Here is a 114,098-nt window from a genome sequence, read left to right as displayed (position 1 = left end):
GGCGGCGAAGCCGGCGAAACCGGCCACCACCGAGGTCAGCTGATGGCCGGTCTCCACCAGGCCGACGCAGCCTATCAACACCATCACCACGCTGCGGCCGTGACGACGGCCGATCAGATCGCGGCCGGCCATGCCGGCCAGCAGCAAGGCCAGCGCCATAAACAAGGGCGTGGCCAGCCGCGCGGCGTCGTGCGCCGCCAGCAGCCAGGGAGACAGCAGCTTGACCATGAAGGCCGCCACCCAGTAATACAGCGGCGGGCTATCCAGATAGGGCGCGCCTTGCACTGTGGGCAGCAGCCAGTTGCCGGTGTCCAGCATGCCCTGCACCGCCGCCAGCACGAAGGGCTCGTCCGGCTTCCACGGATCGTGGCCCAAGATGCCCGGCCACAGCCAGACAAAGCACAGCAGCAGCAGAATCCACGGTTTTTCCGTGGGCTTGGCCAGGGTTTGGGATTGTTCCGAATAAGTGAGCATGAGTCTCGTTCAAACAGTTTCAGGGGAGCTCGAAAGATCTACCGCGCGGCCCGAGCGCTGCGGCGCGCCTTGCTCTCGAACCGCTCGCGACGATTGTTCGAGGCCCCTTTCAATCAGCCGACGGCAAAGCGCCGCGCAAGCGAGCGATCAGAATGCGCCAATCCACCTTGCGCTTGGCGATGGAGTTGCGCAACTTGTTGCGGCGGCGCTGGCGCTTGTGATCGGGATCGGCCTGTATCGTCTTCAGCCTGGCCTCGTCCCAGGCGAATTCACCGCAGTACTGGGCCTGGCGCGCCACATCCCAGTCCGGCGCCATGCCGGCGAACACTTCAGCCAGGTAGAGCGGCGCCTCGTAACTGTAGTTCCAGTAATGATGCAACGCATCCCCCAGCGCCAGCGGCTGACGGCCGTCGCAGGCCACCAGCGACCAGGCCAGCTGCTCGGTCCAGTTGCGCGCTTCCACGCGCGGCAGCAGGAAGTCGTTGATGCGCAAGGCGGTTTCAAAGAAGGGCACCATGCCGGCGGAAGCGCCGACCACGCCGGCGTTCCACATCGCCAGGCCCTGAACGTCGGCCACGCCCATCTTGCGCAGCTCGGCGCCGTGCTTGTCCACCGCGGCCAGATAATCCGGGAAGAAACCGGGGCCGAACACGCCTTCGTTGACGTGCATGCAGCTGGCGTTTCCTGCTTCCAGCCGGGCGAACAGCTCGTCCGGCACGCACAGCCAGCGGGTGTCGCAGTCCACGTACAAGACGGCGGTGCCCAGTTCGCGCGCGGCCTTGAGCATCACTTCCAGCTTGATGCGGTGCACATAGTCGAACTGGCCGCGATACGCCTGCAACTGCGCCCGGCTCAGGGTCTCGGTGCGGACCAGGGGATGCGCGGGCACGCTGTCCGGCGCGTCGGTGTACACCATGATCTTCACGTCCTGCCGCTGCTGCTTCAGCAGCAAATGCAACAGGCTCAACACGGAAAAGCGGGTCTGGTCGTAGTATTTCTTGCCGCCGTGGGACAGGTAAACGATGTGGATCGCCATGGCCTCAACTTTGCAGAATAGGTACGCGCGCCGCCGGCCGGAATCTGCCAAACCCTGCCGCCGCCGCGCCGGAATCATAGAAAAAAGGCAGCCTGAGCTGCCTTTTTCTGGGTGTCCAACGTATCCTCGGCGCTTAGCGCTTGAAGAAGCCGCCGAACTTTTGGTTGAACTTGTCAACGCGACCGGCGGTGTCGACGATCTTTTGCTTGCCGGTGTAGAACGGGTGGCAGTTGGAGCAAACTTCAATGCCGAACGCGTCCTTGGACATGGTGGACTTGGTCACGAACTGGCTACCGCAGGAGCAGGTAACGGTCAGGTCTTTGTAAGTCGGGTGAATATCGGTTTTCATGTGTCTTCCTTTCAAATCGGGTACAGGGGATTTGCCTGTACTGCTTGCGAAACTATCGATTATCCGCGCTTTGCCGCCGCTTGACAAGTGCCAAATCCACTGTCAACGGCGGCCCCTGCGGCTCAGGCGCGGCGCCAGACCGTGCCCTGGGCGCTGTCTTCCAGCACGATGCCCTTGGCGGTCAACTCATCGCGAATGCGGTCGGACTCCGCCCAGTTCTTGCCGGCGCGCGCATCCTTGCGCGCCTGAATCAAGGCTTCCACGGCCTCGGCCGACAACTCCTCGTCGCCGGCGCCGCCCTTGAGGAAGTCTTCCGGGTCGCGCTGCAGCAGGCCCAGCACGCCGCCCAGGTCCTTCAGCAGGCGCGCCTGACGCGGATCGCGGCTCTTGTTGACTTCGCCGGCCAGCTCGAACAACACCGCCACCGCTTCCGAAGAATTGAAGTCGTCGTTCATCGCGGTCTGGAAGCGCGCGGCGAACGGGTCCTTCCAGTCTATGCCGGCGGAGGCCGGCAGCTCCAGGCCGCGCAAGGCGGTATAGAGCCGGGTCAGGCCGTGCTTGGCGTCGACCAGGATGCTGTCGGTGTAGTTCACCGGGCTGCGGTAATGACTGCGCACGATGAAGAAGCGGATCACCTCGCCGTCGAAATGGCCCAGCACGTCGCGGATGGTGAAGAAATTGCCCAGCGATTTGGACATTTTCTCGCCGTCTACATTGATGAAGCCGTTGTGCAGCCAGTAATTAACGTACTGGTGGCCATGGGCGCCCTCGGACTGGGCGATTTCGTTCTCATGGTGCGGGAACTGCAGATCCTCGCCGCCGCCGTGGATGTCGAAATGCTCGCCCAGATGATGACAGCTCATCACCGAGCACTCGATATGCCAGCCCGGACGCCCCGCGCCCCACGGGCTGTCCCAGGACGGCTCGCCCGGCTTGGCCGCTTTCCACAGCACGAAGTCCAGCGGATCGCGCTTGTGCGGGTCCACTTCCACCCGTTCGCCGGCGCGCAGCTTGTCCAGGGTTCGGCCGGACAATTTGCCGTAGCCCTCGAACTCGCGCACCGCGTAATACACGTCGCCGTTGCCCGCGGCGTAGGCCTTGCCGTTGGCGATCAGCTTTTCGATCAAGGCCACCATGCCCGGCACATGCTGGGTGGCGCGCGGCTCGAACGTCGGCGGCAACAGGCTCAGCGCGGCGGCGTCCTGGCGCATGTCGGCGGTGGTCTCTTCCACCAGCTGCTGCGGCGGAATGCCGCGCTCGGCGGCGCGCTTGATGATCTTGTCCTCGATATCGGTGATATTGCGCACATAGGTGACGTCGTAGCCGGACGCGTCCAGCCAGCGATAGATCACGTCGAAGGCCGTCAGCATGCGCGCGTGTCCGATATGACAGAGGTCGTAGACCGTTATGCCGCACACGTACATACACACCTTGCCGGGCTCGATGGGTTTGAACTCTTCTTTCTGGCGGGTCAGGGTGTTATACACGGTCAACATGATGGAAACCTATTAGAGGTTGGGTCAAAAAAGAACGATTGTAACAGAGCCGTCAAGCCCTCCGCATCGTGATTGCGACGCGCCGCGCGGCCGGCGGTGCGCTGGGCCGCCAGATGGCGGATAATGGGCTTTTCTCCCTAGCCCTGGTCCGCCATGAGCCATACCCCGCTTTCCGACGCCGACTACCAACGCCTGGCCGCCACCCTGAACCGCTTCCTGCCGCAGCAAGGCATGAATCTGGAACATCTGGACGGCTTCTTCGCCGCCCTGCTCTGCGGCCCGGAACCGATCAAGCCGACAGAATGCCTGCCCGCCATCATCGGCGACGCCTTCGACGACGATGCCGCCTTTCCCAGCGACAAGGCGCTGGAACAGTTCGCCAAACTGCTGATGGGGCATTGGCTGGACGTCTCCGCCGCGCTACGCGAGGACGACGCCTTCCAACCCTGGCTGGAAGCGGACGCCGCCGGCGAGATCCGCGGCAACGACTGGGCCGAAGGCTTTTCCGAAGGCATGCAATTGCTGAACGAGGACTGGGGCCTGCTGTTCGACGATCCGGAGCAGGCGCCGCTGCTGGAGCCCATCCTGACCCTGGCTTTCGAGCGCAATCCGGACCCAGAAGTACAAATGCCCGCGCTGACGCCCGAGCGGCGCCAACAATGCCTGGCCGAGCTGTCCGAATCCGTGCACGGCATCCACCGCTTCTTCTCCGCCATTCGCCGGCGGCTGGAAGAGGAGGAACAAGCGCTGGAACGCCGGCAGCGCAACTGAGCCGGTCAACCGGTCCGCGGCGGCGGCGTTGATAAGCAGGCCGGCGCAAGCCGCCTCCCACCGCCACAGGACCCGCCATGAACCCTATCGAAGCCCTGCTGTTCGCCGTCATCCAGGGCGTCAGCGAACTCTTTCCCGTCAGCAGCCTGGGCCACGGCGTGCTGATACCGGACTGGCTGCATTGGTCCATCAACCGCATGAGCCCGGATTTCCTGCCCTTCATGGTGGTGCTGCACCTGGGCACCGCCGCCGCGCTGCTGCTGTACTTCCGCCGCGATTGGCTGCAACTGACAGGCGGCTTCCTCAAGGCCGGCGGCAAGGCCTCCAATCCGGACGCCCGGCTGATGTGGCTGCTGATCGCCGGCACCATCCCCGCCGGCTTGCTGGGCCTGCTGCTGGAAAAACAGCTGCGCGCGCTGTTCACCAGCACCACCGCGGTGCTGATCTTCCTCAGCCTGAACGGCTTGCTCCTGCTGTGGGGCGACCGCCTGAAACGGAAGCAAGCCCATCTGGACCTGGAGCGGCTGAGCTTCTCCGGCGCGATCAAGATAGGCGCGGGCCAGGCCCTGGCCCTGCTGCCCGGCTTCTCCCGCTCCGGCGCCACCCTGGTGACCGGCCTCGCCCACGGCCTGGACTACGCCTCGTCCGCGCGCTTCTCCTTCCTGCTGGCCACCCCCATCATCGCCGCCGCCGGCGTGCTGGAAGTGCCCAAGCTGGCGCACAGCCAGGTTTCCGCAGGACTGCTGCTGGCCTGCGGCCTGCTGTCCGGCGCCTGCGCTTACGCCAGCACCGCCTTCCTGATGCGCTACTTCAAGAAAAGCGAAATCGAGTCGCTGCGCCCGTTTGGCTACTACTGCCTGCTGGTGGGTCTGGGCGGTTTATTAGCCAAACTGCTTTGAGCTCCGAAACCGCATGGTTTCAATTTGAATGGCGACGCGATTTATATCATTCAAATCAGATATATGAGTAAATTTTGAGCACAGCTTATTGGACTGATCGGTCTAGTGCTTTAGAATGGAAAAATAATATCCAGGGCCACTCTCGCCGGTGGCCCTAACTAATTTTTTGAAGAATGAGTGTTTTGGAAGAAAAAAGAAACGAGCGCCTGCCGGCGGACCTGGCCAGGCGCGCAACCGCTATTATCGAACTGCCCGACGGCGTGCTGGTCACCGCGGCCAAAGGCGGCCGCTACAATCTTCCCGGCGGCAAGGCCGCCCGCGGCGAACTGCGCTCCCAGGCGCTGATCCGCGAAGTGCGGGAAGAAACCGGCTTGCGCATCAACTCCATGCTGTATCTGTTCGATCACATCACCCCGTTCAACGCGCACAAGGTCTACCTGTGCATCGCGCAGGGCCAGCCGCGCCCGCAGGGGGAAATCGAACGCATCGCCTTGGTGTCCTCGCCGGACACCGATATGGACCTGTTCATAGAGGGCCGCGCCATCCTGCGCCGCTACGCGCGGCTGCGCGGCGAAGTCACCGCCAAGGGCGACGCGCTGCGCGCGCTGCTGGGCCTGGCCCGCTACATCGCCAAGGTGGATTGAGCGCGCCGGCCCGTTCACGCGCCCTCCATGCAAAACAGGACATGCCTTGGCATGTCCTGTTCTTTTTTCAGCCCGCGGCTCAGATGCCGCTTGCGGGCGCCGAGCTCTCCGCTCCGCGCGCGGCGTCGGCCACGCCGGCGGGCAAATCCACCCAGCCCGCCGCCGAACCCAGCGACAAGGCCCCGGCCAGCAAGACCATGGCCACCGGCGCGAACAACAACACTCCCAGCGCCACCCGCAGCCGGTGAATGCCCGACACCACGGCCAGCGCGTTGACCAACACCAGAATGCCGAAGATGGACAACACCCCGTTGACCGCCAGCGCCGCGTCGTCCGGCAACCAGCTGGTCAGCGGTTCCACGAACTGCAGGCCGCTGGCCACCGCCACCAGGCCGAACAGCGAACCATGGCCGTCCCACTTGGCAAAACGCAGCCATAGGCCGATGAAGCCGGCGAAACACAGGGTTTCCGCCAGCGTGAACAACACCATGAACAGCATGCGGCCGGTCAGGTTGTCGCCCAGCTCAGCGGTGTCGGCGCTGGCCACCAGACCCAGCGCGATCAGAAACAGCAGGGTCTGCCAGCGCGGATACTGATACTCGCCCAGGGGCTTGACCCGGAAGCGCAGCAAATCCACCACATCGTCAATCAGCAGGCGCATGTCCGCTCTCAGTCAAAGACTACCGTCTTGTTGTTATAGGACAGCACGCGGTTATCCATATGCCAGCGCACGGCGCGCGACAACACCACTTTTTCCAGGTCGCGGCCTTTCTGGATCAGGTCGTCCACTTCGTCGCGGTGAGAAATGCGGGTGACTTCCTGCTCGATGATCGGGCCCTCGTCCAGATCCTCGGTCACGTAGTGGCTGGTGGCGCCGATCAGCTTCACCCCGCGCGCAAACGCGCGGTGATAAGGCTTGGCGCCGTCGAATGCCGGCAGGAAGCTGTGATGGATGTTGATCACCCGGTCCGGATAGCGCTCGACGAAACCCTGGGACAGGATCTGCATATAGCGAGCCAGCACGATGAAGTCCACGCCGGCCTCTTCCAGCAGGCGGAACTGCTCGGCCTCGGCCTCTTCCTTATTGTCCTTGGTGACCTTGATCACATGGAAGGGAATGCCGTTGAACTCCACCAGCCGGCGGCAGGTTTCGTGATTGGAAATCACCAGCGGGATCTCGCAGTCCAGCTCGCCGATGCGCCAGCGGTGCATCAGATCCACCAGGCAGTGCTCGTACTGGGACACGAAGATGGCCATCCGCGGCTTGCGGGTGGACAGCGACACCTTCCAGTTCATCGCGTGTTCGTCGGCAATCGGCTGGAAGGCGGCGGCGAAGTTCTCCATCGGCAGGGTGAAGCCGTCCACATCCCACTGCACCCGCATCAGGAACAGGTTTTCGCTGGTGTCCTGATGCTGGTCCGCGTGCATGATGTTGGCGTTGTAGGTCATCAGGAAGTTGGCGATGGCCGCCACCAGGCCCTTCTTGTCCGGCGCGCTGATCAACAGCGTGGCCGATTGCTTGTCTTGACTCATGATCGGATTTGCTTACTGCGAACTAAAACCGTCGATTTTACGATAGCCGGGCCGCCAGCGTCTCGCTTTGTTTGCAAGCGCCGGCCCTATCGCGCGCCGATAAAACAAAAACGCCGCCGCCGCGGAAGCGGCGATGGCGTTTTGGGCTGAACGGCGCGCCGTTCAAGCGTGCATATTGGCGGAGTCCAGAGTGTTCTGCAGCAAGGTGGCCACCGTCATCGGGCCGACGCCGCCCGGCACCGGGGTGATGAAGCCGGCGCGCTCGGCCGCCGCGGCGAACTCCACGTCGCCGCACAGCTTGCCGCTGTCCAGACGGTTGATGCCCACGTCGATCACCACCGCGCCCGGCTTGATCCACTCGCCCTTGACGAAGTTGGGGATGCCCACCGCGGCCACCACGATGTCGGCGGCGGCCACTTCGGCGGCCAGATCGGCGGTGGCGCTGTGGCACACCGTCACCGTGGCGCGCGCCAGCAGCATTTCCAGCGCCTGCGGACGGCCGACGATATTGGACGCGCCGACGATCACCGCTTTCTTGCCCTTGGGATCGATGCCGTACTCTTCCAGCAGCGTCATCACGCCGCGCGGGGTGCAGGGACGCAGCAGCGGCATCTTGATCGCCAGCCGGCCCATATTATAGGGATGGAAGCCGTCGACATCCTTTTTCGGATCGATGCGCTCGATCACCGCCTGCGGGTCGATCTGCTTGGGCAGCGGCAGCTGCACCAGGATGCCGTCCACCTCCGCGTCCGCGTTCAAGCGGTCGATGATGTCCAGCAGCGCCTGTTGGCTGGTATCGGCCGGCAGATCATAGGCCAGCGAACGGATGCCGGCTTTCTCGCAGGAGCGCTTCTTGCTGCCCACGTAGACCGCGGACGCCGGGTCCTCGCCCACCAGGATCACCGCCAACGCCGGGGCGCGCTTGCCCGCGGCCAGGCGCGCCTGCACGCCCTCGCCCACCTTGGCGATCAGTTTTTCCGCTACCGCTTTGCCGTCAATCAGTTGTGCTGCCATGGGCCGGTTCCATAATAGAGGCTGAAAAAGAAGGCGCATATTCTCGCATTTTTCGGCCGCTTCCGAAATGCCGCTGCGCAACAAAACTTACTTAAGATCAAGATAAATAAAGGGAAGTGCCGCCCAGCCCGCCGCCCGGCCAATATCGCGCCCCTGGCCGGCCGCAATTTAATTACAAACAGGTGTTGACAGCCCAAATCGCCATCCGTATAGTTGCGGTCTCTGTCGTCGGGGCGTAGCGCAGCCTGGTAGCGCACCTGATTTGGGATCAGGGGGTCGCGAGTTCGAATCCCGCCGCCCCGACCAGCAGTAAGGCGAAGCCCGACCGAGCGCCCGTAGCTCAACCGGATAGAGCACCGGCCTTCTAAGCCGGGGGTTACAGGTTCGAGTCCTGTCGGGCGCGCCAAGTAATTGTGGTACAATGCAGTGCTTGTTTTTCAGTGGTGGATGTAGCTCAGTTGGTAGAGTCCAGGATTGTGATTCCTGTTGTCGTGGGTTCGAGCCCCATCATCCACCCCACCCTATTTCAAGTTGCCGCCTCAGGGCGTCGACTCACCGCTTTCGGCGGTGGATGTAGCTCAGTTGGTAGAGTCCAGGATTGTGATTCCTGTTGTCGTGGGTTCGAGCCCCATCATCCACCCCAAATCTTAAAAAAACCCGGCCAAACGCCGGGTTTTTTCATTTTGGCGACTCATAAGGTCAGTTTTGGGCCTTGTCTGACAGTTCAAGCTCCGTATAATCGAATACATTTGCATGACACCGCTTGACTGACGACGACACCCACCACCATGACCACCATGCAGCCGATCAAGCGCCAGACGCTCACCAGTGCCGTAACCGAATCCCTGCGCCAGCGCATTCTCTCCGGGGAGTTCGCCGATGGCCAACAACTGCGCCAAGAGGCGCTGTCCAATGAATACGGCGTCAGCCGGGTGCCGGTGCGCGAGGCGCTGCGCCAGCTGGAAGCCGAAGGCCTGATCCAGATCATCGACCACAAGGGCGCGCTGGTGTCCAAGCTGTCGCTGGAAGACGTGCTGGAGCTGCTGGAAATCCGCGCGATGCTGGAAGGTTCGGTGCTCAAAGCCGCCATCCCCTGTCACACCAAGGCCGATCACGATCTGGCCCAGCAAACCCTGCGCGAATTCGAACAAGCGCTGCGCAACAACGACGTGCGCCACTGGGGGGAATTGAACTCCCGCTTCCACCTGGCCTTGTACCGCGCCGCCAAGCGGCCCAACACGCTGGCGCTGATCGAGCAGCTGCACAACAAGACCGACCGCTACACCCGGATGCAGATCCTGTTCACCCGCACCATGGAGCGGGCGCATGAGGAGCACAGCAAGCTGCTGGAGCTGTCCCGCCAGGGCAAGGCCGACGAGGCGGCGGAATTCATCCGCTTCCACATCCTGTCCGCCGGCCACGCGCTGGAAGACTATCTGCGCGGACAGAGCCAGCAAGCCGCCCTGAGTTGAGGCCGCTGCGCGTTCAGACTTTTTGAATCTGACGCGCAATTCTTTGCGCTATCAAGCGCGTCGGCGGCGCGCAATAATCCGGCCATGTAAACCGCCGGACGCCAGTCCGGCCCCACAGGGAGACATGGCCATGCAACACCCATTCATCAGCCGGGAAGCGGAAGGCCTGGTCAACGGCCAGGCGGTGTCGGACGGCGCAGGCGTGCGCCTGCTGCGCGTGCTCGGCTCCGATCTGCAAAGGCGGCTGGACCCTTTCCTGATGCTGGACGAATTCCGTTCCGACAATCCCGACGACTACATCGCCGGCTTTCCCAGCCATCCGCACCGCGGCTTCGAAACCATCACCTATATGCTGGCCGGCCGCATGCGCCACCGCGACAATACCGGCCAGGAAGGCCTGCTCGGCCCCGGCGGCGTGCAATGGATGACCGCCGGCCGCGGCATCGTCCATTCCGAACTACCGGAACAAGAGGATGGCCTGATGCACGGCTTCCAGCTGTGGCTGAACCTGCCGGCGGAGCGCAAGCTGTGCGCGCCGTGGTATCGCGACATCCCCGCCGCCGAGATTCCGTCTGCGCCGGCCCAAGGCGAGGCCCGCCTGATCGCCGGCCACTGGCGCGGCCAGGCCGGCGCGGTGGAACGCGAAGCCACCGAACCGCTGTACCTGGACCTGCGTCTGGACGCCGGCAGCGAAGAGACGCTGGAAATCCCCGCCGGCCACAACGCCTTCCTCTATGTTTACCAGGGCGAGATCGCCGTCGGCGCGCAACAGCGCGGCGTCAAGGCAAGGCAGATGGCGGTGCTGGACAACCGCGCCGACAGCGACGGCGTCAGCCTCCGCGCCGCGACCGACAGCCGCTTGCTGCTGATTGCCGGCAAGCCCTTGGGCGAACCCATCGCGCAATGGGGCCCCTTCGTGATGAATACGCGCGAACAAGTGGAAGAAGCCATAGCTGATTTCCGCGACGGCCGCTTCTGACCCTCAAACCCTAAGCTGGAGCCGCCATGCCGCTGCTTACCCAAACCATCGCCAGCCTGGACCGCGACATCGGCTTTCCGGTGCGCCGGCTGCTACCCACCCGCCAGGCGCGCCGCGTCGGCCCCTTCGTGTTTCTCGATCACATGGGCCCGGCCCGTTTCGCCGCCGAAGGCAGCGCCGGCGATGTGCGGCCGCATCCGCACACCGGCCTGGCCACCGTCACCTATCTGTTCTCCGGCGCGATGATGCATCGCGACAGCCTGGGCACGGTGCAGCGCATCGCGCCCGGCGCGGTCAACCTGATGACCGCCGGCAGCGGCATCACCCACTCCGAGCGGGTGCCGGCCGACATCCGCCAGCAAGGCGTGGCGGTGGAAGGCATGCAGCTGTGGCTGGCGCTGCCGGACGAGCAGGAGGAATGCGAGCCGGCCTTCGCCCATTACCCGGCCGAGGACTTGCCGCGCTGGAACCAGGACGGCGTGGAACTGAACCTGCTGATGGGCGAAGGCTGGGGCCGTCGCTCGCCGGTCGCCTATCCGCTGCCGGTGTTCTACGCCAGCGCCGCCATGCCGGCCGGCGCGCGCTTGGCGCTGCCGGAAGGCGTGGACGAACTGGCCGCCTATGTCGCCGCCGGCGAACTGGACGTGGACGGCGCCGCGCTGAACGCCAACGAATTGGGCCTGCTGCGAACCGGCCAGGGCGGCGAACTGATCGCACGGCGCGACAGCCGGGTGATGCTGCTGGGCGGCACGCCGCCGGCCAGCCCGCGCTATCTGGACTGGAACTTCGTGTCCAGCCGCCGCGAGCGGCTGGCCCAGGCGCGCGCGGACTGGATCGCCCAGCGTTTCCCGATGGTGCCGGGCGAGACCGAGTTCATTCCCTTGTGAGAGCGGCCGGCTAAAAACAAAACCCCCGCCAGTTGCCCGGCGGGGGTTTTCGCTTGGATCAAGCGTCTTACTTGCTCTGGATGCCGCCTTTCACCACGGTCGGCGTATTCTCATGCTCGGCGCGGATCAGCGGCGCCTTGCCGGAAGTCACGTCGCTGACCGCCTGCTTCAGGATGCCTGACGGGGTGCTGTTCAGCTTGACCCCGCCGCCGCCCTTGTAGCGCTCGGTGGCGATGTCGGCGGTTTCCACCTTGGAATCGCCCAGGTCCACCTTGCCGTTGGCGGACGACACGGTCGCACCGGTCAGCTGGGTCTTGCCGCCCACTTGCAGGGTCACGCCGTCGGCGCCGGCGATGCCGGTGACAGTGCCCACCGAGTTGTCGCGCTTGACGCTGACGTCCACGTCGGCCTTCAGCTCGGTGCCCTTGTCCTGGGCGTTCAGCAGCTTGTCCTTCAGCGTATTGCCGCCTTTGCGCGCCAGCGTGTCCAGCGTGCCGGACTTGGCCGGGCCGGAAGTCGGCTGCTCGGGCAGGGTGACGGTTTCGCTGTTGGCGTTGAAGCTCACCGCATTGGTGGTGTCTTCCTTCAGGCCCTTGTTGAAGGCCAGACTGTCGTACTTCTCCTTCACCTTGTCGGACGCGGCGTTGACCAGTTCGGTGCCCTTCTCCTTCACCTTGTCCTTCAGCGGGCCGGCCTTGTCGGCGACCTGATCAACCAGGCTGGCCTCCTTGCCGTTGGAGCTGTTGACGCCCAGCGCCACGTCCACCTTCACGCTGTTGTCGCGATCCTGACGGCTCTCCAGCGCCAGCTTGCCGCCCACCTGGCCAGTGACGGTCTTGCCGCTGACATTGGCGCCGGCCAGGGTGGCGTTGCCTTCGGCGTTCAGTTCCACTTGCTGCTTGGCGGTCACGGCGGCGTTGGCGTTGCTCAGCTTGTCCTGCTGATCCACCTTCACCTCCAGGCCGGCCTTGATGTCATGCACGTTCTTGGTGCTGTCAGGCTTGATCTGGCCGTTTTCCTTATCGCTGCCGGCCTTGTTGCCGCCGCCGATATTGCCGGCCACGCTCCAGTTGTTGCGTTGGTTGCTGGACTGCGCCGACTCCAGGCGGATATCGCCCTGGCTGTCCAGCTTGGCGCTGTCGCCCTGCACCTGGGTGCCGCTCAGGCGGATGCCGCCGCTGCCGGCCGCTATGCTGGCTTTGCCGCCGCTGACCACGCTGCCGCCGGTCTGGCTGCGGCTGGACTCGTCGGTGCTGGCGTAATTGCCGCCGGCGCCCACATTGAAGCCCTTGCTCGCCTTTTCCTGACCATTGCTCTGGCTGCCTCCGGCCTTGAGATCGAAGCCCCACTGGCTGCCGGACTTGTCGGCGCTGGATTCGGCGGCCTTGAACTCCACCTTGTCGCCCTGCAGCGTCACGTCGCCGCGGCTGGCGATCTTATCGCCCTGCAGACCCAGCTTGCCGCCGGCCGTCAAGCTCACGCCGGCGTCGGCGTCCACGCCGCCGGTCACGGCGGTGCTGGACTTGGCTTGCTGCTTGTCCACGTTCACCGCCACCCCGCCGCTGCCGCCGACATTCTTGCCGCCGCCTTCGATCGGGCTGGTGGTGATGGCCAGATTGGCCTTGCCGCCCACGGTGCGCTGCTCGCTGCTGCTGCTGTTGTTGGCCTGGCTGAAGCTCAGATCGCCGCCCGCGTTGACGCTGGCCGCGCCCTTGCCGCCGGCGATGGCCACGCCCTGGTAAGCGGCGTTGTTGTCCACGTCCACCTTGACGCCGTTGCCGGCGCGGATGCCGCCGGTGACCGCGGTGGAGCTGGACGATGCGCTCGTCACCGTGCTGCCGCTGCCGGCCGCCTTGACGTTCACATCCTCGCCGGTGGTGGTGTAGACGCGCACGCCGACATCCGCCTCGGTCTTGCTGCCGCTCTGGCTCTGGGTATTGGCCACGGCGCTGAACTGATGGCTGTCCGCCTTGATCTCCACCGTGTTGCCGGCCTGATACTGGGTGCCTTGATCGCTGAGCCCGGCCTTGGCGTCCACCTTGATATTGCCGCCGTTCAGGCTGCTGGCCTGCGCGGTGCTGGATTGGCGGGTCTCCGAGCCGACGCCGGCCTTGACGCCGACATCCACGCCCAGATTGGCCGCGCCCAGATCGCCGGCGGCGCCGGCCGCGCCGATCACATCGCCCTTGGCCACTTTTTCGCCGGCCGCCACCAGCGGACGGGTCACGCCGCTGTAATCGGCGTTGACGCCCACTTCCACGCCCCAATGACTGCTGTCGGAGGTGGTTTTCTGGCTGCTGTTGGCCGCCTGGTTGTCGATGCGGCCGCCGGCCAGCTTGATGTCGCCATCAGCCTTGACCTGGGTGCCCTGGTTGCGGATGTCGCCGTCGCCGTTGCCGGCGACGATGCTGACCCCGCCCTTGGAATTGATCGCGCTGACCTGGGCCGTGCTGCTGTCGGACTGGCTGCGGCTGTTCTTCTGGTCCACGCCCAGCGCCACCCCGGTCTTGTCCAGGCCGGCGTCGATATAGAGGCCGCCGCCGGTGACGCTGCTGCTCTTGCTTTCCTTCACCGTGTCCTGCGCCGCGTTCAGGCTGACGTTCTGGCCGCTGAGGGCCGCGCCGCCGGCGCCGGCGTTCAGCTTGGAGCCGGTCACAGTCAGATCGCCCTGGGCATTGAGCGCCACCTTGTCGCCGGACAGCGTCGCCGCCTGGTTCTGGGTCGCGTCGCGGTCCACGCTGCTGCTGCTGTGCTCGATGCGCACGCCGCCGCGGTACTGCTTGTCGCCGGTGATCTCGCCGACGCCGCGCAGCGCCAGCTCGGTGTCCTTGCTCTCTACCTTATCGCGGGTCTGCGACGCCGCCACCTTGATGTCGCCGTTGGCGGCCACGTTCAATTCGCCGCCGGCGCGCACCTGGCTGCCGCTGATCGCCACGTCCTTGGCGGACTGGATGCTCAGATTGGTGTCGGACTTCAGCTCGGCGTTGACCGCCTGCTGCTGGCTGGCATTGCCTTTGCTGCTGCTCTTAGTAATGTTGAAGGCGGTGCCGCTGCGCTGATCGGTGCGGGTTTGCGATTGGTTGACCACGCTGTCGATGCTGATGTCGCCGTTGCGGCTGATCGCCACCGCGTCCCGCTCGCCGCGGGCGCGGCTGCCGGCGATGGCCACGCTGTCGCCGCGCAGGGTCAGCTTGCCGCCGGCGGTCAGATCGCTGCCGGTGTTGACGGTGTCGGTCTTGCCGTTGTCGCGGTTGCCGCCGCCGCCGATGCCGCCCCAGTACACCTGGTCGTTGCGCTGGCGGTTCTGGTTTGTCGTCTGCTGCACGCCCAGGCCGAGCGCGCCGCCCGCGTCCAGGGAAGCGTCGCGGCCGGCGGCCAGCTTGGCCGCCTTGGCGTCGATGTCGCCGCTGGCGCGGATATCCAGATCGCGGCCGGCGCGCAGCTGGCTTTGCGCCAGGCGTTGCTCGCTGGAAGCATGGTCCCAAGAGCCGGTTTCCAGGCTGGCGCCGTCGTTCTTGCGATTGCCCCTATCGCTGCGGGTATCGGTTTCCGTCACGCCGCTCAGCTTCACGCCGCCGTCGGCCTGCAGGCGGATGTCCTGGCCGGCGCTGACGCTGCCGCCGCGGATGGCGATCTGGCCGCGCGGCTGCGCGCCGTCCACCGCCTGGTTGTCCGCCGCCGTCGCCGCCGCGGTCAGCGTGGCGTCCTGCTCGGCGCGGATGCGCACGCCTTCCTGACGCTGGCTGGTTTCGCTTTGGTCGCGGTTATAGGCCCAGGAGTTTTTCCAGGCATGATTGCTGTTGCTGGACGCGCTGTCCGCCACTTGGCTGTCCAGCGTCAAATCCTTGCCGCTGAGCGCCACATTGCGGCCATTGATGTCGGTGGCGGCCAAGGTCGCCGCGTCGCCGGCGCTGAGGCTCACATCGTCGCGCGCGCTGATGACGCTGCGCTTGATGCGGGTATCGCTGCCATTGCTGGCGGTATTGCTTTCACCGGTTTTCCAGATAAACCAGCTCTCGTCGTGGCCGCTGTCTTGGGTGGTGGAGGTTTCCGCCCGGCCGCGGCTGTCGATCTGGCGCGCGGCCAGAGCCACCTTGCCTTCGCTGGCGCGGATCTGCGCGCCTTCCAGCGCCAGTTTGCCCTGGCGCGCGTCCACCGACACTTCCTGCGCGCCGTTCAGGCTGCCGCCCACATTGACGCCGGCGCCGTCGGCGGTACTGATGATATTGATGCGGCCGGCCTGCATCGCGCCCAGGAACACGCTGTCCAGCAAGCCCACGCCTTCCGGCGCCTTATCGCTGCGCAGCACCTTGGCGTCCTGGCCCTGGTAATCCACCAGGTTGAAACCGGCGCGCACATTAAGCTGCTCGCGCGCGGCGACATTGCCGCGCACATCGATGCGCGGCGCGATCAGGTCCAGCACGTTGACGCCGCTCAGGCCGGCGCCATTGACGCTGAGCGCGTTGCCGTTCATCGCCGCCTGCAAGGAGGCGATGGCGCCGTTTTCGATATTGGCGTTGCCCACCAGCAGCGAAGCGCGCGGCGTGTTGATGAAGCCGCAGCCGCTGCAGGTGATGCCGTTGGGGTTGGCCAGCACATAGTCGGCGGCCTTGCCGAACACTTCCTGCTTGCCCAACAGCAAGGACGGGTTGCGGCTGATCACTTCGTTCAAGATCACGCTGGCTTCGCGCCCGCCCAGCAAGGCGTTGGCGCCCAACTGGCCGGCCAGCTGCGACTGGCCGCCGGCGGCGGAGTTGTTGAACACCGCGCCGGGCTTGCCGACGTTGAAATCCTGGTATTGGTTATGCGACAGGCCCGCGGCGCTGGGCGCCACGATATTGACCACCGCCGCGCCGTTGGCGGCGTTGCTCACCTGCGGCTGCGCGCCGTTGCCGCCGGCGACGATGCCGGCCGCCATCGCGGCTTCCACCGCCCAAAACGCCAGAGTCAGCGCTGCGGCCACTTTCCCCGTTACCGATAAGCCGAAATTTATTTTTTTCTTCATGATTTGAGTCCCGTTCATTCAGAGAACAAGCAGATCCGGTCCAAAACCGTCTATCCAAACGCCCCATGTTCCGTGGGCCTTTCCAGCCTGCCAGCCGGATCCGCCCACAATGAAACATACGTTTGATTTCGAATCTACGTCTCTTTTTAAATCAATTCAAATGAAATACTGCCAATATCGCTTAGTCGCTTTCGCAGCTAATTTCTTTCAAAAAATATTCACGACAAAAAATAAATGCCAAAGGCATCACCAGGACAGCGCCAGCTTGGCGAACAGCTGATGGCCTTCCTGCTGCCAGCCGGCGGGCTTGTACAAGGGCCGGCTGTATTCCAGGTCCAGGCTGGCCTTGCGGTAGCTGAAAGCCAGGCCCAGGCTGGCGCCGGCAATGCTCTGCCATTGCTGGACCGAGCGATGCGGCAACACCCGGCCGCCGTCCAGACCGATACGCGGCGTCACGCCGACGCCGGCCAGCTCAAAGCGGCGCGACAAGGTATTGCGCCAGGACCAGGCGGTTTCCCCGGCCAGGGTGTTGCGGCGGAAACCGCGCACCGCGCTGGCGTCGGACACGTCCATCTGCTCGACGCCGGGCAGATAATCGCGGCTGGTCTGGCCGGTCAGCGCGCTATTGAGCTGATACGGTCCGCCGGGCAGACCCAGGCTTTGAAACCAGTTCAGCGAAGCCTTCCACTTGGTGAACTGCGGGTTGGGTCCGTCCGGCGCGCGCGGGTCCGGCGCGCTGGCGCCCAGCCAGCGCGTGCCGCGCTGCACGCCGGCGTCCGCGATCAACACGCCGCCGCTGAGCAATTGCAGCCGGGACAGGCCCAGCTCGGCCACGCTCAGCGTGGGGCTGGTGATCTCGATCTCGCTGTCGAGAAAGTAATTGCGCACCCGTTTATGCGTCAGTTGCGCCGTCAGCGAGGTGGTCTGGTTCTGACCGCGGCTCACCACCCGGTCCACGCGCAGGCCGCTCTGGGCGGTGCGGCCGGACAAATTCACCGCGTTGCGCTGCAATTGCAGCGGGTTCAGATAATCGGCGCGGCTGGCGAAGGCGCTGAACGTCCAATAGCCGTAAGGCAGGGAGTAAAACAGCGATTCGCTGCGGCTGTGCCGCACCGCATTGTCGTTGCTGGTGCGTTGCGCCGACACGCTGACGAAATCGGACAGACCCAGCGGGCTGTCCCAGGACAGGCCCACGCCGGCCTGCACCCGGCCGGTGCTGTCGCGGCCGGTGTTGTCGGCGTTGAAGTTCAAGCGCCAGGGCGCGTCCTTATTATTGCGCAAGCTCAGAATGGAGCCGCCCACGGTTTCGCCGGGCAGGATGTCCAGCGTCGCCTTGCTGGACGGCAGGCGGTTGGCCTGGTCCAGGCCCTGATCGGCGTCGTGGATGTTCAGCGGCCGGCCGACCACGCCGGGAAACAAGGTGGCCGGATTGCTGCGCCGGTCGTCGCTGACGATCTTCTCCACCCGCCCTTCGTGCACGCGCAAGGTCAGCACGCCCTGCTCGTCCGGCCCTTCGGCCGCCACGCGCGCAGCGATATAGCCCTTCTTCAGATAGAGCTGGGTCAAGCCGCGGCTGAAGCGGTTCAACTCTTCATTGTTCAGGCAGTCGCTGGCCAGTTCGCCCAGCGAGGCCACTTCCTTGCGGCTCAACAGCTTGATGCCGGCCAGACGCACGCCCTTGACGCGCAGGCAGTCCAGCTCGCTCATATCGGCCGCTTGCGGCCTCCGCATCATATTGCTGTCCGGCTGCATCTGCCGCAGCCGCTGCTGCTGAATGATGGCGTCGAAACGGCGGCTGTTGTCCTGCAACAGGCGCCGCGAATCGTTTTCCATTTGCTGATGCATGCTGCCAGACATGCCGGGCACTTCCGCGGCCTGCGCCGCCACGCCCCAACAAACGATCCCCGCCATCCGCCAGAGCCGAGCTGGAGATGGTTTTTTATATTTAATCATCATCGGATTCGTAACTATTTTTAAATAAAGGAAAACAGAAATTCCATGACGCGTCCAGACTAATGAGAATAATTATCAAATAATGACACTATTACCCAGACTTGATGCCAGCCTTGCGGCCTTAGCGCAACATAAAATTCAATACGAATAAAAAAACCCGGCCAATGGCCGGGCTTTCCGCTTAGTCGTTTGATTCTGAAATATCTTTCAGAAGATCAGAAAAAACTTATTCGAACACAAAGTGGGCGCGCTTGATATTGCACAGCAATTCATAGGCGATGCTGCCGGCGGCGGCTGCCACCTCGTTGACCGACACCGCGTCGCCCCACAACTCCACCTCGCTGCCGATGCCGGAGGCGGGCAAGTCGCTCAGGTCCACGGTAATCATGTCCATGGACACCCGGCCAATGATGCGCGAACGGCGGCCGTCCACCGCCACCGGGCTGCCGCTGGACGCCAGCCGCGGATAGCCGTCGGCGTAGCCGCCGGCGATCAGGCCCACCCGGGTCGGCCGTTCGGTAACGAAGTTGTCGCCGTAGCCGATGGGCTCGCCGGCGGCCAGCTCGCGCACGCCGAAGATGCGGCTGCTCAGCCGCATCACCGGTTTCAGCTCGTCGCCCTGCGGGAAGCCCGCCGGCAGCGGGCTGGCGCCGTAAAGCAGGATGCCGGCGCGGCCCCAGTCGCGCCGCGAACGCGGGTGACACAGGATGCCGGCGGAATTGGCCACGCTCTCCTCCCCCGGCAGGCCGGCGGTGGCGGCGTCGAAGCTTTCTATCTGCGCCAGGGTCATCGGCACCGTCGGCTCGTCGGCGCGGGCGAAGTGGGTCATCTTGACGATGCTCTCCGCCTTGCCGCTGGCCTGCAAACGCTCCCAGGCCGCGCGGTAATGCCGCGGCAAAAAGCCCTCGCGGTGCATGCCGCTGTCCAGCATCAGCCAGACACGGAACGGAGCGGCCGGCTGGGCCTCTTCCAGCATGCGCAGCTGTTCTTCGCTCTGCACCACCAGCCACAGCCGGTGGCGCTCGACTTCGGCCAGCTCGGCCGCCTCGAACACGCCTTCCAGCAGCAGGATGGGCGCGCTCACGCCGGCGGCGCGCAGGTGCAGCGCCTCCTCAAGACAGGCGACGGCGAAACCGTCGGCGACATCGGCCAGCGCCTGAGCGCAACGCGCCGCGTCGTGGCCGTAGCCGTTGGCCTTCAGCACCGCCAATACCCGCCCGCCATGCTGGCGCTTGGCCAGCAGATAGTTGTCGCGCAGGTATTGGGTGCGGATGGTGGCGATCAGCGGCCGCATGCTCAGGCGCCCGCCACGGCCGGCCGGGCGGCCGGCACCACCAGGGTTTCGCCCTGTTTGGCGTAGCGCTGCATGGACAGACCGTCCAGGCTGATCTCCGGCTTGGCGCCGGTGATGATGTCGGCCAGCACCTTGCCGGAACCGGCGCCCATGGTCCAGCCCAGGGTGCCGTGGCCGGTGTTCAGCGACAGATTGGCGAAGCGGGTGCCGCCGACGATGGGCGTGCCGTCCGGCGTCATCGGCCGCAGACCGGTCCAGAAGCTGGCGGCCGGGATGTCGCCGCCGTTCGGGTACAGATCGCCCACCACCATTTCCAGCGTTTCGCGGCGGCGCGGGTTCAGCGACAGATCGTAGCCGGACAACTCGGCCATGCCGCCGACGCGGATGCGGTCGTCGAAGCGGGTGATCGCCACCTTGTAAGTTTCGTCCAGCACCGTGGACACCGGCGCGCCGGCCGGATTGGTGATCGGCACGGTCAGCGAATAGCCCTTGACCGGGTAAACCGGAATATCAATGCCCAGCGTCTTGACCATGTCGCGGGAGAAGCTGCCCATCGCCACCACATAATGGTCGGCAGTCAGCAAATCGTCGCCGACGCGGACGCCGGTGATGCGCTTGCCGTCGCTCTCGATGCCGTCCACGCTTACGCCGAAGCGGAACTCAACGCCCTTGGCGCGCGCCATCTCGGCCAGACGGGCGGTGAACAGATTGCAATCGCCGGTTTCGTCGTTGGGCAGTTGCAGGCCGCCGGTCAGCTTGTGCTTGACGCTGGCCAGCGCCGGCTCCACCTCGGCGCAGCCGTCCCGGTCCAGCACTTTGAAATCCACGCCGCACTCCTTGAGCACGGCGATATCCTTGCTGACGCCGTCCACCTGGGCCTGGCTGCGGAACAGCTGCAGCGTGCCGCCCTGGCGCGCCTCGTAGCCGATGCCGGTTTCGGCACGCAGCTCTTTCATCTTGTCGCGGCTGTATTCGGCCAGACGCATCATCCGGCCCTTGTTCACCGCGTAAGCGTCTTCATTGCAGTTGGCCAGCATCTTGGCGATCCACTGCAGCTGGTACAGGCTGCCGTCCGGCTTCACCGCCAGCGGCGCGTGGCGCTGGAACAGCCATTTGGCCGCCTTCAGCGGAATGCCCGGCGCGGCCCAGGGCGTTGAATATCCGGGGGAAATCTGGCCGGCGTTGCCGAAACTGGTTTCCAAAGCCACGCCTTCCTGGCGCTCCAGCACCGTCACATCGCAGCCCGCCTTGGCCAGATACCAAGCCGTGGACACGCCCAGAACACCGCCGCCCAGCACGATCACCTTCATTTTCTCTCTCCGTTTGCAGCACTACATGGCTATAGTGATTTTGCGTAGTATATTAATGAAACACTGGGTTTTTTCACCAAAGTAGCGTCAGACTACAGATTTTTAAACTGCAAACTTTCATAGACATAGTGAAAACATGAAGAAAAGTTCAAGCGGCGACAAAGCGCTGGATAAAACCGATCTGAAAATCCTGCGCCTGTTGCAGAAAAACGGCCGCATCTCGATGACGGAACTCTCTGAAAAGGTGGGACTTTCCACCACGCCGTGCACCGAGCGGGTGCGGCGGATGGAGCGCGACGGCATCATCGAAGGCTATTACGCCCGGCTCAATCCGCACGCGATGGGCGCGGCGCTGCTGGTGTTCGTGGAAATCAAGCTGGAAGCCAAATCCGGCAATATCTTCGACGCCTTCCGCCGCGAAATCATGCGCATCCCGGAAATACTGGAATGCCACCTGGTCTCCGGCGAATTCGACTACTTAATCAAGGCCCGCATCCCGGACATGTCGATGTACCGCAAGCTGCTGGGCGACATCCTGCTGCAACTGCCCTCGGCCAAGGAGTCCAAAAGCTATGTGGTGATGGAAGAGGTCAAGGAGACCTTGCTTCTGCCGCTGGGAGAATAAATTAGCCGTTTAAAATCACACTCTTGCCTTTGATTTAAATCAAAAAAGGCTTGCATTCCCCTCCCGCCTCAGCCAAACCACAAGCAGCTGTTGCTAGCGTAAAACTACCTAGGCGGGAGATGAGGATGTTCGGCTTCATGAAGGCGGTCGACAAGACCGCGGACGCGGCGCGGCAGGTGCGCCAACTGGAAAGCGTGCTGGACCACGCGGACAATCTGATCATGCTGTGCGACACCAGCCGCGACAACGCGATCTTCTATATGAACAAGACCGCGCGCGACATCCTGAGCCGGCATCGAGAAATGATGAACCAGAAATTCCGCGCCGGCGTCGACGTCAACCACGCCCACGGCCACAGCATCCACCAATTCCACCGCGATCCGGAGTACAACCGCCGCATCCTGGCCGACCTGGCCAGCTGTAGGATCCCATCTTCCTCTAGATGAGCCCCACGACAGATCAACGGGGTTCTAGACGAAAGTGGGACGGAGGCGGTACGGGCGTCCCATCTTCCTGGAAGATCCTCTCCCAAGCCTTTCGCCGCCGCTGCACCGTGTCCCGCCACTTGATCGGATCCCCCACCTGATATCTCTCGATAAATCGGGTAAGCGTATCGGTGCGAGTATATACCAGTTGGCGGCAAGCTTCGATGCTGGTGCCGCGGAGCGGGTAGATGGCTAAGTGCTTGAGCATGTTCATCACTTTCCTGGGCGAGCGGCCAGTCAGGTCTGCGATCTCGGTACCGAAGATGTACTGCCGCAGGAAGCGGTCGACATCTGCTTTGCGCACTCTGGAGCCTTGGTGCTTCTGGTTGCCCAGCTTGTGCGAGCGGATGTAATCGTTCTGCGTCAGCCAGTACGCCACCTGCTGCTTCACCCCCAGCACTTCGGCCAACTCCGGAATGGTGACCCAGTTGGCCCGATCCGTGGGGAGACCGGCACGCCACTGCTGCAGGGCCTTGCGCTTGAACACCCAGCGCGTGATCCCGGTCTTGCCGATGAGGGTGGCGCAGACGGCCAGCTTGCCGGCCTGGACCTCCTCAACCAACGACACAACTTCGTCGGCATTCCACTGCCAATAGTGCAGCACGTCGGCCAGCGAAGTTTCGTCTTCATCGAGAGAATAGACCCGCGGCAGCGCCTCGCCGAACTCGGCCAACTGATAGACCTCCGAGCTGGAAATGCACCATGGCAGCAAAGGCTGGTCGTTGACTCGGCGGGCGGAGGGGAACAGCAGCTTCAGGATCCGTCGCATCCGCACCTTGCCCAGACCCAGCACCTCCATGGCCTTGGTCATGGTGATTTCCCCCGCAAGTTGTTCCTCCACCTGGATCAGCCGGTCTTTGCGCACCATCAGGAAGCGGCGGCCTTTGCTGCTGATGGTTTCTTGCCCTTCCAGTTGCCCGGAACGGATCAGGTAGCGCAGCCGCGCCATGGAGATACCGAGTCGGTCGGCCGCCGCCTTTCCAGGAATCCACTGGATGTTCTCCAGGACCTCGATGGTGAACCGGCGATTCCGTCTCGCCACACCACCTTTCCAGCGCTGCGTCACCCATTGCTCGAAAGCTTCGCGAACCGGGTGGTAAACACCATCGCGCAGTCCTCCGTCGTAAAGGTAACGATAAGCCTCCTGAAACACGGTATTCAGGCTGATCTGCGGATCTCCGCTGGACGTTTGCAGGGCGTCGAGGGCTGCGTGGAATTTGTCGGGCCAGAAAACCAGCATCTCCGCCGCCAATGAGGTGATGGGCCAAGACACTTCCAGCAAGCCCGCATTCATGATTTTGAGTGGTTTGAGCGTGGCGACGGGATTCAGATAAGTACCCAGGTAGCGGATTAGGCGCTGTACCTGCTCCAGGGTGAGCCCTTGGAAGGGATAGCCATGCGTTTGTGGAACCGCTTGCTGCAACAGCATCTGCTCCAGCGTTTCCGCCAGCAGAATGGCGGCCGCAGGCGCCCCCTCCGGGATCTCCCGACGTAGATCGGCGCCGCAATTGCAACGGAGCAGGCTGTCTCGGTGCCAGGTCATCGACTCGCCGCAACTGGAACAATGGTCCACCAGCCAGGTGCCGTGCTTGGGGCAGGTGTCGAAATACAGCAGCTCCCAGCCGATCCGCCATCGGGCTTCTTCCGCCAGGCAGTACGGGCAGTACCGGGCGAAGCGTCGGTTCCAGATGCTGGGTTGATGCTGCTCCAACTGGGCCACGTGGCGAATATGGCTGTGCAGCTCCGGATAAAGCGGGTCAGGGGGCAGCAGCTGTTGCTGTCGCAAGGCCTCAGGGGTGAAGGCGATGCCAAGCTGCTCCAGGTCTCGCAGGCTCATGAAGTTTGCCTCGGCCAGCCGGAATAGATAGCCGATTGGCCCCTCGGTTCGCGTTGGGTGGGGACGGATCAGCAAGCTGGGGGCATCTTGCTGGGGGATGGTGCTGTCACACATGGGTCACGCCTCCTTTGCTTGGATGCAGGCCCAGCTTGATGGCTACCGGCGAGCCGACTGGGTCCTTACGGGTATGCGGGTAGAACACCTCGCCGGGGCGAGTGAGGGGACGCAGCGACGACTCGGGGTGGAAGGGATTCAGCGTGTCAGGCACGTCTTTCCAGATCCGCTCGCGAAAGCCGGCACCCAGCACATCCAGCGACAGCGTGTTGAGGCCGGCCAGGTTGGCGGCGCAAACCGCGCCCTCCAGCAGCTTGATGGTGTAGTCGAGCAGCCCGAAGCTGGCGGTGTGGATGCGCCGCGCCAGGTTGGCCTCATGCAAGGGAATCTCGCAGCCCAGCGGCAGGCAGGGCGCGATGCCTTTGAGCAGTCCCCGGTATTCCAAGAAATCCGCCTCATCGTCGAGCTGGAACGGATCCATGGGGATGCACTGCGAGAAGCGGCGCGACAGCTGCTCGTTACTGCGGATCACCAGTTCGGCCGCCGGCAGCCCGCACGCCACCATGCCCACGCAGGTACTTTCCAGCAGGTTCTTCAGCCAATCGGTGACATCCCGGAAAGCTGTCGCGCTGGGGGTATAGAACAGATGCTGGAACTCATCGATCAGCAGCAACTCCACACCGCATTGCGGAAAGAAGTCGACCAGGCGAGTGGTTTTTTCGGGGGCAGTGCCGCGGTGCGACTTCCGGTCCCCCATGGCCTCCAGGATGGCGCCGGCGAGACTGCGTACCGTCGGCGACGACGGCACTCGTACGATGAGGACCGGAATCCGCGTGCGCTGCATCTCAAAACCGCGTGGTGACTGCGCTTCATACGCCCGGAGGACGGTGCTTTTGCCGGCGCCGGAGGGGCCGATCAACAGCACGCCGCCGCCCACACCATGCGCGCGGCGACGGTGATGCAGTTCGGCGATCTGGAACAGCGCGTGGCGAAAGCGTTGGTGGTATATGGGTTCCAGCTGCAGTTTGTAGCCCAGCACCTTGTCGGACGCGTAGCCGGCGTTCGGGGCGAACTGCCGCATCAAGTCGAGAGGATCCATCACACACCTCCCTTCTTGGCCGATACCGACAGCTCCGGCAGATCATCCTGCAATCCGTCAGGCAATGACTCCGGCAAAGGAGTTTTGCGGGTTTTGACGGGTTTTCTGGCGGCGACCAGCGGATCCTGCTTTTCCAGCACCGTTTCGCTGTTGAGGTTGAACTGGCGCGCGCCGGACTTTCGATAGCCCATCTTCTTGTGCTGCAGCGCCGCCTGCGCTAGCTCCTGGATCTCGCGTTTCGCCTCCAGCAATTCAGGGGTGTTGCATAGCTCGCCGAAGCGTTTGCGGGCATGGGCGCGGATGGTGCGGTGCATTTCCCGAGGTAGACCCTCGGCGTATTCCATGTCCCGCGCCGGAACGCGCAGATACGTCTTACTGTCCGGATCCAGCACATGAATGTGGCCGACATCATCCTCGTAGGTTTTGATCTCCACAGGGATGTTTTTGCCGAAACGCCGGCGGATCAGTTGCACGTGGTGGTCGTTGTAATGCAGGCCCTCGAACTCAATGCCGTAGTGGAACAACGTCCGGCTTGCCGGAATGCCGGCGATCAGCTCCAACTGTTGCGGGTCGGTGGGCAGCGCAATCGGGGCCCGGTTGGCGGACTCTTGCCAACGATCCAATGGCCGGCCTTTGATGCCGCGGTGAGGCGTGACGTTGTAGACATCGACAATCCAGCGCACCAGTAAATGCGTCAGCGTGGCCATGTCCAGGCAGGCCTGTTTTTCTGCCGGGTAGTCGCCGCGCTCCTGCGGATTGGAAAACGTGGTGCCCGGCAGGGTGTGGATGAGATCTACATTTTGTGTGCGGATAAATCGCTCGATTGCCCCCTTTTGCCACGATACCTTCGAGCCGCAGAACAGCATCACAATGCTCATTTCCAGGCAGGCCTGTTCAAAGCCGGTGCTATGCAGATCAGGGCCATTGTCGACAGCGACCAACTGCGGGATGCCATAGGCTGGCCAAGGGTTATTGATATCAGCCCACTGACTGAGCAGATCCTCCTTGGGCAGGATGGCCCGTCGTAGGCACTGCAGCAGCGAGTTGGCGGAGGGTGCGCCAATGCTGATATAGAAGCCGACGATCATCCGGGAGTATTGGTCGATCGCCACGGTAATCCACGGCCGGCCCAATGCCAGTCCTGTCACCAGGTCGATGATGATGAGGTCTAACGGCGTGTGGTCGATCTCGATCCGTTCCAGGATGGCCTGGGTCTTCACACGGCCGATCGCGACGCGGTATTTCATGCGGGCGGCTTCGGCGCCTTCGCGGGCCAGATCGACCAGATCCTGCTGTAGAGCCTCCAGCCAGCGGAATACCGTGGTGCGGCCGGGGCATTTCAACTGCTCATGAGGGGACAACGTCTGATTGATGGCATCAGTACGTGCCTTCATCCGCTGGTAGACCGCCACTTTCGGCAGTTTGTTATCGGTGAGATAGACCTCGGCGATGACCTGCTCGAACAACTGATAGCCCGGTTTGGTCTGGTGAATGGACTCTGGTCGATTCCAGGGAATCAGTTTCAGAATCGAGCGGGTGCTCCGGTAGCGCCGCCACCAGTCCGATACGGTCGATGCGCAAGGCGGGTAAGGGTCTCCAATCTCGCTGGCAAGTTGATCAATACGTGCCTGCCAGAGCTGCACGTTGTACGGTGTGTGGTCCGGATCGATGCTCTGCAGATAATGCAGGCGGCGCCGAACGATGGCCTGGATTTTGAGCGGATAGGTTGATAGATCGCGCGGCGTCACGAGATAGATCGCCTCGCCGAGGTTGGCCAATGACTCTTCGTCGATGATCCACTCCTGCGACTGCCAGCGTTGCAGGATTACCGCGGAGGTCAGCGTCAGAACCTCACCTTCGTCTGAGAGCAGTTGCAGCTTGCCGCTGGCTAGCCGGCGGTCCAGCTCCCAGCGAGTCTGTCCCTGCAGGAAGCCCAGGCCGCGTTTAAAAGTAAATCGTTGCATGGCGCTCTCCCGCAGATAGTTGAACGAGGGTGGCCGGCGCGAGGGGCTGTGTCAGGTCGACATAGAGCTGGGCTTGCGCGATCAGGGTGTCGGTGACGTCTGAACCGAACTGCTCCAGGCATTGCGCCAAGGGGATGGATTCGGTCAAATAGAAGGCCGCAGCAAGCTGGCGGCGGGTTGGGAGGGGGCTCGCGGGATGGTTGTAGTGATACAGCAGTGTTTGCAGGGTGCTGAACTGCGGTTCCTGCCGGATTTCTTCTTCAGTCAGTAGCCGATAGTCCAGACCTTGTGCCAACAGCTGTTCGGCAATCTGGCGGTATTTCGCTTTGACCTGAGGGCGGCTTAGTTCGGATGAGGGCTTGATCTCAATGAGCAGCGCCCGTTCATCGCGCAGCGAGGCCCGCAGATCCGGGATATAGGTGCGCATGGCCTCCCCGTCCCAGTAAGCCAATTCTTCGGGCTGCTCCTGGTAGGCCACCACGCCGGGCGATAGCTCCAGCAACAGCAAGGCATCGCGTTCCAGCAGCGACTCCCATGCCACCATCCGCTTCATTTTTTTGGAGGGGAAATAGCCACGGATGTGGCGTCCCCGACGGGTGACGACTCGTCGTACTCGCATCGTATTCTCCCGGCTGCGCCGGCAAGAACTCTCCCTGCGCAGCCACGCATCTGTTGGAAAGTTGGCCAAAAATGGACGTTAAAATCCGCCGTTCAGTTGGAAACTGACCGTTTTTGGCCGAAAACAGGGGGAATTGGCTTGACCACTTGGATGCGCGAGACGATACTGAGCTTGTCTAGGGCAAAAGATTCGTCTTTTGCATCAAAGGGGTAGCCGTCAGGTTACCCTTTTACATTTCTACCCTCCTTCCATCTGTACTCAGGCTAAACAGGCCTTGTGCATGCATTACTTTCTCCTCATCTGCTCTGCGATTTTTTCAAGGGCATCTCCACGGCAGATCTCCGTTGCATTGCCTCATGCAAAATTGCCAACAGCTCGGCGTTGACGCTGCGGAAGTTCGCAGCCGCTTCTGCCTTTAGCCACTCCGCAATCGTTTTGGGAAGCCTGTATTGGGAGCGATAGATTTCGGTTTCGACATGAGGCATGAATGGCTCCGGACGAATTGGGGAGGTAAATTTAATAGTGGCATAGTTATATTTTGATGCCAATTAGGCATTGAAAAAATAAAAATGTAGTGTCAAATTGACATTATATTTTTGCCTAAATCGCGGAGCGAATATGACTGAAAAACTCTACCGTACGCAGTTGCGCCTCCCGATGCGTGTGTACGAGCAACTGAAACAGCAGGCAGATGAGTCTGGTCGCTCGCTGAATGCCGAGATTGCCTACCGGTTGGAGAACTCATTGGGTGAGAAGGCACTAAGAGATGGGAGGTTGCCAACAGAACGGCAGAAGGTGGAGCTCTTGTTAGATTTCGAGTCCTGGCTACAGGAATCGCAAGGAGATCTGAGTGAAAAGGGTGCTTTGAAAGAGTTTTGCCGCCTCTACAACGGAGGCGATCCAGATTATGAGCAGGTTGAGACTGTTCATGGTATTGAAGAGGTTACACCACGCTTTCTACGCGACTTAGCTTTGGCTTGTCGCCGCTACGCGCGTGAATCTCCCTATATTAGCCAGCATTTAGACCCAACCATGTCACAGAGGCACGTTCCAGAGGTGCGGAAGGCCGCACTTGTGAAAGGTTACCTTTGTTGGTGCGAGACACAGACAAAAAACCCCATGAATCCAGATGCTTTGAATAGCTTTTGCAGAGAATATCATGAGAAAATGAACCAGAGAATATTGGATATGCCTACTATATCTCCCGGGTATCTTGAGGAATTAGTCATAGCTTGGCTTTACAAGCTACCAACGTACTTAGCAACGCTGTCAGAGAAGAGTGATTTTATGCGTGAAGCCATACAGATTATGTATGAGCAATAGTTCACCAAACCTCATGCTCTAGAGAAAACTGTAGGGCACACGAAGACACAATAGATGTTAGACCTCACATCAATGCGGTAGATACAACCGAATGCGAGCAGCCATAACCTTATTGCATACACACCCTGTTCATGATTACCGTATTGGACGTCGATAGGACTCACCATTCTTGCCCGTCCAAGCTTCAGTGTTGTCAATTTGGATACAAGCTACAATCGTACCATCATTTTGCTGGCACTTTTCAAATTTAATTAATTTAGCCTGACGCCGTTTCATAGCATCGGTTTCCTTTTCAATCTGAGCCAGATCCTGCCGCAGAGATTCAACAATTTGCCTACGACTCTCAATCTCTACTTTTGAAGGAATAGTACGTTGAAACATCCAATAAGCGCAGCCAAGAAGAATCAGTTGCACCAGAGCCCACATAGCAAATAGCTTCCATCCAAGATGCCTGGCGGAGCTCTCATAACGTTTTTTTGCACTTTGTGCAGCCTTATCTGCGTCAGCAAACTTACTCGCGAGAAGATCTGCGGCTTTGCTTGCAGTTTTTTCTGCTGAGCTTTCGATCGCCTCAGTTATATCCCACTTCAGGAAATTGATTCGTTGATCTACCTGTTGACGCAACAGATTTAGGTCAGATATTGCTTTTTCCGTAGCCTGTTGATCGTTATAAGTGGCCTCGAGTATTTTTTGGACAACATCCATCTGGCTCTGGATACGATCATCAACATTTGTGTTATTCATCTTTAATGTCCAAAGCTAGGTCCATCTCGTTCTATTTCTTTCTGTCGTAGCTTCGCATGTGAAAGTTGATGTTTCAGGTCTCTTTCTGTTCGTCCCATATGCAGGTCTATCCAATTCCGATGCTGTAAACGCAACTCAATCAAATCCTCCATGGGGGCATAGTGTAATGTCCCATCCGCCTGGGCTACTAATAAAAGACAACCGGTACCGACAGTTCCATTTCCATTCGTTCTGCGCACCCACGCCAAGTACTCGGCTATATCCTCCTTGGATAGGTGAGCTGGCGGATTCATGACCTCATCAGCAATTGATTCTATGAAGCTTTCCAAGCGATGTTCATATGCGTTATCGTTGAAGGCATCCAAATATGGGATGATTCGTGCAATTAGGGATTTTTTCTCTGCTGCTGTTTCTATATACCAGTGAATGGAACGTGAGACGGATTCCATAGGTGTCCCCTGTACTGCGACACTGAGCATTTGGTGCCTTCTCTTTTCTTTATTTGAATGATTTTCAGCTGTTTTGAACTCTATAAGACGTAAGACACCTGGAAACTCAACCATCAAGTCACCTAACAGGTGGTCTGCAGGTGTTTGTTGTAGAAGATTAATGGCGCAGCCTACAGTGCCTTCATTGCGCTTGGCTCGTATTGAGAATCCCAAGCCAAATAAAAAATTCCCGATGACAATGTTTTCGTACAACTTCATAGTTTACATTTCCCATGCTTTAAACTTGGGCAATAACAATATGCGTACAATGCAAATGCATGAGCACCGTAGCCATCTTACTCCTTATCCGTATCCTAAAAGATTTATCTGAAGCATGGCGCTTGCCGTGCATACCACAAAAACTGACCAGCGAAGCGTTATACTTTTTTGTGCCTCCAGAAAAATTAGCTATAAAGACTTATAAATTCAGGCAACACAAAAACAGATAACACAGGAGGTTAGATAATGACTTACTGGCAAAAAGCTAATAAAGCAAAGCTTTTAAAATAGAAGATAGCAATAAGGCGTTTTAGGTATTTTCTCAATGAGGTGGTATGCTGTACTCACCGGAACATTGTATTCATCAGCTTTATTGAAAAGTATTTCCCTAATAACCTCTGGCTCTTCCACCTCAAATATGCCCAACGCCCAGTACGTACGCATCTCAAGTGCTGATTGACGCATTTTAGACACCTTCACCATGTCTCGCATCATGTTGCTCATACAGTTCCCGACATCAGGATGCTGTTTAATTTCAAGCACTGCGTAAGAGCCTATTTTCCATCCCTTTTTTCTGATGAGAAAATCAGGCTTGAGAAATGATCTCTCTTTTTCGCGGCGCAGATCATACCCCAAAGGCACCTCACGCCACCATTCCGGTTCAGAGTTATGAGTGGATAGAAATCTAGCAAATTCTATTTGAAGCCATATTTCCCAACCAGCTATCTCATTAGCCTTAATCAGTTTGAGCCCATTCTGGACTTGCTTACCATTAAAGAACTCCGCAAGTAATTCACGAATATATCTAAAATCTCTTTCCAATTTATTTCCAGTGAACAATCGAAAATTATTTATATCTCTCCATTGCCTTTTGTGGAGAAATAGTAACCGACAACACTACCTAGAATGGTAGTGCAAAAGGTGAGGACTTCGTGGAAGTATTCGTTTCGTACTATGCCAAAAAAAATTATTAAGATTGTCGTGATGGACACCAAGATCATCGAAAGAATTGGCTTAGTTCGATGATTCAATCGGTATGTCATAGTGTCTGTTTTCCCAAGCCCGCCACAAGTGCCACAAGCGAGGCCGTAATGAGGGCCTCTTTTTAACTCATTCTTGGCTTCACAGACCTTGCAACTGAAACCATCCAATCCGCTACTGCAGGTACCTGAGCCCTTACAGTGAGCGCAGGCGTGGAGCAGATGATGTTCTGAAGTCATGGTAGTCCGTAGGCTGGGTTGCGGATGCCAATCATGCCATTTGCAACATGATCATGGTAGGGCTCTGGTGCGAAAGAGTTGATCCTTCTCAACGGGAAGCCAAGCCTGTAATACTTAACAAGATTGGTTAGTTGCTGACCTTCGCAGGGCTCGTATCTGACTCTAAAGCCCCCTGCTACTGAAGGCAGGGGGACGTCGCCGCTACCAGAACGCAGTGGCTGATGGCGGCGTCGAGGCGTTGTTCGATGCCAATCGTCGCACACCCAACCCCATGAACCGCATAGACGACGCCATAGAGGCGACCGTCGTTGCCTATGCAACGGAACAGCCTGCGCACGGGCAAGTGCAAGTCAGCAACGAACTGCGCCAGCGCGGCGTGTTCGTTTCCCCTTCGTGTGCGCTCAGTCTGGCTGCGACATGACCTAGCATCGTTCAAGCAGCGGCTACGTGCTCTGGAACATCTGGTAGCTGAACAAGCCATCGTGCTCACCGATGCGCAGATCGCGGCACTGGAGCGCAAACAAGAAGATGATGTCGCGCATGGCGAGATTGAAACAGCGCATCCGGGCTATCTAGGCTCGCAGGACACCTTCTATGTGGGCACGATCAAAGGTGCCAGGCGGATTTACCAGCAAACCTTTGTCGATACCTACAGCAAGGTGGCATTTGCCAAGCTCTACACCACCAAAACGCCGATCACTGCGGCGGATTTGCTCAATGACCGGGTGTTGCCGTTCTTTGCCGAGCATGGGATGGGGGTATTGCGTATGCTGACAGATCGCGGAACCGAGTATTGCGGCAAGCCGGAAACCCATGATTACCAGCTGTGCTTGGCGGTGAATGATATAGAGCACACCAAGACCCGTGCGCGGCATCCGCAGACAAACGGCATCTGCGAACGCTTCCACAAAACGATCTTGCAGGAGTTTTACCAGGTGGCATTCCGCAAAAAGGTCTATCTGGAACTTGACGAGCTACAGGCCGATCTGGATGCTTGGTTGGTCTACTACAATCAGGAACGCACCCACCAAGGCAAGATGTGCTGCGGCCGCACGCCCGTACAAACCTTTATTGATGGCAAACGGGAATGGAGGGAGAAGGTAGACAACTTGAATTGATCTGACAGCCAGGCACCGTCAAAACGGGAGACTGTCAGATCAGGTCTGAACTTCTACACTTCAGCCAATCGTCTTAGTAGCTCTGCGCGCTTTTTGGCGAAATAAATTTCTGCCTCTTCATTCGGCACACTAGGAGCGGGGTCATCTATGGCTGCATGGACTGCTTGGCGTACATAAGCGTCATAGGCCTAGGAGGAGGACGCCTCCACAAGGGCGGCTGGTTCAGGCTTTTCATGGTTTGTATCCTTGCAAGCCGAGTGCTCGACCACTCGGCCGGAAGGTCAAGTACTGCAGATATGCCAGTTCGGCTCAAGTGACAGACCTCCATGCACCTGTGCACGCAACTTGTATCGTCCTATGAATTTAGAAAGGGTTCTACTGATCCACTTTCCTCGGTAATAGAACCGAATTTTCTGCCCCTAGGCTTTCCACCCAGGCATTTACGGCTTGGTCGCTGATAACCTGACCAAGATCGACATCGGTAAGCGCTTCTTGAGTAAGGCGTTCGCGCTTTTCTTCTCCTTCTATCCAAGCAGATAGCGCCTGTTTCATGATCCACTCCGGAGAACGTTCCAGGCGACTTGCCATTTGATCGATTCTATCAGCCATTTGAATCGTAACATGAACAGAGATCACTCTAACCCGGCAGTCAGACATCATAATTTCCTTAGAAAAATCATTGACTTAACGACAGAAACTGATTCAAAAATACCATAGCAGAACCCTAAAACCAAACCTACGTGTCAAACGAGGTGCTTAAGACACTAAGAACTGTGTCATTTGGGAATATAGCAGCCTAGATGCCTCGTGAGTCACACTGGGTTCAAGACGGCCTTGAGAAGCTAAGCAATTAACAGCCCACAGATCGATGTGACCTGTTGCAATTCCCTTCGTAGCGACTTAGAAAATTCATGAACATCAGCAATTTATATTCCATTTGGCATAATTCACGTATGATTACAGTGTAATCAACGAGTGCAGCACATGACAAAAACTCGAAAGCAGCAACTGGCCACAGCCCAGGATGGATATCGCAAGCGCCGGCGCAAAGAAGGTTTTGCACGTCTACAGACATGGTTACCGGGAGAAGCTATGCAGAACCTAGCGGAGCTCAGAAAGACCTTGAGGCTAGGTCAGGCAGAAATACTGGAGTTGGCGATTGCCAAGTTGCAGAGAGAGTTACAAAATCGCGATAATGAGGTGCAATTATGACAACGGTAAGCAAAATAGAGTGGACTGAGCGAACTTGGAACCCGACAGTGGGGTGCACCAAGATTTCCCCGGGGTGCAAGCACTGCTACGCAGAGGGTATGGCTGGTCGATTACAAGCGATGAAGACTCCCGGCTACGAGAACGGTTTCGAATTGACGCTGTTGCCACAACGCTTGGATGACCCACTGAAGCGTAAAACGTCGACCACCTACTTCGTGAACTCAATGTCGGATCTGTTTCATGAAGACGTGCCGTTCGACTATGTGGCTAAGGTCTTTGACGTTATCGAACGCGCCCACTGGCATACATTCCAGATCCTGACCAAACGGGCAGATCGTCTGGAGGCGTTCTTTACCGGTAAAACCGCTCCAAGCAATGCTTGGTTAGGCGTGTCGGTTGAGGATCGCAAATACGGCGTACCGCGCATTGATCACCTTCGCCGTGTCGACGCAGCAATCCGCTTCCTCTCCGTTGAACCGCTGCTTGAGGATGTCGGCGCGCTGGATCTAACCAACATCCATTGGGTAATCGTGGGTGGGGAATCCGGGCCTAAAGCACGGCCGATGAAAATCGACTGGGTCGACTCGATTCGTGGCCAATGCGAAGACGCCGGTGTTGCGTTCTTTTTCAAGCAGTGGGGTGGCTGGGGTGCCGATGGCGTGAAACGTGCTAAGAAGTACAACGGTCGTGAACTACATGGCCGCACGTGGGACCAGATGCCGGATGTAGAACAACGAATCTAAGACCGAGAAACCAGAACTGGATGACAGCCAATACCAAGTATTTGTGGAAATTGGGAGCCCCGCTTCCAGTGCTGCAACAACACAGCGCGGTTAAACACAAGATCATTCAGTCCTATGTGCGCGACTACATCATGACACTGATGAAACGCGCCAGCATCCCCAAGCTACAACTAACCTTGGTAGATGGTTTCTCTGGCGGTGGCTGTTATCTGGACGAGGGAGGTCTACCTGTCGATGGCTCCCCTCTGCTGATGATGAGGGCCGTGCAAGAAGCGCGCGCACATCTCAATCTCGATCGGACCATTCCCCGTGATATCAGCGCCGATTATGAGTTCATTGATATCTGCCCCGATACTGTCGAGTACCTACGTTATTGGCTGAATGGCCGCACAGAAGAGGGAATCATACCTTTCCATGATGCTCAGCGTGCCAGGATACAATGTGGTGACTTTCTCAAAGAGTTACCACGGCTGATTGACACAATCCGGCGACGCAAGATGGGGGAGCGGGCTATTTTTGTGCTCGACCAGTACAACTACTACGATTTGCCACTGCCCTATATCAAGCAGATCTTGCACTCTCTAAAGAGTGCAGAAGTGATCCTGACCTTTAATGTCGGCGCGATGATTACCTTCTTGTCGGATCGGGCGGCTAACAGGAAGCCGGTTGAGCATGTCGGCCTAGACAAGTACATTCCCTGGGAAGATATCAAGCAAATTAAGGCCGAAGAACAACAGACTTGGCGTCGCACCCTACAGCGCTATATCGCCCACGGCATTCGACAAGAAACCGGCGCCCACTATGCGACGCTTTTCTTTGTGAAGCCGCATGGTCTGAATAAGTGGGACTATTGGCTAATCCACCTCTCCAAACACTACAAGGCTCATGAGGTGATGAAGGATCTGCACTGGCAGCATGCTACAGAGTTTGGTCATGAGCTGGAGCCAGGAGTATTCATCCAGGGTTACGATGCCAATCGGGATCAGACTTACACAGGCCAAGACACCTTCGACTTTGGCAACACTTCCCGGGTCGTATGTGTGGACGGATTACGTGAACATTTCGGCCACCAATTGGCCGAGTTGCGACAACCGATCCCGCTTGGTCAACTCGTATATGCCTGTGCTAGCCAGTCACCTGGTTCAACTCAACATTTCCTCGAGGCGGCCAAGCTGCTACACCACTCAAACGACGTGATCATCACCAGTGCCGATGGCAGGAAGCGGCAACATTCCAAACATTATCACCTGGATGATGTGATTGAGTTTTCCCCTCAGATACGGCTGATCTAAAGGCAAATCTTCGCACAGATGACAAAGCCAATTTGTGCCAGAAACTAGCCAAATAAACCTTCCGAGGCAATCACTGGCCCAGTACGCAGTGACTTTGTTTTTAGCTTCCCGGTCAACTGCATGTTCAACAGATGGCCGGCAATACGTTTGGTGAGCTTAACGGCACTCGGGCTGGAGTTGGCTGATGCAAAAAACAAGGCAAATATGGGAGACCCTTGATCTGGTAGCTTGATTGGGTCCAGCACAACCGGAAAGATGGTATGTAACTGTCGTTGCATGTACGCCAGAATCTCGTCTTGGCTGAGCACCCGTTGCCGTTTTGTTGCAGTCTCTTCTGCCGCGAATAAGTCAGTTTGATCGGTATCCCGGTAAAAGTCCTTCATCCAATCAGTCGTGCCGAACAAGCGTGTCAGTGCTTCTGACTTGCTGGCATCGACCTTGTCGAACTGATTCGCTGCCTGCCGGCACACGGCGTTGAGTGGGAATAGATACCAGAGGTCAATGGCACTGGTGGCCGCGATCTGTTGCAAGGTCTCCCAGCGCACCGCCATTCCATAGGGATCCAGAAACATGACGGCGCGACTATCCTTCCAACTGATCTTCCGGAGTAACTCACTGACTCGAGCATTGCCGTCCCCGGCCAACACCTCGACTCGTTTACCAGGATAGGCCTGCGCCAGCTTGTTGAGTGCTTTGACATGCTTGGCTTTGATATCGATGAAGTAATAATCGTCAAAGCCAGGTTGGACCTCGAGAGCTCGCTCGGCAGAGCCACTGATCCGAACGGTTTTTCCATCAAGATTGATCGCGCACTCGCCGGTGCCGGCGAAGGCGTCTATGAACACCCGCCTAAATGGCGAGCGAGGCAGTGGCTTGTCCTGCAGGGCGGTGTTAAACGCCTCCAGGTAGCGCTGCAGCATTTCCAGCTTGATCACCGTCCAGTTACCGCCAAAGCCGTGGTAGTGCAAATCGCTCATTGCCAAAGGCCCAAATTATTCCATTGTCTTTTTTAACTCATAATCACTATGTATGACAAGGTGAAAGGCGATGATCTCGGGAGAGATCGCAGAAAAGCGAGTGGTGCCTTGATCGTGAACTATTACTCTCAGGCTATGGCAGCAATCGATGCATAGGGCAGGATTGCCTACAGGAGCTGGGTCAGTCCAGCTGCTTCCCAAGCGACAGTTGTCATCTTTTATCTGGTTTTCAGAGGACAGCTTTACCCAACTTGCTGATGGTTCGAAAAGGACGAAGGCAGATCGTCGGCCAAAGCCGTCGTATGCTCTTTGCCGTGAATTTGACGGAGGCAGCCTTATCTCACATTTTCCATATGAGCAGGATAGGCCATGATCATTCTGTCATGCTAAAATCATAAGATTGGGACCCCAACCAAACCCGGCACAGTCCAACAGGCCGCACCTGCCTGTCGAGAAAGTATGGAGTGGCTCCCATGATTGAAACCTCGGGAGATACCCATTGATCCAACCCACAGCCGCCCCAGAGAAATCCTCAGAAGTACTTATTCGTCTCGAGCATGGGGACAGTGCCAAAGCGCTATCGATCGACCAACTCGTACACAGAGAGAACTACGAGCGCCTTCGAGATCAGGTTATCAAACACCTCAAGACCTTAGATACCGCAGAAGCGGCCTCAAGGTATGACCCTGGTAGTGGCTGGACACAGTTCCTGGATGGGACACGAGGTGCGGGCAAGTCGACATTCCTTAGCTCGGTAAAAGTCGCCCTTGAGAACGACGCCCAGGTGAATGGCCATCTTGCTTTCATCAACCTGATCGATCCAAGTCGCATTGAGCGCAGCGAGATTATCCTTCTTGTGATACTGCAACAACTTCGCAAGCGGGTTGACGACGCTCTCAAAGCGCAGTGCCGATCGCAAGACGAACAGCTACGAGAAGAATGGCACCGCACTTTCAAGGGAGTCGCCGGAGGCCTGAGCATGTTCGCCAAGGACTACCACCCTCTTAACGATTTGGACCCGGATCTGTTCCTCGAATGGGGACTGGAACGTGCCGGCGATAGTACGAACCTGCGAACGAAGCTGCACTGTCTGTTTTCCACGGCCTGCCGTATCCTCGGCGTACGCGCGCTCATGTTGGCATTCGACGATGCCGACACGGACTCCACGCATGCGGTCAGCCTGTTGGAATGTATCCGGAAATACTTGGATGCCCCTCTCGTAATGGTTCTGGTGACAGGTGACCTTGAGCTCTACTCGCTGCTCGTGCGCCAGCACTTCGCGCAGACAGTTGCTGGCAAGCGCGAGGCGGCCATAGAACTTCAACGCCGTTCAATACAAGGGGATCGGTCAGCCCAGTACCTGCGTATGATTGATCACCTAGAAGAGCAGTACCTACTCAAACTCTTCCCGATCCACAGGCGCATGCAACTGCAGCCGCTCTGGAATGTCATGCTTCGCGCGAACTGTCGGGTTACGCATCCCGCTTGGGGGACCGAACCGATCCATGTTAAGGATGTCGTCCAGACAATTGTTCGGCGCGGATTGCGCGTCAAAACCAGTGGCGACGTTGCTATCTATGTTGAGTTCCTGCTCAAACAGCCTCTGCGCTCGGTGTTGCAGGTCATGGCCAGCTGTGCTCCGTATCTGAGGGGCTCTTCAGCCCTCACATTGGCGCCTGCATCTTGGTCAGCCGAACTATCGACTGCGCTCTGTCGCTCTCTGCAAGCCCTGGCACTAACCAGCCTCTACAAGTTCTCAGTCGACACCGACGCCATTGCTGCGCAAGAATTCCCCGCGTTGGCGCAAGCTGTGTTCGATCTGTCTCTTCTGGATGGCGACATTGATACTGCGCCGTATCTCCGCCCAATGTCAGCAGAGCAGGACATCAGGGTCAGCTTCGCAGCCCTAGCGGCAGAAGTACCCAATTTCTGTGCGGAACGGCCAGGGATGGCGTTACGCTATCTATTACGCGGGCCCGGTAGTGTCTCGCTCTACTCTCTCGCCCGCACCCATCCTGGCGAGAAAGACCTATCCCCTTCATTAGATCGCGTCTATCAATTTAAATCGTATCTGGGGATCGGCCGGCGGGAAGACAGCCTTGACTGGGCTCGGCGTGCCACTGCAGTCATCGCCCTGCCTTACAGTATCAATCCTAAGGCCCGCGTCGTGCTCCCCGGCGTTGTCGGATTGAATCGGAAAGGGCGTAAGTCGGAGCACACGGCTCGAACCGCGATCCGACTTGCTGTCGAAACCAGTGCGATCCAGCGGCTACCTGTCTTTGCGCTGAGTATGGTCGACGTTGCGAGTAACACCGGCACTCGCACGTATGGGTCCATCTTCACGCTCGTTGGCCTCATCGAGAAGCTGCTTTCCGCGGATTCGGAAAGTGATCAGGAAGCTCGCATAATCTTCGAACGTGCGTATCCATCGTTGACTGTGACTGCCCCCAACTGGTCGCCTCAAGGAAGCACCGCGGATTTGGGAGACGTGGAGGCATCAAAACCTGCAAAACCTGGAAGTGAACCTTCTAAGCAAGAGAAGCTGTGGGAGGACATTGATGCCTGGCGTCGAAATGCGCTGCAGTTGGCTGAGGCGACCTCTCCATCTGCCATTTTTCTCGGCAAAGTCTGGACACGACTCTTCTTCAGCCTACAGAAGGCCTCCGAGGAGTTGAGACCTCACGCTGACTTCGGCGAAGTGATGGAGATCTTTGCGCTCTGCGTCATCAATGCCTTCCTGGTCGAGGAGGCGGAGCATCACCTCCCGGGCTCGTCCAGCATTTCGACCGTAGATTTGCGTGTAGACAGAAACAATCCTCGAACTTCGGCCTCTTGGTTTGTCGACAAGCTCAAGTCTATGCAGCCGCAACGACGCGATTTTCCTATGACATCGATAGTGGCAACATGCCCGCTGCTCCTGGGACTACTCGATGTCCACTTGGGCTACGCCGACACGCTGAAGCAGTTGTTTCCCGAGAATATGGAGACGGCTTCAATTGAAGCGCTACTGCGCCCCAAGGCGCTAGCTGGGCATATGAAGAAGGTCTCTATAGCGGGACAGACGCGAACTCGTTCGCAATCAACCGCACCCAACACTATGGAGCCACGCGACGCTGGTGAGGCCCCCGCAGAATGAGCACCCAGGCCGCATCTATCGGCTCGCTCCTCTCGGCCTTGCTGCTGTCGGACCACCGAGTCCTGCGACGCTCCTGGGAGACGCCCTTCACTCACCCACTGGAATGGTCCGAGTTGCGGGAGCCGACCTATCTCGCCTATCAGCCCTGGGCGGCACGTTTCCCGGATCATGTGTTCGATTCGGCGTGGAGGTTCCTGACTGCCCGTCAGCAGCCTGACCAAGGGACCCTGCTCACTGCGATAAATGCCCTCATCGACGAATTCCTGGAGTTGCGGCATGGAGAGGTGCGCATCCGTCGCGATCTCTTTGGCTCCTGGCTGCAGGGCGTGGCCAGTCGGGTCTCTTTGCTCCCGATCCAGGCCACGGCAGACGTGTCCCTTGGTGTCGGGCGGTACACCCTGGTCGGCTCCTCCCGCTTGCAACCAGTCTCGTTCGATAGCGGGGCCTCCCCGTGGCGACGTCAGATCCTGCCCCTGCTCCGGCCGGAGGAGGCACCAGTCGCCGACTATGTGGAACGGGAAGGACTACATGAGACGCATTTACATCTGAACGGCAGCACACATGCCGAGATCTGCTGGCTGCGCGCGATCCGCAATCCACACACGGAGGCCCGAGAGTTCGTCGACGCGTGGACCCGTGGCAAACACTCCGGACGTATTCGCGAACTGGTCGGGCAGGCGAATCCCGAGCTGACGCCGCAGGTCTTCTATCAGCACCTGCGGACCGCGAGCCGTCTTCGAGCATGGCTCGTCGGTGCCGCTAAAGACATGATCACACCGAAAGTGCTCCTGCCCACATCTTGTCAATACTTGTCCTCCGCAGGCAACGACGAATGGTCTATAGGCCTGCGAGAGCCGGCTCCATCGTGGCGAAACGAACCTGATATCGAAGACGAACTTACTTGGATGGCCGGTCTCGTCTCTAGGCTCCTGCAACGGCCGAGCGTGCAGCTGACCCGCATGTTTCACGCCTACTTGCTACTGTCGAACGAATACTATCGATTGCTCGTCCAGAGCGAGGCACAGTACGGCTTTGACCAGTTCCAGAAGTTCACTCTAACGGAACTCCGCGAGCCTGCAGAACGGGACTATCGAACGCGCTTCCACGCGATGCATGGGCCCCGGTCGGCGACCAGCACGGTCGGGTATCTGGAGGGTCGCTTCGCACCCAAGGATACCCCAGTGAAGGCTTACAAGCTCTTTAAGGCCATCCTGGGCGGCTACCTCAAATACCTGAGTGACACTGCAGACATCGGGCGCTCGCACGGCAGGCCTCCCCGCACCCTCTCAGCTTTATTGGCCGAGCTGGATCGATATTTCCAGTGGCCGATCATTCGGCACCGAAGCATCCACCGCCTAACGCTTGTGGCACACTTCATCAAACAGCCTTGGCCTCCAGCGCAGATGCACCAAGCGGGCCCTTTCCGCCACTACCCGCTCGATCTTCAGTTGCGTCGGATGACGGGCGTAATGCTTTCGGTGCTCGCCCGGTGGCCTCGACTCCAGACCTGGGTACGGGGCATTGATGCCGCTGCTAACGAACTGCATGCGCCACCAGATGTATTCGCCTCTATTTTCCGTGTCTGCCGGCGAGCAGGCCTGACCCGACACACTTACCATGCAGGAGAGGATTTTCGTCACCTGCTGTCGGGGATCGCTACTATGTGGGAAGCATTGACCCTGCTGGATCTGCGCGACGGCGACCGCATCGGGCACGGCACGGTCATGGGAATCCGACCAAGCCTGTGGCTCGAGCGGATGCCGGCCACGATCATTCTGTCCCGTGGCGAGTGGATGCTGGGTGTGCTGGCCGCGTGGCAACTTCTGCGGGATAGGCCAGGGACCCAGGCGTGTGCTTTCCGGCTCCAACGAGAACTGGAGGAAGTTGCTGAACAGATTTTCGGGCGCTCGCTGGCGGCTCGTGATGTGGAGCGCGCGATGGCGCTTAGAGGGTTAAGTCGCTACGACCTGATGCGACAGCAAACGGGAGAGGGAAACTCGCACCACATGTCCTTGAGCGAACTTTGGCGAGAGGAGACAGAACTGGTCTGGTCAGCGTGCCAGAGCCAACCTCAACCCGTCGGATTACTATGGAGGTGGTTGAGCGACGAGAGTGTGCAAGCGTGCTCGGACGAACTGATCGCCAAGGAGGCTCACTTCCTAGATGCACCAACCTACGTCCAATTGCAGCAGGCTCTCATGCAGCATGTGGCCGATCGTGGAGTCCTCATCGAGACTATGCCTTCAAGTAATGTCCGTATTAGTCAGTACCACAACATTGACGAGCACCACTCGCTGCGCTGGATGCGAGTTCCAGGATACGTCGAAGAAGGCGACCCGGAGATCATGGTGTGCCTCGGCTCTGACGACCCAGGGATCTTCGCGGGTGACCTCGAAACCGAGTTTTACCTGTTGTATGGTGCACTGCGGCGAGCGGGATTAGGAGATTCGGAGGCCTTAGGTCGCCTGAGCGTGTTAAACGAACGTGGCAGGACCTATCGCTTCCACCATCCCATGCTGGCTTGATCGAGGGCGCGGTAATGATACTCGGCGATTGCTATCATGGACGGCTAGGATGAATCGCCCTATACCTTCTAAACACATAAACGGTGACCTCGACCTCCTCCCGTGACCCACTTTACTGTTCTTGGCTTGAGTAGCAGCTATGGCCGAAGAGCAGCTACTACCACGATTTAGTCCTAGAAAAAATGGCCCCCAACTTGGAGGCCATCCTTCTCACAGCGTAGGCTGTGTGTGAAATCCCAAAAATCTAGAAAAGTGGGAAAAATCTAGATCTTCATGGGATCCTACACCAGCCGCAAGATAGACCAGCATATCGCGATGATTCCGGTGGGCGAAGTCATGTTCAAGACCAAGGTGTTTCCGATCTGGGACTCCGCCCACCCCGATCAACTGCTGTGCTTCATGGCCAGCTTTCAGGACGTCTCCGCCGAAATGCTCGCCCAGCAATTGCAGGACCAGGGCAATCAGCGCCGCGACTTCCTGGAGGTCCGCATCAACGAGTTGTCCGAAAACATGCAGGCGATGAGCGCCACCATCCAGAACGTGGCGGTGCAAACCGCCGCCGCCTCCGAATCCTCAGAGCTGATGCTGGGCGAGGCCAAAAAGAGCATGGCCATCGTCAGCGACACCAATCAGGGCATGCAGCAGGTGGGCGCCATGGTGCGCCAGACCGCGGACAGCCTGGTCTCGCTGGGCCAGCGCTCGGAAGCCATCGGCCACATCGTCAACGTGATCAAGGACATCGCCGATCAGACCAATCTCCTGGCCTTGAACGCGGCGATCGAGGCGGCGCGCGCCGGCGAGATGGGCCGCGGCTTCGCCGTGGTGGCGGACGAAGTGCGCAAGCTGGCGGAACGCACCACCAAGGCCACCCAGGAAATCGGCGACATGATCCGCGCGATCCAGGGCGAGGTGCAGCAAAACGTGCGCGCCATCGAACAGGGCCGCGAACAGGTTCAAACCACGGAAAACGACTTCCAGCGCGCCGAGGGCGCCCTGCAAACCATCGTTGGCGAGATCAACACCATGCGCAATTTCGTGGTGGAAATCGCCAACGCCTCGGAAGAACAGGCCGCCACCTCGCAGGATATCGCCGATAAGCTCAGCGACATCACCCGGCAGAACTGAAGCAAAAACGCTTCACAAGCAAAGGATGGGGCGGAATAATGAAACGCTCCACCCTTCGCTTCGAGGCCAGACATGAGCTTAGCGTCCGTCCAGGCGTTTTTCGCCGCCCGTCAGCTGGACATCCCCATCATAGAACTGGAAGTCAGCACCGCCACCGTGGCGGAAGCCGCCGCCGCCCACGACGTGGAGCCCGGCCGCATCGCCAAGACCCTGGCCTTCCGCCTGAACGACGGCCGCGACGTGATCCTGGTGGCGCGCGGCGACGCCCGCATCGACAACCGCAAGTTCAAGGACGCCTTCGGCAAGGGCAAGATGCTGCCGCCGGACGAGGTGGAGGCCATCACCGGCCACCCGGTGGGCGGCGTCTGCCCATTCGGCCTCGCCACCGAGCTGCCCGTCTATCTGGATGTGTCGCTGCAAGCCTACGACGAAGTGCTGCCTGCCGCCGGCGCCGTCCACAGCGCGGTGCGGCTATCACCGCAGCAGCTGCACCACATCACCCAGGCCGACTGGGTGGATGTGTGCCAGGATTTTGCCTGAGCCCTCCCTCTCCTCTTCCGCCCGGGCGGCCCAGGCCGCCCACTCTTCCAAGCCCTCCGCATCGACCAAGCAAACGCCTGGATTTTTAAGGCTTTTCCTATTTGTGACTTCCCGCCTCTTCGCCACAATAGCGCTTATGTCATTCGCGTTATCTATTTTTAATATGTAAAATATTTAAGCAAAACATGCATTTGATCTCACGTCCGAACCCAAATCGAGGCAGAGCGACGCCATGGCCGGACTTGGCTTTCTACCGCGAAAGGAGTGGATCATGCCTGACTTCGCCGCCGTCTGGCGGTCCATCCAACACGGCCTGGCCGCGCTGGCCCTCGCCGCGCTGTTGCCGGCCCAGGCCATGGGCAGCAAGCCGGCCAATGAGATGCTGCCCGCACCGGTCGAGGGCTATAACCACACCTCCGCCAATATCAACCGCTTTAGCGTCAACCGCGCCGGCGGACCCAATATCGGACCCTACCAGGGCGGCGGCAAACAATCCTGCTGCGCCTCGCTGCCGCGCCAGTGGCGGCCGGGACTGATGGCCACCGTCGAATGGGAAAAAGACCCCAACCCGATGTCTCCCTTCCGGCGGGACCAATATGGTCGGATCCTTCCATCGGAACAAGAACGTGTCCGTGCTGAATTCACCCAACACCGCGCCGTCGTCGAAATCCCGCGCTATGAGAAGTCCTGCGGCCTCAATGTCCACTTCCTGCCCTGTAATCAGGTCAAGGTCGTCAGCTATTGCGGCGGCTATTACGGCGACCCTGGCTACCCGGTACAAGAGCCCCTCAAGATGAAGGAACCCAAGACATGCCCCAAGTAGATCAGCGTCCCGCCCCCGAAGCCGTCCACCTCCGTGCCGAGCCCTTCCCCGACAACGGCCTGCTGCCGCTCAATTACCGGCAGCGGCTGAACAATGAGCAGTTGAAGGAGCGTGACCTCAGCGACGAGAAATACCGCCGCCGCAAGGCCGCCGCCGAGGGCGGGCCGGTCTACGCCTCGCCCACCTGCACCAAGAGCCTGACCCTCTCGCTGTTCTTTGACGGCACCAATAACCATGAGCCGTCGGATCGTGAAGCCAAGCCGTTGAACACCTCGAATCTCGCCCGGCTGCCCCATGCCGTTTTTGCCACGGAAACACACGGAAGGACATGGACAACACCCACAAAGCCCGCGCCGTGTTTTTCCCTGTGTTTCCGTGCTAACCAGCTTGTGCCGTTTCCCCTCACTGCAAGAAAGGAGTTGACCATGTCTGAGTTCGTCACCTGGCGGTCCTCCCAAGCCAGCCTGGCCCTGCTGGCCTTCGCCGTGCTGCTGCCGGCCCAGGCCATGGGCAATAAGCCGTCCACCGAGATGGTTCCCGCGGGCGTCGAGGGCTATAACCACACCTCCGCCGCCATCAACCGCTTCAGCGTCAACCGTGCCGGCGGACCCAATATCGGACCCTACCAGGGCGGCGGCAAACAATCCTGCTGCGCCTCGCTGCCGCGCCAGTGGCGGCCGGGACTGATGGCCACCGTCGAATGGGAAAAAGACCCCAATCCCAATTCACCGATTAAGCGGGATAAAAATGGGCAGATCCTCCCATCAGAAGCGATACGCATCCGTTCGGAATTCACCCAACACCGCGCCGTCGTCGAAATCCCCCGCTATGAGAAGTCCTGCGGCCTCAATGTCCACTTCCTGCCCTGTGATCAGGTCAAGGTCGTCAGCTATTGCGGCGGCTATTACGGCGACCCTGGCTACCCGGTACAAGAGCCCCTCAAGATGAAGGAACCCAAGACATGTCCAAAATAGACCAGCGTCCCGCCCCCGAAGCCGTCCACATCCGTGCCGAGCCCTTCCCCGACAACGGCCTGCTGCCACTCAATTACCGGCAGCGGCTAAACAATGAGCAGTTGAAGGAGCGCGACCTCAGCGACGAGAAATACCGCCGCCGTAAGGCCGCCGCCGAGGGCGGACGGGTCTATGCCTCGCCCACCTGCACCAAGAGCATCACCCTCTCGCTGTTCTTCGACGGCACCAATAACCATGAGCCGTCGGACCGTGAGGCCAAACCGCGTTCCACCTCGAACACCGCCCGGCTGTTCCATGCCGCTTTCCCCACGGAAACACACGGAAGGACACGAACAACACCCCCCCAAGCCCGACCCGTGTCTTTCCCTGTGTTTCTTGAAACCACAGGTTTGTGCCGCCCCCCTCACCGCAAGCAAGGAGTGGATCATGTCTGAGCTCGCCGCCGTCTGGCGGTCCATCCAACACGGCCTGGCCGCGCTGGTCCTCGCCGCGCTATTGCCGGCCCAGGCCATGGGCAATAAACCGTCCACCGAGATGCTGCCCGCACCGGTCGAGGGCTATAACCACACCTCGGCCGCCATCAACCGCTTCAGCGTCAACCGCGCCGGCGGCCCCAATGTCAGCCCGTTTAGCGGCGGCGGTTCACAAACCTGCTGCGCCGCGTTGCCGCGCCAATGGCGGCCTGGACTGATGGCCACCGTCGAGTGGGAAAAAGACCCTAACCCCAGGGCTCCGATTGCGTTGGACAAAACTGGGCGCCAATACGATATGGAGGCGTATGAACGCCATGCCGCCAACTACACCCAACACCGCGCCGTTGTCGAAATCCCACGCTATGAGAAATCCTGTGGCCTCAACGTCCACTTCCTGCCATGCGATCAGATCAGAGTGGTGAGCTATTGCGGTGGCTATTACGGCGATCCTGGCTACCCCGTACAAGAACCCCTCAGAATGCAGGAGCCCAAGACATGTCCCAAATAGACAGCCGTCCCAAGCCCGAAGCGGTACAGCTTCGCTCAGGCCCCTTCCCCGAGAGCGGCCTGCTACCCACCACGCTGGCCGAACGCCGGCAGAACCTGAACGTACAGGCCGGTGACGAGAACGCCGAAAAAGCCCGCCGCCGCCGCCGCGCCGCCGAAGGCGGTCCGGCCTATTCTTCGACCAGTTGCACCAAGAGCATCACCATCTCCCTGTTCTTCGACGGCACCAATAACCATGAGCCATCGGACCGTGAGGCCAAGCCGCGTTCCACCTCGAACATCGCCCGGCTGTTCCATGCCACCATGGGCTTGCTGCCGGGCGATGCTACGGACATTCTTAGTTCTCCTGGCAGCAAGCTGAAGGATCAGGGCCTGTACCGCTACTACATTCCCGGCGTCGGCACCCGCTTCCCGGAGATCGGCGAGTTGACGCCGATGAGCAGCGGCCTGATCTTCGCCAATGGCGGCGAGGATCGCATCAACTGGGGACTGACCCGGGTGATTCACGCTTTGCGCCAGAATTACGGCCTGCCGCCCTTGCCTGATGAAGAAGCCAAAGAGCTGATCACCACGCAGATGCGCACCGCCGGCTCGCAGCCGAATGGCTACCGTTACCGCCAGGATGCCTTGCGGCCGCAGCTGGAGGCACTGGCCGAGGCCCGCTATGCCAGGTCCCGGCCCACGGTGCTGGGCATCCGCCTCTACGTTTACGGTTTCTCCCGCGGCGCCGCCGAGGCCAGGGTGTTCGCCCGCTGGCTGGAGGCGCTGACCCGGCCCGCCGATGCGCCGGAGGGGGCGGTGGAGGTCCAGCACAGCTTGATCGGCATCCCGATCTCGATTCGCTTTATGGGCCTGTTCGACACCGTCGCCACCGTCGGCCTGGCCAATAGCCTGCCGATGGCCGACGGCCACATGGCCTGGGCCGGCGACAGCCAGTTACGCCTGTCCGACAACCCCCTGTTCCTGGAGCAGTGCCAGCACTTCGTCGCCGCCCACGAGCAGCGCGCCAGCTTTCCATTGGACAGCATCCGCCGCCGCGATGACCCCAAGCAGGCCAACACCCAGTCGCGCTACCGCGCCGGCTGCGTCGAGACGCTGTATCCCGGTGTGCATAGCGATGTCGGCGGCGGCTACCCGCCCGGCGAGCAGGGCAAGGGCGTGGACCCCGAGTTTCCCGAACGGCAGTGGCTGCTGTTGTCGCAGATACCGCTGCACGATATGTACCGCGCGGCCTTCGAGGCCGGCGCGCCCTTCACCATGCCGGAACTGGCGCTCCCGCTCAGCGTGCGCGAGAGCGAACCGTGGCGGGTTATGGACCCGACGGTTCGGGCTGAGTTTTTTGTATCTCCTGAACTCATCACCCGCTTCAACGCCTGGCTGGGGCAAGCCCAGGCCGGCGGACTGGAAGACGTGTTGCGCAGCCAGATCGCCTGGATCACCGGCTGGCGCATCCACCGCTGGATTGCCGGGTCGCGCTGTATTTACGAGTACGAACATGATCAGGCGCGGCAGGACTATTTCAAGCGTTGCGACGGCAAGGACCAGCCCAAGCCGCTGCGCCAGGCGCTGGAGCGCGAGCATGGCCGGCAATTGCAGGAGGACCTGGCCCGGCGCGACAACAAGCCGCCGCCGGCACTGTCGCCGGAGCAACAGAAGCAACTCAACGATGACCGCGAACTGATAGCCAAAGCCGCCGCCGGCAAGCCGATTCCGGACGGCGGCAAGGCCAAGGACGGCAGCGAGCAGATGGTGACGCGGCCGGGCGTGGCCACCCGGGTCAATATCGACAAGGGCTTTGAGCCGGTGATCGACCAGCAGCAGCTGGAGCACGGCGCCAAGGACTTCCGCAAGGATTATGTGCCGGAGTGGCAGTTGTCCGGCGACCCCAGCAGCGTCATCGACGGGGTGTTCGATCTGCTGCTGGGCGGCACCGTTTACCTGCTCAACAGCGACGACGAGGCCGCCGAGTACGCCAGCATCCGCGAGGGCGGCCAGGCCAAGGAAAAAACCTTGTTCGGCCAACACGAGCTGCGCGATCTGGTGCTGCTGTACGACGAGCACATCCACGATTCGCGCGCCTGGTTCATGTACTCCAGCTGGATTGGCTCCCGCGAGCCGTGGACCGACTACTTCCGCTACCGCACGGTGTTCTACGACGACGAATCCAACAAGCCGCTATCGCCGCTGATGATAGCCGGCCGGGTGGTGGGGCTGGCGGTGACGCTGGGCAGCGTCGGTTTCGCGATCAAGCGCAAGGACCCGCGCTATCTGCTGGGCTTGATCTTGCCGTCGCTGGGCTTGCCGGTCTTGAGCGGGCGCGGCTGGCCGCAGTGGCCGGCCGGGGCGCTGCCGGAGCTGAGCTTCACCGACCCGCAGAGCGGAGCGGCCTTGCCGATGGCGGAGCTGGACCCGGCGTTGCGGGCCTTCAGCCAGCGGCCGGCGGCGGCGGAAGCGGCGCTCAAGGCGGCGTGGCGCGCCGAACCGCGGCTGCCGGAGTTCGGCGCCGAGCCGTGGCAGCCGACGCCGCTGATGCTGAGGGCCTGGGAGGCGCGTAAGCAGGACATGGCGGAACTGGAAGCCTGGCGCGCCTTGACGCCGCCGCACCCCAACGACCCGGATGCGCCGCCGCTTCCGCCGCGGCCGTGGTCATGGTCGTAGTGAGGCGGTAGCCAGCCTACCCGCCCAGGACTGGCAAGCCAGGGCGGGTCAGGCGCTCAGTAGCCCAGCCCCATCGCTTCCTTGACGTCCTGCATGGTGGCGCGCGCCACTTGCTCGGCCTTGGCGTTGCCGGCGGCCACCACTTCCTTGACCAGCTTGGGGTTGCTCAGATACTGCTCGGCGCGTTCAAACATCGGCTGCTGTTCGCGGAGTACGCCGTCTATCACCGGTTGCTTGCAGTCCAGGCAACCGATGCCGGCGCTGGTACAGCCCTGCTTCACCCATTCGCGGGTATCGGCGTCGCTGTACACCTGGTGCAGCTGCCATACCGGGCATTTGTCCGGGCTGCCCGGATCGGTGCGGCGCACGCGGGCCGGATCGGTCGGCATCGCCCGCACTTTTTTGGTGACGGTGGCCGGGTCTTCGCGCATGGTGATGGTGTTGCCGTAGGACTTGGACATCTTCTGACCGTCCAGGCCCGGCATCTTGGACGCCTCGGTCAGCATCGCCTCGCATTCGGCCAGAATGCTCTTGCCCTTGTTCTCCAGCCAGCCAAACAGCCGCTCGCGGTCCGCCGCGCCCAGATTCTGGCTGGCGGCCAGGATTTCGCGCGCGCCGGCCAAGGCTTCGGCGTTGCCGTCTTGCAGATAGGCGGTGCGCAGGCGGTCGAACTCCTTGCCGGCCTTGCCTATCTTCTTCACCGCGGCGCGGGCCAGTTCTTCGAAGTTGGGTTCGCGGCCAAACAGGTTGTTGAAGCGGCGCGCCACTTCGCGGGTCAGCTCGATGTGCGGCACCTGGTCTTCGCCCACCGGCACCAGGCCGGCCTTGTAGATCAGGATGTCGGCGGCCTGCAGCAGCGGGTAGCCGAGGAAGCCGTAAGTGCCCAGGTCCTTGGTGGACAGTTTTTCGATCTGGTCCTTGTAGGTGGGCACCCGCTCCAGCCAGGACAGCGGGGTCACCATGGACAGCGCCAGGTGCAGTTCCGCGTGCTGCGGCACTTTGGACTGGATGAAGACGGTGGCCTGTTCCGGGTCCACGCCGGCGGCCAGCCAATCTATCACCATGTCCCACACGCTCTTGCCGATGATGGAGACGTCGTCGTAATTGGTGGTCAGCGCATGCCAGTCCGCCACCATGAAGTAGCAGTCGTGAGTGCTTTGCAGCTGCACCCAGTTCTTGATCACGCCGTGGTAGTGGCCAAGGTGCAGGCTGCCGGTGGGGCGCATGCCGGAGAGAATGCGGTTGGCGAACATGTTTGAATTCCGTTTCAGAAAATATGCGCGACCGCGCCGGAAACGAAGTCCGGCGCGTCAGGATTGGGGGGAGCCGGGCGCTTGAGAGTCGGTTTACGATCTGCTGCGCGTCGTGGAGCGTTACACGGGGAATACGCCTTGTCTCGCTCTCACTCGCAAGATCGTAAACACACTCTTAGATCAGGGCGCGCACCAGGCCGTACATCAGGCCGTAAAACGGCCGCAAAATGGTGGTCAGCAGGCCGGTGAAGATCAAGGCCAGCAGCACCCACATGCCGTAAGGCTCCAGCTTGGCGTACTTCCAGGCCATGCCGGGCGGCAGAAAGCTCTCCACGATGCGGCCGCCGTCCAGCGGCAGGATGGGCAGCAGATTGAGCAGCATCAGCGAGATATTGATGCCGATGCCGGCCTGGCTCATCAGCGCCAGCGGCTCGCTGTAGCTGGTATCCATGCCGATGGCCAGTTTGAACAGCAGCACCCACATCAGCATCATCAGCAGATTGGAGGCGGGCCCGGCGGCGGCCACCAGCCGGCCGTGCTCGCGCGGCTTGCGCAGCGCGCCGAAGTTGACCGGCACCGGCTTGGCCCAGCCAAAGATGAAGCCGCCCAGCGTCACCGACAGCAAGGGCAGCAGCACGGTGCCGATCGGGTCGATGTGCTTGAGCGGGTTCAGCGTCATCCGCCCCATCATATAGGCGGTGCTGTCGCCGAAACGGCGCGCGGCGTAAGCGTGAGCGGCCTCGTGCAGGGTGATGGCGAACAGCACCGGCAGCGCGTAAATGGTGATTTTCTGGATCAGGTTAATGTCGCCCATGATGTCTCTTGTGGGTTGAAAACGGTGTCGGGAGGCAAAAGCGGAGTTTATAGACCAAACGGCGACGGGTCGCCCTTGCCGCGACGCAGCAGTTCCACGCCCTCGGTCATGTCGATCACGGTGGTGGGCTCGGTGCCGCACCAGCCGCCGTCTATCACCGCGTCCACCGCGTGCTCCAGCCGCTCGCGGATTTCATACGGGTCGGTCAGCGGTTCCTCGTCGCCGGGCAGCATCAGGGTACAGGACAGGATGGGTTCGCCCAGCTCTTCCAGCAGGGCCAGCGCCACTTTGTGGTCCGGCACCCGCAGCCCGATGGTGGAGCGCTTGGGGTGCAGGGTGCGGCGCGGCACTTCGCGGGTGGCTTGCAGGATGAAGGTGTAGCTGCCGGGGGTGGCGGCCTTCAACATGCGGAACTGGCTGTTGTCCACCTTGGCGTAATTGGCCAGCTCCGACAGATTGTGGCAGACCAGGGTCAGGTGGTGACGCAGGTCCAGCTGGCGGATCTCCAGGATGCGCTCCATCGCCGGCTTGTCGCCCAGCATGCAGCCCAAGGCGTAACAGGAGTCGGTGGGATAGACCACCACCCCGCCCTCGCGCAGGATTTTCACCGCTTCGCGCACCAGCCGCGCTTGCGGATTGTCCGGATGGATCATGAAAAACTGTGCCATGTGGGTCAGCCTTGTGCCGGGTCCGCCGGCCGGATGATGCGCGCGGCCAGCGCGTCCCAGATGGGTTTGCAGATCGGCGGCAGGTCGTCGGTGCGGCCGACGTCGCGGCCGCCCTCGCCTGGAGCGTGGAAATCGCTGCCGGCGCTGGAGTACAGTTCGTGGCGGTCCGCCAGCAAGGCGAACTTGTGCATATCGTCCAGGCTGTGGCTGCCGCTGGCCACTTCGATGCCGCGGCCGCCGGCCTGCTTGAAATCGTTGATCAGCCGCTCGATCAGGGTGCGGCCCATATCGTAGCGGCCGGGATGGGCGATCACCGCCTCGCCGCCGCCGGCCAGAATCCAGCCCACCGCGTCTTCCAGGCCGGCCCATTCGTGCGCCACGTAGCCGGGCTTGCCCGGCGTCAGGAATTTGCGGAACACGGTGCGCACGTCCTTGACCTGGCCGCTATTGACCAGGAAGCGGGCGAAGTGGGTGCGGCCTATCATTTCCGGGTTGTCGCACAAGGCCATCGCTCCGTCGAACGCGCCCTGAATGCCCACCTTGACCAGTTCGTCCGACATCTGCCGCGCGCGGTTGACGCGCCCGTCGCGGATGGATTGCAGGCCGGCGGCCAAGGTCGGCTGGTCCGGGTCTATGCCCAGGCCGACGATGTGCACGGTGTGCTTGCCCCAGGTGACCGAGACTTCGACGCCGTTGAGGAAGGCCAGGCCCTGGCGCGCCGCCTCGGCCCGCGCCGCGGCCAGGCCGTGGGTGCAGTCGTGGTCGGTCAGCGCCACCAGGGTGGCTTCGCGCTCGGCGGCGCGCGCGATCACCTGCTCCGGCGGCAAAGCGCCGTCGGAGGCGTGGGAGTGGAAATGCAGATCGATGCTGGCCATGCTTATTGTCCGTTGGCGGCGGCCTGGCGCGCGGCTTCGCGCAACTCCCAGGCGGCCAGTTTGGCGCGGTATTCCGTCATCAAGGCGTTATAGCTGTCCCAGATGCACGGGTCGCAGCCGCTGCCGCAGCAAGCGTCGTCCGGCGGGGGCTCGGGCGCGTCCGGCGGCGGGTCGAAGTCGTCGTCGTTCATGCCGCCACGACGCGGATGGAAAAGCCTTCGCCGCTGACCTGCTGGCCGGCGCGGATCTTGCAGGTCTTGCGCAGTTCCTCCTGGCCGTCCACTCGCACATTGCCTTCGGCGATGAAATGTTTGGCGGCGCCGCCGGAATCGCAGACATTGCAGATTTTCAGCAGGTCGCACAAGGCGATGTATTCGCCGCTCAATTCAAAGGTTTCGTTCATTTTTGCACACTCGATTGGGACAGGGCTGTGAGCGGGCTGTGGACAAGAACCGCAGCGCCTTCATTTTTCACGCCTTTTTACTGTCGCTTATTTTTTAATCTATCGCCGACAACTATCCACGCCATGGCAGGACAAGCTTGTGGGCCTGTTGTGGATAATTGCGGCAATTTGCTGAATTTCCAGCGCTTTATTCTTTGCGCTCAAAATTTAGGCAACTCGCCCGGCCAGAGGGCGGCCAACGCCGCCCGCGCCTGAGCCATGCGCCTTTCATGCGCGCCGCTCACCCGCGTCGCGTCAACGCCCGCGTCTTGCAGCGCCTGCCGGTAGAGGCCGAACAGCCAATCGCGCTGGGTCGGGTGGCTGCGCAGCGGGTCCGGCTCCCAGGGGATGTCCGGCTCGGCCAGCAGGGTCAAGGCGTAATCGCCGGGCCGACACAGCGCGAGCAAGCCGGGGCTGCAATGCCCGTGCGCCACTTCGCTCCAGATCTTGCAATTCAAGGCGGTGGTGTCGCACAGCAAAACTTGGACGCCGCCGGCCAAGGACTGTTCCGCCGCCAACTGTCCACGCGCCACATCCTCTATGATTTCCGGCGTGGAGCGGTACGGCCGCGCGGCGAAATAATCGCGCGCGTATTCCGGCACCCAGGCGGCGGCGATGCCCGCCTCGTTCAGCGCCGCCGCCAGCGCGCGCGCCAGCGTGGTCTTGCCGCAGGACTCCGGCCCCACGATGGCGATCTTCAACGGCCGCGCCGCGCCTTCTGACATCCGGCTGCTCTCAAAATACGGAAAAGCGGTCAATTATACGCCGCTTGCCGCGCTATCAACAGCCGGGCCGCTGTTCTCAACAAGCAAAGGGGACAGCCCTGTGCGCCAGCTGTGGACAAGGAAGCTAAGCCCTTGCCGCAAAATGGATTTGACCGTGAAGATCAAAAAATAGGCAGACCGATGGATTACCCACATCCAGCGTGAAAAGCCATGTGGGACAATTGTGGATAAAGCCGCCAAGTCCTTGTTCCGCCAAGTGCATTTTCTTTTGCTCATTTTTTAAGCAAAAATCAGCGCCAATTCAAGACGAAGGCATGCGCCGCACGCCGTCCATCGCCGGCCCGGCCCCGCCGCGCCCATTTTCCCGTTTGCCCACACCCAAGGTGCAAAGCCGTGTGGGCGAGTTGTGGACAAGCGCGGCAAAGCCCTGAAAAACCGGCACAAAAAAAGGCCGCTCAAAAAATGAGCAGCCTGGGTCGCGCACGGCGTCTTAATGCGCGCTCATCTCGCCGCGCAAGGGCTTAGCCAATTGCGCCGCCAGTTGCTGTCCGCTGAGACCGGCGGACAGCAGCACGTGCAGCTTGGCCAGCGCCGCTTCCGGCGTCAGGTCCGCCCCGGCCACCGCGCCGGCGCGCGCCAGCGGCTGGCTGGCGGCGTAAGCGCCCACCTCCACCGCGCCGCGCGGCGCCTGGGTGATGTTGAGCACGGCGCCGCCGCGCGCGGTCAGGGCCTTCACCCCGTCCAGCAGCGCCGGATCGGCCGGCGCGTTGCCGCTGCCGTAGCTCATCAGCACCGCCGCGTCCAACATCGGGTCCGCCATCAGGCGGCCGGCCAGCGCCGCGCCCTGCCCCGGACTCAGGAACAGGCAGGCGATGCTCAGGTCTTCGCGCAGCGCCTTGGGCTGGAATTCGCCCTGCCCCGGCAACCAGGCGGCCTTGTTCCAGTGCGGATGGATGGCGAAGCGGGCCAGCGGTTCGGCGTTGGGCGAGCCGAAGCCGGCGAAATGCTCCACATCCAACTTGCGGGCGCGGCTGCCGCGCAGCAGCAGGCGGTCGAAGGCGATGACGACTTCGCGCAGCTCAGGCTGGCAGGCCGCCTCCAGCGCGTCGGCGACATTGTTCCAGCCGTCGGAGCGCGGGTGCAGCAGCGGCAGCTGCGCGCCGGTCAGCACCACCGGCTTGCCCAGCCCGCGCAGAGCGAAGGCCAGCACGCCGGCGGTATAAGCCATGGTGTCGGTGCCGTGGATGACGACGAAGCCGTCGTAGTCGCCGTAACGCTCGGCCAGCGCGGCGATGATGCGGTTCCAGTGGCGCGGCTCGATGGCGGAGGAGTCGATCAACTCGTCGAACTCGACCACGTCGAAATCCAGGCCGGGCCGGCGGAAACGCTCCAGCAGGCCGGGCAACAGGCCTGGAGACGGCGCCAGGCCGTCCGGGGTTTCGGTCATGCCTATGGTGCCACCGGTGTACAACACTAAAACGCGGCTCATGCGATCTCCTGCAAACAGTGTCCAATGCCGCGATGGTAGCTCAATTCGCCGCGACCGCGGCAGGACTGTCCACGCGCAGACGCACCGCGTCGTGCCGCCAGTACTCGTAATCGCAGTCCAGCGTCTCGCCGGCGGCGTCTCGATTGATCCGGCGCACCAGCAGAACGGGGCTGCCCTCGGCCAGCATCAGCGCTTGCGCCACGCGGCCTTGCGCCGCCGCCGGCAGGATGTCGAAAGCCGCCGCCGCGTATTCGATGCCGTAATGGCGGCGGTACAAACCGGTCAGCGATTGACTCAAATCCAGCTCCTGGATGTCCGGGAAGCGCTCCGGTCTCAGGAAGTGCTCCACGTATAGCGCCACCCGGCCGTCCAGGCTGCGTTGACGGCAGATTTTCCACAAGGAGCTGAGCGGCGGCACGGCCAGCGCCCGGCACAGCTCGGGCGAGGCCAGCACGGTTTCCACGCTCAAGAGCCGGGTTTCCGCCGCGCGCTGCTGGGCGTCGGCCATGCGCTGGAAATGGTTGCCGTAAAGCGGCGCGTATTCCAGCCGCGGAAACGCGAGAAACCAGCCGCGCCGTTCTTCGCGGTAGACCCGCCCTTCGGCCTCCAGCACGCCCAAGGCCTCCTTCAAGGTGATGCGGGTGGTGGCGAACAACTCCGCCAGCGCGCGCTCCGACGGCAGTCGGCCGCCCGGCCGCAGCAGGCCGCCGTCGATTTGCTGCAATAAGGCGGCACGGATGCGCGCGGCCTGGGAAAGCGGTTTCGATTCAGGCATCAGGACTAGTCCAGCAATCAGGTCTCCGCCGGCTTTTTACCAAGAAAAAATGACAAGGAAATGACTGGCCGCCAGCGCCGCCGGCCGGCCTTGCGCCGATTTGTCACCGACATGCAATCAAACTGCCATGCGAGCTAAACCGGAATGTCATCTACACGGAATACCATCAGCATCGCTTTTATTTGACCTAGTCCAAAGGGATGGATGCCATGAATACACCGTTGCGCTGCGCCGTTCTGGGCGCGCTGGCCCTGCTGGCCAACACCGCTTTCGCCGATAATCTGAGCGCGCTGATCCAGGCCGCCAAGAAAGAGGGCGAGCTGAACGTGATCGCCCTGCCCCACGACTGGTGCGGCTACGGCGGCGTGATCGCCGGCTTCAAGGCCAAGTACGGCATCAAGGTGAACGAACTCAATCCGGACGCCGGCTCCGCCGACGAACTGGAGGCGATCAAGGCCAACAAGAACAATAAGGGCCCGCAGGCGCCGGACGTGATCGACGTGGGCCTGTCCTTCGGCCCGCAAGCCAAGGCCGCCGGCCTGTTGCAGCCGTACAAAGTCTCCAACTGGAAAACCATTCCGGACAGCGTCAAGGACAAGGACGGCTATTGGTACGGCGATTACTACGGCGTGCTGGCCTTCGAGGTGAACAAGGATCTGGTCGCCAAGACGCCGACCGACTGGAGCGACCTGCTGAAGCCGGAGTACAAGAACGCGGTGGCGCTGGCCGGCGACCCGCGCGCCGCCAACCAGGCGATCCAGGGCGTGTTCGCCGCCGGTCTGTCCCAGTCCAAGGGCAATGTGGCCAAGGCCGCCGACGCCGGCCTCAAGTTTTTCGCGCAGTTGAACAAGAGCGGCAATTTCGTGCCGGTGATCGGCAAGGCGGCTTCGCTGGCCCAGGGCAGCACCCCCATCGTGATCCGCTGGGACTACAACGCGCTGGCCGACCGCGACACCTTGAAGGGCAACCCCAAGGTGGAAGTGGTGGTGCCCAAGAGCGGCGTGGTGGCCGGCGTTTACGCCCAGGGCATCAGCGCTTACGCGCCGCACCCCAACGCCGCCAAGCTGTGGCAGGAATACCTGTTCTCCGACGAAGGCCAACTGGCCTGGCTCAAGGGCTATTGCCACCCCACCCGCTTCAACGATCTGGCCGCGCGCAAGAAAATCCCGCAGGACTTGCTGAGCCGGATGCCGGACGCCGCCGCCTATAAGAAGGCCCTGTTCCCCACGCTGGAACAGCAAGAGGCTTACAAGGCGGTGATCACCAAGCAGTGGGACGGCGTGGTGGGCAGCAACGTCAAGTAAGCCGGCCTCATCCCCTTGGCGCGCGGCGCTGTCGCCGCGCGCGGGCTCTCTTTGGAAACACGCCCTCATGTCCGCATCTTCCGACTCTCTCGCCGGCCGTTCCGGCCCGGCGTCGCCGCGCCGCGCCGGCGGCGGCTTCGTCTCGCTGTCCTGGCTGGGCGTGGCGCCGTTCTTCCTGTTTGCGCTGCTCTTCCTGCTGCTGCCCACCGCCCGACTGCTGCTGGGCGCCTTCCAGGACGCCGACGGCCATTTCACGCTGAACAATATCGCCCGGCTGTTCGAGCCGGCGATTCTCGACGCCTACAAGATCAGCTTGCAGATCAGCGCCGCCTCCGCGCTCTTGGGCGCGGCCTTCGGCCTGTTGCTGGCCCTGGCGGCGATCCGCGGCCGGCTGCCGGACTGGATCCGCCCGACGCTGGCCACCTTTTCCGGCGTGGCGTCCAACTTCGCCGGCGTGCCGCTGGCCTTCGCCTTCCTGGCCACGCTGGGCCGCATGGGCCTGGTGACGGTGTTGCTGCGCCGCTATCTGGACTTCGATCTCTACGCCGGCGGCTTCAGCATTCTCAGCTTCAGCGGCCTGACGCTGACCTATCTGTATTTCCAGATTCCGCTGATGGTGCTGATCGTCAGCCCGGCCATAGACGGCCTTAAAACCGAATGGCGCGAGGCCTGCGACAGCCTGGGCGGTTCCGCCTTCGCCTACTGGAGCCGCATCGCGCTGCCGGTGCTGTGGCCCAGCATCCTGGGCGCGGCGCTGCTGCTGTTCGCCAACGCCTTCGGCGCGGTGGCCACCGCCTACGCGCTGACCGGCAGCTCGCTCAACATCGTCACCATCCTGCTGTACGCGCAAATCCGCGGCGATGTGCTGCACGACCAGAACCTGGGCTACGCGCTGGCCTTGGGCATGATCGTGGTGACCGGCCTGTCCAACGCCGCCTACATCTGGCTGCGCGGCCGCGCGGAAAGGAGCCGGGCATGAAACGCCAGCCTGTCCACAAACCGTCGTCGCGCCTGGGCGCCTGGATCGCCGTCGTCGCCGGCGGCCTGTACTTCTTGCTGCCCTTGTTGGCCACCTTCGAGTTCAGCCTGAAGATGCTGCGCGAAGGCTATAGCTTCGAAGCCTACAAGCTGGTGCTGCAAGACCCCGGCTTTCAGCAAAGCTTCGCCTATTCCGCGCTGATGGCCGTGTTCACCATCGTCATCGGCCTCCTGCTGGTGGCGCCCACCGCCTTCTGGATCCAGCTCCGCCTGCCGCGGCTGCGTCCGCTGGTGGAGTTCATCACCTTGCTGCCGCTGGTGATTCCGGCCATCGTCATCGTGTTCGGCTATCTGCGCCTGTTCGGCAGCGACGCCTGGCTGCCCCTGACCGGCAGCGAGCGCGGCACCGATCTCTTGCTGGTCTGCAGCTATGTGACGCTGGCCCTGCCCTATCTATACCGTTCCATCGACGCCGGCCTGTCCGCCATCGACGTGCGTTCGCTGGCCGAGGCGGCGCAAAGCCTGGGCGGCGGCTGGCGGGTGATTCTGCTGCGGGTGATCTTCCCCAATATCCAATCCGCGCTGCTGTCCGGCGCTTTTCTGACCTTCGCCATCGTCATCGGCGAATTCACCATGGCCAGCTTGCTGGCGCGGCCGGCCTTCGGCCCTTATCTGCAATTGATCGGCGCCAACCGGGCCTACGAGCCGGCGGCGCTGGCCATCATCGCCTTTTTGATCACCTGGGCGGCCATGGGCCTGCTGCAGGTGGCCGGCCGTCACCGTCGCGCGCTGCGCGAGGCGACGGCGGCTGAATAAGAGAGACCCCATATGGCATACCTGGACATCCGGCACCTCAACAAGCGCTACGGCCAGCACACGGTGGTGCACGACTTCAATATGCGAGTGGAGGCCGGCGAGTTCGTCACCTTCCTCGGCCCATCCGGCTGCGGCAAAACCACGGTGCTGCGCATGATCGCCGGCTTCGAAACCCCCAGCGGCGGCGCCATCCGCCTGCAGGGCGAGGACATCACCGCCTGCGCGCCGCAAAAACGCGGCATCGGCATGGTGTTTCAGAGCTATGCGCTGTTTCCCAATATGACCGCCGGCGAAAACATCGCCTTCGGCTTGAAGATGCAGAAGCGGCCGGCCGCCGACATCCGCCGCAAGGTGGCGGACGCGCTGGCGCTGGTGGAGCTGTCCGGCAAGGAGGGACACTACCCGCATCAGCTCTCCGGCGGCCAACGCCAGCGGGTGGCGCTGGCGCGCGCGCTGGTGGTGGAGCCGCGCATTCTGCTGCTGGACGAGCCGCTGTCTGCGCTGGACGCGCGCATCCGCAAGAATCTGCGCGAGCAGATCCGCGACATTCAGCGCCGGCTGGGACTGACCACTATTTTCGTGACCCACGACCAGGAAGAAGCGCTGACCCTGTCCGACCGCATCTTCGTGATGAATCAGGGCAAGGTGGAGCAGGAGGGCGCCGCCGAAACCATCTACACCCAGCCGGCCACCGAATTCGTCGCCCGCTTCATGGGCAATTACAATCTGCTGTCCGCCGGCGACAGCCGGGCGCTGTTCGGCCTGGACATCCAGGGCCATCTGGCGATCCGCCCGGAGTCGATTCAATTGCTGCCCGGCGACAGCGCGGAAACGGACAGCCTGCCGGCGGTGGTGAAGCAGCGCCAATTGCTGGGCAATGTCGTCCGTTATCAGGTGGAAAGCGCCGGCGCGCTGCTGCAGGTGGACCGGCTGAACCGCAACCCGGCGGATTTGCTGGCCGACGGCGCGCCTGTGCGGCTGCGCGTCCAGCGCGACGATATGCGCGAAGTGCGCTAAACGTCGGTTGGCCGCCGGAAATAGGCCATTTGCCGGCGCAGGCTGCCGGCCCGCTGCGACACTTCCTGCGCCGCCGCCGACAATTGCTCGCTGGCGGCGGCGTTGCCCTGGGACAGCTGGCTCAGGCCCTGCATCACCTGATTGATGCCGCCCACGTGCTGCGCCTGGGCCACGGCCTCCTTGGAGATGTCCCGCACCAGCTGCCGGGTTTGCTGGCTGGATTCGACGATGGCGCTCAGGCTCTTGCCGGCCTCTTCCGCCAGCCTCACGCTGCCGGCCGCCACCTGGCCGATCTCCTTGGCCGCGGTCTGGCTGCGCATCGCCAGCTTGCGCACCTCGTCGGCCACCACGGCGAAGCCGCGGCCCAGCTCGCCGGCGCGCGCCGCCTCAATGGCGGCGTTGAGCGCCAGCAAATTGGTCTGATAGGCGATGTCGTCGATGATGTCGGTACGCTGGGCGATCACATGCATCGCCTCTATGGTTTCGCCGACAACCCGCCTGCCCTCCTCGGCCTGACGCGCGGCTTCGCTGGCGACATCGCCGCTGCGGCTGGCGTCGCGAGCCATCGCGAACATCTGCCCGGCGATCTCATCCACCGCGTGGCTGGTTTGCTCGATGTCGGAAGAAGTGCGGCAGGCGCTGTCGGACAGGCCCTGCGATGCGCTGTTCAATTGCAGCGAGGCGTTGGCCACCGCGTCCGCGTCCTGCTGCACCTGCAGAATCACCCCGCTCAGCTTCCGCCCCATCTGGCGGATGTGCGCGGCCAGGCTGTTGTCGTCAGACGAAGCCAGCCGCAACCGGAAGTCCAGTTGGCCGCCGGCCAGCTCCCGCATGCCCTGCGCCACCTCGTCCGGCTCCGCGCCCAAGGTCCGCAGGATGCTGCGCGCCAGCAGCAGCGCGGCGGCGATGGGCAGCAACACTCCGGCCAACACCGCCAACGCCAGCCAGCTTTGCCAGCGCGCGGCGGACTGCTGCGCCGCCAGCGCGTCGCGAATCCGGATCAACACCGCGTTCTGCACCTCCAGCAAAGCATCGATGCGCCGGCTGGCCACGTCGAACCACTCTTCGCTGGACAAGCTCTGCATCGCGCCCGGACCGCGCGCCAGCACCGCGTCGCGCAGCGACTCGTACGCCCCGCTCGCGTCCATCGCCTGGGCCAGCAGGCGTTCGTCGCCGTCGTTCTGCCGGTACAGGCTGCGGCACAGCGCCTCCTGCGACACCATGCCGCTGGCCAGGCGGAACTCGTTGATATTGAAACTGCCCACCGCCAGCACTCCGCCGATCAAGCCGCGGGCGCGGCCGGTGTACTCCGTCTGGCAATGCAAGGCGGACCATTGCTGCACCAAGGCGCGCACGTCCTCGCTTTGCGAATAGAACAGGGTGATGACCTTGGAGAGCCGCTCGATGATTTCGGTGTAGCGTTCAAACGCCGGCAGCGGCGAAATATGGCGCTGCGCCACATCGCGGCGCAAGGTCGAGAGCAGCTCCGCCGCCGGCAGTTGCTGGGAAAGAAACAGGCCGGCCTTGCGCGACAACTCGTCGCCCGGCGGCTGGCGCAAGCGGGTCAACAGCGCGTCGGCCTGCGCCTTTTGCCGCGGCAAGGCGGCCGGCATCGGCTTATGCTCGTTCAGATAGCGGTTGCTCAGGCCGCGCTCGATCTGCAAGGCGTGAATCAGCGCCCCCACTTGCTGCACATCGTCCACCAGCGCCTGGTCGCGCTGCAAAGCCTGTACCGTCCGCCACTGCGTAAAGGCAAACCACAAGGCCCCGCACAGCAAGAGCAGCACCAGCGGAGCGATCAACAAGGCCAGCTTGTGCACCAGCTTCAGACGGAAGTGCATCGGGTATCCTGTTCGCAAGCCATGGACCAAGGACCGCCGGAGCCCAACCCTGACGCAGCGGCCAACCGCTCTAACTATAGGCAATGGCTGGACAAGGCAAACACAGTGGCATGAGACGCGCGCAGGCAGGACGCGCGCGCAAAGAAAAACCCGCCGCGAAAGCGGCGGGTTGCGGGGCGGCGGCGATCAGGCCGCACGCAGGCTGGCGATCATGATCCAGCCTATCAAGGCCGGCGCCATCGCCATGCAGAAGCCGCGCATCAGGCGCATGCCGCGGCCGGCGCCTTCGCCGCTCAACTCGCGGCGCACCACAGGCCAAGCCTTCCAGCCCACGAACAAGGCCAGCAACAGCTCGCCCACCGGCATCAGCAGCTTGGACGTGAGGTAATCCAGAAAATCGAAAAAGCTCATGCCGAACAGCAGGTAATCGCTCCACACGCCCAGCGACAGCGAAGCGGGTATGCCCAGCAGGAAAATGCCCAGCGTCATCACCCAGGCGGATTGCGTGCGCTTGAGGCCGAACTCGTCCATCGCGAAGCTGGTCACCACCTCCAGCAAGGACACCGAAGACGTCAGCGCCGCCAGCAGCAGCAGGCAGAAGAACATCACCGCGAATACCTGCCCCAGCGGCAGGTGGGCGAACACCGCCGGCATGGTGATGAAGGTCAGGCCCGGACCCGCCGAGGGGTCGAAGCCGAAGGCGAACACCGCCGGCAGCACCATCAGGCCGGCCAGGAAGCAGGTGGCCACCGTCAAGGCGATCACCCATAGGGCCGAACCCAGCAGATTGGACTCTTTGCTGACGTAAGAACCGTAGGTGATCATGATGCCCAGGCCCAGCGACAGCGAAAAGAAGGCCAGCCCCAAGGCGTCCACCAGCATGGCGCTGCTGACTTTGGAGAAATCCGGCGCCACGAAATACTTGACGCCTTCCCAAGCGCCCGGCAGCGTCAGGCCGCGTGCGATCAGCACCAGCATCAGCACGAACAAGGCCGGCATCAGGAACTTGGACAGGTTTTCAATGCCCTTCTGCACCCCGCCGGCCACCACCCACACCGTCAGCAAGGCGAAGCCGGCGTGATAGGCAATGGGCTCCAGCGGATCGCTGATGAAGCCGCTGAAGATGGCGCCCAGAGTCTTGGCGTCCGACGTCATGATGCCGCCGCCCAGCGCCTTGACGATGTAGGCGATGGTCCAGCCGCCCACCACGCTGTAGAAGGACAGAATCAGGAAACACACCAAGACGCTCATATAACCAATGACGGGCCAGCCGCCGCCGGCCAACTGCCGGAAAGCGCCGACGGCGCCGGCCTTGGACGCGCGCCCCAAGGCCATCTCGGCCAGCATCAGGGCCAGGCCCAGCGTCAGGCAAATGCCCAGGTAAATAAACAGGAAGGCGCCGCCGCCATTGGTGGCGGCGACATAGGGAAATTTCCAGATCGCCCCCAGCCCAATGGCCGAGCCGGCGGCAGCGAGGATGAAACCGAGGCGCGAGCCCCATTGTGATCTTGCCATGATGCAGTCTGCTTCTTTGTCCGAATATTTGTTCTTGAATCGCCGAGATCGACGCCCGCGCCCAAACGCGATCGCCGCAGCGGCAAAGGTGCTGTTTTGCGCCGGTAAGGCGCGGCTCGCGCCAGGCCAGATCATGAAGCCCGGGAGCGAACGGAAGGGACCCGGCAAGCCGGGCAAGGGAGAGAAAACCGCCGTGTGGGCGGGCCGAAAGCCGCGTCAGGGGTGGCGACGGGCTACGGTTCTCGCTAGTGTATTTTGCGTACAAACACGAATTTACCATGATTGATGGCAATTTCCAGCGTACGCAGGCAATTAATTCCGACTCCCAGCGCAAGTACGGTCATTTCCCGGCAAAGATGGGCATGACAATCCACTCTCAATTAAGTTGAGCATGAAATATCTGCACTCAGGGAATACACTTAGAGCGGCGGACAAAAAACAGTTCCACGCGGCAAGCAAGGCGCGCCGGCCGGACAGCGCAAGCAAGACGGCGAGCCGATACCACGCGGCGCCTGGAGTTTGTCAGCCGCTTTAAGACCAGCGGCCCCACTGCTACGCGCCTGGCCACGCCAGGAGCGAACTCGCCGGCCTCACGCGACTTACGGAGAGCCCCTATGGCGATACTGCAAGCCTTCCAATCGCTGATCGACACCGTACAGGGCGCCTTGATCATCGCGCTTCCCGCAGACGGCCAGATCGTCAGCGCCAACCAGTTGGCCGCCATCCTGCTGGCCACTCCGCACGGCGATCTGATTGGCCAGCCCTTCTCCCGCTTTCTGCCGGACCCCGCGGACAGCGAACTGCTGGCCGGCGAACTGCGCCGCACCAGCATGATCTACAACCGCTCGCTCTCCTTGCAAGCCAGCGGCGGACGCCGCTTCGAGGTGCAGATGTCGCTGCGCGAGGTGGAGCTGGAAGGCGCGCTCATGCTGGTCTACAGCTTCAGCGACCGGACGGAAACCAAGGTCATGAGCCAGTTGCTGGATTTTGAGCGCAATCTGGTGGAGCGCTCGATCAGCCTGATGAAAAGCCTGCGCGCGGAAGACAAGCAAGCCGACGACGACAAATTGACCGGCGTGGCCGGCATGCACCGCCTGCTCTCCGCCGCCCATGCCGAAACCGGCCGCGCGCGCCGCTACGGCGGCGCCGTCTCCGGCCTGATCCTCAGCCTGATGAACGTGCCCGAACCGATGCCGGAGCTTGACGAGGGCTCGGCGCACCGCCACTTGCTACGCCTGGCCGGCAGCCTGTGCCTGCAAAGCACGCGCGACAGCGATCTGGTGGCCCAGCGCGAAGACGACGCCTTCATCATTCTGCTGCCCAACACCGGCGTAAGCGGCGCCAACGAACTGGCGCGCAGGCTGATCAAATCGCTGCGCCAGCTCAGCTTCGTCTACCAGGGAGAAGAGCGCAAGGCGGCCGCCTGCGTCGGGCTGAGCGCTCTGCGCGGCAGCGAAAACACGCCCAAACCCATGCTGGAACGCTTGAACGAAGCGCTGCAAAAAGCGCGGGAAGGCGGTCCCAACTACATCGTCAAACTGCCCTGAAGCGTCTGTCCGGCTAGGCAGCTGCGCCGCGCTCCAGCCAAACGGCTTCAGCCCGATAAAAGACAAACCGGCGAGGCATCGTCTTGACGCCTCGCCGGTTTCGTTTCCATCGGCCGTTTAGCCTGTCAGCAACTCACTTCCGCGTTCTTGCGCGCATAGAACCACCAGCACAAGGCGATGCAGCTGATATAGAAAACAATGAAGCACAACAGCGCCGGCTCCGCGCCGCCGGTCGCCTTCATGGACGCGCCAAAGCTCTGCGGAATGAAATAGCCGCCGTAAGCGCCAATGGCACTGATGAAGCCGCCAGCCGCGGCCGACTCCTTGACCCCATCCGCCTCGGCCTGCTTGCGCGCGTCTTCGCCGCGACCGGCCGCCGCGCGCAGCCGCCCGGTGGTGAAGATGGTCGGAATCATTCGGTAAGTCGAACCATTGCCCACGCCGGCCATGGTGAACAGCAAGAGGAACATGGCGAAGAAGCCGGCAAAGCTGCCGCCGCTCAACTGCCCGGCCGCGTCATGCGCCGGCAGGAAGTGCAACACCCCCACCACCGCCAAGGCCATCACAGCGAACACCCACATGGTCACCCGCGCGCCGCCGAGCTTGTCCGAGATCACGCCGCCTATCGGGCGCACCAGGGCGCCGAGCAAGGGGCCGATAAAGGCGAACTTGGCCACCGGCACCTCCGGAAACTGCGTCTTGGTCAACAGGGCGAAAGCGCCGGCAAAACCGATGAAGCTGCCGAAAGTGCCGATGTACAGCCAGCACATCAGCCAATTATGCTTGCGGCGGAAAATCACCGCCTGCTCTGTGAACGAGGCCTTGGCGTCCGCCAGATCGTTCATGCCGAACCAGGCCGCCGCCGTGGCCAAAACAATGAACGGCACCCAGACGAAGCCGGCGTTCTGCAGCCACAAGCTCTTTTCCACCCCATCCTTGACATAATGCTGCGCATCGCCGCCGAAGGCGCCGAACATGCCGCCGGTCACCACCAGCGGAATCACGAACTGGGCCAAGGACACGCCGAGGTTGCCGAAACCCGCGTTCAAGCCGTTGGCCGCGCCCTTCTGCGCCTTGGGGAAAAAGTAAGCGATATTGGCCATGGAGCTGGCGAAATTGCCGCTGCCCAGCCCGCACAGCAAGGCGATCGCCAGCATCACCGGATAAGACGTCGTGGGATCCTGCACCGCAAAGCCCAGCCATATCGCCGGAATCAACAGCGAGGCGGTGGACAAAGTCGTCCATTTGCGCCCGCCCACTATGGACGGCATGAAGGAATAAAAAATGCGCAAGGTCGCGCCGGACAGCGCCGGCAGCGCCGTCAGCAAAAACAGCTGATCCTTGGTGTAATTGAAACCCGCGTTCGGCAGGTTCAAGGTCACCACGCTCCACAATACCGAAATGACGAAAGCCAACGTCAGACACGGAATCGAAATCCACAAATTGCGCCGCGCAATGCTCTGGCCTTCTTGTTGCCAGAACTCGGCGCTTTCCGGCTCCCACCGTTTGATGACATAAGACATGACTCAACCCTCCCCGCCGGCCCGAGTCATGGCCAGACCAGCGCTATTTGACAATCTTTTAAAGGCGGCGCGCGTCAAGGCGCCGCCATGCAACTCAAACTCAACGACTGGCGGTGGCCAGACGCAAACGCTCCGCGGCCACCGGCTTGAACGAGTAATGCATCCAGACCAGGCTGACGCAGACCGTGCCGTACAGCAGCATGAAACAGCTGGAACGCACCCCGGCGAGGTCCACCAGCGCGCCGAACAAAATCGGCAGCACGAAACCGGCCAGTCCGCCGGCCAGGCCCACCACGCCGGACACCGCGCCGATATTGTCGGGAAAATCATTGGCGATGAACTTGAACACCGAAGCCTTTCCCACCGCCATCGCCACGCCGGCGATGAACAACACCGCGGTGAACAGCACCGAATTCAAACCGATATGCAGGCTCCACGGTCCCTTGACGGTGGCCACCACCATCTCGGTCTGCGGATAGGACAAGACGAAGAAGCACACCCATAACACCCACATCACCCACCAGGTGGTCCGGTACGCGCCGAAGCGATCCGACATCCAGCCGCCGATCGCGCGCAGTACGCCGCCCGGCAAGGAAAAACAGGCGGCGAGAAAAGCCGCGGTTTTCATATCAAAACCGTACTCGCCGACAAAATACTTGGTCAGCCACAGCGACAAGCCCACATAGCCGCCAAACACCACCGAGTAATACTGCGAGTAGCGCCAAACCCGGGGATCGCGCATCACCCGCAGTTGATCGACGAAACGCTGGCTCCCTCCGCTCAAGTGCGCCGGATTGTGATAACTGCAAAACCAAAACAGCAGCGCCGCAGCCAGCATCACCCCGGCGTACACCTGAGGCACCAGCGTCCAGCCGCCCAGCGCGATCAAGGCCGGCGCCACGAATTTATTCACCGCCGCGCCGGAATTGCCCGCGCCGAACACGCCCATCGCCATACCCTGATGCCGCGCGTCGAACCAGCGCGCCACATAGGGCGTGCCCACCGAAAAACTGCCGCCCGCCAAGCCGATGAACAGCCCAATCAGCAAGAAATGCCAATACTTGGAGGCGAACTCCATCAGATAAATCGGCAGCACCGCGCTCAGCATCAGGCAGAACAAAACGATGCGGCCGCCATAGCGGTCGGTCCAGATCCCCAAGGGCACCCGCACCAGCGAACCCGACAACACCGGCATCGCCACCAGAATGCCGAACTCAGTCTCGTTCAGCCCCAGTTGCTGCTTCACCGGAATGCCCACCACGCCCATCATCATCCACACCATGAAACAGACGGTGAAAGCAAAAGTGCTGACGGCCAGCACTGAATACTGCTTGTACGCCGCGGATGTCATCTTTCCTCCCTCAGCGGCCTGGCGGCCGGTCAGTCCAACTCCATACTCACACCATACTGCTCGCGCGCCGGGAAACCCATTCGCCAGACGTGGGCAAGACCGAGGAAAAACGATCTAATCGAAATAGTTCTTTTGGGTGGTATTCAGGACAGCGGCGACGCCGCAGAAGGGAGGGAAGGCGGCCTAGCCGTCCGGCTTTGCGCCAATGCAAGTTACAGCCCCGGCGACATTGGCTAAGATAGGCGCATTGCCAACAAGGGAGCCTCCCCCATGAATGCCGCCAAGAAGATTCGCCGTTTCATCGAAGAAGGACATGACCCGCAGCAAATGCAAGTGCTCAAGGAACTGGCGACCGCACTGGAAATGGGCCGCTCTTTCGACCTCAGCCTGCTCTACGATATCGACATGCGCTACTTCGACGTCGCCATCGACCTGCTGAAAGACTGGCGCTTCGACCATCACATCGCCTCTCGCAGCAAACTGCTGGAGCAGTTGCTGACCGAAATCGCACCGGACAGACAGGCGAAAGCGCAGGAAGCCCCAGCAGTCAAACCGGCGGCGAGCAAAGCCGCCAAACTCAAAAAGTAAGCGGACAGCGGACGCAACAAAGCCTCCCTTTGGGGAGGCTTCCGTGTCGCCGTTCAACAGCACAATGCATAAAGCCCAGCTCGAGTGAGCTGGGCTTTGCAATGGGGCGTCTGGCGGTGTCCTACTTTCACATGGCGAATGCCACACTATCATCGGCGCTAAGGCGTTTCACGGTCCTGTTCGGGATGGGAAGGCGTGGGACCACCTCGCTATGGCCACCAGACATAAACTGGTACAAACTTGAAGAAGCCTAGGTCGATACTCGATCAACCCACATATATTCGGTATTCAATTGTGTCGCACAACCACTATCTCGTCACTCGGTTTCCCAAGCCACTCAAATGATAGGATCAAGCCTCACGAGCAATTAGTATCGGTTAGCTTAACGCCTCACAGCGCTTCCACACCCGACCTATCAACGTCCTGGTCTCGAACGACTCTTCAGGAGGGTCAAGCCCTCAGGGAAGTCTCATCTTCAGGCGAGTTTCCCGCTTAGATGCTTTCAGCGGTTATCTCTTCCGCACTTAGCTACCCGGCAATGCGACTGGCGTCACAACCGGTACACCAGAGGTGCGTCCACTCCGGTCCTCTCGTACTAGGAGCAGCCCCCGTCAAACTTCCAACGCCCACTGCAGATAGGGACCAAACTGTCTCACGACGTTTTGAACCCAGCTCACGTACCACTTTAAATGGCGAACAGCCATACCCTTGGGACCGGCTACAGCCCCAGGATGTGATGAGCCGACATCGAGGTGCCAAACACCGCCGTCGATGTGAACTCTTGGGCGGTATCAGCCTGTTATCCCCGGAGTACCTTTTATCCGTTGAGCGATGGCCCTTCCATTCAGAACCACCGGATCACTATGTCCTGCTTTCGCACCTGCTCGACTTGTCGGTCTCGCAGTTAAGCTACCTTTTGCCATTGCACTATCAGCACGATTTCCGACCGTACCTAGGTAACCTTCGAACTCCTCCGTTACACTTTGGGAGGAGACCGCCCCAGTCAAACTGCCTACCATGCACTGTCCCCAATCCGGATCACGGACCAAGGTTAGAACCTCAAACACACCAGGGTGGTATTTCAAGGACGGCTCCATGAGAACTAGCGTTCCCACTTCATAGCCTCCCACCTATCCTACACAAGTCTGTTCAAAGTCCAATGCAAAGCTACAGTAAAGGTTCACGGGGTCTTTCCGTCTAGCAGCGGGGAGATTGCATCTTCACAAACACTTCAACTTCGCTGAGTCTCAGGAGGAGACAGTGTGGCCATCGTTACGCCATTCGTGCGGGTCGGAACTTACCCGACAAGGAATTTCGCTACCTTAGGACCGTTATAGTTACGGCCGCCGTTTACTGGGGCTTCGATCAAGAGCTTGCACCCCATCACTTAACCTTCCAGCACCGGGCAGGCGTCACACCGTATACGTCCACTTTCGTGTTGGCACAGTGCTGTGTTTTTGTTAAACAGTCGCAGCCACCGATTCTCTGCGACCTCTCAAAGCTCCTCCCGCAGGGGATTCACTCTAAGAGGCATACCTTCTCCCGAAGTTACGGTATCAATTTGCCGAGTTCCTTCTCCTGAGTTCTCTCAAGCGCCTTAGAATTCTCATCCTGCCCACCTGTGTCGGTTTGCGGTACGGTTCTTATGCAGCTGAAGCTTAGTGGCTTTTCCTGGAAGCGTGGTATCAGTCACTTCAGGTCCGTAGACCCTCGTCATCACGTCTCGGCCTTAAGGGGCGGCGGATTTGCCTACCACCCCAGCCTACCGGCTTAAACAGACTATTCCAACAGTCTGATGACCTAACCTTCTCCGTCCCCACATCGCACTGCATAAAAGTACGGGAATTTTAACCCGTTTCCCATCGACTACGCTTTTCAGCCTCGCCTTAGGGGCCGACTCACCCTACGCCGATGAACGTTGCGTAGGAAACCTTGGGCTTTCGGCGAGCGGGCTTTTCACCCGCTTTATCGCTACTCATGTCAGCATTCGCACTTCTGATATCTCCAGCATCCCTTACGAGACACCTTCACAGACCTACAGAACGCTCCCCTACCATCTGCACTTACGTGCAAATCCGCAGCTTCGGTTATCAGTTTGAGCCCCGTTACATCTTCCGCGCAGGACGACTCGACCAGTGAGCTATTACGCTTTCTTTAAATGATGGCTGCTTCTAAGCCAACATCCTGGCTGTCTATGCCTTCCCACCTCGTTTACCACTTAACTGATCATTTGGGACCTTAGCTGGCGGTCTGGGTTGTTTCCCTCTTGACGATGGACGTTAGCACCCACCGTCTGTCTCCCATGCTCGCACTTTCCGGTATTCAGAGTTTGCCATGGTTTGGTAAATCGCAATGACCCCCTAGCCATAACAGTGCTTTACCCCCGGAAGTGATACATGAGGCACTACCTAAATAGTTTTCGGGGAGAACCAGCTATCTCCGAGTTTGTTTAGCCTTTCACCCCTATCCACAGCTCATCCCCTAGTTTTGCAACACTAGTGGGTTCGGACCTCCAGTGCGTGTTACCGCACCTTCATCCTGGCCATGGATAGATCACTCGGTTTCGGGTCTACGCCCAGCAACTAAAGCGCCCTATTCGGACTCGGTTTCCCTACGCCTCCCCTATTCGGTTAAGCTCGCTACTGAACGTAAGTCGCTGACCCATTATACAAAAGGTACGCAGTCACGGAACAAGTCCGCTCCCACTGTTTGTATGCATCCGGTTTCAGGTTCTATTTCACTCCCCTCCCGGGGTTCTTTTCGCCTTTCCCTCACGGTACTGGTTCACTATCGGTCGATCATGAGTATTTAGCCTTGGAGGATGGTCCCCCCATCTTCAGACAGGATTTCTCGTGTCCCGCCCTACTTATCGTACGCCTAGTCCTTGGAATGCGTTTTCGTGTACGGGGCTATCACCCACTATGGCGGTCCTTTCCATGAACCTTCCACTAACACAATCCATAACACGTACAGGCTCTTCCGCGTTCGCTCGCCACTACTAACGGAATCTCGGTTGATTTCTTTTCCTGCAGCTACTTAGATGTTTCAGTTCGCTGCGTTCGCCTCCTCAGACCTATGGATTCAGTCTGGGATCTCCTTGCGGAGGGGTTTCCCCATTCGGACATCGCGGGATCAAAGCTCTATTGCCAGCTCCCCCGCGCTTTTCGCAGGCTTACACGTCCTTCTTCGCCTATGATCGCCAAGGCATCCACCAGATGCACTTAGTCGCTTGACCCTATCATTTCAGTAACCTAGATCACCAAAACAACAAGTGTGTTTGTGCGACGACTACACCGCCCCTTTTGATATGGCGACGTAGCCTAGATACAATCAAATACCCAAGATGACGATCCGTCCGCGTAAAGAGTTAACTCTACGCTTCCTTCTCGCCGTCTTTATATATTCGGCTTCTTCAGTTTGTTAAAGATCAGTGCGTTCAAACAACGCGATCACAGTACTCATCCAAGCACTCTGATCGCGAGACTCAAACTCGCGAATAACCGATAGGCTGTAAGTACTCGATCAACAACCTTCTCTAGAAAGGAGGTGATCCAGCCGCAGGTTCCCCTACGGCTACCTTGTTACGACTTCACCCCAGTCATGAATCCCACCGTGGTAAGCGGCCTCCTTACGGTTAGCCTACCCACTTCTGGTGAAACTCACTCCCATGGTGTGACGGGCGGTGTGTACAAGACCCGGGAACGTATTCACCGCAGCATGCTGATCTGCGATTACTAGCGATTCCGACTTCACGCACTCGAGTTGCAGAGTGCGATCCGGACTACGATCGGTTTTATGAGATTGGCTCCACCTCGCGGCTTCGCGACCCTCTGTACCGACCATTGTATGACGTGTGAAGCCCTGGTCATAAGGGCCATGAGGACTTGACGTCATCCCCACCTTCCTCCGGTTTGTCACCGGCAGTCCCATTAGAGTGCCCAACTTAATGATGGCAACTAATGGCAAGGGTTGCGCTCGTTGCGGGACTTAACCCAACATCTCACGACACGAGCTGACGACAGCCATGCAGCACCTGTGTTAACGCTCCCTTTCGGGCACCACCACATCTCTGCGGCGTTCGTTACATGTCAAGACCAGGTAAGGTTTTTCGCGTTGCATCGAATTAATCCACATCATCCACCGCTTGTGCGGGTCCCCGTCAATTCCTTTGAGTTTTAACCTTGCGGCCGTACTCCCCAGGCGGTCAACTTCTCGCGTTAGCTACGCTACCAAGGATTCAAACCCCCAACAGCTAGTTGACATCGTTTAGGGCGTGGACTACCAGGGTATCTAATCCTGTTTGCTCCCCACGCTTTCGTGCATGAGCGTCAGTGTCATCCCAGGGGGCTGCCTTCGCCATCGGTATTCCTCCGCATCTCTACGCATTTCACTGCTACACGCGGAATTCTACCCCCCTCTGACGCACTCTAGTCGTGCAGTCTCCAATGCCGTTCCCAGGTTAAGCCCGGGGCTTTCACATCAGACTTGCACAACCGCCTGCGCACGCTTTACGCCCAGTAATTCCGATTAACGCTTGCACCCTACGTATTACCGCGGCTGCTGGCACGTAGTTAGCCGGTGCTTATTCTTCCGGTACTCTCAGACCCAGCGGTTATTAACCACTAGGATTTGCTCCCGGACAAAAGTCCTTTACAACCCGAAGGCCTTCTTCAGACACGCGGCATGGCTGGATCAGGCTTGCGCCCATTGTCCAAAATTCCCCACTGCTGCCTCCCGTAGGAGTCTGGGCCGTGTCTCAGTCCCAGTGTGGCGGATCATCCTCTCAGACCCGCTACTGATCGACGCCTTGGTGAGCCTTTACCTCACCAACTAGCTAATCAGACATCGGCTGCTCGTATAACGTGAGGCCTTTCGGTCCCCCACTTTCCCCCTCAGGGCGTATGCGGTATTAATCCGGCTTTCGCCGAGCTATCCCCCATTACACGGTACATTCCGATGCATTACTCACCCGTTCGCCACTCGTCAGCGGTGCAAGCACCCTGTTACCGTTCGACTTGCATGTGTAAAGCATGCCGCCAGCGTTCAATCTGAGCCAGGATCAAACTCTTCAGTTCAATTCCAAGCAAATTTTCTGGCACGCAAGATCAAAGAAACATCGAGACATTTCTCGTCTTGCAGTGCAAGTGTTTGGTCATCGACCGAGCACTTACACCTATCGGTTATTCGTTCTGTTAAAGATCGGTGCAGATCGCTGCGTTTCGTTTCCGTCGCTGCGTTGTCTGCTGAGGAGGCGAACTATACGTCAGCCCCCTAAACCCGTCAACACCTTTTGCGAGAAAAACCTCAACAAAAGCGGGTCCCGCAGGCCAAACCCTTGATGCGGCAAGCAATATCCGAAAGGGGTATTTGCCGACACGTCTTCCCTACCCCGCCGAACCATGAAAAACGGGCCGAAGCTAAGCTTCGGCCCGTCCTCAACCTCACCTTTAATGATGGAAAGTCACGGCATAACCGGTAGCTTCTCCAAAGCCTGGACCAATTCCACCTCGATCAAGCACCAATCGCTGCCCTTATCCATCACCTTGCCCAGGGAGAGTTGGAAATGCTTGCCCTTGGCCGTCATGTAGAATTCCTTGCCCAACACATATAAGGATAGCGGCAGCAATAAGGCGTTCACTACCTTGCCCGAGCGCTGGCACGGCACGAACAAGGCGATATGCCCGGCCAGCCAAACCTGTTCAGGCGGCAGCGTGGGATCGATCAGCCTCACATCGGTTGGCCGCAGCGAAGCTGCCACCGGTCTTCTACTCAGGGTTTCAACCCCGAGGTAGATCTGATCCGCCGAATTACGCTTCACTCGGCGCACCACGCCCAGACTCCAGCCATCCACTGATTTCTCGCGAAAACCGATCAAGGCGCCCAGGCCCACCCATTCGTTCCCCATCGCCCCCAAAGTCACACCCAGTCCGGTTTGGCTGACGTTGTCGACTTCCCAGCGCGAAAACTCTTCTTTTGCCGGCTGAGAAACAGCCTCCCCGCCCAAGGCAAGCCCAGGCATCGGCGCGCCCTTGTCCCGCTTCCTGGTGGTAACAAAGCCATAAATACGGATATTGGCCGCATCATCGAAATTACCGTCTTCCAGCGCGCCCGTTTGCTTGGCCTCGTCCACGACCCGAATCAAACGGTGCAGCACGGGCAGGCGATACGCCACTTCTATGCTCTGCCCGGAAACGGGCACCCGCTCCGCCCTTTCAAAACGCATTTGCTGGGGGGCCCACTCCCGCATCAAAGCGCGCAAGGTATTGGCGTCTATGCCCGGCTCCATCATGCGTTTAATTTCAGGCGGCACTCTGCCGGCGTCCAATACAATGCTCCAGCCGTGCAGAATTTCGACCAGATCCGTTGTCCCCCAGTAGCGCGCGGCTTCGTCCACCAGGCCGCCCGACGCTCTTGCCGCGGGATGCGGTCCTTTTAAAGAGACCACAAAACTCGAATGTTCCGCGCAAGCCCGGGTTAATGACATACGGTTGCTAAGCACTTGCAGCAATTGATAGGCGAAGTGCAATTGCCTGGCGCTGAGATTGCCCCCGGTCAACACGGCGAGCATATGCAAGATGAGGAATTGATCCTGAACCGTCGTCGCAGGCTGACCATCGCCGAACAGAAACACCGGCACGGAATCGCAACCATGATGCTCGGCGAACCAATATAGCTGGTTGACCCCCAGCCAAAACGCCTCTTCCGGATTAAAGCTTCGAACCCAATGCCAACGCGCATGCTCGCCAAGATAGAACATCATCCGCGACAGCACGATGGGCAGCAGCGTCAGCACCTTGGCGCCTTCAACGGAATCGGCGTCGACCGTCAGCACATGCTGATAACTATCGATGAAGCATTTGCCGTACGCCAGTATCTGGCTTCGCAATTGCGCTTCCAGCGCCTTGGGCATGCGCGTATTCAGCAAGTATTGCGCGCAGAGGTTTTCGTGCAGTGATTCGGTCTCTTGATTGAGCGCCAGCAGCGCTTCGACGCGATCCACCGAGATATTGTGCCAATCCAACTCCAATGGCGACAGCAAGGCCACCACGCGCTCATGCGCGGCCGCCCCATGCTCCTTCTTCAAAGCCGCCACGAACTCCCTGGCCGCTTCCGCGCTGGCCAACGGGTCGGAGCGACCTTTAGCCCCTCTTGAAAAAAAATCCAGCATAGCCGCCCACTCTCAAGACAATGTCAGCACATTTCAATCACTACGCGAAACAGCTTGAACGCTACATCCATTTATAGCAAGCCGCAAGCCGGCCCGCTGGCCGTCGGACAAAGAAAAAGCGCCCATGACAGGCGCTTTCGAAATTCATTGCAAACCCGCAGTTTGCTTAGATAGCCAGAGCGTCCAGGGCTTTGCCGCTGGAGATCCACTCTTGTACCCACACCGGCTTACGGCCGCGGCCGGTCCAAGTCAGTTCCGGGCTGGCCGGGTGACGATACTTGGCTTCCACCGGCTTGCGCACGCCGCCGGTTTTGCCCAGCACTTCTTCCACGCTCAGACCATAAGCGCGAGCAAGTTCAATGATTTGTTTCTTGGCTTTGGACTTTTCTTCGCTTTCGCGGCGCTTGATTTCAGCTTCGACATCGGCGCGCAGAGCCACCAGCTGAGTAAAATCCAATTTCGACAGTTCCATTAGCATGTTCCCAAATATATTGTAAGAGTAGTGGTGCGTTACAGATGATAATGTAGCCAAGCCTTTCCACTCAAGTCAAGGAAACAAAACAGAAATTATCAATTAATTCTCAGCCCCCTCATTCAAGGAATAGGGCAGCTCCAGTTGTTGAAGCCTTATTGTGTACGCCTCGTCAGCGTAAATACTTTCTTCCCAGGCTTGAAATTGAACCACGGCCAAGCCTTCATATTGATCCGGCGCCACTTGGCAAACCGCAGCCACCATGCCAATCGACTGCCCCGCCACGGACGGGCTATAGAGTTTGGCGCCGATGGCGAGCGGCTGTTTAAATGCCACTTTGAACATGCGGCGCTTCATTTTCCCCAAATACTGCGACCTGGCGACGATTTCCTGCCCCGGGTAACAGCCTTTCTTAAAGCTTACCCCGCCAATCAATTCCATATTCGCCATTTGCGGCACAAACTGCTCCTGAGTCGCCAGACTGACCCAAGGGATGCCCGCGTCAATATCCCGCCAGTCCCAAACGCCGGAGGACACCAGGCTCGCCGTATCCGTCAGCCTTGCGCCAAGCTGCTCTGCGCCGGCTTCATCCACCGCCAGCACCCAGCCCGCCCCGGGCAGGCCTATCAACAGACCCAACTCCACTCGAATCATTTCACGCGGCCCAACGCTTGCCGCCAATGCCGGCTCAATGGCCAGCGTATTCAGCGCCGTCGCGCCCGCAAGGCCAATCAAGGTCAGATTATCCGCAATGGATACCTTCACCTTGGAGCGCAAGACAAACATGCTCAGGCGCTTGGCCACGTATTCGGCCAGATCCGCCGACACCGCCAGGCAATAAACGCCGTCGCTCCGCCAAACCAGGAAGCTGGCCAGCATTCGCCCTTTGGCTGAAGAGTAACTGCTGTACTGGGCATGGCTTTCGTCCGACAACTCCCGCACATCGCTGGAAAGCTGCCCTTGCAAAAAGGCCTCCGCGTCCTCTCCCGCCACCTGGATGATTTTATGCTTATCCAGAACCGATATTGCGGCGCCTGCGCGCAAAGACTCCAACTGCCGCAAATGAACATTCATTTCCGCCGCATCTTTATTTGCCCGCTCCGCGCGCGCATCCAGCCTGAGCTTACCGTCCAGATTCATTTAACCCACCTCAAAAACGCGGCTATTCCCGCATTGTCAACAAACGAAATTTTAACGCGCCGCCGCCTCCCTTCGCCAGCGGTGAATTGCGGGCGTCAACACCGCGTCCAAGCCGCCCGACGGACGCAAGCGATTTTCAGCCGCGCAAGTGTTGACAGCCCGACAGGCTGAAGCTATAGTTCGCCCTCACTCAAATCCCTGATAGCTCAGTTGGTAGAGCGACGGACTGTTAATCCGCAGGTCGCAGGTTCGAGCCCTGCTCGGGGAGCCACTCCGGCCCAGTTTGAGAATTGCTTGTTTTCCATTCCCTGATAGCTCAGTTGGTAGAGCGACGGACTGTTAATCCGCAGGTCGCAGGTTCGAGCCCTGCTCGGGGAGCCAAAACAAGCCCGCATCACCGCATTATGATCCCTGATAGCTCAGTTGGTAGAGCGACGGACTGTTAATCCGCAGGTCGCAGGTTCGAGCCCTGCTCGGGGAGCCAAAATTTCAAAAGCCACAATCTCCGGATTGTGGCTTTTTCCATTTTCGCTTCCGTTTTACAATCGGCCCACCCTCCCCATTGGAATAATAATGATTTCCAGACCGATTGCCTTTGCCGGGGGCGCCATCCTGCTCTGGGCCTCTCTGGCCGCGCTTGGCGCTCAAACACGCTCGCTTCCCCCTTTCTTCGTCGTCGGCGTCTGCCTGCTGATCGGCAGCCTGCTCAGCCTGCGCCATTACCGCGACTGGAAAGTCCCGATGCCCACCCTGCTGGTGGGGATCTACGGCTTGTTCGGCTATCACTTCCTGCTGTTCTTCGCGTTTCGGCACGCGCCGGCGATGGAAGCCAATCTGCTGAATTACCTGTGGCCGCTGCTGATCGTCATGCTCTCCCCCATCCTGGTGCCGGGCACCGTGCTGCATGGCCGCCACATCCTGGCCGGTGCGCTGGGCTTCAGCGGCGCGGCGCTGATCGTCAGCGGGGGCAAGCTCGCCTTGTCCAGCAGCCATCTCGCCGGTTATCTGCTCGCCATCGGCGCCGCCGTGGTGTGGTCCACCTTCAGCCTGCTGACCCGCAGGCTGCCCAGCTTTCCCAATAGCGCGGTGGGCGGCTTCTGCCTGCTGTCCGGCCTGCTCTCCTTGCTGTGTCACGCCCTGTTCGAACCCAGCGTCGCCCCCAGCGCGGGCCAATGGCTGGCCCTGATCCTGCTCGGCATCGGGCCGATGGGCGGCGCCTTCTTTCTATGGGACCGCGCGCTCAAGGAAGGCGACCCCAGGCAGATCGGCTCCCTGTCCTACGCCACGCCGCTGCTGTCCACCTTGCTGCTGATAGGCAGCGGCCAGGGTCAATTGAACGCCGTCGCTCTGACCGCCATCGTGCTCATTCTTGGCGGCGCCTTGCTTGGCAGCCTGCCCGTCCGCTCACGCTCAGCCGCTTGATAGAAAGACCCGCGGTGGAGCGACGGCGGCCGAATGTCCTATAATGCTTAACGCTATTTAAACAGAGGCCAACCATGTCCATTATTAAAGAATTCAAAGAATTTGCCATGAAAGGCAATGTCATCGATCTGGCGGTCGGCGTCGTCATCGGCGGCGCTTTCGGCGCCATCGTCAAATCGCTGGTCGACGATGTGATCATGCCCCCAATCGGCCTGTTGATCGGCAACGTCGATTTCTCCAATATGTTCTTCGTGCTAAAAGAAGGCAGCAAACAGCTTGGGCCTTATGTGTCCGTGGCCGCGGCCAAACAGGCCGGCGCCGTCACGCTGAATATCGGTCTGTTCATCAATGCCATGGTCAGCTTCACCATCGTGGCTTTCGCCATCTTCATGCTGGTCAAGGCCATCAATCGGCTGAAGCGCGAAGAACCAGCCGCCGCACCGGCCCCCGCCACCAAGGAATGCCCGTTCTGCGTGTCCAGCATTCCGGAAAAAGCTTCTCGATGCCCGCAGTGCACGTCTCAACTCTAAGAGCGGAGATTGCCCCGCTACGCCAACTGATTTAGAATCGGCTGGTTCTGGGGGAGTAGCCTCGGCGCGGTTTTCAGCGCCGGCATGCGTCAACAGGCTTGGCCATCGCGGCCATGGCACATGCGACGAAAACTTCCGTTTGGCAAGACCCATGACATGTCTGCGCAACGCGGGGCTGCGGCGCGGGCTTGTCATGGCGTATGCGCAGCCCCCGGAGTTTTCATGGAAGCCTTCCTTATTTCCACCGGCATCGTCGCTTTGGCTGAAATCGGCGACAAAACCCAATTGCTCGCCCTGATGCTGGCCGGCCGCTACCGCAAGCCCATGCCCATCGTTCTGGGCATCTTCGTCGCCACCTTGCTCAATCATTTCGCCGCCGCCGCGGTGGGTCACTGGCTGATGAGCAAGATAGGACCGGACTTCATGCGTTGGGGCTTGGGTCTTTCCTTTCTCGCCATGGCGGGCTGGATGCTGATTCCGGACAAGCTGGATGAAGACAGCCGGCTCATGGAGCGCTTCGGCGTGTTCGGCACCACCTGTATCGCTTTCTTTATCGCGGAAATGGGCGACAAGACGCAGCTGGCCACCGTCGCGCTGTCCGCGCGCTTTCCCGAGGCCTTGCTGTTGGTGGTGGCCGGCACGACGCTGGGCATGATGCTGGCCAATGTGCCCGCGGTGCTCTTGGGCGAGGTGGCCGCGAAGAAGCTGCCGCAAAAGCTGGTGCACACCGTTGCCGCGCTCTTGTTCGCCGGCCTGGGCATTATCACCCTGCTAAGCCCGTTGCAGATCTGAGGCAACGCTCAAAACAAAACGGAGGCCGCGGCCTCCGTTTTGCTTTCCTGCCGACCTGCGGCGCTTCAAGTCCGAGCGGCTCCGCGCCCAAGCGCCTCCAACAGCTGCTCCGGGTTGAAGCCCAGGCGAAAGCCGCCCCAATGCTTGCCGGACAACATGATGGGCAGCACCACTTCCGACAGCACCTCCCCGGTGTCGCGGGTATACGTCTGCAGCAGGAAAGACTGCGTGCTGCGCGCGGCCCGCAAACCGGCGGCATCGGCGAATTTGCGCTTGTCGCGGCTGTTGATCAGGTCCTTGGCCGCATCTCCGCTCAAGGGCTGGCTATACCAGCTATTGTGGGTCGGCGCGTAGCCGTTGGTGTCCACCGCCAGGCAGAACACGCCGCCGGGCACGGACTTGGCGGCGCGGTCGTACACCGGCTGCATCAGTTTTTCCAGCTTGGCATCGTACTGAGTGCGGAACTTGGCCGGCTTGGCGCCGGCGATGGGCTGGTAATTCTGATCGAACAGCGTCACGCCCGCGGCCAGTTGCGCGGCCATCATGGTTTGCAATTCATCCCGCGCCTCGCGGGCCGTTTGCATGATCTGGTCGAACTCGCCCTCGCCCAGAATGAAGCGCGCCACCAGTTGCTGCACCTGCTCCGCCGCGCCGGATAATTTGGTGGCCGAGTCTTCGGTATGGTTCAGACGGTCCGTCACCTGATGGCCCAGTTCGTGGATTTCCGCCACATGCAGATTGACCTGGCCATTGGAGGCGACGAACTCCGACATGGTGGCGGCGATCTGGCTGAGACTGCTCGCCGTGGTTTCGAAGTCTCCCATCATCTTGCTGAAATGGTCGGACGCCTTGGAGACGATCTCCCGCGCCGACTTGGTGTCCTCGGTGATCTGCGCGGTTTCCACCTGGGTTTCCGACACCAGCCCCAACATGCCGTCGATATTATGCGAAATCTCGTCGGTGGCCTTTTTGACCCGCTCGGCCAGTTTGCGCACCTCATCGGCCACCACGGCGAAACCGCGTCCGCTCTCGCCGGCCCGCGCCGCCTCTATCGCGGCGTTCAAGGCCAGCAGATTGGTCTGGTCCGACACGTCCTTGATCAGATCGACAATGGTCTTGATGCTGGAGGAGCGCTGACTCAGATCATCCACCGTGTGATTGAAATGCCCCACTTTCTGGTTGATGCCGTAGATGCTCTCCGCCACGGATTTGAGTTCGGCGTAGGATTCCCGCGCCACATCCAGATTGGCCAGCGTGGTGGACGAGATCGCCTGGGTTTGCTCGGTGACCTGGCCCACGCCCTCGGTGCTCTGATCGCTGGCGGCCCGGACCTGCGTCGCCAGCTGATCCTGCTTGCGCGCGCCCTCCAGTGATTCGACCACGTTCTTGCGGGTGCGCGCCGAATCCATCGCGATCCGCACCGTCATCAGCCGCACATTGCTGATGATCTCGCGCATTTTCAGCAGGAAACGGTTATACGACAGCGACAATTCGCGGATTTCGTCATGAGTGATGGTGGGAATGTCTCTGGACAGATCCCCCTCGCCGGCGCCGATTTCATTGAAAATCCGGATAATCATTTTCAGCGGTCTGACGATGAGGAAGCGCAGATACCAGACCATGAAGGCGATGAAAGCGATGCTGACCACCCACAGCGCCATCGTCCAAAACAGCGCGCCGTCGATGCTGGACTCGATACCGGCCAACACCTGGGGCGAAGCGACCTGCCCTTTCAGCGAACTCCGTATGTTTTCCAGCACATAATAGACATAAGCCACCATGCCCAGCTGAAACACGCTGATGAAAAAGAAACTGCACAATTTCTTGGTCAACGTATCCCAGAAAGTCTTTTCCACCAGGGTATACACGCGCCAGAACCACTGCATGACTTCTCCTCTTGCTCCGCAATCCCGTTCAGCGGCTGGTGCCGGCCCCGCGCCCTCCGGCGCTTCGGGCCCGCCCGTCGCTGTTATCTAGAATTATTGTTGTTTATTGACTTCAGTCAGCCATGCTAAGCGATAGCGGCCTTGTTTTTGGAATAGTTGGCTGACTATTGATTATCATCAAATAGGCCATGTCAATGTATTACAAATCCCCGTTTCCGTGTTGCCTTCTCCACACCATCCAGCACTCCCGACCGCCAAACACCGGTACGCCCTCCGCCTGCGGCACGCAGCTCTCCAACACGAAAGCCGGCTCCAGCAAAGCGCTCAAGGCCGGCATGCCCAAGCCGAACGGCGGGCCGCGCGGCGTGTCCGCAATAAAGAACACTCCAAGCAGCGCGCCGCCGGGGCGCAACAAGCGCGCCATCTTTTCCGCATAGCGGGCATGCAGGCGGGGCGGCAACGCGCAGAGAAAGGCCCGCTCGAACACCATGTCGAAAGACGGCGTTTCCTCGACGGCGAAAAAGTCCGCCTGCCGGATATGGGCGGCCGCCTGCGGCCACTGCGCGCGAGCGATCTCCACCGCCTGCGCGCTGAAATCGACGGCCAGCACCTGATGGCCGCAGTCCAGCAACAGGGGCAAGTCTCCGGCGCTGCCGCAACCGGGCAGCAAGATTCGACTGGCAGGCTGAGCTTGGAAAAACGCCAGGGCCTCCGGACTCAGCCGCGCGCCCTCCCAAGGCGTCACGCCGTCGCGATAACGCACATCCCAAAACTCGGTCAAAGAACTGTCCTGCGCCATCGCCTTCCCCTCGTTCTATTCAACGCCCGCCTGCTCGCGCAAAAAGGCGGCCACCTGCGCCGGACTCCAGCCGGCGCAATCGCGCTGACACGCCGGCTCTCCCGCCCGCAGCCAATGCAGGCAGTTCCCCTCCATGCGGAACCACAAGGGCAGGCAGGGCACGCTCATCCACTCGCCCCCGTCCTCGCCCTGATGAAGCTCCGGCAGGCAGGAGAACACCGCGGCGATCTTCAATCCGCGCTGACGCAGCGGCAGCTGCAACCACACCAGCTCCCGCTCCTCCGCGTCCATGAAGCACCACTGCGAGATCTCGTCGAAGCTGCGCGCGCAGCCGCGGCAGATATCGTCGCCCACCGCGGTGGAACACACGGCGATGCAAGGCGAATCAGGGCGCTCCGTCGTCATGCCCCGGCCCTTGAAACAATAATGTCATATTTCTTGACGCGCCAAACTAAAGTGTCAGATAAATGAATAGTCATAAAAATAAAATATCCGCTGTCATGACCCGCAATGAAACCTTGATTTTCCGCACCTTACGCCTGCTGCAGACCATGCACATCCAGTATCTGGACGAACACAAACTGTTTCAGGCGCTCTCGCGCGAATCCGGCGGCGAATACAGCGCGGCCGACGTTCACGAGCACCTAGTCTACATGCAGCAAAACGGCTTGCTCAAACCCGTCCGCACCGCGGACAACCATACCGCCTACGCGTTGGATTGGGGCGGCTACGATTATCTGGACCCCACCTGAAAAATAAAAAGGCAGCGCGAAGGCTGCCCAGGGTCCGCGGCGCGGCGACGCCCGCTTATAAATAATCCCGCATCCGGAAATAAGCCATGCCCAGCACCAAGGCCGGCGTGCGCAGCCATTTGCCGCCGGGGAAGGGATTATGACGAATCTTGGCGAACAGGTCGAAGCGCGAAGCGTCTCCGGCCACCGCCTCCGCCACCACTTTGCCGGCCAGGCCGGTGATGTTGACGCCGTGCCCGGAAAAGCCTTGCAGATAATAGACATTGCCGTCCAAACGGCCAAAGTCAGGGGCGCGGTTCACCGTGATGTCGCAAAAACCGCCCCAGGCATAGTCGATCTTGACGTCGGCCAGTTGCGGAAACACCCGCAGCATATCGCTGCGCATGCCGTCGGCCAAATGGGCCGGCTCGCGTCCGGAGTAACTGACCTTGCCGCCGAACAATAAGCGGTGGTCGACGGACAGACGATAGTAATCCAGCACGAAATTGGTGTCGCACACCGCCATATCGTTGGCGATCAAGGCCTCGGCCCGCTCCTTCCCCAAGGGCTCGGTGGCGATCACATAAGTGCCGGCCGGCATGATACGCCGTTCCAGCTCAGGCACCAGCGCGCCGATGTAGGAATTGCAGGCCAACACCAGCTGGTCGCAATTGACCACGCCCCGCTCCGTCGCCACTTGCGGCCGCGCCCCCCGCTTCAGACGCAGCGCCGGGCTTTGCTCGTAAATGGCCACCCCCGCCTCGCGCGCGGCGCGGGCCAGGCCCAGTGTGTAGTTCAATGGGTGCAGATGGCCGGAGCGCGGGTCGTACAGCCCGCCCTGGTAGCGATCGCTGGCCAGCCGGGTCCTGAGTTCGTCCCGGTCCCACAGCTGCATGCCGCCATAGTCATAGGCCTGCGCCGCCTCTCGCTGCCAGTCCTCCAACTCCTGCATATGCCGCGGCTTGACCGCCACGCTGACATAGCCGCGCCGCCAATCGCAATCGATGCCGTGCCGGTTCACCCGTTGCTCGATGATGTCCACCGCCTCCACCGACATGTCCCACATCTGCTTGGCCAGGCTGTCGCCCAATTGCGCGCGCAGCGTGTCGACGCCGCAAGCGAATCCGGAAATCACCTGTCCGCCGTTGCGCCCCGAGGCGCCGAAGCCGATTTGCGCGCCCTCCAGCAGCGCCACGGAGAATCCGCGCTCGCGCAGATTCAGCGCCGCCGACAAGCCCGCCAGCCCGCCGCCCACCACGCAGACATCGCAGTCGACGACGCCTTCCAGCGCCGCCCCGGGCTCCCAGGGCAGAGCGGTGGCGGCGTAATAGGATGGAGCGTGAGCCTGATGGGCAAAGCTAAGCATGAAGACCTCTCAATGAAAACAGGAATGGCGGCCAAAGCCGGGCGGACCAAACGCCTCGGGGAAGAGAAGAAAAAGCGGATGCCATGCGGCATCCGCTGCGGCGCGTGCGCGGGCGCTAGCGCGTCAACACCACCGGTACATCCTGGCGCCAACTGACGAAGACCGGATCTCCCCAGGTCGGCGCGGTTTCGCCCGCATCATACCAGCGCGAAGACGGCACCACCGATTTGACGACCTTGCCGCTGGCCAGTTTCACGTGATAGATGGAATAACTGCCCAGATAGGCGATGTCCTCCACCACGCCGGCGGCGACATTGGGGCCCACCGGCAACGGCTTGATGTCCAGCCTCACGTCTTCCGGCCGAATGCTGGCCCAGACGTGCATGCCCTTGGGGCCGGTAATCCCGTGGTCGATGCGGATGTCCCCGCCCAGCTCCGGCGAGCGCACTTCGACCAGGTCCGGCTCGTCCACCACCACCGCGCCCTCGAAAATATTGCTCTCGCCGATGAATTCCGCGGTGAAGCGACAGCTGGGGTAATCGTAAATTTCGGACGGGGTGCCCACCTGCAGCAAGGAGCCTTCGCTCATGATGCCGATGCGGCTGGCCATGGTCATCGCCTCTTCCTGATCATGGGTCACCATGATGCAGGTCACGCCCACCTGTTCGATGGTATTGACCAGCTCCAGCTGGGTCTGCTGGCGCAGCTTCTTGTCCAGAGCGCCCAGAGGCTCGTCCAGCAGCAAGAGCTTGGGCCGCTTGACTAGGCTGCGCGCCAGCGCCACCCGCTGCTGCTGACCGCCGGACAATTGATGCGGCTTGCGGTTGGCGTACTTGCGCATCTGCACCAGATCCAGCATCTTGCCCACCCGCTCCGCGATCTCCTCGCGCGGCACCTTGTCCTGTTTCAGGCCAAACGCCACGTTCTGCTCCACAGTCATATGCGGAAACAAGGCGTAGCTCTGGAACATCATGTTCACCGGCCGCTCGTACGGCTGCAGGCCCTGCATGTCCTCCCCGTCCAGGATGATGCGGCCAGAAGTCGGCGTCTCCATGCCCGCCAGCATGCGCAGCAAGGTGGACTTGCCGCAGCCGGAGCTGCCTAGCAGGGCGAAGATTTCATTTCTGCGGATATCCAGATCCACATGATCCACCGCGACATGATCGCCGAACTTTTTCAGCACGCCGGCAATGCGCAGATAAGCCTTGTCGGCGTCGGCCTGGGTTCCGACGACCTGAGCGTTGTGGGCGGAAAAAGCGGCCTGGGCCGGTTTGGCGGCAATAGCTTGCGTCATTGAGTCGTTCCCTCTATTGCAATTCCGCAGCGGCGCGGGCCGGCTGCGTCCGCCGCGCGGGCCTCGTCTCGAGGCGGCGCGGCGGCAATCGAATGCCTTGCTGGATGATCGCGCCGGCCAGGGCCCGCGCGCATGGGTTCAAGAATCCGTCTGGCGTCCTGCGCCGACCGGCGGTCCCGCCGCGAGAGCGCGTGGCCATGCCGCCACCGCCGTGCCTATTGCCAACATGATGTCTCCTCTGTACGGCGCTTAATGCGAACACGGCCCGGCGGCCGCGACGACGGCGAGCGCCTTTGTCGTTTTAGTCTTGAACAGAAGCCTATGCCACGTTTAATAAATTTGACAATATCTAGTGCAAACGCTCTCGAAAATTTATCGCCTCTGTGGCGCGCGCGCCTCACCCAGGCTGGCCGGTCAAACCCGAAAACCCGGCCCTTTCCCCTAAGACGCCGGCGGCGAAAACCCCACCATCATTGTTTAATTCGTCAAACACTTTACCCTTTTCCACCACTGGCGAACCGGCGCGCGCGGCGCCCCGTCCTCGCCACGCGTCCGCGTCGCCAGCAAATTGCCCCGCAAACGCCGACGCGCTCTAGAATGAAGCATGCATGTTGACGCCGCGCAACGCCTGACCAAAGGAATACCGCCATGCCCTATGCCGAAATCGCCGGACACAAGGTCTATTACGAACTCAGCGGACAGGGCGCCCAAGTTCTGGCGCTATTCAACGGCATCACCATGTCCACCGCCGCCTGGGCTCTGCTGCAGCCGCAGCTGGAACCGCACTTCCAGCTATTGCGCTTCGACTTTCTCGGCCAAGGCCAAAGCGACCGCCCCGGCGGCGACAAATATCCGCTCAGCGAACAAGCCGACCTCGCCGCCGGTCTGTTGAATCATTTGGGCATTGCGGAGGTCTATCTCACCGGCTTGTCTTACGGCGGCATGGTGGCGCAGCACTTCGCCCATCGTCATCCCGAGCGCGTGTCGCGGCTGCTGCTGGCCGCCACGCTGGCCTGGGCCGACAGCGTCAACAACCATATCAGCGACAGCTGGATTGCGGCCAACCGCAGCGGCGGGCTGGATTTGCGTTACGCGGTCAGCGTGCCCTGGCTGTTTTCCAGCCGATTTCTCGCCAGCAACGCCGCCATGCTCGACGATATGAAGCTGATTGCCGGCATGGTGGACTGGGACGCGGTGATACGTCTGATCGCCGGCGTCACCGAGCACGACGCGCGCACCTGGCTGCACGAGCTGAGCATGCCCTGCCATATACTGGTTGGCGACGAAGACCGCCTGACGCCCTTGTATCAAGCCGAACTATTGCGCGAACGGCTGCCCGGCGCGCAGCTGGAAATTCTGCCGGGCACCGGCCATGTATTGCACATCGAGGCCGCGGACGCCTTTGTCCGCAGCATTATCCGTTTTGGCCACGGCTGAAACGCCCATCATCAGAACAAGGAGAACCGAATGACCGCCGAATCCGTTTTGCTTGCCGTTGATTCAAAGGGAATCGCCACCATCACCCTCAACCGCGCGGAACTGCTGAACGCGCTGGACGACAGCAGCGTCGGCCTGCTGACCGCGATGCTGGAAACCCTGGCCGAAGACGCTAGCGTGCGCGCCGTGGTGCTGACCGGCAGCGGCATCAGCTTTTCCGCCGGCCACGATATCGACTGGATGCGACGGATGGCCGGCTTCGGCCGCGAGGAACTGGAGCGCCACGCCCGCCTGCTGGCCAAGCTGCTGCGCACGCTGGACACCTTGCCCAAGCCCACCATCGCCAAGATACAGGGCTCCGCCTTCGGTCTGGGCGCGGGGCTGGTCGCCTGCTGCGACGTGTCCATCGCCAGCTCCGAAGCGCTGTTCAGCTTTTCCGACGTCAAGCTGGGCGTGATCCCCGCGCTGGTGGCGCCCTATATGGTCCGCGCCATCGGCGAGCGCTCGACGCGCCGCTACTTCATGACCGCGGAGCGTTTCAACGCCGGCAAGGCCAAACGCCTGGGGCTGGTGCATCAGGTGGTGGAAAGCGATGAGCTCGACATGGCGGTGGACTTCCTGATCAACCATCTGCTGATCAACAGCCCGGCGGCGATGCTGGAAGCCAAGCGGCTGCTGGCCGACATCGCCGGCCTGGGCGTCGGGGAAGACGGCATGGAAATCTGCATCCAGCGCATTGTCGCCATCCGCCTGAGCGAGGAAGGCCGCGAGGGCGTTCAGGCCATGCTGGAAACGCGCAAGCCCTCGTGGATGGATTGAACAAGCGGCGGGGAACGGCGCGGCTGGCCCTGCCGCGCCATGGGTGCGACAATGCGGCCAACTTCACCGCATTGTTGCCGCCATGTCCAACCACAGCTTCTTCTGGCACGATTACGAAACCTTCGGCGCCGTGCCGCGCCAGGATCGCCCCTCGCAGTTCGCCGGCATCCGCACCGACGCCGAGCTGAATGAAATCGGCGAGCCGGTCATGCTCTACGCCCGGCCCGCGCCCGACTACCTGCCGTCTCCGGTGGCCTGCCTGCTGACCGGCATCACCCCGCAATGGTGTTTGCAGCACGGCGTGGCCGAGCACGAATTCGCCGGCGTGATCGAACGCGAGCTGGCGACGCCGGGCACCATAGGCGTCGGCTACAACTCTATCCGCTTCGACGACGAAGTCACCCGCTTCCTGTTCTGGCGCAATCTGATGGACCCCTATGCGCGCGAATGGCAGAACCAATGCGGCCGCTGGGATCTGCTGGACCTGGTCCGCGCCACCTTCGCGCTGCGCCCGGACGGCATCCAATGGCCGCAGCACGAGGATGGACGCCCCAGCTTCAAACTGGAGCATTTGAGCGCCGCCAACGGCCTGGCGCACGAAGCCGCCCACGACGCCCTCTCCGACGTGCGCGCCACCATCGCGCTGGCGCGCCTGATCAAACAACACCAGCCCAAGCTGTTCGACTTCTACCTGTCGCTGCGCAAGAAAGACGCGGTCAAGGTCCAGCTCAGCCTCCATGCGCCCAAACCCGTGTTGCACGTTTCCGGCATGTACGGCGCCGAGCGCGGCAATATGGCCGTGGTCTGGCCGCTGGCGGCCCACCCCTACAACGCCAACGAGGTGATTGTCTGGGACTTGGCCCACGACCCTCGCGAACTGCAAGGCCTGGGCCCGGACACCATCCGAGAGCGCTTGTACACCCGCAGCGAAGATTTGCCGGAAGGCGTGCAGCGTTTGCCGCTCAAAACCGTGCACATCAATAAATCGCCGTTCGTGGTCGCCAACCTCAAGGTGTTGAGCCCGGAGCGCGCCGCGCACTGGGGCGTGGACATGGAGCAGGTTCAGCGCCACGCCGACTACGCCGGCGCGCTGCCGGATCTGAGCCCGGTCTGGCGCAAGGTGTATAAGCGCGAAACCGGCGAGCCGCGCGACGTCGACGAAAATCTCTACGGCGGCTTCGTCTCCAACAACGATCGCAAAGTGCTGACCAAGCTGCGCCGCATGTCGGCCGACCAGTTGACCGGCGAGATGGCCTTCTTCGAAGACCCCCAGCTGGCCGAACTCTTGTTCCGCTACCGCGCGCGCAACTTCCCGCGCTCCCTGTCCGGCGAAGAGCAAGAACGCTGGCAGACATGGCGTCAAGCCAAGCTCAACGGCGGACCCGGCCGCGATGTCCGGCAATTCCGCCAGGAACTGGAGGAAGCCCGCGCCGGCGAGCTAAGCGAAAAAGCGCAAGACGTGCTGGCGCAGCTGGAAGCCTACGCCGCGCAACTGTAAAGTCGGTTCAAAGCCTGAGAGCAAGGGCGGGACAAGCCCTTGCGGCGGAGAAAACGGAATGCGCGCGCGGCGCAGGGCCTGCCTTCAGAGCTATAGCGTTCTCACATAACGCCTGGCGACGAACAAAGCCGCCAGGCTCAAACCCACAATCACAACCATCGCCAGCGTGGATGCGCCTTCATAACCCCAATAGTCGGACATGCCCTTCTCCTTAAAAGCGGTTCAATGTCTGCCGCGCGTCGGCGAGATGGCCAGAACCGGGCCTTGAACCCGTCTTCGACATGCTCATGCGCCACGAGTACATTCCGCCTTCTAGCCGTTATCGTCTTGTCTCGCTCTTGCTCGCGAGACTTTGCGCGGGCATCTAGACCAAACCGGTCTGCCGCATGCGCTCCAGCCCGAACTCGCTGACCCGATAATTGAACAGCAGGCGCGCGCCCTCTTCCTGCCAACGCTCGCATAAGGCCACCACCAGACCGCTGGCGCTCAAATCCGCCAGGCAGGCCCTCACCATGCCCAGCCAGTAGGCGTCTTCCGGTTTGCGGTACTCCCGGCAGATGCGCCGGGCCAGATCCACGTCCCACAAGCCCGGCTGCCTGGCCAAAGCCTGCAGGATAAAACCCTTGATGTGCACCTTCACGCCCCGCCCTCCACATTGCGCACCGCGCCGGGATGGCGCTCGCTGTCCGACACCATGACGAAGCCGCCCAGAATCACCAGGGCCAAGCCGATCAGAAAATGCCACTCGGGAAAATTCAAGGTGAACGCGGCGGTGAACAAGGTGGCGAACAGCGCGTAGAAAGCGCCGATCGCCTGGCCGCGCCCAACGCCGATCAAGGGAAAGGATTTGTACCAGGCCACGGCGCAGAAAGCGAAACTGAGCCCGCCCACCGTCAGATAGAGCATAGGCCGCCACGACCACAGCTCGCCGGCCAGCGCATACACCGGCAAGGGCGTCAGCCAGGCCAGCGCCGGCAGAATCAGCAGCAGCCAATACAGGGCCTCGGCCAGATAACGGATCGCCACCCCGCAATCGGGATCGGTCACATCCATTGCCCGTCCGACGATGGCGCCCTCCAGTCCCCAGCCCAGCGCCGCCAGCGCGCCGCCCAGATAGCCCAGCCAGCGCGCGTCGCCGTCGCCGCTCAGGTCCCCAAGCAGGCCCGGCGCGTAAATCGCCGCTCCGCCCAGCACGATGACCGCGATGCCCAGCGCCGCGCGCCGATCTATCCGCTCGCGGTACCACAAACGCGCCAAGGCCGCGCCCACCACCGGATACAACAGGCCCGCCACCGCGGCGAACACCGCGCCCACATAACCCATCGCCAGATATGAGCCGAAATTGGCCATCAGGCCGCCCAAGACCGCGGCCAGGAAATACCACTTGGAAATGCCGCCGAAGCGCCATAGCGTGCGGAAGAAGTCGGCCAGCTTGCCCAAGGCCGCCAGCCACAACAATTGAAACGCCGCCACCAGGCAGGCGTGAAAGGCAGTCAACACCGCGGCCGCCATCAGAAACCACTCGGGCCGCCCCCGCGTCAGCCCGGCCAGCGGCGCCTCGTGCCACACCGCGGCGCCGGGCACATACCATGCGCCCCACAACACCGCCGCCCACAAGGCCCAGCCATAACCCCAGCGGGTTCGGCGGCGAAGATACCGCTGTCTGTGCATGCTGTTCATAGCGCGTCAGCTCCTGTTGTCGGACGCCGCCCAAGCTTCCAGCGGCGCCTATTCTGGGTTCGAACGCAACAAGACGAAATCCATCTGCCTTGCCAGACGAGGGCCAAAAATTACCATAAGTTAATTTTTTCACCAACAGTTAATTAGTCCACACCCGGCCGCGGCCGAGATCAGCGCGCGCCCAAAGCGCCGATCAGGCGGCTGAGCGCGCCGTCGCTCCCGCGCTGCGCCACCAGCGACAAGACCAGCGGCAAAGTCTTGCCGCCCTCGCCGTGCCACGACACATCCAGCTGCGCGCGGCTGGAAATATTGAAAATCGCCTCCAGGCTGTCCAGCCATCCCTGCCGCGAGGCGATGCGCAAACCGTCCAGAAAGCGCTGCTCCGTCGTCTCCTCTAAAGCCTCGCCGAACAATAGCCTCGCGGCCTGCGGCGACAAACGCAGCCGACCGGCGCCCAGATCCCATTCCCAACTGGCCATGCCGATGGACTGCAGCGCCAATTCGCTGCGCAACCGGGCCTCCTCCTGCGCGCGGCGCGCCTCGCGCCGCGCGGCCACCTCCTCCACCGCGGCGATCAAATGCCAGGGCTCGCCGCTCACCGGGTGACGGCTCAGCGAGGCGCTGACGTTCACCCAGACATGGCCGCCCTGTTTGCGCAGCAAGCGTTTCTCCAGCGAAAAACTGGCGACCTCTCCGCTCAGCAACTGATCCAGCCGCAGCAGATTGTCCTCCAGGTCGTCGGGATGGGTCAGTTGCTGGAAGCTCATCCCCTCCATCTCCCACGGCGCATAGCCCGTCATCTCGGCCAGGCGGCGATTCACCTTGAGCCATCGACCATCCAGGCCCAGATGCGCCAGGCCCAGCGCCGCCTGCTCGAAGATCTCGCGGAAACGCTCCTCGCTTTCGCTATAGGCCACCGCGGCTTGCCGGCTGTCGGTGACGTCCTGAGCCGCGCCTATCATGGCCTCCGCCCGTCCTTCCCCGTATAGAACCTCGCCCTCCTCGTGAATCTGGCGGCGGCGGCCGTCCGGCAGCAGGATGCTGTACTCCACGCAATAGGGCTGGCGCTCATCGATCGCCCGCCGGATGGCCCGATCGATGCGATCCCGGTCCTCCGGCGCCATCGCGGCGAAGTAACGCTCCATCGTCACCTTGAAGGCCTGCGGCTGCCAGCCGAAAATCCGGTAAGCCTCATCCGACCAGATGCAGTCGTCCTTGCGCACATCCCAGAACCAACTGCCCAAATGGGCGATGGACTGCGCCTTGTCCAGGATGGCCTGGTTCTGACGCAAGGCCTGCTCGGCCAGGCAACGCTGGGTGATGTCGAAGCTGACGCCTATCATCTTCACCGGACGGCGGTCGGCGTCCAGCACGCAGGTGGCGCGCGAGGCGATCCATCTCGTGTCGCCCGCCGGCCAGCGCACGCGGAACTCGGCCTCGTAAGCCGCGCCGGAGTTCAGGCACGCCTCCAGTTTGGCGCGCAAGGCCGGCGCGTCGGCCGGATCCAGCGCCAGCCAGAAATCGGACAGCAGGCGCACCGGGCGGCCAAACAAGTGCTCGGCGTTGGCGGAGTAAGCCACCGCGTCGCTCAGGATGTTCCATTCCCAGGTGACGATGCCGGACACCTTCTGCGCGAACTTCATCCGCGCTTCGCTTTCCATGATCTCCGCCAGATGCTTGCGGCGGATCTCGGTCAATTGCGCATCCGTCGTCGTCGCCGTCGCCAGATCCAGCACCGCCTGCTCGCCGTAGCGCAGCCAGATCCAGTTCACGCCCAGAAAATCCGCCAACACCCGCAGTTTGCGATATTCGATTTCCCCGCCGCGCGTCCATTTGTGCACGGCGGCGGACGATACGCCCAGGGCTTCCGCCACCTGTTTAAGCATGACGCGCTTGCGCCCCAGCACCTCCTTCAGGCGGGTGGCGAAGGTTTCATCCCCGGCGGGAACAAGGGTTTGACTGACTTGATTTGACGACACGCAACTGGTCGCGGCGACGGCCGCGCCTCCTGGGTAATTGAATGCGAACACGGCGCGCCGATGCGCGCGCGCCACAGCCTGCGGCTGTCAGCCGGCCATGTTAACTCAGGCCGGAAAAATCCCGAAGCGAAGCAAAAGCCCGACAGCCAAGCAAGCCAGGCCGGCCTCCGGCCCGGCTTGAACCTCGCCGATATAGCCAAACTCAATACATCCATCATTACCATAGCTGATTACGGATTGCCGGCCGCGCCGAATCGACACTACAATTAAACCAAAGGTAAATTTATTTACCAATGGTTAATTTCATCTCTTGCGTGAGGCTGCCATGATCTCTACCCAGCTCTTCATCGATGGCCAATGGCGCGACGCCGCCAAGGGGCAAACCCGTCAGATTCTCAATCCCTGCGACGAAAGCGAGATCGCGGTCGCCGCGGACGGCGGCCGCGCCGATGCGCAGGCCGCCATCGCCGCCGCCCGCGCGGCGTTTGATCACGGCCCCTGGCGGCTCGCCCCCCAGCGCCAACGCAGCCGCCTGCTGCTGGACATCGCCCAACTAGTGGAGCGCGACAGCGAGCGCCTCGCCGAGCTGGAGACGCTGAACACCGGCAAAACCCTGAGCGAGAGCCGCACCGATATGGGCGACATCGCCGCCACCTTCCGCTATTTCGCCGGCCTGGTGGCCACCGAGAACGGCCAGGTCAACCCGGCGCCCGAGCAGGTGATCAGCCGCACCCTGCACGAGCCGGTGGGCGTCTGCGGCCTGATCACCCCGTGGAACTACCCCTTGCTGCAAGCGGCCTGGAAGATCGCGCCGGCGCTGGGCGCCGGCAATTGCGTCGTGCTCAAGCCCAGCAGCCTGACCCCGCTCAGCAGCTGGCGCTTCACCCAGCTGCTGACCGAGCTGGATTTGCCGCCGGGCGTGTTCAATCTGGTCAGCGGCGGCGCCGAGGCAGGCGCCGAACTGGCGGAGCATCCCGACGTGGATCTGCTGTCCTTCACCGGCGGTGCTCAGGCGGGGGCCAGCATCATGCGCGCCGCCAGCGCCAACTTCAAACGCATCGGCCTGGAGCTGGGCGGCAAGAACCCCAACATCGTCTGCGCCGACGCCGACCTCGACGCCGCCGTCGACTACGCGCTGAACGCCGCCTTCTTCCACGCCGGCCAGGTCTGCTCGGCCGGTTCGCGGCTGCTGCTGCAAAACGAGATTCACGACGACTTCGTGAACCGGCTGGCGGAACGGCTGCCGCGCATCGTCGTCGGCCCCGGCCAGCAGCCGGACACTCAGATGGGGCCGGTGCAGTCCGCCCAGCAGCACGACAAGATCCTGAGCCTGATCTCCGCCGGCGTGGAGGAAGGCGCCCGCCTGGTCTACGGCGGCGGCCGCCCGGACGGCGAACGCTATCGCAAAGGCTATTGGCTGCAGCCCACGCTGCTGGTCGACGTCCACGCCGACATGCGCATCGCCAAAGAGGAGATTTTCGGCCCGGTCATCACCGTGGAGCGCTTCCGCGACGAGGCCGAGGCGCTGCGGCTGGCTAACGACACGCCCTACGGCCTGGCGGCGGCGGTGTGGACGCGGGATCTGGCCCGCGCCAACCGCATGAGCCGCGCGCTGCGCTTCGGCACCGTCTGGGTCAACGACTACCACCCCTATTTCCCCGAAGCCCCCTGGGGCGGCTTCAAATCCAGCGGCATCGGCCGCGAGCTGTCGCGCATCGGTCTGGACGAGTACACCGAGCTCAAACACAGCTACATCAATCTGGCGCCCAAGCCGATGGGGTGGTTTGGCGCCTGAGGGTCCATTCACCCGGTACCGCCTTCGTTCACCGATAAGGAGAATCAAGATGAGCACCACTCAGGAATTCGACTACATCATCGTCGGCGCCGGCTCCGCCGGCGGCGTGCTGGCGGCGCGGCTGAGCGAAGACAACGGCGTCAAGGTGCTGCTGCTGGAAGCCGGCGGCCCGGACTGGCGTCTGGACTGGCGCACCCAGATGCCGGCGGCCCTCGCCTACCCCTTGCAAGGCCGCACCTATAACTGGGCCTATCTGACCGAACCTGAGCCGCATATGGGCGGACGCCGCATGGCCCAGGCGCGCGGCAAGGGCCTGGGCGGCTCCTCGCTGATCAACGGCATGGTCTATATCCGCGGCAACGCGCTGGACTACCAGGGCTGGGCCGAGTTGCCCGGGCTGGGCGACTGGAGCTACGCCGACTGCCTGCCCTATTTCCGCAAGGCGGAAAGCTACGACAAGGGCGCAAACGACTACCACGGCGGCGACGGGCCGCTGCACGTCACCACGCCCAAGGCCGGCATCAGCCCCTTGTTCGAAGCCTTCATCCAAGCCGGCGAACAAGCCGGCTACGCCCGCACCGACGATCTGAACGGCTATCGTCAGGAAGGCTTCGGCCCCATGGACCGCACCACCACCGCCCAGGGACGGCGCTGCAGCGTGTCGCTGGCCTATCTGGACGCCGCTCGCGACCGCGCCAATTTCTCGGTGCGGACCCGCGCGCTGGCGGACCGCATCCTGTTCGACGGCGCGCGCGCCGTCGGCGTGCAATACCTGCAAGGCGGCCGCAGCCATCGCGTTCGCGCCCTGCGCGAAGTCATCGTCTGCAACGGCGCGATCGCCTCGCCGCAGTTGCTGCTGCGCTCCGGCGTCGGCGACGCCGCCGAACTCGGCCGCCACGACATCGGCGTGGTCGCCCACCTGCCCGGCGTTGGCGCCAATCTGCAGGACCATCTGGAAATGTATCTGCAGTACGAATGCCTGCGTCCGGTGTCGCTATACCCGTCCTTGCGCTGGTGGAACAAGGCCCGCATCGGCGCTCAGTGGTATCTGAACGGCAGCGGTCCGGGCGCCAGCAATCACTTCGAGGCCGGCGGCTTCATCCGCAGCGACGAGCGCTTCGCCTTCCCCAATCTGCAATACCACTTTCTGCCGCTGGCGGTGAATTACGACGGCAGCCACGCCGTCAAGATGCACGGCTTCCAATGCCACGTCGGCTCGATGCGCTCGCCCAGCGTCGGCCACGTCAAGCTGGCCAGCCGCGACCCGCGCGACAAGCCGCTGCTGCAATTCAACTATATGGCGCACGACACCGACTGGCGGGAGTTCCGCGCCGCGGTGCGGCTGACGCGCGAGATCGTCGGCCAGCGCGCGCTTTCCGCCTTCCGCGGCCGGGAAATCCAGCCGGGCGACAAGGTTGCCAGCGACAGCGAGATCGACCGCTTCGTCAAAACCCACGCCGAAACCGCGCTGCATCCGTCCGGCACCTGCAAGATGGGCAGCGCCGCCGATCCGACTGCGGTGGTGGATCATCAGGGCCGCGTGCACGGCCTGACCGGCCTGCGCGTGGTGGACGCGTCCATCATGCCGCGCATCGTCACCGGCAATCTGAACGCGCCCACCATCATGATGGCGGAGAAGATCGCCGACCTGATCCGCCAACTGCCGCCGCTGCCGCGCTCGAACGCGCCGTTCTACCAGGCCGGCGGGGATCAAGACCCCGTCGCCGAAACGGCCGCGGCGCAAACCGCCCCCTTGTAAACGCCACGGCCCAAGGAGCCCATATGTACGACCTCATCGGCCTGATCGGCGTCATCAGCTATCTGGGCGCCTACTTGGGCAACCAGCTATTGGGCCTGCGCACCTCGGACCCTCGCTACTTCGCCTTGAACCTGATCGGGCCGGTCTGCATCCTGATTTCGCTGTCCAACCACTTCAACCTGGCGTCCTTCGTCAATCAGTGCATGTGGTTTCTGATCACCCTGGGCGGCTGGTGGCGCGCCAGCCGCCGCCGGGCGCTGCCGGCGCCCGAATCCGGGGCCTGAGCGCGTGTTTACCCTCTAGCGAGACCAGGCCTTGCGACGGGAAAACCGGAAGCCACACATGGCGCACGGGCATTTTGCAGACGGTTCCAAGGCCCACGCCCACGCCATCCCGTCGACGCGCAGCCCATCGTCGACACCTTGCGTGTCCTGGGCGGCACTGTCCGCCCATGGGCCGCTTATGCGACAATCCGTCGATTGAACCGCAAGACCCGCCCATGAACGATACCCCGCACGCCATCCTGCTGATGGGCCCCACCGCCTCCGGCAAAACCGGCCTGGCGCTGGAGCTGGCCCGCCATTTTCCGGTGGAGATCATCAGCGTGGACTCCGCGCTGGTCTATCGCGACATGGACATCGGCACCGCCAAGCCCAGCGCGGTGGAAATGGCGCAATGCCCGCACCATCTGATCGACATCATCAGCCCGCTGCAAAGCTATTCCGCCGCCCAGTTCCACGCCGACGCCAACCGGCTGATCCGCGAGATCAACGGCCGCGGCCGGCTGCCGCTGCTGGTGGGCGGTACCATGCTGTATTACAAGGCCTTGCTGGAGGGCTTGTCCGACCTGCCGCGCGCCGACGCGGCGCTGCGCGCTCTGCTGGACGCCGACGCGGCCCAGGCCGGCTGGCCGGCGATGCACGCGCGGCTGGCGCAACTGGACCCGGACACCGCCGCCCGCCTCAATCCCAATGATTCGCAGCGCATTCACCGCGCGCTGGAAGTCTGCCTGCTCAGCGGCGAGCCGATGTCGCGGCTGCTGGCGCGCGGCAAGGAAGCCGCGGCGGATTTTCGCCTGCTGTCGCTGGGCCTGGTGCCGGCGGAACGAGGCTGGCTGCACCAACGCATCGCGCAGCGTTTCGAACTGATGCTGGAACAGGATTTCCTGGCCGAAGTGCGGCGTTTGCGCGCCGCCTATCCGGCGCTGACGCTGGAGCTGCCGTCGATGCGCTGCGTCGGCTATCGCCAGGCCTGGGAATACCTGGACGGCGTCGGCGACGAGCAAACTTTCATCGACAAAGGCGTCGCCGCCACCCGCCAGCTGGCCAAGCGCCAGCTGACCTGGATGCGCAGTCTGGACCTGGTGCCGGTCAACGCCCAGCGGGACGGCCTGGCCGAACAGCTGGGCGCCGCCGTCGCCGCCTTCCAGGCCGGCGAGCCCCTGCCCGCCGGCCTGCGTTTCGACGGCGTGTATTAATCGCTCACCAGGGCCGGCTGGCCGACGCGCACAGCGGCACCACCGGCCCGTTGCTGCCGGTGTCCAGGAAGCCGTCGCTGATCCAGTCGCCGCCGCGGGTGCGGTTCCACACATCGGTGCGGCCCCACACCCCCTCCACCGCTTCGGCGCGCACATGGCACTGCAAGGCGACGCTGTCGCCGCGGCTGACCGCGCCGGTGATGCCGGCGCTCAGGCTGGGCGCGCTGCGCAAGTTCACCCTTCCCTCGCCCTTCGCCGGCGTCGCCACGCCGCTGGCGCCGGCCGGCGCGCCTCCGCCGCCGTAATTGTTCAGCAGGCCGCCGACATTGACCCGCGTCCCGTTGCGCAAGGCATAGCCCTGATAGGCGCGGTTGCCGGCGAAGAACTGCCAGCCGCCGAACAGCTTGCCGTTCACCGGCTCGGCCCGGCCCTGATACAAGAGGGAGAAATGCACGTGCGGGCCGGTGGTGCTGCCGCCGCACGGCAGGCCGTTGCCTATGGTGCCGAGATACGCGCCCGGATTGACCCGCGTCCCGTCCGCCAGCGTGTTCAGATTGATCATATGGTAGTAAGTGGACGAGAAGCCGTTGTCGTGCACCAGCTTGACCAAGCCGCTGCCGCCGCGCACGCAGCTCTTGTAGATCACCCCGGCCTGCGGCGCCAACACCCTGCCGTCGCCGCCGGCGAAGTCGATGGAATCGTAAGGCTGGCTTTCCCCGCTATAGCCGTGCGGGCCGCCGGTCATCCGCCAGGCCGCGCCCTGCCGCCACGGCAGGCCCAGACCGGTGGCGTTGGGCGCGAACGGCAAGCCCGGCCTGGCCGACTGGCTGCCCCAGGCGCGGCGCTCGTCCGCGTTGAGCCAATCGGCCGGCGCCAGGCTCAGCATCGCGGCGAAGCCCGGACCGCCTTCCAGTTCCAGCGTCCAGCCCTGCGCGTCGCGGCGCGCCAGGAACAGCCTGGACACCGGCACATGATCCATCGCCGCGATCGTGGTCATCGTCGGCAGCGGCTGGGTCACCGATCCCAGCACCCAGCCGCCGTCGGCGCTGTCGCGGTTGACCTCCACCAGCATGTCCAGCACCTCCCCCTTGGCCAGCGGCAGCATGGGCTGCAAGGCCTTGACCGCCGCCTGGCGCAATAAGGGGTCCGGCTGCTTCGATTCCGCCTGCGCGCCGCCGGCCAAGGCCGCCAATACGGCCATCATCAGAGCTGCTTGTTTCATTTCGGGCTCCATTCCTGGTTGGGAAAAACCAAAGCGACGCAATGCCAATAGCATTGCGCCGCAAACCATAGGGTTATAGAAAGCCCCATCCTTATTTCCTGCTGGCCTTTGGCTCAGCAGACAGCCGGCAAAAATCGATAAAAAAAGCCCACGTCGCAGGACGTGGGCGGTAGCGGCGGCGAGGCGATGTCAGCGCGCGGCCACCAGCTTGATTTCCACCTTCCAGGCCGGGTTGGCCAGTTTGGCCTCCACCGTGGCGCGCGCCGGCACATGGCCGGCCGGCACCCAGGCGTCCCAGGCGGCGTTCATCGCGTCGTAATCGGCCAGGCTGGCCAGGAAGATGGTGACGTCGACGATCTTGCTCTTGTCCGAATCCAGTTCCGCCAACAGCGCGTCGATCTGGCCCAGCACGTTTTCAGTTTGCGCCTTGGCGTCGGCCTCGGTGTTTTCCGGCACCTGGCCGGCCAGGAAGATCAGGCCGTTGGTGACCACGGCTTCTGCCAGACGCGCGCCCTGCTTGTGACGATAAATGCTCATGCGGATTCCCCTTGGGTGAGTCGGAACAAGACGAAGATTCTAACCCGGCCGCGCCGGCTATTGCCATGCCTGGCGCAAGTCCTCGATCAGCGCCGCCTCGCCCTCGATGCCCACCGACAAGCGGATCAGGTTGTCGGCGATGCCCAGCTCGCGCCGACGTTCAAGCGGAATCGACGCATGCGTCATCGCCGCCGGCAGGCAGACCAGGCTCTCCACCCCGCCCAGGCTCTCCGCCAGCGTGAACAGCTTCAGCCGCGCCAGCACCCGCCGCGTTTCTTCGGCGTCGCCTTTCAGATAAAAGGACACCACCCCGCCGTAACCCCGCATCTGGCTGCGCGCCAGCTCATGTTGCGGATGGCTGGACAGGCCCGGATACAAGACCCGCTCCACCTGCGGCTGGGTTTCCAGCCAACGCGCCACCGCCAGCGCGTTGCTGTTGTGGCGCTCCACCCTCAAGGCCAGCGTGCGCAGGCCGCGCAGCACCAGGAAACTGGCGAACGGGTCCAGCACCGCGCCCACCGCGTTGTGCAGGAAGGCCAGTTGCTCGGCCAGTTCCGGCCGCCGGCGGCTGACCACCGCCGCTCCGGCGATCACATCGGAATGACCGTTCAGGTATTTGGTCGCGGAATGCACGACGATGTCGAAACCGAAGGCCAGCGGGCGCTGCACCACCGGCGAGGCGAAGGTGTTGTCCGCCACCGTGATCAGGCCGTGCCGCCGCCCCAGATCGGCCACCGCCGCCAGGTCCACCAGTTGGTTCAGCGGGTTGGACGGGGTTTCCACCCAGATCATCCGGGTATTCGGCCGGATCGCCGCCTGCAAGGCGGCGAGGTCTTCCGACGCCACATAGCTGATCTCCAGCTGCGCGCTTTGCTTGCGCACCTGTTCGAACAATCGGTAAGTGCCGCCGTACAGATCGTTGACCGCGATCAGGTGGCTGCCGGCCGGCAGCAGCTCCAGCACCGTGGCGATGGCCGCCAGGCCGGAGGGGAAGGCGTAGCCGCGCGCGCCGTCCTCCAGCTCCGCCAAAGCCCGCTCCAAGGCCTCGCGCGTCGGGTTCTGCGAGCGGGAATACTCGTAGCCGCTGTGCTCGCCCGGCGCGTGCTGCCGGTAAGTGGAGGTGGCGTAAATGGGCGGAATCACCGCGCCGAAGGCGTCTTGATGCAGACCGGCGGTGATGGACAAAGTATTGAAATCAGTCATGGCGTTTTCTCGCAATGCGGAGGGCCGGCCTCGCTTGGACCGGCCGGGGTGAGGAGGAGCTAGACGGCGCGCGAGCGCGGCTGACGGCGCCAGAAGGCCAGCAGATCGGCCTGGGTGATCAGGCCCAGGTAGCGCTCGCCGTCCACCATCAGGGCGACGTGGCCGTCGTTGAAAATATGCAGCAGGTCTTGCAGCGAAGCGCGCGGCGACAGGGTCCGCACCTCGCTGGTCATCGCGCTGCGCACGTTCTGGCGGAAGTTTTCCGGCTCGCCGTGTACCGACAGCAGCAAGTCCCATTCATCCAGGATGCCGACCACCTTATCGTCGGCCAGCACCGGCAACTGCGACACATCGTGCAGGCGCATGCGCTGATAGACCACGTTCAAGGGCTCGTCCGGGTGGCAAGAGACAGTGCTGCCGTCGGCGTGGCGGCGCACGATCAGATCGGTCAAATCGCCCAGCCGCGGCAGCTCCACCAGGCCGTTGTCCACCAGCCAATCGTCGTTGTACATCTTGGACAGATACTTGTTGCCGCTGTCGCAAACCAGCGTCACCACGCGCTTGGGCTCCGTCTGGGCGCGGCAATAGCGCAAGGCCGCCGCCAGCAGCGCGCCGGAGGAGGAGCCCGCCAGAATGCCTTCCCGGCTCAGCAGCAGGCGGGCGCTGTCGAAGCTTTCCTGATCGCTGATGCGGTAGGCGCGCTTGACCAGGCTGAAGTCGGTTTGCGGCGGGATGAAGTCCTCGCCTATGCCTTCGATCAGCCAGCTGCCGGCCTCGCCGTGGCGTCCGGTCTCGACATGATCCGCCAGCACCGAGCCCACCGGGTCCGCCAGCACGATTTCCACCCGCGGCGCCTCCCGGCTGAAGAAACGCGTCAGCCCGGTCAGCGTGCCGCTGGAGCCCACGCCCACCACCACCGCGTCCAGTTCATGGCGCGTCTGCTCCCAGATTTCCGGACCGGTGCCGGTTTCATGCGCCAGCGGATTGGCCGGGTTGTTGAATTGGTCGATGTAGTAAGCGTCCGGCGTTTCCTTGGCGATACGCGCGGCGAGGTCCTGGTAATACTCCGGATGCCCCTTGCCCACGTCGGAGCGGGTCAACACCACTTCCGCGCCCAGCGCCTGCAGATGCAGAATCTTCTCCCGGCTCATTTTGTCCGGCACCACCAACACCAGCCGATAGCCTTTTTGCGAAGCCACCAGCGCCAGCCCCAGGCCGGTGTTGCCGGCGGTGGCCTCGACGATGGTGCCGCCCGGCTTCAGCTTGCCTTCGCGCTCGGCCGCGGCAATCATGGACAGCGCCACCCTATCCTTGATCGAGCCGCCCGGATTGTGGCTTTCCAGTTTCAGATACAACTCGCACAGGCCGGTGTCCAGATGCGTCACCTTCACCAGCGGCGTATTGCCGATCAAGGATAAAACGGATTGGTCTTGCATATTGAAATCTCCTAGCTACCACATATAAATATTGTTTTTAACAACTTGTAGTTATATCGAAAATAAAAAAAACGCCGCTTCACACCACGGCGGTGGCTTGCAGAAAACTATAGAAAAACACCAGTTCCGGATTGCTGCGCAATTGGCGCAGTTCCCGCGTCATCGCCGCCACCAGCGCGGCGTCCACCCGTTTCGCCTCGATCAGCTGATCCGCGGCCGACAGCAAGAGCTCGGTCCAGTAATCCAGCACTTGCTGGCGACGATGCGGATCGCGGCTGTCCAGATGCCAGGTCTTGACCTGGGTCTCCACATGGCGAAAGCCCAGGCGCAGCAGCATATTGCCCAGCTTGGCGCCGACGAAGGGATCGCCGCCCACCGCCAGTTGATGGTCATTGAAGGCCAGCCAGTACTGCTGCAGGTTCGAGGAATAAGGCGATAGAAAGAAGGACGCGTTCATCGCCTCGGTGGCGTACAGCCGCGCGCCCGGCTTCAGCACGCGCCGCACTTCGGCCAACACCCGCTCCGGCGACAAGACATGCTCCAGCACCCAGCACAGAAAGGCGGCGTCGAAACTGGCCGGCTGGAAATCCAGATCCTCGGCGTCCATATGCAGCAGCCGGGCGCGGTCCTGCCAGGGGCTGCCCTGCAAACGCTGACGCGCCACCGCCAGCTGACGCTGGCTGAAGTCGACGCCGGTGACCTCCAGGTCCGGATAACGCCGCAACAGGATCTCGGTCTGCGCGCCCACCCCGCACCCCACCTCCAGCAGCTGGCCGACGCCGGAGAAATCGATGTCCCGGTAGACCACGGACTCGGAGAAGCGCGCCTGGCGCACCAGGCGCGCCTGTTCGGCGGCGGAAAAACCATGAATATAGGGCAGCTCGCTCGCCCCGTCGGTCAGTTGCAATGTGGCCATGTCCATCTCGCAGAGTTGCATCAACATGGCCACATTATATTTCCAATTATTATTACAAATATAAATTTTATTTCTTATTTTCATATAAAAAACGAGTCTATCCACCCCGCCACAAGCCTGCGCGGACGCAAAAAAACCCGCGGCGCGCCGCGGGTTTTCATCGAGTCGGACAGGCTTAAACCATGGCCGCCTGACGCAGGCTGATCGAGAAGCGCTGCAAGGCGGCGATGCCGGAGGCCTCGGCGCGGGTGCACCAGTCCTGCAGTTCCTTGAGCAGCTGCTCGCGGCTCAGCGTGGAACGCTCCCACAGACGGGTCAGCTCCTGACGCATCGAATACACGGTGGCCAGCACCTGGCTGTGCTCCAGCAAGGTGGCCAACTGCATGCGCTCGGTTTCCGGCGTGTCCTTGGCGTCCTGCTTCAGCCACACCTTCATCTTGCCGCTCAGCTTGCTGCCGGAAAAGTCCGGCAGATTGATCTTGTCCAGCTCGCTGCGGTACACCTCTTTCAACTCGCGCGCATAGCGGGAGGCGATGGCGTAGCGGTTGGAAATGATGGCCTGCAGATGTTCCAGGTCCAGTTGCGGACGCGAAGCGTCCTCGGCCAGCCGCGGCGCCACTTTGCGCACCTTGGCCAGGCCCAGGATTTCCAGGATGCGGATATACATCCAGCCGATGTCGAACTCGTACCATTTATACGACAGCTTGGCCGAGGTGCCGAAGGTATGGTGGTTGTTGTGCAGCTCTTCGCCGCCCACCAGAATGCCCCAAGGGAAGATATTGGTGGACGCGTCCTCGTTCTCGAAATTGCGATAGCCCCAGAAGTGGCCGATGCCGTTGATCACCCCGGCCGCCCAGAACGGAATCCAGATCATCTGCACCGCCCAGATCGTCAGGCCAGCCGGCCCGAACAAGACCAGATTGATCAGCAGCATCAGCACGATGCCCTTGGCGCTGTGACGGGTGTAGACATTGCGTTCCAGCCAATCGTCCGGCGTGCCGTGGCCGAACTTGTCCATGATGGCCTGATCCTTGCAAGCGCCGCGGTACAGTTCCGCGCCCTCCCACAGGACCTTCTTGATGCCCAAGACCTGCGGGCTGTGCGGATCGTCCGCGGTCTCGCACTTGGCGTGGTGTTTGCGATGGATGGCGGCCCATTGCTTGGTGACCATGCCGGTGGTCAGCCACAGCCAGAAGCGGAAAAAGTGGCTGGGGATGGGATGCAGATCGAGCGCGCGGTGCGCTTGGTGACGATGCAGAAAGATGGTGACCGATGCGATGGTGACGTGGGTCAGCGCCAAAGCGACCACGATATAGCCCCACCAGGGGAGGTCAAGCACGCCGTTTATCCAATTCATGTACTAATCGCGCCTCGTAAAGCAATCTAGAAGAAAGACTCTATTCTATACAAGCGGCCCGCCGATGTCAGACCGTTTTGCGCTTGCGCCGGCAACCCGCCGCCGCAAACGCCCAACTTGGACCCCGCCGACGCCCTCCGGTTCACGCGCCGGCAGTAACGCAAGCGGTGGACGATGGTGTACCATAGGGCCTCATTCCATCCTAGTTAAGAAAAAGCGCTAGTGTTGCCAAATCGTCGTCTGATCATTGCCGGCGCCACCCTCGGTGGCCTGTTCGTTCTGTATGGAGGCGCGACCCTGTGGGCCGGCGTCAAGGCGGAGCAGACCTTGCAGGAACAGCACAAGATGCTGGCCGACCTGCCGCTGTTCAAAGTCAAATCCCACAGCTACCAACGCGGCTGGTTCTCCTCCACGGAAACCACCGAACTGGTGTTCAACCGCCATTTGTCCGGCCCGTATGAAAACATGCTGCCCGACAATGTGAAGCCGCTGCTGAACGCCACCATCAAGTTCACCAACCACGTCAAACACGGCCCCCTCCCCGGCATCGGCGATTTCGACTTCCGGCCCGGCCGCGCGCTGGTGCGCACCGAATTCGCGATGAGCGACTCCACCCGCAAGACGCTGGCCAGCTTCTTCGGCGACAAGGAACCCATCACCATCTTCAACCGTCTGGGTTTCGGCGGCGGCGGCGAACTGGACGTCAAGGTGCCGGCCTTCGACTATGAAGAAGCGCTGTCCGGCGTGAAGATGAAATGGAAGGGCTTCGACCTGAAGCTCGACTACGCCAACGGTTATAAGGAATACAAGAGCGAGGCGCTGTCGCCCGGCTTCCTGCTGGAAGCCGCCAGCAAGGGAACCGTGGCCTTCGACGGCGTGCGCTACGTCTCCGACATCCGCCCCGGCAACACCGGGGTCAAGCTGGGCACCAGCGAACTGACCGTGGGCAATGTCCGGCTCAACTCCCGCGAAAGCGTGCCCTACAGCATCAAGCTGAACGAGCTGGTCTACCTGATGACCCGCGTGCGCGTCGGCGAGTTCATCAATCCGTCCGGCGAATTCAAGCCGTCCGCGGTGACGCTGAAGGACTTCCGCTATCAGATCGTCACCAGCGAGCAGGACGACTACGTCAATACCCGCGGCAAACTCAACTTCGCCGAGTTCAACTTCAACGACCACCGCTACGGTCCGATGCGCCTGGACATCTCGGCCAACCATCTGCACGGCCCGACCCTGGTCAAACTGGATCAGGCCATCGGCCAGATTCCGTTTGAAGGCGTGGACCCGGCGCTGCTGCGCAAGCAATACATCGACACCATCAAGAAGAACGGGATTCCGCTGCTGCAGAACGATCCCAAAGTGGTGATCAACGAGTTCTACCTGAAGATGCCCAACGGCGAAGCCAAGCTGGAGGGCAGCCTGGGCGTCAAGGGCCTGCAAGCCGCGGATCTCAACGACGCCGCGCAGTTCATCAGACGCTTCGAAGTGGACGCCAAGCTCAGCCTGCCGCGCCAGACTCTGGAAGACCTGGTGATCGCCCAGGCGCGCACGCTGTTCACCGTCGATCAGAGCGCCGAAGACCAGCCCAATATGAAGGAAGTGGAAGACCTGGCCAAAAACCTGCTGGACAGCCAATTGGCGCAGTGGAAGAGCGAGCAGTACATCGTTGAGGACAAAGGCCAGATCAACACCGAACTCAACTACGGCGGCGGCGTGCTGACCATCAATAAGAAGAAGGTGGCCCTGCCCTGGGAGGAGATCGAGGCGGAAGCGCCGCGCGACGCCTCCCAGCCCGGCTCCGACAAGCATACGGACAAGAGCGCCGACAAGAAGAAGTAAGACGGCGGCCGACGCCGCACGCAAAAAGGGCTGTCATACGACAGCCCTTTTTCTTTTCCGACCCGGTCGAAACCTTGCGGCGCTTAATCGTCGTCGTGCATCTGGCTTTGCAGATAATTCTGCAGGCCCACGCTTTCGATCAGGCCCAACTGCGTCTCCAGCCAGTCCACGTGTTCTTCCTCGCTCTCCAGAATGTCTTCCAGCAAGTCGCGGGTCACGTAGTCCTTGGCGCTTTCACAGTAGGCGATGGCTTCGCGCAACAGCGGCAGTGCGTCCATTTCCAGTTTCAGGTCGCACTCCAGCATTTCCTTCGGATTCTCGCCGATATGCAACTTGCCCAGGTCCTGCAGATTCGGCAGCCCTTCCAGGAACAGCACGCGCTCGATCAGCGCGTCGGCGTGCTTCATCTCGTCGATGGACTCGTGATACTCGTGCTCGTTCAGCTTCTTCAAGCCCCAGTTCTTGTACATGCGGGCATGCAGAAAGTACTGGTTGATCGCGGTCAGTTCGTTCTTGAGGATCTGGTTCAGATACTTGATAACTTTTTTATCGCCTTGCATCGCGCTCTCCGGGAAGAAATGATTCTTCCATTATGACATAGCGCGCGCCAGTCTCAAGTTATCACAGCCAAAATAAAGGACTTCGCCCCGCTTGACGCGGTGCGTGGGGGATTTGCAGTTCGTCCGGCCTTGGCCGAGACTAAGCAACAGACGGGGTCAGGAATTAAGCGGCGCTGCGCGCGGTCGAAGCCGGACCAAGCGCGTGGACAGCCTCCTTGCGAAGTTGGTTAGCCATGCAGGCGCACTTGCCGCAATCGGTCGCCACCCCAAGCTCGCGGCTCAGATCGCACATGCGGGTTGCCCCGTTGTGTACCGCTTCGCGGATTTGCTTGTCAGTTACAGCGTGGCAGAGGCAAACGTACATGGCAGTTCCGGTGGTGAATGAAGACGGGATTGAGTTAAAGTAATCGAGAATCGTTATCAAGAATATAGATTCAAACAAGAATCATTGTCAACAAGAAAGCGCAGACCATGACGCAGTGGAAACCAAATGCGACAGTTGCGGCAGTCATTGAGCTGGACGGGCGCTACCTGATGGTGGAAGAGGTGACCAGCGACGGCATCTGCTTCAACCAGCCCGCCGGTCATCTGGAATACGGCGAAACGCTGGAAGACGCGGTGAAACGCGAAGTGCTGGAGGAAACCGGCTGGCACTTCCGGCCCTTGGGCCTGGTGGGCATTTATCTGGTGGACCGGCCCAACAGCGACATCACCTATCTGCGCTTCGCCTTCTACGGCCACCCCTTGCGCCGCGAGGACTATCCGCGGCTGGACGACGGCATCCTGTCCGCGCAATGGCTGAGCCACGAGGACATCGTCTCGCTGCGCGCCCAGCATCGCAGCCCGGTGGTGCAGCAATGCCTGGACGACTATCGCGCCGGCAAACGCCACCCCCTGGCGCTGATCCATCATCTGGGCCGCTGACCGCCCAAGCCCACCGCCCGGAGCCGGCATGTCCTTGAGATCATTGTCTTTCCTATTGGCTCTGCTGGCCGGCGTCCCATGGGCGGCACAAGCCAGCGCCATCAATATCTGCTACCATTACGGCTGTTCCAGACATGCCTACGTAGACATCTCCGCCGAAGCCGACGCCTGGCTCGCCGCTCGCCTGTCCGCCGCAAACAGCCCGGAAACCGAACGTTCCGCCGTCAGCGACGCCGTCACCGCGCTTTATCACATCGCCGCGCGCGCGTTGCCCATTTGGCAGGACAAGGGCGGCAATTTCCGCGACGGGCCCGCCGAAGGACGCATGGACTGCGTGGACCACAGCAGCAATGTCACCGCCTTCCTCACTTATCTGCAGGATCACGGCTGGCTGCAATACCACACGGTGGGCAAACCGGCCTGGCGCGCGCCGCGCCTGCTCGACCTGCATTACACCGCGGTGCTGCGCGACCTGCTCTCCGGCCAGGATTGGGCGGTGGACAGCTGGTTCAAGGACTTTGGGCAAGCCCCGGTGGTGCTTGCCCTCGATATTTGGATGGAAGGATATTCCCCGTGACGGGTAAGAAAAGAATTGTCGTCGGCATGTCCGGCGGCGTGGACTCCTCAGTGACCGCCTCGCTGCTGAAGCAGCAGGGGCACGAGGTGATCGGCGTCTTCATGCAGAACTGGGAAGACGACAACGACGACGAATACTGCTCGATCAAGCAGGACGCGCTGGACGCGATGAGCGTGGCCGACATCGTCGGCATCGACATGGAGATCGTCAACTTCGCCAAGGAGTACAAGGACCGCGTGTTCTCCTACTTCTTGAAGGAATACTCCGCCGGCCGCACGCCCAATCCCGACGTGTTGTGCAACGCCGAAATCAAATTCAAGGCCTTTCTCGACTACGCGATGGAACTGGGCGCCGACTGCATCGCCACCGGCCACTACGCGCGCAAGCTGGAAAAGGACGGCACCCACTATCTGATGAAGGCGGTGGACCACACCAAGGATCAGAGCTACTTCCTCTACCGTTTGCAGCAGCATCAATTGGCCAAGTCCATCTTCCCGCTCGGCGGCATCCGCAAGACCGAGGTGCGCAAGCTGGCCGAGGAAGCCGGTCTGCCCACCGCGGCCAAGAAAGACTCCACCGGCATCTGCTTCATCGGCGAACGTCCGTTCCGCGACTTCCTGCAGCGTTATCTGCCCACCCAGCCCGGCGAGATGATGCTGCCGGACGGCAAGGTGGTGGGCGAGCATATCGGCCTGATGTATTACACCCTGGGCCAGCGCAAGGGGCTGAATATAGGCGGCGCGCGCGAGGGCACCGGAGAACCGTGGTTCGTCGCCGGCAAGGACATCCCCGGCAACAAGCTGATCGTGGTGCAAGGCCATGACCACCCGCTGCTGCTGAAGCCGACGCTGGCGATGGCCGACCTGAGCTGGACGCTGCCGGCGCCGCCCGCGGCCGGCGAATACGCGGCCAAGAACCGCTACCGCATGGCGGACGCCGGCTGCAATCTGTCCGCTATCGTCGACGGCCAGGCCACGCTGACTTTCCGCGACAAGCAATGGGCGGTCACCCCCGGCCAGTCCGCGGTGCTGTACGACGGCGACGTCTGCCTGGGCGGCGGCATTATCCAATAAGAACCTGTTTACGATCTGCTACGCGTCGGTAGAGACATTGTGCGATGAGTGCCGTCTTCGAAATGCTCATGTACCCTATGTACACTCCGCTTTCTCAGCCGCAACGCCTTGCCTCGCCCTAGCTCGCCAGATCGTAAACAGGCTCTAAGCAGCGGTTCAAAGTCCGCTGAGCGCCGACGATACGATGAAAAAGCCCTGCGCCAAACCGCAGGGCTTTTTTCTTTCAAGCTCAAGGTTGCGGCAAGGGCGGCAGCCGCCTCAAGCCCAGGCTGATCGCCAGCATCGCCGCCAGGCTGGCCCCCAAGACCGCGGCCACGCCCTGCCAAGCGCCGCGGCCCCACATCAGCCCGGACAAAGACCCCACTAGACTGGAGCCCAGATAGTAGGCGCTCAAGTAAATGGCCGAAGCCAGCGCCCTCCCCTGACGCGCCCGCAAACCCACCCAGCTGCTGGCCACGGAGTGACCGGCGAAAAACCCGAAGGTGAACAAGGCGATGCCGGCCACCAGCAGGACGATGTGATCGCTCAAGGTCAGCGCCAGCCCCAAGAGCATGGCCAGCACCATCAGCCACAGCATATTGCGCCGGCCCAGGCGATCCGACAGCTTGCCGACCCAGGCCGATGACCAGACGCCGACGATATACAGCGAAAACACCAGCCCCAGCAGGCTCTGGCTCATATTGAAGGGCGCGGCCAGCAGACGGAAACCCAGGTAGTTGTACAAGCTGACGAAACAACCGGACAGCAGAAAGGCGCTGATGAACAAGTAAGGCAGACCCGCGTCTTGGAACAGGGCCTTGGCCTCCCGCCACATGCGGCCCAGATCATGCCGACGCGGCTGGAAATGCCGGGAAGGCGGCAGATTGCGCCAAAACAGCCAGGCGCCGGCCGTGCCCAGCAAGGCCAAAGCCAGCAAGGCCCAGCGCCAGCCGAAATGCTCCGCCAGCAAGGAGGCGATGAAACGGCCGCTCATTCCGCCCAAGGCATTGCCGGCGATGTACAAGCCCATCGAGTGGCCCAGGGATTTCGCGTCCACCTCCTCGCTCAGATACGTCATCGCCACCGCCGGCAGGCCGGCCAGCGCCACGCCGAAAGCCGCGCGCAGCCACAGCAGATGCTGAAAGCTGTCCGCCAGCGCCGACAACAGCATCAGCAGCGCGCCCAGCGCCAGCGCCGCGTTCATCAAGGGGCGCCGGCCCAGACGATCCGCCAGCAGGCCGGCGGGAATCAGGCTCAGGGCCAGGCTGCCGGTGGCCAACGACACCACCCCGCTGGAGGCGGCCGGCGACAAGGAGAAATCCTCCGCGAACATCGGCATCAGCGGCTGTGCGCCGTAGAGCATGGCGAAAGTGCAATAGCCTCCGACGAACATGGCGCGCGCGGTAGCGCGAAATTCGGAGGTGCCGGCATGCAGTTTGACCGGGGGAAGGCTGGGTTCGGACGGCGGCGGTACGACGGCGCCTAGGCAGGGTGACGAGGAATCGGCGGACATGAAAAGCTTTCAATGCGAAATATGGCTTTGAGCTTAGTCTTGGCCAAAAGCGCAGTCCAATATATATTTAAACATCATTTGATACTTTTAAAATATCAATCATGGAACTACGCCATCTACGCTATTTCGTTGCGGTTGCCGAGGAACTCCACTTCACCCGCGCGGCCCAGCGCTTGCACATCGGCCAGCCTCCGCTCAGCCAGCAGATCCAGGCTCTGGAGTCCGAACTGGGCGTGCGGCTGCTGCGCCGCCACCAGCGCAAGGTGGAGCTAACCGAGGCCGGCCGCCAATTCCTGAGCCGGGCCCAGCGCATTCTGGCCGACGCGGACCTGGCCGCGGCGGAAGCCAGACGCGCCGCGCACGGCGAGATAGGCGAATTGAGCATAGGCTTCACTTCGTCTCTGCCGCTGTCCCCCATCCTGCACGCCGGCCTGCACGACTATCGTCTGCGTTTCCCGGAGGTCGGCCTCAAGTTGCGCGAGATGTTCACCACCGACCAGTACCAGGCTTTGCTGCAACGGCGGCTGGATATCGGCTTCGTCCGCTTCAACGGCCTGGAACCGATGGCGGACATCGCGGTGGTGGAGTTGCAGCGAGACGCGCTGCGGGTGGTAATCAGCGCCGAGCATCCGCTGGCCGGCCTGCCGGCGCTGCGCTTGGAGCAATTGCGCGGGGAAAGTCTGATCGGCTACCCGCAGGAGGCCGGCACCGGCTTGAACACGGTGCTGCGCGAGCTGGCGAGCCGGCAAGGCATGGACTGGCGGCCGAGGCAGGAGGCCGGCGAGGCGATCACGCAGATCGGCCTGGTGGCCGCCGGACTCGGCATCGCCATCCTGCCCTCGCCGCTGGAATGCGTGCGGCTTCCCGGCGTGCGCTATGTGCCGCTGCTGGACGAGGGCGCATATCTGGCGATGGGCTTGGCCACGCGGCTGGACGAAGACTCGCCGCTGGTCAGCCAGTTTCTGAACTTGATGCGCGAGCGCTGGCTCAACGCCCCCCGCTGACGTCCAGCAGGCTGCCGGTGCAAAAAGAGCTGGCGTCGGACAACAGCCAGACGATGGCGGCCGCCACCTCCTCGGCCGCGCCGCCGCGCCCCATCGGCACGCTGCCGGCCAGGCGCTCCACCCTGCCCGGCTCGCCGCTGGCGGCATGAATGCCGGTGTGGATCAGGCCCGGGCGCACCGCGTTGACGCGGATGCCTTCGGCGGCCACTTCCCGCGCAAGACCCAGGGTTAGGGTGTCGACAGCGCCCTTGCTGGCGGCGTAATCGACATACTCGCCGGCCGAGCCCAGCCGCGACGCGGCGGAAGAAACGTTGACGATGGCTCCGCCGACGCCGCCATGACGGGTGGACATCCGGCGCACCGCCTCGCGGCAGCAGAGAATGGGGCCCAGCACATTGCTGCGCAACACCTGCTCCACCCGCTGCGCCGAGTAATCCTCCAACCGGCCTATCGGCGCGGTGACGCCGGCATTGTTGACCAGGGCGTCCAGGCGGCCG

Annotated in this window: 99 protein-coding genes, 7 tRNA genes, 3 rRNA genes, 1 pseudogene and 1 riboswitch (2 of these 111 running past the window's edge); of the genes and pseudogenes, 52 read left to right on the top strand and 58 right to left on the bottom strand. The window is 61.6% G+C overall.

Translation table 11 applies throughout. The annotated features are described in order from the left end of the window. The 4 genes from JC616_RS06550 to cysS form a co-directional block, all read right to left on the bottom strand. Positions 1-474, bottom strand: the 5' end (the start) of a protein-coding gene (locus JC616_RS06550) for an ArnT family glycosyltransferase (protein ID WP_107799961.1). The gene continues 1,182 nt to the left of window position 1, outside the view; only the first 474 of its 1,656 coding nucleotides appear in the window; its start codon is at positions 472-474; its stop codon lies beyond the left edge, outside the window. 109 nt (positions 475-583) lie between these two features. Further along, positions 584-1,510: a hypothetical protein gene (locus JC616_RS06545; RefSeq protein WP_227107333.1), complete on the bottom strand. Its 927-nt coding sequence runs from the start codon at positions 1,508-1,510 to the stop codon at positions 584-586. A 133-nt stretch (positions 1,511-1,643) separates the two neighbouring features. Then, positions 1,644-1,859, bottom strand: coding sequence for a 50S ribosomal protein L31 (gene rpmE, locus JC616_RS06540; RefSeq protein ID WP_043593861.1), 216 nt, complete (start codon positions 1,857-1,859; stop codon positions 1,644-1,646). Positions 1,860-1,981: 122 nt separating this feature from the next. Further along, entirely contained in the window at positions 1,982-3,355 is a 1,374-nt protein-coding gene (gene cysS, locus JC616_RS06535; RefSeq protein ID WP_227107331.1) for a cysteine--tRNA ligase, read from the bottom strand. 153 nt (positions 3,356-3,508) lie between these two features. Between cysS and JC616_RS06530 the strand changes: the two genes are divergently transcribed. From JC616_RS06530 to JC616_RS06520, 3 genes are all read left to right on the top strand, one after another. Beyond that, positions 3,509-4,126 (top strand): UPF0149 family protein, encoded by a 618-nt coding sequence (locus tag JC616_RS06530; RefSeq protein ID WP_107799964.1) that lies wholly within the window; start codon positions 3,509-3,511, stop codon positions 4,124-4,126. 77 nt (positions 4,127-4,203) lie between these two features. Further along, the gene (locus tag JC616_RS06525) at positions 4,204-5,025 is read left to right on the top strand and encodes an undecaprenyl-diphosphate phosphatase (protein ID WP_227107330.1); all 822 of its coding nucleotides are present in this window, start codon (positions 4,204-4,206) and stop codon (positions 5,023-5,025) included. 173 nt (positions 5,026-5,198) lie between these two features. Next, positions 5,199-5,669 carry an NUDIX hydrolase gene (locus tag JC616_RS06520; RefSeq protein WP_048414591.1) on the top strand — a complete coding sequence of 157 codons (471 nt, stop codon included), beginning with the start codon at positions 5,199-5,201 and terminating at the stop codon, positions 5,667-5,669. 79 nt (positions 5,670-5,748) lie between these two features. Here JC616_RS06520 and JC616_RS06515 read toward each other — a convergent pair whose 3' ends face one another. The 3 genes from JC616_RS06515 to folD all read right to left on the bottom strand — a co-directional run bounded on the left by JC616_RS06515 (position 5,749) and on the right by folD (position 8,216). Next, positions 5,749-6,330 (bottom strand): hypothetical protein, encoded by a 582-nt coding sequence (locus tag JC616_RS06515; protein WP_227107329.1) that lies wholly within the window; start codon positions 6,328-6,330, stop codon positions 5,749-5,751. Between the two features lie 8 nt (positions 6,331-6,338). After that, on the bottom strand, positions 6,339-7,202 hold the full coding sequence (purU, locus tag JC616_RS06510; RefSeq protein ID WP_048410466.1) for a formyltetrahydrofolate deformylase: 864 nt from the start codon (positions 7,200-7,202) through the stop codon (positions 6,339-6,341). Between the two features lie 162 nt (positions 7,203-7,364). Then, the gene (gene folD / locus JC616_RS06505; RefSeq protein WP_227107328.1) at positions 7,365-8,216 is read right to left on the bottom strand and encodes a bifunctional methylenetetrahydrofolate dehydrogenase/methenyltetrahydrofolate cyclohydrolase FolD; all 852 of its coding nucleotides are present in this window, start codon (positions 8,214-8,216) and stop codon (positions 7,365-7,367) included. 229 nt (positions 8,217-8,445) lie between these two features. Between folD and JC616_RS06500 the strand changes: the two genes are divergently transcribed. From JC616_RS06500 to JC616_RS06470, 7 genes are all read left to right on the top strand, one after another. Next, a tRNA-Pro gene (locus JC616_RS06500) sits at positions 8,446-8,522 on the top strand. A 23-nt stretch (positions 8,523-8,545) separates the two neighbouring features. Continuing rightward, positions 8,546-8,622, top strand: a tRNA-Arg gene (locus JC616_RS06495). 37 nt (positions 8,623-8,659) lie between these two features. After that, positions 8,660-8,735 (top strand) — tRNA-His (locus tag JC616_RS06490). A 48-nt stretch (positions 8,736-8,783) separates the two neighbouring features. Continuing rightward, a tRNA-His gene (locus JC616_RS06485) sits at positions 8,784-8,859 on the top strand. Between the two features lie 145 nt (positions 8,860-9,004). Then, positions 9,005-9,688 (top strand): GntR family transcriptional regulator, encoded by a 684-nt coding sequence (locus tag JC616_RS06480; RefSeq protein WP_107799968.1) that lies wholly within the window; start codon positions 9,005-9,007, stop codon positions 9,686-9,688. Between the two features lie 130 nt (positions 9,689-9,818). Next, positions 9,819-10,667: a pirin family protein gene (locus tag JC616_RS06475; RefSeq protein ID WP_227107327.1), complete on the top strand. Its 849-nt coding sequence runs from the start codon at positions 9,819-9,821 to the stop codon at positions 10,665-10,667. A gap of 26 nt (positions 10,668-10,693) precedes the next feature. Continuing rightward, positions 10,694-11,554, top strand: coding sequence for a pirin family protein (locus JC616_RS06470; protein WP_227107326.1), 861 nt, complete (start codon positions 10,694-10,696; stop codon positions 11,552-11,554). A 67-nt stretch (positions 11,555-11,621) separates the two neighbouring features. Here JC616_RS06470 and JC616_RS06465 read toward each other — a convergent pair whose 3' ends face one another. From JC616_RS06465 to JC616_RS06450, 4 genes are all read right to left on the bottom strand, one after another. Beyond that, positions 11,622-16,559, bottom strand: coding sequence for a hemagglutinin repeat-containing protein (locus JC616_RS06465; protein ID WP_227107325.1), 4,938 nt, complete (start codon positions 16,557-16,559; stop codon positions 11,622-11,624). 246 nt (positions 16,560-16,805) lie between these two features. After that, the gene (locus JC616_RS06460) at positions 16,806-18,416 is read right to left on the bottom strand and encodes a ShlB/FhaC/HecB family hemolysin secretion/activation protein (protein ID WP_227107324.1); all 1,611 of its coding nucleotides are present in this window, start codon (positions 18,414-18,416) and stop codon (positions 16,806-16,808) included. Positions 18,417-18,738: 322 nt separating this feature from the next. Beyond that, positions 18,739-19,806 carry an alanine racemase gene (alr, locus tag JC616_RS06455; RefSeq protein WP_227107323.1) on the bottom strand — a complete coding sequence of 356 codons (1,068 nt, stop codon included), beginning with the start codon at positions 19,804-19,806 and terminating at the stop codon, positions 18,739-18,741. 2 nt (positions 19,807-19,808) lie between these two features. Continuing rightward, on the bottom strand, positions 19,809-21,116 hold the full coding sequence (locus tag JC616_RS06450; RefSeq protein WP_227107321.1) for a D-amino acid dehydrogenase: 1,308 nt from the start codon (positions 21,114-21,116) through the stop codon (positions 19,809-19,811). A 136-nt stretch (positions 21,117-21,252) separates the two neighbouring features. Between JC616_RS06450 and JC616_RS06445 the strand changes: the two genes are divergently transcribed. Together JC616_RS06445 and JC616_RS06440 are read left to right on the top strand one after the other, a co-directional pair. Beyond that, positions 21,253-21,741: a winged helix-turn-helix transcriptional regulator gene (locus JC616_RS06445; RefSeq protein WP_107799975.1), complete on the top strand. Its 489-nt coding sequence runs from the start codon at positions 21,253-21,255 to the stop codon at positions 21,739-21,741. Positions 21,742-21,866: 125 nt separating this feature from the next. Beyond that, a complete protein-coding gene (locus tag JC616_RS06440) occupies positions 21,867-22,187 on the top strand; it encodes a PAS domain-containing protein (RefSeq protein WP_227107319.1) in 321 nt (106 codons plus the stop codon). A 13-nt stretch (positions 22,188-22,200) separates the two neighbouring features. On the opposite strand, the gene JC616_RS06435 is transcribed toward JC616_RS06440, so the two are convergent. From JC616_RS06435 to JC616_RS06415, 5 genes are all read right to left on the bottom strand, one after another. Beyond that, positions 22,201-24,177: a helix-turn-helix domain-containing protein gene (locus tag JC616_RS06435; RefSeq protein ID WP_227107318.1), complete on the bottom strand. Its 1,977-nt coding sequence runs from the start codon at positions 24,175-24,177 to the stop codon at positions 22,201-22,203. Continuing rightward, positions 24,170-25,216, bottom strand: coding sequence for a TniB family NTP-binding protein (locus tag JC616_RS06430; protein WP_227107316.1), 1,047 nt, complete (start codon positions 25,214-25,216; stop codon positions 24,170-24,172). The genes JC616_RS06435 and JC616_RS06430 overlap by 8 nt, the downstream gene beginning before the upstream one ends. Further along, positions 25,216-27,180: a hypothetical protein gene (locus JC616_RS06425; RefSeq protein WP_227107314.1), complete on the bottom strand. Its 1,965-nt coding sequence runs from the start codon at positions 27,178-27,180 to the stop codon at positions 25,216-25,218. Before JC616_RS06425 ends, JC616_RS06430 begins: the two co-directional genes overlap by 1 nt. Beyond that, complete coding sequence (locus JC616_RS06420; RefSeq protein ID WP_227107312.1) at positions 27,161-27,799, bottom strand: TnsA endonuclease N-terminal domain-containing protein; 639 nt, start codon at positions 27,797-27,799, stop codon at positions 27,161-27,163. The genes JC616_RS06425 and JC616_RS06420 overlap by 20 nt, the downstream gene beginning before the upstream one ends. A 296-nt stretch (positions 27,800-28,095) precedes the next feature. Next, positions 28,096-28,284: an Arc family DNA-binding protein gene (locus JC616_RS06415; protein ID WP_227107309.1), complete on the bottom strand. Its 189-nt coding sequence runs from the start codon at positions 28,282-28,284 to the stop codon at positions 28,096-28,098. A 133-nt stretch (positions 28,285-28,417) separates the two neighbouring features. Between JC616_RS06415 and JC616_RS06410 the strand changes: the two genes are divergently transcribed. Continuing rightward, positions 28,418-29,122 carry an Arc family DNA-binding protein gene (locus tag JC616_RS06410; RefSeq protein ID WP_227107308.1) on the top strand — a complete coding sequence of 235 codons (705 nt, stop codon included), beginning with the start codon at positions 28,418-28,420 and terminating at the stop codon, positions 29,120-29,122. 135 nt (positions 29,123-29,257) lie between these two features. On the opposite strand, the gene JC616_RS06405 is transcribed toward JC616_RS06410, so the two are convergent. From JC616_RS06405 to JC616_RS06395, 3 genes are all read right to left on the bottom strand, one after another. Further along, positions 29,258-29,866, bottom strand: a complete 609-nt coding sequence (locus tag JC616_RS06405) for a hypothetical protein (protein WP_227107307.1) — start codon at positions 29,864-29,866, stop codon at positions 29,258-29,260. 2 nt (positions 29,867-29,868) lie between these two features. After that, the gene (locus JC616_RS06400; protein ID WP_227107305.1) at positions 29,869-30,573 is read right to left on the bottom strand and encodes a hypothetical protein; all 705 of its coding nucleotides are present in this window, start codon (positions 30,571-30,573) and stop codon (positions 29,869-29,871) included. Between the two features lie 282 nt (positions 30,574-30,855). Further along, positions 30,856-31,395: a hypothetical protein gene (locus JC616_RS06395; protein WP_227107303.1), complete on the bottom strand. Its 540-nt coding sequence runs from the start codon at positions 31,393-31,395 to the stop codon at positions 30,856-30,858. Positions 31,396-31,992: 597 nt separating this feature from the next. Here JC616_RS06395 and JC616_RS06390 point away from each other — a divergent pair. Further along, a pseudogene (locus JC616_RS06390) lies at positions 31,993-32,911 on the top strand (IS481 family transposase); the annotation flags it as partial. A 375-nt stretch (positions 32,912-33,286) separates the two neighbouring features. On the opposite strand, the gene JC616_RS06385 reads toward JC616_RS06390, so the two are convergent. Then, positions 33,287-33,568, bottom strand: a complete 282-nt coding sequence (locus JC616_RS06385; protein ID WP_227107301.1) for a CopG family ribbon-helix-helix protein — start codon at positions 33,566-33,568, stop codon at positions 33,287-33,289. A 327-nt stretch (positions 33,569-33,895) separates the two neighbouring features. Between JC616_RS06385 and JC616_RS06380 the strand changes: the two genes are divergently transcribed. Genes JC616_RS06380 through JC616_RS06370 form a run of 3 tightly spaced genes read left to right on the top strand, consistent with a single transcriptional unit; the run spans position 33,896 to position 36,158 of the window. After that, complete coding sequence (locus tag JC616_RS06380) at positions 33,896-34,123, top strand: hypothetical protein (protein WP_227107299.1); 228 nt, start codon at positions 33,896-33,898, stop codon at positions 34,121-34,123. Further along, entirely contained in the window at positions 34,120-34,866 is a 747-nt protein-coding gene (locus tag JC616_RS06375) for a DUF5131 family protein (RefSeq protein WP_227107297.1), read from the top strand. The genes JC616_RS06380 and JC616_RS06375 overlap by 4 nt, the downstream gene beginning before the upstream one ends. Before the next feature lie 20 nt (positions 34,867-34,886). Beyond that, a complete protein-coding gene (locus tag JC616_RS06370; protein WP_227107295.1) occupies positions 34,887-36,158 on the top strand; it encodes a three-Cys-motif partner protein TcmP in 1,272 nt (423 codons plus the stop codon). A 44-nt stretch (positions 36,159-36,202) separates the two neighbouring features. Here the strand turns inward: JC616_RS06370 and JC616_RS06365 are convergent, their stop codons facing one another. Next, on the bottom strand, positions 36,203-37,135 hold the full coding sequence (locus JC616_RS06365) for a three-Cys-motif partner protein TcmP (protein ID WP_227106089.1): 933 nt from the start codon (positions 37,133-37,135) through the stop codon (positions 36,203-36,205). A gap of 499 nt (positions 37,136-37,634) precedes the next feature. Here JC616_RS06365 and JC616_RS06360 point away from each other — a divergent pair, with 499 nt between their 5' ends. From JC616_RS06360 to JC616_RS06320, 9 genes are all read left to right on the top strand, one after another. After that, entirely contained in the window at positions 37,635-40,271 is a 2,637-nt protein-coding gene (locus JC616_RS06360; RefSeq protein ID WP_227107292.1) for a hypothetical protein, read from the top strand. Next, a complete protein-coding gene (locus tag JC616_RS06355; RefSeq protein WP_227107291.1) occupies positions 40,268-42,796 on the top strand; it encodes an amidohydrolase family protein in 2,529 nt (842 codons plus the stop codon). Before JC616_RS06360 ends, JC616_RS06355 begins: the two co-directional genes overlap by 4 nt. A gap of 273 nt (positions 42,797-43,069) precedes the next feature. Next, positions 43,070-43,921: a methyl-accepting chemotaxis protein gene (locus tag JC616_RS06350; protein WP_227107290.1), complete on the top strand. Its 852-nt coding sequence runs from the start codon at positions 43,070-43,072 to the stop codon at positions 43,919-43,921. 72 nt (positions 43,922-43,993) lie between these two features. Further along, a complete protein-coding gene (locus JC616_RS06345) occupies positions 43,994-44,461 on the top strand; it encodes a YbaK/EbsC family protein (protein WP_227107289.1) in 468 nt (155 codons plus the stop codon). Positions 44,462-44,732: 271 nt separating this feature from the next. After that, entirely contained in the window at positions 44,733-45,284 is a 552-nt protein-coding gene (locus JC616_RS06340; protein ID WP_227107288.1) for a DUF3304 domain-containing protein, read from the top strand. Next, positions 45,272-46,258 carry a DUF3304 domain-containing protein gene (locus tag JC616_RS06335; protein WP_227107287.1) on the top strand — a complete coding sequence of 329 codons (987 nt, stop codon included), beginning with the start codon at positions 45,272-45,274 and terminating at the stop codon, positions 46,256-46,258. Before JC616_RS06340 ends, JC616_RS06335 begins: the two co-directional genes overlap by 13 nt. Further along, positions 46,246-46,692, top strand: coding sequence for a hypothetical protein (locus tag JC616_RS06330; RefSeq protein ID WP_227107286.1), 447 nt, complete (start codon positions 46,246-46,248; stop codon positions 46,690-46,692). The genes JC616_RS06335 and JC616_RS06330 overlap by 13 nt, the downstream gene beginning before the upstream one ends. Next, the gene (locus JC616_RS06325; protein WP_227107285.1) at positions 46,685-47,239 is read left to right on the top strand and encodes a DUF3304 domain-containing protein; all 555 of its coding nucleotides are present in this window, start codon (positions 46,685-46,687) and stop codon (positions 47,237-47,239) included. The genes JC616_RS06330 and JC616_RS06325 overlap by 8 nt, the downstream gene beginning before the upstream one ends. After that, on the top strand, positions 47,227-49,896 hold the full coding sequence (locus tag JC616_RS06320; protein ID WP_227107283.1) for a T6SS phospholipase effector Tle1-like catalytic domain-containing protein: 2,670 nt from the start codon (positions 47,227-47,229) through the stop codon (positions 49,894-49,896). Before JC616_RS06325 ends, JC616_RS06320 begins: the two co-directional genes overlap by 13 nt. 56 nt (positions 49,897-49,952) lie before the next feature. Here the strand turns inward: JC616_RS06320 and JC616_RS06315 are convergent, their stop codons facing one another. The 7 genes from JC616_RS06315 to JC616_RS06285 all read right to left on the bottom strand — a co-directional run bounded on the left by JC616_RS06315 (position 49,953) and on the right by JC616_RS06285 (position 54,649). Then, positions 49,953-51,149, bottom strand: coding sequence for a tryptophan--tRNA ligase (locus JC616_RS06315; RefSeq protein WP_048414603.1), 1,197 nt, complete (start codon positions 51,147-51,149; stop codon positions 49,953-49,955). A 175-nt stretch (positions 51,150-51,324) separates the two neighbouring features. Further along, the gene (locus JC616_RS06310) at positions 51,325-51,963 is read right to left on the bottom strand and encodes a site-2 protease family protein (protein ID WP_107799979.1); all 639 of its coding nucleotides are present in this window, start codon (positions 51,961-51,963) and stop codon (positions 51,325-51,327) included. A gap of 47 nt (positions 51,964-52,010) precedes the next feature. Further along, on the bottom strand, positions 52,011-52,631 hold the full coding sequence (locus tag JC616_RS06305; protein ID WP_107799980.1) for an L-threonylcarbamoyladenylate synthase: 621 nt from the start codon (positions 52,629-52,631) through the stop codon (positions 52,011-52,013). Positions 52,632-52,636: 5 nt separating this feature from the next. Next, positions 52,637-53,506 carry a 3',5'-nucleoside bisphosphate phosphatase gene (locus tag JC616_RS06300; RefSeq protein ID WP_227107281.1) on the bottom strand — a complete coding sequence of 290 codons (870 nt, stop codon included), beginning with the start codon at positions 53,504-53,506 and terminating at the stop codon, positions 52,637-52,639. 2 nt (positions 53,507-53,508) lie between these two features. Beyond that, on the bottom strand, positions 53,509-53,697 hold the full coding sequence (locus JC616_RS06295) for an oxidoreductase-like domain-containing protein (protein ID WP_227107279.1): 189 nt from the start codon (positions 53,695-53,697) through the stop codon (positions 53,509-53,511). Beyond that, positions 53,694-53,909: an RNA-binding S4 domain-containing protein gene (locus tag JC616_RS06290; RefSeq protein WP_107799982.1), complete on the bottom strand. Its 216-nt coding sequence runs from the start codon at positions 53,907-53,909 to the stop codon at positions 53,694-53,696. Before JC616_RS06290 ends, JC616_RS06295 begins: the two co-directional genes overlap by 4 nt. A gap of 200 nt (positions 53,910-54,109) precedes the next feature. Next, a complete protein-coding gene (locus JC616_RS06285; RefSeq protein WP_227107277.1) occupies positions 54,110-54,649 on the bottom strand; it encodes an AAA family ATPase in 540 nt (179 codons plus the stop codon). On the opposite strand from JC616_RS06285, the gene JC616_RS06280 reads away from it, so the two are divergent. Further along, positions 54,636-54,845: a hypothetical protein gene (locus JC616_RS06280; RefSeq protein WP_227107275.1), complete on the top strand. Its 210-nt coding sequence runs from the start codon at positions 54,636-54,638 to the stop codon at positions 54,843-54,845. The two genes, JC616_RS06285 and JC616_RS06280, sit on opposite strands and share 14 nt — an antisense overlap. Before the next feature lie 318 nt (positions 54,846-55,163). Here JC616_RS06280 and JC616_RS06275 read toward each other — a convergent pair whose 3' ends face one another. Beyond that, the gene (locus tag JC616_RS06275; RefSeq protein ID WP_227107273.1) at positions 55,164-56,162 is read right to left on the bottom strand and encodes an asparaginase; all 999 of its coding nucleotides are present in this window, start codon (positions 56,160-56,162) and stop codon (positions 55,164-55,166) included. Positions 56,163-56,202: 40 nt separating this feature from the next. Beyond that, positions 56,203-56,937, bottom strand: a complete 735-nt coding sequence (locus JC616_RS06270) for a UTRA domain-containing protein (RefSeq protein WP_107799985.1) — start codon at positions 56,935-56,937, stop codon at positions 56,203-56,205. A 209-nt stretch (positions 56,938-57,146) separates the two neighbouring features. On the opposite strand from JC616_RS06270, the gene JC616_RS06265 reads away from it, so the two are divergent. The 4 genes from JC616_RS06265 (at position 57,147) to JC616_RS06250 (ending at position 61,052) form a co-directional block, all read left to right on the top strand. Further along, the gene (locus JC616_RS06265; protein ID WP_199225895.1) at positions 57,147-58,241 is read left to right on the top strand and encodes an ABC transporter substrate-binding protein; all 1,095 of its coding nucleotides are present in this window, start codon (positions 57,147-57,149) and stop codon (positions 58,239-58,241) included. Between the two features lie 67 nt (positions 58,242-58,308). Further along, a complete protein-coding gene (locus tag JC616_RS06260) occupies positions 58,309-59,220 on the top strand; it encodes an ABC transporter permease (protein ID WP_107799987.1) in 912 nt (303 codons plus the stop codon). Beyond that, positions 59,217-60,035, top strand: coding sequence for an ABC transporter permease (locus JC616_RS06255; RefSeq protein WP_227107271.1), 819 nt, complete (start codon positions 59,217-59,219; stop codon positions 60,033-60,035). Before JC616_RS06260 ends, JC616_RS06255 begins: the two co-directional genes overlap by 4 nt. A gap of 12 nt (positions 60,036-60,047) precedes the next feature. Further along, positions 60,048-61,052 (top strand): ABC transporter ATP-binding protein, encoded by a 1,005-nt coding sequence (locus JC616_RS06250; RefSeq protein ID WP_107799989.1) that lies wholly within the window; start codon positions 60,048-60,050, stop codon positions 61,050-61,052. On the opposite strand, the gene JC616_RS06245 is transcribed toward JC616_RS06250, so the two are convergent. Next, positions 61,049-62,893 (bottom strand): methyl-accepting chemotaxis protein, encoded by a 1,845-nt coding sequence (locus tag JC616_RS06245; protein WP_227107270.1) that lies wholly within the window; start codon positions 62,891-62,893, stop codon positions 61,049-61,051. The genes JC616_RS06250 and JC616_RS06245 overlap by 4 nt on opposite strands. Before the next feature lie 186 nt (positions 62,894-63,079). Next, positions 63,080-64,408 carry a sodium-dependent transporter gene (locus JC616_RS06240; RefSeq protein ID WP_227107269.1) on the bottom strand — a complete coding sequence of 443 codons (1,329 nt, stop codon included), beginning with the start codon at positions 64,406-64,408 and terminating at the stop codon, positions 63,080-63,082. 614 nt (positions 64,409-65,022) lie between these two features. On the opposite strand from JC616_RS06240, the gene JC616_RS06235 reads away from it, so the two are divergent. Then, positions 65,023-65,955, top strand: coding sequence for a PAS domain-containing protein (locus JC616_RS06235; RefSeq protein WP_107799991.1), 933 nt, complete (start codon positions 65,023-65,025; stop codon positions 65,953-65,955). A 125-nt stretch (positions 65,956-66,080) separates the two neighbouring features. Here the strand turns inward: JC616_RS06235 and JC616_RS06230 are convergent, their stop codons facing one another. Together JC616_RS06230 and JC616_RS06225 are read right to left on the bottom strand one after the other, a co-directional pair. Then, a complete protein-coding gene (locus tag JC616_RS06230) occupies positions 66,081-67,478 on the bottom strand; it encodes a NarK family nitrate/nitrite MFS transporter (RefSeq protein WP_107799992.1) in 1,398 nt (465 codons plus the stop codon). Between the two features lie 100 nt (positions 67,479-67,578). Continuing rightward, the gene (locus JC616_RS06225) at positions 67,579-68,829 is read right to left on the bottom strand and encodes an MFS transporter (RefSeq protein ID WP_227107268.1); all 1,251 of its coding nucleotides are present in this window, start codon (positions 68,827-68,829) and stop codon (positions 67,579-67,581) included. Positions 68,830-69,099: 270 nt separating this feature from the next. Here JC616_RS06225 and JC616_RS06220 point away from each other — a divergent pair, with 270 nt between their 5' ends. Then, the gene (locus JC616_RS06220) at positions 69,100-69,417 is read left to right on the top strand and encodes a hypothetical protein (RefSeq protein ID WP_227107267.1); all 318 of its coding nucleotides are present in this window, start codon (positions 69,100-69,102) and stop codon (positions 69,415-69,417) included. A gap of 108 nt (positions 69,418-69,525) precedes the next feature. On the opposite strand, the gene rrf is transcribed toward JC616_RS06220, so the two are convergent. The 6 genes from rrf to ygfZ form a co-directional block, all read right to left on the bottom strand. Beyond that, positions 69,526-69,640 (bottom strand): 5S ribosomal RNA (gene rrf, locus JC616_RS06215). Between the two features lie 123 nt (positions 69,641-69,763). Continuing rightward, positions 69,764-72,652: ribosomal RNA gene (locus JC616_RS06210) — 23S ribosomal RNA — on the bottom strand. A gap of 304 nt (positions 72,653-72,956) precedes the next feature. Then, a 16S ribosomal RNA gene (locus JC616_RS06205) occupies positions 72,957-74,492 on the bottom strand. The 16S, 23S and 5S rRNA genes sit together here, the layout of an rRNA operon. Before the next feature lie 386 nt (positions 74,493-74,878). Further along, positions 74,879-76,585, bottom strand: coding sequence for a hypothetical protein (locus JC616_RS06200; RefSeq protein ID WP_107798410.1), 1,707 nt, complete (start codon positions 76,583-76,585; stop codon positions 74,879-74,881). Between the two features lie 166 nt (positions 76,586-76,751). Then, a complete protein-coding gene (locus tag JC616_RS06195) occupies positions 76,752-77,063 on the bottom strand; it encodes an H-NS histone family protein (protein ID WP_227107266.1) in 312 nt (103 codons plus the stop codon). A gap of 96 nt (positions 77,064-77,159) precedes the next feature. Then, positions 77,160-78,197: a CAF17-like 4Fe-4S cluster assembly/insertion protein YgfZ gene (gene ygfZ, locus JC616_RS06190; RefSeq protein WP_227107265.1), complete on the bottom strand. Its 1,038-nt coding sequence runs from the start codon at positions 78,195-78,197 to the stop codon at positions 77,160-77,162. Between the two features lie 195 nt (positions 78,198-78,392). On the opposite strand from ygfZ, the gene JC616_RS06185 reads away from it, so the two are divergent. From JC616_RS06185 to JC616_RS06160, 6 genes are all read left to right on the top strand, one after another. Then, positions 78,393-78,468: transfer RNA gene (locus JC616_RS06185), tRNA-Asn, on the top strand. A gap of 34 nt (positions 78,469-78,502) precedes the next feature. Further along, a tRNA-Asn gene (locus JC616_RS06180) sits at positions 78,503-78,578 on the top strand. 27 nt (positions 78,579-78,605) lie between these two features. Beyond that, positions 78,606-78,681 (top strand) — tRNA-Asn (locus tag JC616_RS06175). Positions 78,682-78,770: 89 nt separating this feature from the next. Next, positions 78,771-79,619, top strand: a complete 849-nt coding sequence (locus tag JC616_RS06170; RefSeq protein WP_227107263.1) for a DMT family transporter — start codon at positions 78,771-78,773, stop codon at positions 79,617-79,619. 74 nt (positions 79,620-79,693) lie between these two features. Further along, positions 79,694-80,149, top strand: coding sequence for a large conductance mechanosensitive channel protein MscL (gene mscL / locus JC616_RS06165; protein ID WP_107798407.1), 456 nt, complete (start codon positions 79,694-79,696; stop codon positions 80,147-80,149). Positions 80,150-80,187: 38 nt separating this feature from the next. After that, positions 80,188-80,371: riboswitch (yybP-ykoY riboswitch) on the top strand. Continuing rightward, positions 80,372-80,941, top strand: coding sequence for a TMEM165/GDT1 family protein (locus JC616_RS06160; RefSeq protein WP_107798406.1), 570 nt, complete (start codon positions 80,372-80,374; stop codon positions 80,939-80,941). Positions 80,942-81,006: 65 nt separating this feature from the next. Here the strand turns inward: JC616_RS06160 and JC616_RS06155 are convergent, their stop codons facing one another. The 3 genes from JC616_RS06155 to JC616_RS06145 form a co-directional block, all read right to left on the bottom strand. After that, a complete protein-coding gene (locus tag JC616_RS06155) occupies positions 81,007-82,827 on the bottom strand; it encodes a methyl-accepting chemotaxis protein (RefSeq protein WP_227107261.1) in 1,821 nt (606 codons plus the stop codon). Positions 82,828-83,026: 199 nt separating this feature from the next. Continuing rightward, positions 83,027-83,608 (bottom strand): methyltransferase domain-containing protein, encoded by a 582-nt coding sequence (locus JC616_RS06150; RefSeq protein ID WP_227107259.1) that lies wholly within the window; start codon positions 83,606-83,608, stop codon positions 83,027-83,029. Between the two features lie 33 nt (positions 83,609-83,641). After that, positions 83,642-84,031 (bottom strand): DUF1289 domain-containing protein, encoded by a 390-nt coding sequence (locus JC616_RS06145; protein ID WP_227107257.1) that lies wholly within the window; start codon positions 84,029-84,031, stop codon positions 83,642-83,644. Between the two features lie 95 nt (positions 84,032-84,126). On the opposite strand from JC616_RS06145, the gene JC616_RS06140 reads away from it, so the two are divergent. Next, entirely contained in the window at positions 84,127-84,378 is a 252-nt protein-coding gene (locus JC616_RS06140; RefSeq protein WP_107798402.1) for a hypothetical protein, read from the top strand. Between the two features lie 55 nt (positions 84,379-84,433). Here the strand turns inward: JC616_RS06140 and JC616_RS06135 are convergent, their stop codons facing one another. Together JC616_RS06135 and JC616_RS06130 are read right to left on the bottom strand one after the other, a co-directional pair. Next, positions 84,434-85,723, bottom strand: coding sequence for an NAD(P)/FAD-dependent oxidoreductase (locus JC616_RS06135; protein ID WP_227107255.1), 1,290 nt, complete (start codon positions 85,721-85,723; stop codon positions 84,434-84,436). Between the two features lie 115 nt (positions 85,724-85,838). Next, the gene (locus JC616_RS06130; RefSeq protein ID WP_227107253.1) at positions 85,839-87,017 is read right to left on the bottom strand and encodes an ABC transporter ATP-binding protein; all 1,179 of its coding nucleotides are present in this window, start codon (positions 87,015-87,017) and stop codon (positions 85,839-85,841) included. 648 nt (positions 87,018-87,665) lie between these two features. Between JC616_RS06130 and JC616_RS06125 the strand changes: the two genes are divergently transcribed. The 3 genes from JC616_RS06125 to sbcB all read left to right on the top strand — a co-directional run bounded on the left by JC616_RS06125 (position 87,666) and on the right by sbcB (position 90,771). Continuing rightward, positions 87,666-88,454, top strand: a complete 789-nt coding sequence (locus JC616_RS06125) for an alpha/beta fold hydrolase (RefSeq protein ID WP_107798398.1) — start codon at positions 87,666-87,668, stop codon at positions 88,452-88,454. A 30-nt stretch (positions 88,455-88,484) separates the two neighbouring features. Continuing rightward, a complete protein-coding gene (locus JC616_RS06120) occupies positions 88,485-89,273 on the top strand; it encodes an enoyl-CoA hydratase-related protein (RefSeq protein WP_227107250.1) in 789 nt (262 codons plus the stop codon). 82 nt (positions 89,274-89,355) lie between these two features. After that, a complete protein-coding gene (gene sbcB / locus JC616_RS06115) occupies positions 89,356-90,771 on the top strand; it encodes an exodeoxyribonuclease I (RefSeq protein ID WP_227107248.1) in 1,416 nt (471 codons plus the stop codon). A gap of 364 nt (positions 90,772-91,135) precedes the next feature. On the opposite strand, the gene JC616_RS06110 is transcribed toward sbcB, so the two are convergent. The 3 genes from JC616_RS06110 to JC616_RS06100 all read right to left on the bottom strand — a co-directional run bounded on the left by JC616_RS06110 (position 91,136) and on the right by JC616_RS06100 (position 94,430). After that, entirely contained in the window at positions 91,136-91,411 is a 276-nt protein-coding gene (locus JC616_RS06110) for a hypothetical protein (RefSeq protein WP_107798394.1), read from the bottom strand. Next, positions 91,408-92,451 (bottom strand): DMT family transporter, encoded by a 1,044-nt coding sequence (locus tag JC616_RS06105; RefSeq protein WP_227107247.1) that lies wholly within the window; start codon positions 92,449-92,451, stop codon positions 91,408-91,410. Before JC616_RS06105 ends, JC616_RS06110 begins: the two co-directional genes overlap by 4 nt. Before the next feature lie 170 nt (positions 92,452-92,621). Further along, a complete protein-coding gene (locus JC616_RS06100; protein WP_227107246.1) occupies positions 92,622-94,430 on the bottom strand; it encodes a PAS domain-containing protein in 1,809 nt (602 codons plus the stop codon). Positions 94,431-94,755: 325 nt separating this feature from the next. On the opposite strand from JC616_RS06100, the gene JC616_RS06095 reads away from it, so the two are divergent. From JC616_RS06095 to miaA, 4 genes are all read left to right on the top strand, one after another. After that, positions 94,756-96,225 carry an aldehyde dehydrogenase family protein gene (locus JC616_RS06095; protein WP_227107245.1) on the top strand — a complete coding sequence of 490 codons (1,470 nt, stop codon included), beginning with the start codon at positions 94,756-94,758 and terminating at the stop codon, positions 96,223-96,225. A 49-nt stretch (positions 96,226-96,274) separates the two neighbouring features. Further along, positions 96,275-97,984, top strand: a complete 1,710-nt coding sequence (gene betA / locus JC616_RS06090) for a choline dehydrogenase (protein ID WP_227107244.1) — start codon at positions 96,275-96,277, stop codon at positions 97,982-97,984. Positions 97,985-98,007: 23 nt separating this feature from the next. Continuing rightward, positions 98,008-98,268 carry a CBU_0592 family membrane protein gene (locus JC616_RS06085; protein WP_107798390.1) on the top strand — a complete coding sequence of 87 codons (261 nt, stop codon included), beginning with the start codon at positions 98,008-98,010 and terminating at the stop codon, positions 98,266-98,268. Positions 98,269-98,483: 215 nt separating this feature from the next. Continuing rightward, positions 98,484-99,461 carry a tRNA (adenosine(37)-N6)-dimethylallyltransferase MiaA gene (miaA, locus tag JC616_RS06080; RefSeq protein WP_227107243.1) on the top strand — a complete coding sequence of 326 codons (978 nt, stop codon included), beginning with the start codon at positions 98,484-98,486 and terminating at the stop codon, positions 99,459-99,461. 4 nt (positions 99,462-99,465) lie between these two features. Here the strand turns inward: miaA and JC616_RS06075 are convergent, their stop codons facing one another. The 6 genes from JC616_RS06075 to JC616_RS06050 all read right to left on the bottom strand — a co-directional run bounded on the left by JC616_RS06075 (position 99,466) and on the right by JC616_RS06050 (position 106,114). Next, complete coding sequence (locus tag JC616_RS06075; RefSeq protein WP_158274231.1) at positions 99,466-100,683, bottom strand: M23 family metallopeptidase; 1,218 nt, start codon at positions 100,681-100,683, stop codon at positions 99,466-99,468. 189 nt (positions 100,684-100,872) lie between these two features. Then, complete coding sequence (locus JC616_RS06070; protein ID WP_107798387.1) at positions 100,873-101,220, bottom strand: RidA family protein; 348 nt, start codon at positions 101,218-101,220, stop codon at positions 100,873-100,875. Positions 101,221-101,277: 57 nt separating this feature from the next. Continuing rightward, complete coding sequence (locus JC616_RS06065) at positions 101,278-102,423, bottom strand: trans-sulfuration enzyme family protein (protein WP_227107242.1); 1,146 nt, start codon at positions 102,421-102,423, stop codon at positions 101,278-101,280. A 59-nt stretch (positions 102,424-102,482) separates the two neighbouring features. Beyond that, a complete protein-coding gene (locus JC616_RS06060; protein ID WP_107798385.1) occupies positions 102,483-103,859 on the bottom strand; it encodes a pyridoxal-phosphate dependent enzyme in 1,377 nt (458 codons plus the stop codon). Between the two features lie 79 nt (positions 103,860-103,938). Then, on the bottom strand, positions 103,939-104,775 hold the full coding sequence (locus JC616_RS06055; RefSeq protein WP_107801671.1) for a class I SAM-dependent methyltransferase: 837 nt from the start codon (positions 104,773-104,775) through the stop codon (positions 103,939-103,941). A gap of 175 nt (positions 104,776-104,950) precedes the next feature. Beyond that, positions 104,951-106,114: a DesA family fatty acid desaturase gene (locus tag JC616_RS06050; protein ID WP_227107241.1), complete on the bottom strand. Its 1,164-nt coding sequence runs from the start codon at positions 106,112-106,114 to the stop codon at positions 104,951-104,953. A 240-nt stretch (positions 106,115-106,354) separates the two neighbouring features. On the opposite strand from JC616_RS06050, the gene JC616_RS06045 reads away from it, so the two are divergent. Further along, positions 106,355-107,971 carry a YdgA family protein gene (locus JC616_RS06045; RefSeq protein WP_107798383.1) on the top strand — a complete coding sequence of 539 codons (1,617 nt, stop codon included), beginning with the start codon at positions 106,355-106,357 and terminating at the stop codon, positions 107,969-107,971. 83 nt (positions 107,972-108,054) lie between these two features. Here the strand turns inward: JC616_RS06045 and bfr are convergent, their stop codons facing one another. Together bfr and JC616_RS24600 are read right to left on the bottom strand one after the other, a co-directional pair. Beyond that, entirely contained in the window at positions 108,055-108,531 is a 477-nt protein-coding gene (bfr, locus tag JC616_RS06040) for a bacterioferritin (RefSeq protein ID WP_107798382.1), read from the bottom strand. A gap of 163 nt (positions 108,532-108,694) precedes the next feature. After that, positions 108,695-108,895 (bottom strand): bacterioferritin-associated ferredoxin, encoded by a 201-nt coding sequence (locus tag JC616_RS24600; RefSeq protein ID WP_019103980.1) that lies wholly within the window; start codon positions 108,893-108,895, stop codon positions 108,695-108,697. A 107-nt stretch (positions 108,896-109,002) separates the two neighbouring features. On the opposite strand from JC616_RS24600, the gene JC616_RS06030 reads away from it, so the two are divergent. From JC616_RS06030 to mnmA, 3 genes are read left to right on the top strand one after another with little or no spacing between them, the layout of a single operon-like run. Beyond that, positions 109,003-109,455 carry an NUDIX hydrolase gene (locus JC616_RS06030; RefSeq protein WP_107798381.1) on the top strand — a complete coding sequence of 151 codons (453 nt, stop codon included), beginning with the start codon at positions 109,003-109,005 and terminating at the stop codon, positions 109,453-109,455. Positions 109,456-109,483: 28 nt separating this feature from the next. After that, a complete protein-coding gene (locus tag JC616_RS06025) occupies positions 109,484-110,032 on the top strand; it encodes a hypothetical protein (protein WP_227107240.1) in 549 nt (182 codons plus the stop codon). After that, complete coding sequence (mnmA, locus tag JC616_RS06020; protein ID WP_227107238.1) at positions 110,029-111,105, top strand: tRNA 2-thiouridine(34) synthase MnmA; 1,077 nt, start codon at positions 110,029-110,031, stop codon at positions 111,103-111,105. The genes JC616_RS06025 and mnmA overlap by 4 nt, the downstream gene beginning before the upstream one ends. A gap of 229 nt (positions 111,106-111,334) precedes the next feature. On the opposite strand, the gene JC616_RS06015 is transcribed toward mnmA, so the two are convergent. Next, a complete protein-coding gene (locus JC616_RS06015) occupies positions 111,335-112,597 on the bottom strand; it encodes an MFS transporter (RefSeq protein WP_227107236.1) in 1,263 nt (420 codons plus the stop codon). Positions 112,598-112,698: 101 nt separating this feature from the next. Here JC616_RS06015 and JC616_RS06010 point away from each other — a divergent pair, with 101 nt between their 5' ends. Beyond that, positions 112,699-113,601, top strand: coding sequence for a LysR family transcriptional regulator (locus tag JC616_RS06010; protein ID WP_227107234.1), 903 nt, complete (start codon positions 112,699-112,701; stop codon positions 113,599-113,601). Here JC616_RS06010 and JC616_RS06005 read toward each other — a convergent pair. Next, positions 113,585-114,098: the 3' portion of an SDR family oxidoreductase gene (locus JC616_RS06005; protein ID WP_227107232.1), read on the bottom strand. 239 nt of this gene lie beyond the right edge of the window; only the last 514 of its 753 coding nucleotides appear in the window; its start codon lies beyond the right edge, outside the window; its stop codon occupies positions 113,585-113,587. The two genes, JC616_RS06010 and JC616_RS06005, sit on opposite strands and share 17 nt — an antisense overlap.

Origin of the sequence: Chromobacterium rhizoryzae (assembly GCF_020544465.1) — a bacterium.
GTDB lineage: Bacteria > Pseudomonadota > Gammaproteobacteria > Burkholderiales > Chromobacteriaceae > Chromobacterium.
This window is presented reverse-complemented; position numbering and strand designations above follow the sequence as displayed.

What these genes read in the sequence shown, in the direction of transcription:
- JC616_RS06065 (WP_227107242.1), bottom strand. Translation starts at nt 102,423, where the DNA reads ATGACTGATTTCAATACTTTGTCCATCACCGCCGGTCTGCATCAAGAC.
- alr (WP_227107323.1), bottom strand. Translation starts at nt 19,806, where the DNA reads ATGCGGCCGCTGATCGCCACCATCCGCACCCAATACCTGCGCGACAAC.
- miaA (WP_227107243.1), top strand. Translation starts at nt 98,484, where the DNA reads ATGAACGATACCCCGCACGCCATCCTGCTGATGGGCCCCACCGCCTCC.
- JC616_RS06380 (WP_227107299.1), top strand. Translation starts at nt 33,896, where the DNA reads ATGACAAAAACTCGAAAGCAGCAACTGGCCACAGCCCAGGATGGATAT.
- JC616_RS06420 (WP_227107312.1), bottom strand. Translation starts at nt 27,799, where the DNA reads ATGCGAGTACGACGAGTCGTCACCCGTCGGGGACGCCACATCCGTGGC.
- JC616_RS06075 (WP_158274231.1), bottom strand. Translation starts at nt 100,683, where the DNA reads ATGAAACAAGCAGCTCTGATGATGGCCGTATTGGCGGCCTTGGCCGGC.
- JC616_RS06030 (WP_107798381.1), top strand. Translation starts at nt 109,003, where the DNA reads ATGACGCAGTGGAAACCAAATGCGACAGTTGCGGCAGTCATTGAGCTG.
- bfr (WP_107798382.1), bottom strand. Translation starts at nt 108,531, where the DNA reads ATGCAAGGCGATAAAAAAGTTATCAAGTATCTGAACCAGATCCTCAAG.
- JC616_RS06140 (WP_107798402.1), top strand. Translation starts at nt 84,127, where the DNA reads ATGACCCGCAATGAAACCTTGATTTTCCGCACCTTACGCCTGCTGCAG.
- JC616_RS06385 (WP_227107301.1), bottom strand. Translation starts at nt 33,568, where the DNA reads ATGTCTGACTGCCGGGTTAGAGTGATCTCTGTTCATGTTACGATTCAA.
- JC616_RS06220 (WP_227107267.1), top strand. Translation starts at nt 69,100, where the DNA reads ATGAATGCCGCCAAGAAGATTCGCCGTTTCATCGAAGAAGGACATGAC.
- folD (WP_227107328.1), bottom strand. Translation starts at nt 8,216, where the DNA reads ATGGCAGCACAACTGATTGACGGCAAAGCGGTAGCGGAAAAACTGATC.
- JC616_RS06355 (WP_227107291.1), top strand. Translation starts at nt 40,268, where the DNA reads ATGAGCACCCAGGCCGCATCTATCGGCTCGCTCCTCTCGGCCTTGCTG.
- JC616_RS06245 (WP_227107270.1), bottom strand. Translation starts at nt 62,893, where the DNA reads ATGCACTTCCGTCTGAAGCTGGTGCACAAGCTGGCCTTGTTGATCGCT.
- JC616_RS06010 (WP_227107234.1), top strand. Translation starts at nt 112,699, where the DNA reads ATGGAACTACGCCATCTACGCTATTTCGTTGCGGTTGCCGAGGAACTC.
- JC616_RS24600 (WP_019103980.1), bottom strand. Translation starts at nt 108,895, where the DNA reads ATGTACGTTTGCCTCTGCCACGCTGTAACTGACAAGCAAATCCGCGAA.
- JC616_RS06025 (WP_227107240.1), top strand. Translation starts at nt 109,484, where the DNA reads ATGTCCTTGAGATCATTGTCTTTCCTATTGGCTCTGCTGGCCGGCGTC.
- rpmE (WP_043593861.1), bottom strand. Translation starts at nt 1,859, where the DNA reads ATGAAAACCGATATTCACCCGACTTACAAAGACCTGACCGTTACCTGC.
- JC616_RS06290 (WP_107799982.1), bottom strand. Translation starts at nt 53,909, where the DNA reads ATGAACGAAACCTTTGAATTGAGCGGCGAATACATCGCCTTGTGCGAC.
- cysS (WP_227107331.1), bottom strand. Translation starts at nt 3,355, where the DNA reads ATGTTGACCGTGTATAACACCCTGACCCGCCAGAAAGAAGAGTTCAAA.
- JC616_RS06230 (WP_107799992.1), bottom strand. Translation starts at nt 67,478, where the DNA reads ATGTCTTATGTCATCAAACGGTGGGAGCCGGAAAGCGCCGAGTTCTGG.
- JC616_RS06195 (WP_227107266.1), bottom strand. Translation starts at nt 77,063, where the DNA reads ATGCTAATGGAACTGTCGAAATTGGATTTTACTCAGCTGGTGGCTCTG.
- JC616_RS06515 (WP_227107329.1), bottom strand. Translation starts at nt 6,330, where the DNA reads ATGCGCCTGCTGATTGACGATGTGGTGGATTTGCTGCGCTTCCGGGTC.
- JC616_RS06015 (WP_227107236.1), bottom strand. Translation starts at nt 112,597, where the DNA reads ATGTCCGCCGATTCCTCGTCACCCTGCCTAGGCGCCGTCGTACCGCCG.
- JC616_RS06145 (WP_227107257.1), bottom strand. Translation starts at nt 84,031, where the DNA reads ATGACGACGGAGCGCCCTGATTCGCCTTGCATCGCCGTGTGTTCCACC.
- sbcB (WP_227107248.1), top strand. Translation starts at nt 89,356, where the DNA reads ATGTCCAACCACAGCTTCTTCTGGCACGATTACGAAACCTTCGGCGCC.
- JC616_RS06240 (WP_227107269.1), bottom strand. Translation starts at nt 64,408, where the DNA reads ATGGCAAGATCACAATGGGGCTCGCGCCTCGGTTTCATCCTCGCTGCC.
- JC616_RS06085 (WP_107798390.1), top strand. Translation starts at nt 98,008, where the DNA reads ATGTACGACCTCATCGGCCTGATCGGCGTCATCAGCTATCTGGGCGCC.
- JC616_RS06520 (WP_048414591.1), top strand. Translation starts at nt 5,199, where the DNA reads ATGAGTGTTTTGGAAGAAAAAAGAAACGAGCGCCTGCCGGCGGACCTG.
- JC616_RS06460 (WP_227107324.1), bottom strand. Translation starts at nt 18,416, where the DNA reads ATGTCTGGCAGCATGCATCAGCAAATGGAAAACGATTCGCGGCGCCTG.
- JC616_RS06170 (WP_227107263.1), top strand. Translation starts at nt 78,771, where the DNA reads ATGATTTCCAGACCGATTGCCTTTGCCGGGGGCGCCATCCTGCTCTGG.
- JC616_RS06225 (WP_227107268.1), bottom strand. Translation starts at nt 68,829, where the DNA reads ATGACATCCGCGGCGTACAAGCAGTATTCAGTGCTGGCCGTCAGCACT.
- JC616_RS06480 (WP_107799968.1), top strand. Translation starts at nt 9,005, where the DNA reads ATGACCACCATGCAGCCGATCAAGCGCCAGACGCTCACCAGTGCCGTA.
- JC616_RS06335 (WP_227107287.1), top strand. Translation starts at nt 45,272, where the DNA reads ATGCCCCAAGTAGATCAGCGTCCCGCCCCCGAAGCCGTCCACCTCCGT.
- JC616_RS06255 (WP_227107271.1), top strand. Translation starts at nt 59,217, where the DNA reads ATGAAACGCCAGCCTGTCCACAAACCGTCGTCGCGCCTGGGCGCCTGG.
- JC616_RS06330 (WP_227107286.1), top strand. Translation starts at nt 46,246, where the DNA reads ATGTCCAAAATAGACCAGCGTCCCGCCCCCGAAGCCGTCCACATCCGT.
- purU (WP_048410466.1), bottom strand. Translation starts at nt 7,202, where the DNA reads ATGAGTCAAGACAAGCAATCGGCCACGCTGTTGATCAGCGCGCCGGAC.
- mscL (WP_107798407.1), top strand. Translation starts at nt 79,694, where the DNA reads ATGTCCATTATTAAAGAATTCAAAGAATTTGCCATGAAAGGCAATGTC.
- JC616_RS06250 (WP_107799989.1), top strand. Translation starts at nt 60,048, where the DNA reads ATGGCATACCTGGACATCCGGCACCTCAACAAGCGCTACGGCCAGCAC.
- JC616_RS06235 (WP_107799991.1), top strand. Translation starts at nt 65,023, where the DNA reads ATGGCGATACTGCAAGCCTTCCAATCGCTGATCGACACCGTACAGGGC.
- JC616_RS06095 (WP_227107245.1), top strand. Translation starts at nt 94,756, where the DNA reads ATGATCTCTACCCAGCTCTTCATCGATGGCCAATGGCGCGACGCCGCC.
- JC616_RS06340 (WP_227107288.1), top strand. Translation starts at nt 44,733, where the DNA reads ATGCCTGACTTCGCCGCCGTCTGGCGGTCCATCCAACACGGCCTGGCC.
- JC616_RS06310 (WP_107799979.1), bottom strand. Translation starts at nt 51,963, where the DNA reads ATGGGCGACATTAACCTGATCCAGAAAATCACCATTTACGCGCTGCCG.
- JC616_RS06155 (WP_227107261.1), bottom strand. Translation starts at nt 82,827, where the DNA reads ATGCAGTGGTTCTGGCGCGTGTATACCCTGGTGGAAAAGACTTTCTGG.
- JC616_RS06370 (WP_227107295.1), top strand. Translation starts at nt 34,887, where the DNA reads ATGACAGCCAATACCAAGTATTTGTGGAAATTGGGAGCCCCGCTTCCA.
- JC616_RS06160 (WP_107798406.1), top strand. Translation starts at nt 80,372, where the DNA reads ATGGAAGCCTTCCTTATTTCCACCGGCATCGTCGCTTTGGCTGAAATC.
- JC616_RS06295 (WP_227107279.1), bottom strand. Translation starts at nt 53,697, where the DNA reads ATGAACGACGACGACTTCGACCCGCCGCCGGACGCGCCCGAGCCCCCG.
- JC616_RS06350 (WP_227107290.1), top strand. Translation starts at nt 43,070, where the DNA reads ATGGGATCCTACACCAGCCGCAAGATAGACCAGCATATCGCGATGATT.
- JC616_RS06450 (WP_227107321.1), bottom strand. Translation starts at nt 21,116, where the DNA reads ATGAAGGTGATCGTGCTGGGCGGCGGTGTTCTGGGCGTGTCCACGGCT.
- JC616_RS06275 (WP_227107273.1), bottom strand. Translation starts at nt 56,162, where the DNA reads ATGAGCCGCGTTTTAGTGTTGTACACCGGTGGCACCATAGGCATGACC.
- JC616_RS06400 (WP_227107305.1), bottom strand. Translation starts at nt 30,573, where the DNA reads ATGAAGTTGTACGAAAACATTGTCATCGGGAATTTTTTATTTGGCTTG.
- JC616_RS06325 (WP_227107285.1), top strand. Translation starts at nt 46,685, where the DNA reads ATGTCTGAGCTCGCCGCCGTCTGGCGGTCCATCCAACACGGCCTGGCC.
- ygfZ (WP_227107265.1), bottom strand. Translation starts at nt 78,197, where the DNA reads ATGAATCTGGACGGTAAGCTCAGGCTGGATGCGCGCGCGGAGCGGGCA.
- JC616_RS06375 (WP_227107297.1), top strand. Translation starts at nt 34,120, where the DNA reads ATGACAACGGTAAGCAAAATAGAGTGGACTGAGCGAACTTGGAACCCG.
- JC616_RS06525 (WP_227107330.1), top strand. Translation starts at nt 4,204, where the DNA reads ATGAACCCTATCGAAGCCCTGCTGTTCGCCGTCATCCAGGGCGTCAGC.
- JC616_RS06410 (WP_227107308.1), top strand. Translation starts at nt 28,418, where the DNA reads ATGACTGAAAAACTCTACCGTACGCAGTTGCGCCTCCCGATGCGTGTG.
- JC616_RS06300 (WP_227107281.1), bottom strand. Translation starts at nt 53,506, where the DNA reads ATGGCCAGCATCGATCTGCATTTCCACTCCCACGCCTCCGACGGCGCT.
- JC616_RS06470 (WP_227107326.1), top strand. Translation starts at nt 10,694, where the DNA reads ATGCCGCTGCTTACCCAAACCATCGCCAGCCTGGACCGCGACATCGGC.
- JC616_RS06475 (WP_227107327.1), top strand. Translation starts at nt 9,819, where the DNA reads ATGCAACACCCATTCATCAGCCGGGAAGCGGAAGGCCTGGTCAACGGC.
- JC616_RS06445 (WP_107799975.1), top strand. Translation starts at nt 21,253, where the DNA reads ATGAAGAAAAGTTCAAGCGGCGACAAAGCGCTGGATAAAACCGATCTG.
- JC616_RS06465 (WP_227107325.1), bottom strand. Translation starts at nt 16,559, where the DNA reads ATGAAGAAAAAAATAAATTTCGGCTTATCGGTAACGGGGAAAGTGGCC.
- JC616_RS06440 (WP_227107319.1), top strand. Translation starts at nt 21,867, where the DNA reads ATGTTCGGCTTCATGAAGGCGGTCGACAAGACCGCGGACGCGGCGCGG.
- JC616_RS06415 (WP_227107309.1), bottom strand. Translation starts at nt 28,284, where the DNA reads ATGCCTCATGTCGAAACCGAAATCTATCGCTCCCAATACAGGCTTCCC.
- JC616_RS06125 (WP_107798398.1), top strand. Translation starts at nt 87,666, where the DNA reads ATGCCCTATGCCGAAATCGCCGGACACAAGGTCTATTACGAACTCAGC.
- JC616_RS06120 (WP_227107250.1), top strand. Translation starts at nt 88,485, where the DNA reads ATGACCGCCGAATCCGTTTTGCTTGCCGTTGATTCAAAGGGAATCGCC.
- JC616_RS06260 (WP_107799987.1), top strand. Translation starts at nt 58,309, where the DNA reads ATGTCCGCATCTTCCGACTCTCTCGCCGGCCGTTCCGGCCCGGCGTCG.
- JC616_RS06105 (WP_227107247.1), bottom strand. Translation starts at nt 92,451, where the DNA reads ATGAACAGCATGCACAGACAGCGGTATCTTCGCCGCCGAACCCGCTGG.
- JC616_RS06530 (WP_107799964.1), top strand. Translation starts at nt 3,509, where the DNA reads ATGAGCCATACCCCGCTTTCCGACGCCGACTACCAACGCCTGGCCGCC.
- JC616_RS06365 (WP_227106089.1), bottom strand. Translation starts at nt 37,135, where the DNA reads ATGAGCGATTTGCACTACCACGGCTTTGGCGGTAACTGGACGGTGATC.
- JC616_RS06060 (WP_107798385.1), bottom strand. Translation starts at nt 103,859, where the DNA reads ATGCAAGACCAATCCGTTTTATCCTTGATCGGCAATACGCCGCTGGTG.
- JC616_RS06345 (WP_227107289.1), top strand. Translation starts at nt 43,994, where the DNA reads ATGAGCTTAGCGTCCGTCCAGGCGTTTTTCGCCGCCCGTCAGCTGGAC.
- JC616_RS06270 (WP_107799985.1), bottom strand. Translation starts at nt 56,937, where the DNA reads ATGCCTGAATCGAAACCGCTTTCCCAGGCCGCGCGCATCCGTGCCGCC.
- JC616_RS06315 (WP_048414603.1), bottom strand. Translation starts at nt 51,149, where the DNA reads ATGTTCGCCAACCGCATTCTCTCCGGCATGCGCCCCACCGGCAGCCTG.
- JC616_RS06280 (WP_227107275.1), top strand. Translation starts at nt 54,636, where the DNA reads ATGGCGATCTTCAACGGCCGCGCCGCGCCTTCTGACATCCGGCTGCTC.
- JC616_RS06405 (WP_227107307.1), bottom strand. Translation starts at nt 29,866, where the DNA reads ATGAATAACACAAATGTTGATGATCGTATCCAGAGCCAGATGGATGTT.
- JC616_RS06430 (WP_227107316.1), bottom strand. Translation starts at nt 25,216, where the DNA reads ATGGATCCTCTCGACTTGATGCGGCAGTTCGCCCCGAACGCCGGCTAC.
- JC616_RS06435 (WP_227107318.1), bottom strand. Translation starts at nt 24,177, where the DNA reads ATGTGTGACAGCACCATCCCCCAGCAAGATGCCCCCAGCTTGCTGATC.
- JC616_RS06135 (WP_227107255.1), bottom strand. Translation starts at nt 85,723, where the DNA reads ATGCTTAGCTTTGCCCATCAGGCTCACGCTCCATCCTATTACGCCGCC.
- JC616_RS06200 (WP_107798410.1), bottom strand. Translation starts at nt 76,585, where the DNA reads ATGCTGGATTTTTTTTCAAGAGGGGCTAAAGGTCGCTCCGACCCGTTG.
- JC616_RS06130 (WP_227107253.1), bottom strand. Translation starts at nt 87,017, where the DNA reads ATGACGCAAGCTATTGCCGCCAAACCGGCCCAGGCCGCTTTTTCCGCC.
- JC616_RS06070 (WP_107798387.1), bottom strand. Translation starts at nt 101,220, where the DNA reads ATGAGCATTTATCGTCACAAGCAGGGCGCGCGTCTGGCAGAAGCCGTG.
- JC616_RS06055 (WP_107801671.1), bottom strand. Translation starts at nt 104,775, where the DNA reads ATGGCCACATTGCAACTGACCGACGGGGCGAGCGAGCTGCCCTATATT.
- JC616_RS06305 (WP_107799980.1), bottom strand. Translation starts at nt 52,631, where the DNA reads ATGGCACAGTTTTTCATGATCCATCCGGACAATCCGCAAGCGCGGCTG.
- JC616_RS06265 (WP_199225895.1), top strand. Translation starts at nt 57,147, where the DNA reads ATGAATACACCGTTGCGCTGCGCCGTTCTGGGCGCGCTGGCCCTGCTG.
- betA (WP_227107244.1), top strand. Translation starts at nt 96,275, where the DNA reads ATGAGCACCACTCAGGAATTCGACTACATCATCGTCGGCGCCGGCTCC.
- JC616_RS06545 (WP_227107333.1), bottom strand. Translation starts at nt 1,510, where the DNA reads ATGGCGATCCACATCGTTTACCTGTCCCACGGCGGCAAGAAATACTAC.
- JC616_RS06425 (WP_227107314.1), bottom strand. Translation starts at nt 27,180, where the DNA reads ATGCAACGATTTACTTTTAAACGCGGCCTGGGCTTCCTGCAGGGACAG.
- JC616_RS06320 (WP_227107283.1), top strand. Translation starts at nt 47,227, where the DNA reads ATGTCCCAAATAGACAGCCGTCCCAAGCCCGAAGCGGTACAGCTTCGC.